Here is a 115,343-nt window from a genome sequence, read left to right on the forward strand (position 1 = left end):
CACCGAAATAGGGTTTCACCACCCGCTCCAGATAATCCCGCTGGTTTTCCGGCAGCTCGCTTTCCTCGGCAATCACAAAGCCAGTGCGGCTGGAAAGCCCGCCCTTAAACCCGGTGGTCATCGACAGCGGCTGGCCGCGTTCGACTTTTTTCCACGAAGGGTAGAGGTTCGCTTTCTCGAAGCGTTGCCCGGCTGCCGCGATGGTGACGACCGACGGTGCCTGCCCCTCGGCGGCGAGCAGGGCGCCCAGCTCCACTTCACGAACGCCCGGTTCAACGGCGTCCAGCGCCGCCAGCATGCAGCGGGAGGCGAGGTTGGCACCGTATTCGTAATGGGCAATTTCGTTGGCGTTATTGACCGTTCTCGCCCCTTTATCACCGCGAATAAACAAATGCGCGGCGTTGACCAGATCGGCATGGGTACTCTGTTTTATCGCTTCGACGATAAACCACGGCAGGTCAAACAGCTTCGCGTTATCGCTCCCGACGGTGGTAAACATCTTCCAGCCCACCAGCCCGACCTTGGACATCGCGCTCAGCCCGGTTTCGCTGAACAACTGCGCCAGCGGCTTTTCATTGTCCATCGGCTGATTAGGCAGCGAGAACAGCGGGCAGTGCTTTAGCGTCACCGGAATGCGCGAATGAGCCGCCATCTTCAGGTTTTCGTTGCCGAGAATGGCGGTGGCGTGCCCGGATTTGTGCAGCACCAGAAGCCCCTCTTCAAAGCGCGGAATAAACCCGGTCAGGTACTCAAAGTTACCGCCGTGCTCTTTGTCGGCGTAAATCACCAGCGCATCAAAGCGTTCTTCCTGCATCCGTTCGAGCAGCTTGCTTTTGCGCTCGAGCAGGGTGGCATCGGTCAGCGTGACCGGCGGCACGTCGCTGAAACCGCACGGCGGCTGGATGGTCTTAAGCTTAATATCCCTTGAATTCATCATTCACCTCCTGATGTGTTGACTGGCAGTGGAAAGCGGCATACTAAGACGTTACCATAGCGCCTCTTTTTTTTCCGGATAACGATATGCGTGTTTTACTGGCACCGATGGAAGGCGTGCTCGACTCGCTCGTGCGCGAGCTGCTGACCGAAGTGAATGATTATGATCTATGCATCACCGAATTTTTGCGCGTGGTGGATCAGCTGCTGCCGGTAAAATCGTTCCAGAAACTCTGCCCGGAGCTGCATAACGAAAGCCGCACGCCTTCCGGTACCCGTGTGCGCATTCAGCTTTTGGGGCAATACCCGCAGTGGTTGGCGGAGAACGCTGCCCGTGCGGTGGAGCTCGGCTCCTGGGGCGTAGACCTCAACTGCGGCTGCCCATCGAGAACGGTAAACGGTAGCGGCGGCGGCGCGACGTTGCTGAAAGACCCGGAGCTTATTTATCAGGGTGCGAAAGCGATGCGCGAAGCGGTACCCGCGCACCTGCCGGTCACGGTAAAAGTACGTCTGGGCTGGGACAGCGGCGCGCGTCAGTTTGAAATCGCTGATGCGGTGCAGCAGGCGGGGGCGACCGAGCTTGCCGTTCACGGGCGCACCAAAGAAGATGGCTACAAGGCCGAGCGCATCAACTGGCAGGCGATTGCCGAGATTCGCCAGCGGCTCTCCATTCCCGTTATCGCCAACGGCGAAATCTGGGACTATGAAAGCGCACAGGCCTGCATGGCCGTCACCGGCTGCGACGCGGTGATGATTGGCCGCGGGGCGCTGAACGTGCCGAACCTCAGCCGGGTCATCAAATATAACGAACCACGTTTGCCCTGGCCGCAGGTGGTGGATCTGCTCAAGAAATATACCCATCTGGAAAAGCAGGGCGACACCGGGCTCTATCACGTGGCGCGTATCAAGCAGTGGCTGGGCTATCTGCGCAAAGAATATGCCGAAGCCACCGAACTGTTCATCGCCGTGCGCGCGCTACAGGAATCGAAGCTGATTGCCAGGGCGATAAACGACTGGCAGGCATAAAGTATCCGATCTGCATCACAATTTTCCGTTTGCTCCATTGAGCTTACGGCAGTGAAAATGAAATACTTCTTCCCGATTGTTACTGCTTCGGCAGGCAAAACCTGATGTTCTGGCTCCTGTCAGAAGTCAGGTTTTTTTGTTTCTGGGGTTCATAAATGCAGATCGCCAAAGTTCTTAATAATAATGTGGTGGTGGTTCTGGATGAACACCGGCGTGAGCAGGTTGTGATGGGGCGAGGGCTAGCCTTTCAGAAACGCGTCGGCGACTCATTGGATGAGACGAAAATCGAGAAAATTTTTGCCCTGCAAAGCGACGAGCTGGTAGGGCGTTTAAGTGAATTACTCAGTCAGATCCCGCTTGAGGTGATGACCACCTGCGACCGGATTATCGAACGGGCGCGCGAGCGGCTGGGCAGGCTACAGGAGAGCGTCTACATCACGCTAACCGACCACTGCCACTTTGCCATTGAACGGCAAAAAAAAGGCGTGGCGCTGCGCAATGTGCTGTTGTGGGACATTAAGCGGCTCTACCCGAAAGAGTTTGCGCTGGGGCAAGAAGCGCGGGCGCTGATTGAAAAGCGGCTCGGCGTGGCGCTGGCGGAAGATGAGGCCGGGTTTATCGCCCTGCATCTGGTGACGGCGCAGCTCAACAGCGAAATGCCGGAGGTGATGCACGTCACTCGGGTAATGCAGGAAATTTTGCAGTTGGTGAAGTATCAACTGCGGCTGGAGTACAACGAAGAGTCGCTAAGCTACCAGCGCTTTGTCACCCACCTGAAGTTTTTCGCCCAGCGGATGCTGACGCGAACGGTGGTGGAAGATGACGATGCTGAGCTGCACAGCGCGGTGAAAGACAACTACGCGAAAGCGTGGAAGTGTGCGGAAACCGTGGCGGTGCATTTGCAAAAAAGTTATCAGCGGTCGCTGACGACGGAAGAAATTATGTTTCTCGCCATTCATATCGAACGGGTGAGAAAAGAGGGGCGTTAATCCCCACAGCACAATGGGATTGTTACTGCATAATGCAGGCAAAACCCGAGCGCGGTGCCATCTGGCGTCGTTCTCGGGTTTTTTTGTTTTTATATACTCGGTCAAGGAATTCAGCATGAAATATCAGGAACTCGCGCAGGATATTCTCCGCCACGTAGGCGGCAAGGAGAATATAGTGAGTCTGGTTCACTGCGCAACGCGACTGCGTTTTAAGCTTAAAGAGAGCGGCAAAGCAGACGCCGAGGCGCTGAAGGCGAACCCCGGCGTCATTATGGTGGTCGAAAGCGGCGGTCAGTTTCAGGTCGTGATCGGCAACCACGTCCATGACGTCTGGCTGGCGGTACGTGAGGCGGCAGGGATAACCGACGATAGCGAACCGGTAGCTGATAAAGGCGAGAAAACGTCGGTGCTGGGCCAGGTTATTGATGTGGTCTCCGGCATTTTTGCCCCGTTTATCGGGGTGATGGCGGCAACCGGTCTGCTGAAAGGGCTGCTGGCGCTGGCGGTGGCGTGCGGCTGGCTGAATACCGAGCAGGCGACCTACAAAATCTGGTTTGCGGCAAGCGATGCACTCTTCTTCTTTTTCCCGCTGTTCCTGGGTTATACCTCAGGTAAAAAGTTTGGCGGGAATCCGTTTATTACCATGGTGGTGGGTGGTGCTTTAACGCATCCACTCATGATCCAGGCTTTTGACGCCGCGCAACTGCCGGGCGCAACGGCGGAATATTTCCTCGGTATTCCGGTGACTTTCATTAACTACAGCTCTTCGGTTATCCCCATTATTCTGGCGTCCTGGCTGAGTTGTTGGATTGAACGACGCAGCAATACGTTGCTGCCGTCGGCGATGAAGAACTTTTTCACTCCGGCAATCTGTCTTGCCATCGTGGTACCGCTGACGTTTCTGATTATTGGTCCAGTGGCGACCTGGCTTAGCCATCTCTTGGCCAACGGCTATCAGGCGGTGTATGTCGTCGCGCCGTGGCTGGCGGGGGCTGCGCTTGGCGGGCTGTGGCAGGTATGCGTGATTTTTGGCCTGCACTGGGGGCTGGTGCCGCTGATGATAAACAACATGGCCGTGCTGGGATACGATTCCATGATGCCGATCATTGTGCCTGCGGTCGTGGCTCAGGTGGGGGCGGTGCTGGGGATTTTCCTTGCCACTCGTGATGCGCGTCAGAAAGTACTGGCGGGCTCTGCGTTCTCCGCTGGCCTTTTTGGTATCACCGAACCGGCTATCTACGGTTTGACGCTGCCACTGCGCCGTCCGTTTATTTTCGGCTGTGTGGCCGGTGCGATTGGTGGCGCTATCACCGCATTTAGCCACAGCTACACCTTCTCATTTGGTCTGGCCAACATCTTCACGCTGGCGCAGATGATTCCGCCTGGTGGCGTGGATGCCAGTTTCTGGGGCGGTCTCACCGGTGCGGTCGTTGCCTTTATTCTGGCGCTGGTGATGACGATGGTTGCCGGTCTGCCGCATAAATCAGCAGAACCGGTAGCGGTGGCAAAAGCGTCAGAAAACGACGTGCTGGCGCCGATGACCGGTACCGTTCTGGCATTGGAAAATGTACCGGATAGCACCTTCGCGAGCGGACTGCTCGGCAAAGGGGTAGCGATAATTCCGAGCGAAGGCAAAGTGATTGCGCCGTTCAACGGTGAGGTTGCCTCGATTTTCCAAACCAAACACGCCATTGGTCTTGAGAGCGACAGCGGTATTGAGCTGCTGATCCACGTGGGCATTGATACCGTCAAGCTGGACGGCGTGCCGTTCACCGCTCACGTGAAAGAGGGCGATAAGGTGCAGGCGGGGGATCTGCTGCTCACTTTCGATCGTCAGGCCATTCTGGACGCCGGTTACGACCTGGCGACGCCAATTATTATCAGCAACAGCGACGATTACCCGGGGCTGGAAACCGTTGCAGGCAGTTCGGTTAGCGCCGGTCAGCCGCTGTTGACCATTACGCATTAATCACAGGAGAGAGAGATGAAAGCATTCCCGCAGGCATTTTATTGGGGCGGCGCAACCGCAGCGAACCAGGTCGAGGGGGCATATCTGGAGGACGGCAAAGGATTGTCCACCTCGGATGTGCAGCCGCAGGGCGTTTTTGGCGACGTGGTTGAACGCATCCCGGGCGATTCCGGCTTAAAAGATATCGCTATCGATTTTTTTCATCGCTATCCAGAAGATATTTCGCTGTTTGCCGAGATGGGCTTTAACTGTCTGCGCGTGTCGATTGCCTGGACGCGCATCTTCCCGAACGGCGATGACGCTGCGCCAAACGAAGCGGGTCTGGCTTTTTATGACAAGCTGTTTGATGAAATGGCCAAGCACAACATCACGCCATTGGTGACGCTGTCTCACTACGAGATGCCGTGGGCGCTGGTGAAAAACTACGGCGGCTGGGGCAATCGTAAGGTGATTGGCTTCTTCGAGCGCTACAAAGGCAAGGTCAAATTGTGGCTGACCTTTAACGAAATCAATATGTCGCTGCACGCGCCGATGACCGGCGTGGGTCTGCCGAGCGACAGCAGTAAAGCTGAGATTTATCAGGCTATTCACCATCAGCTGGTGGCGAGCGCGCTGGCGGTGAAAGCCTGCCATGAGATTGTGCCGGAAGGGAAAATCGGCAACATGCTGCTGGGCGGCCTGATGTACCCGCTCAGCTGCAAGCCGGAAGATATCTTTAAAACCTTGCAGGAGAACCGCGGCTGGCAGTTCTTCGGTGACGTGCAGGCGCGCGGGGCGTATCCAGGCTATATGCTGCGCTATTTCCGCGACAACGGTTTTACGCTGGAGATAACCGACGCCGACCGCGAAGCGCTGAAATCAACGGTCGATTTTATCTCGTTTAGCTACTACATGACCGGCTGCGTTACCGCTGACGAGGCGTTGAACCAGAAAGCGCGTGGCAACATTCTTAACATGGTGCCAAACCCGCATCTGGAAAGCTCGGAGTGGGGCTGGCAGATTGACCCGCTGGGGCTGCGTACGCTGCTGAACGTGCTGTGGGATCGCTATCAGAAGCCGCTGTTTATTGTCGAAAACGGCCTCGGCGCGAAGGACAAAGTCGAAGCCGATGGCAGCATCAACGATGACTACCGTATCAGCTACCTGAATGACCATCTGGTGCAGGCGCGGGAAGCGATTGAAGACGGCGTTGAACTGATGGGCTTCACCAGCTGGGGGCCGATTGACCTGGTCAGCGCCTCGAAGGCAGAACTCTCCAAGCGCTACGGATTTATCTATGTTGACCGCCACGACGATGGCACCGGTACGCTGGCGCGCAGCAAGAAAAAGAGCTTCGACTGGTATAAAGAGGTGATTGCGACCAACGGCGCAAGTTTGAAAGCGTAAGCGTTGGTGAATTGCCGGATGGCGCTTTGCTTATCCGGCCTACAAGCAATATCACTCTCCTGTAGGCCGGATAAGGCGCAGCCGCCATCCGGTACTCACCCTACTCACACTGGCTTACGCGCGCGCAGAATAAAAATCATCGGCCGTTCTTTCTCTTCATCCAGCGCCGGGTTGGCGGCAATCTGCGCGGCCGTTGGCCCCCATTCGTTGAGGCACTCAATGATGAAACCGGCGGCCACCAGCGCGTTAATCCAGCTACCCAGCGTCCGGTGTTGCTTCTTCACGCCGTCGGCAAACCAATTGCTGATGCGCTCGCCTTCCTGCTGATAATGGCTAACTGGCCAGCTTTTCTGTCCCTGTTCATCTTCATGCCAACCCTGCTTGAGCGGGGCGGTATATATGGGATGTTCGGCGGAAAATAATAGCGTGCCGCCCGGCGTCAGGGCCTGATAAACGCAGGCGAGAAGCGGGGCAATATCGGGCAAATAGTGCAGCGCCAGCGAACTGTAGGCGACGTCATAGCTATTGGCGGCAAGCGTGAGGGTTTGCAAATCCTCGCAGCGATATTCAATATCCGCGCTGTCGGTCATTTCCCGTGCGCGTTCCAGCATTCGACTAGAAAGATCCAGACCCGTAATCTGCGTTGCGCCCTGATCGCGCGCCCAGCGGCAAAACCAGCCGTAGCCGCAGCCCAGATCCACCACTCGCTGGCCTGTCAGCGCGGGCATCACTTGCTCAATAGTGGCCCATTCCGGCGCACCGTCGAGCCCTTTAACCGAGCGATCGAGCGTCGCGTAACCGGCGAAGAAATCAGGGTTGTCATAAATGTTCTGACTCATTTCTACTCCATGAAATTTAATGATTTTTAACTGTCACTAAGTATGTCAAATTATGTTCTCACACGCTTTACTAAAAGGATTTAATCCATTTAAATTAATATAACCCTCCTACTTTTGTTACCTGACTTCTCAAATGAACTTAATTCTGAAAAAAAGCGTGCTGTCTGGCTTACCCCTGCTCATCGCGCTGGCTGGCTGTGCGCCGTCGCATGATATTGGCAGTCCTGTTAAACAGCAGGTTCCGGCCTCGAACGTTTCTACGGATCTCCCTGCGGCGGTCAAAAATGGCTGGCCGCAGAATAACTGGTGGCAGGGTTACCACGACGCGCAGCTCAATAGCTTAATTAGCCGCGCGCTGGCGAACGCTCCGGATATGCAGATTGCCGACCAGCGAATCAAACTTGCCGAAGCGCAGGCGCGTATGTCGAAGTCGTCTCTGGGCCCGGAAGTGGATTTCGGCGGGAATCTTGAGCGTCAGAAAATGTCCTCTGAAGGCCTGATGGGGCCATTTGCGACCGATACGGACGGCAACACCGGCCCGTGGTATACCAACGGGACTTTTGGCCTGACTGCCGGATGGGATCTCGACCTGTGGGGTAAAAACCGGGCGCAGGTGCAGGCGCGTATTGGTGAAGTGAAGGCGCAGGTTGCCGAGCAGGCGCAAACCCAGGAACTGCTCTCCAGCAGCGTGGCGCGCCTTTACTGGCAGTGGCAAACCGAAGCGGCAATCCACGGCGTGTTAGAGCAGGTGAAAAGCGAACAGAATAATATCGTGACCGTGGATACCGAGCTTTACCAGCACGGACTGACCAACTCCGCCGAAGGGGCAGAAAACGATATTAACGTCAGCAAAACCGACCAGCAGCTGGCCGACGTTGCGGGCAACATGAAAGAGATTGAAGCGCGTTTGATGGCGCTGACCAACAGCCAGAGTCAGTCGTTGAATTTACGTAAAGTTGATTTGCCTGCCGTCGCCACTAAAATGCCGGCTCGCTTAGGCTATGACCTGCTGGCGCGTCGCCCGGATCTGCAGGAAGCGCATTGGTATATTGAAGCGTCACTCAGCGAGATCGACGCGGCAAAAGCGGCATTCTACCCGGACATTAACCTGATGGCTTTCCTGCAACAGGATGCGCTGCACTTAAGCGACCTGTTCCGTAGCTCTGCCAACCAGATGGGCGTAACCGCTGGGCTGACGCTGCCAATCTTCGATAGCGGCCGTCTGAACGCCAACCTGGATATCGCCAACGCGCAGAACAATCTCTCCATCGCTAAATACAATAAAGCGGTGGTGGATGCGGTAAACCAGGTAGCGAAAACCGCAAGCCAGGTCGAAACGTTGATGGAGAAAAACCAGCAACAACAGCAGGTTGAGAAAGATGCGCAGCGCGTGGTTACGCTGGCGCAGGCGCGGATGACCGCTGGGATCATTCCAGGTTCTAAGGTCAGCCTCGCCAAGCTGCCCGCCCTGCAGGAGCGCGTGAATGCGTTACGTCTGCACGGTCAGTGGCTGGATGCCAGCATTCAACTGACTTCCGCTTTGGGCGGCGGCTATCATCAGTCGGAAAAATAAACGCGGTTAATACTTCATTCCCCTCGGTATTTCAGATGCAGAGGGGAAATGAAAAATAAATACCGGAATAAAATGGTATTAGGTATTAATATATTTTTCGAATATCTAAATTTTATTTTTATTAAAAATAAACAATCCTGTATTCATTAAAGTGTATCACCGATCACGTATTGATATTTAAATGCATGACACGTGATGTCTCACCGCCTAATATCGCCAGCCATAAAATTAATATTTTTATTGGATAGATTTTTAATCGTTGTTTTTTATATTTGTCATTTCAATATTATAGCCAGTTCCTCACTGTTTTTGTTAACGAGAAAAATAGAGGACGATTGCGTGAAAAAATTAATAACCTTTGGGATGCTGGCATTAGCCAGCGCATCTGCGAGCGCGGTAACGATTGACCTGCGCCATGAATATACCGACACCTTACAGGGGCAGAAGGATAGGGTGCTGATCTCACACCGTTTTGCTAACGGCTTTGGTTTTTCCGTTGAAGCGAAAACCAAGTCAGGCGGTGAACATTCAGATAAAGCATTTAATGATGTTGTAGATAATGGCGATGAATATGTTATTAGCTATCAATTTAATGCCATGCCAAATATAACCGTTCAGCCTGGCTTTGCTTTAGAAACATCATCGTCGAAAGCAATCTATAAACCGTATCTTCGTGGGCAGTATAATTTCGAAGGGGGGTTTTACGTTGCCGCACGTTATCGCTATGAATATACCCGTGATACATCGAGTGCTAAAGATGATGAACATGTTAATCGTGGTGATCTATGGCTGGGATATAAAACCGGGGCGTGGACGTTTGAAGGGAACTATTTGTATAAGAAAAGCGAAGATTATAATCGTTACAATAACGGAAAAGATGACTATGAGCTGGATCTCAAAGTGGCCTACAGCATCGATAAAAACTGGAAGCCGTATGCGCAGATCGGTAACGTTTCTGTGAGCAGCGATGAAGACGATCGCCAGACACGCTATCGCGTCGGTGTGCAATATACGTTCTGATAAACCCTCGGTAGCCCGCCGCTCGGGCTACCTTCACCGTGCTTATTCCTGCGGTTTTTTCGCTTCCCGATGCTTCATCCACCAGCGACCGGCGATCACCAGCACGACGACCAGCACCAGCCAGATGAGATGCTTCAGATGCTTATCCAGATGGTGCAGCCATGGGCCAATCGCTTCTCCGCCCAGATAGCCGAGCGTGGTGAACAGCAACGCCCAGATTAACGCACCCAGAATATTCAGCGGCAGGAAGATCTTCGGCGGTAGCCCGCTGGCACCAATCAACAGCGGCCCAATGACCCTGAAGCCATACATAAAACGGGTGCCAATCACGAAAAGATAGGGACGACTTTTAATCAGCCGCTGTGCCTTGCGAATGCGCGCCTGATGGCGTGAAAAACGCTTAAGCAGCCGTCCACCAAAGCGTCGACCAAGCAGGTAAAGCAGTTGGTCGCCAATCATGCCGCCCAGTGCCACAGAAATGACCACTAGCGGAAATTTTAACAGACCCTGATGTGCCACCACCCCGCCGAGCAGCGTAATGGTCTCGCCTTCCGCCATACTGCCGATAATCAGCGCGGCATAACCATAGTGGGAAATCAGGTTATTGATATCCATGCAAACACTCACTCCTTACTGCCTCAATCCTTTAATCATACACCCTCACGCAAGAAGTGCGGCTGCGTCTATTTTTTACGTTGTACATAAAACAATCTATTCATGTGAATTATACTTAGTACAACGTGGTACGAAGCCGTGCTGAGGAGGCGTTATGAACCATGTATGGGGACTCTTCTCCCACCCTGATAAAGAGATGCATGTTATTCGCAGTGAGAATGAATCGGTCTCTCACCACTATGTGCATCATGTGCTGGTGATGGCGGCCATTCCGGTGGTGTGCGCGTTTATCGGTACCACCCAGCTTGGCTGGAACTTTGGCGAAGGCACCGTGGTGCGGCTTTCGCTGATGACCGGGATTGGGCTGGCGATACTCTTCTACGCCCTTATGCTGGCGGGCGTAGCGGTGATGGGCCGGGTTATCTGGTGGATGGCGCGTAACTACCCGCAGCGTCCTTCACTCAAACGCTGTATGGTGTTTGCCGGTTACGTGGCGACGCCTATTTTCCTGAGCGGTATTGTTGCGCTCTATCCGCTGGTGTGGCTGTGCGCGCTGGTAGGGACGGTGGCGCTGTTCTATACCGGGTATCTGCTCTATGTCGGCATTCCCACCTTCCTCAATATTAACCGGGAAGAGGGGCTGAGTTTTGCCAGCTCCACTCTGGCGATTGGGGTGCTGGTGCTGGAAGTGCTGCTGGCGCTGACCGTGGTGCTGTGGGGCTACGGGTACAGGCTGTTTTAACCCGCTGAATGCATTGCTGATGTGAATATGAATTCCGTCAGCAATGCAGCATTTATTCACTATTCTTTTCTGGTAGATTCCGCGCACTCCGCGCTATGATGAGCCATTCCGCTTCGTACCCCTTAGGTACGAGGCGGTTGTCTATCATAATGTGCATAAATAACCGCCAGAATACTCACCATGCAGAAATTTCGCGTTTCCCTGCTCAGCCTTGCCCTTGTGCTGGCTGTGCCTTTTGCGCCTCAGGCGAGTGCAAAAACGGCTGTAACCGCCGTTGCCTCGCAGCCGGAAATTGCTTCCGGTAGCGCGATGATTGTTGATCTTGAAACGAACAAAGTTATTTACGCCAACCAGCCAGATCTGGTGCGCCCGATGGCCTCTATCACTAAGCTGATGACGGCAATGGTGGTGCTGGACGCGCATTTGCCGCTGGATGAAATCCTGACTGTGGATATCAGCCACACGCCAGAGATGAAAGGGATTTACTCCCGCGTGCGCCTGAACAGCCAGATTAGCCGTAAAAATATGCTGCTGCTGGCGCTGATGTCTTCAGAAAACCGCGCGGCGGCGAGCCTGGCTCATCACTATCCGGGCGGCTATGACGCGTTTATCCGTGCGATGAACGCCAAGGCAAAATCGCTGGGGATGACCAACACCCGCTACGTTGAGCCAACCGGTCTGTCGATTCATAACGTCTCGACCGCACGCGACCTGACGAAGCTGTTGATTGCCACCAAACAGTACCCGCTGATTGGCCAGCTCAGCACCACCAAAGAAGATACCGCAACCTTCGCCCATCCGGCTTATACGCTGCCGTTCCGCAATACCAACCATCTGGTGTATCGCGACAACTGGAGCATTCAGCTGACCAAAACCGGCTTTACCAACGCCGCGGGTCACTGCCTGGTGATGCGCACCGTGATGAACAAACGTCCGGTGGCGATGGTGGTGATGGATGCATTCGGCAAATATACCCATTTCGCCGACGCTAGCCGTCTGCGTACCTGGGTTGAAACCGGGAAGGTGATGCCGGTGCCTGCGGCAGCGCTGAGCTACAAAAAGCAGAAGGAAGCCCAGGTGGAAGGCGATATCGCCAGAGCCCAACGTAGCGGGCAGACCACCCAGGACGATTAATTATTCTGGCAGCGTCCAGTCACCATCGTTGAGTGGACGCTGCATAATTACCGTATCCCGCCAGTCACCCATCTTGTAGCCTACGCTACGCAATTGACCGACCACCTCGAAACCGTGCTTTTTATGCAGGCGCAGCGACCCGGTATTGTTATTGCCGTCGCCAATCACCGCCAGCAGTTGCCGCCACGGGCCTTGCTCACAAATGGCAATCAGCGCCGTTAGCAGGCTGCTGCCAATACCGTGTGCCGTCATGGTGCTGTCGACGTAGATAGACTCTTCAAGGGTATAACGATAGGCCGGACGAGGGCGATATGGGCTGGCATAGCAGTAGCCGACCACTTCACCGCGATACAGTGCGACTAGCCACGGCAGGCCCTGCTCTTGAATGCTGCGCATGCGTTCATGCATTTCATCAATGGATGGCGGCACTTCTTCAAACGAGGCGCGGCCATTAAGAACGTGCCAGGCATACAGCGCGGCAATGGCTTGTACATCGTCAGCCTGCGCGTGACGGATTTCAACATCGCCGTCGCGGGTGACATCAAGCGTAGACATCATTGTATTCCTTATAGTGTTCGGAGAACTCCCGGCGTCGCTGCGCTCGGCCGGGCTACAATTCGAATGTAGCCCGGCCGAGGCGTTCACGCCGACGCCGGGAAACTCACCAACGTCGTATCACACGTCGGTTTTTTCGCCCCAATACTTGAGCTTGCTGGTTTTCCCGATCCCCGGGTTCATGCTGTTGGTCGGATCGTTCTCGCGATAATGACGCTTCAGGTTCTCATCCGCTTCATACAGGTGCCCGACGTTATGCTCTGCAGGGTACTGTGCGCCGCGTTCACGCAGCAGTGCCAGCATCTGCTCTTTGACTTCGTGCGGGTCGACCCCTTTCTTAACGATGTAATCCTGGTGGAAAACGTAACACATAAAGTGCCCGTAATAGAGCTTATGCACCAGCTTGCTGTCGATTTCTGCCGGCAGATGCTCGAACCACTCGGTATCGTTACGGCGCAGCGCGATGTCCAGCGCCAGGATATCTTCCACGTCATCGGCGTGAACCGCCTGGTAGCGGATAGCCGCGCCCGCTGCCGCAAAGCGATGCAGGAACGCCTTGCTGCCTTCTTCCGGCGTGCAGACGAAGAAGTCGCCTTCCGCTTCTTTGAAGTATTCGGTAAGCCAGGCCTGCGCTTCATCAATGCCGTCGCCGGACATTTTCAGCAGCAGGTGATGTTCGTATTTATCGCGCCAGGTTTTCATGCGTTCCGGCAGATGAGCCGGGAAAGCGTGCCCCAGTTTTTGCATAAAGCGGTCGGTGAAGTGCGGCTTGAACAGCGACACTTTCTCCAGCATGGCGTCGGCACGGCCCTTCAGGGTGAAGAAGAACGGCATTTTGTCAGTACCGAGTTTATCGATCATCAGGAAGGTGTCTTTGCCGTACTGCTCGGCAATATCGTAGATATCGCGGTGCATGTACTCGCCCGCCACCGGCAGGTTTTTGAATTCGGCCAGGATATGGCGACGAATCTCGGTCAGCACGTCAGGTTGGTTGGTGCCGATGTAAAACACCTGCTGGCGTTTTTCCGCCGGGAAGGTGTCGAGACGCACCGCAAACACCGCCAGCTTGCCCGCGCAGCCGGAAGATTCAAACAGACGTTCCGGGTCGGCGTTGTATCGCGCTGGGGTATCGGCATTCACGTCGCGCACGCGGTTCACGTAGTCGTAGTCATGGGCGTGGCGACCATCGTGCTGCACATCACCGTCTTTGACGCGCTCGTCATCGAGCTTGCTGAGGATCTGCTCCGGCGTTTCGCCAAGGTCAATGCCCAGATGGTTGACCAGCGTCAGCTTGCCCTGTTCATCAATGCGCGCAAACAGCGACATTTCGGTATAGGCCGGGCCGCGCTGCACCAGCGAACCGCCGGAGTTATTGCAGATACCGCCAATCACCGAGGCGCCGATACAGGAAGAACCAATCACCGAGTGTGGCTCGCGACCGAGTGGCTTCAGCGCTTTTTCCAGTGAATAAAGCGTGGTGCCCGGCCATGCCAGCACCTGCTCGCCGTTATCCAGCAGGTGCAGCTTATCGAGGCGCAGGGTGCTGATGATGACGATATCGCGGTCGTAGTCGTTACCGCTTGGGGTTGAACCTTCGGTCAGGCCGGTGTTAGCGGCCTGCATCAGAATAATTTTGTCGGCGTTGACGCAGGCGTTCAGCACGCGCCATAACTCTAGCAGGGAGCCGGGGAAGACCACGGCCAGCGCGTCGCCGTGACCGGAACGAAAGCCTTTGCGATAGCGAGCGGTTTTAGCGGGGTCGGTCAGCAGGTGGGCGTGACCAACCAGGCGGGAGAGTTCGTTAATCAGCGCATTATTATCAGTTGTGGTTTGAGAAGACATTCTCCACTCCTTGTGGCGAGACAATTTTGTCGTTTCTAAGAATAGCGCTTTGTATGATCATTTGGTGAGTGAATGTTTCTAAAAATCAGAGAATAACCTTAGCTTTCTGTACCGCCGTCATTTAAGTTTATGGCAAACTGCGGTTTTTCATTGATGCTAGCCGCGCTACCCGGCATGGAATAAAGAGATCACAATAATATGAAATGGCTACTTTCTGTTGGCGTCGCCGTGAGTCTGGCGCTGCAACCCGCTCTGGCGGAGGATCTGTTCGGCAATCACCCACTCACGCCGCAGGCGCGTGATGCCTTTGTGACCGGTCTGCTCAAGAAGATGACGGTCGATGAAAAAATCGGTCAGCTGCGTCTGATTAGCGTCGGGCCGGACAACCCGAAAGAAGCCATTCGCGACATGATTAAAGAAGGGCAGGTTGGGGCGATTTTTAACACCGTCACCCGCCAGGATATCCGCGCCATGCAGGATCAGGTGATGTCGCTGAGCCGCCTGAAAATTCCACTGTTCTTCGCCTATGACGTGGTGCACGGTCAGCGCACCGTTTTCCCGATTAGCTTAGGCCTGGCCTCCACCTTCAACCTCGACGCGGTGAAAACCGTGGGCCGCATTTCTGCCTATGAAGCGGCGGACGACGGTCTGAACATGACCTGGGCGCCGATGGTCGACGTGTCCCGCGACCCTCGCTGGGGCCGTGCCTCCGAAGGCTTTGGCGAAGATACCTGGTTAACCTCCATCATGGGTGAAACCATGGTTGAAGCAATGCAGGGCAAAAGCCCGGCGGATCGCTACTCGGTGATGACCAGCGTGAAGCACTTCGCCGCCTACGGCGCGGTGGAAGGCGGCAAAGAGTACAACACCGTCGATATGAGCCCGCAGCGCCTGTTCAACGACTACATGCCGCCGTACAAAGCGGGGCTTGATGCCGGCAGCGGCGCGGTGATGATCGGCCTGAACTCGCTGAACGGTACCCCGGCCACCGCCGATGCCTGGCTGATGAAAGATGTGCTGCGCAAGCAGTGGGGCTTTAAAGGCATTACCGTTTCCGACCACGGGGCCATCAAAGAGCTGATTAAACACGGCGTAGCCGCCGACCCGGAAGATGCGGTACGCGTGGCGCTGAAAGCCGGTATCGACATGAGCATGAGCGACGAGTTCTACAGCAAATACCTGCCGGGGCTGATTAAGTCTGGCAAGGTGACGATGGCAGAACTCGATGATGCCACGCGCCACGTGCTGAACGTCAAATATGACATGGGTCTGTTTAACGACCCGTACAGCCACTTAGGGCCGAAAGATTCCGACCCGCAGGACACCAACGCCGAAAGCCGCCTGCACCGTGCCGAAGCGCGTGAAGTCGCACGCCAGAGCCTGGTGCTGCTGAAAAACCGTCTGGAAACGCTGCCGCTGAAGAAAAATGCTACCGTTGCCGTCGTTGGCCCGCTGGCCGATAGCCAGCGTGACGTGATGGGTAGCTGGTCTGCCGCAGGCGTGGCCGCGCAGTCCGTCACCGTGTTGACCGGCATCAAGAACGTGATGGGCAATGAAGGCAAAGTGGTTTATGCCAAAGGAGCTAACGTCACTAATGACAAAGGCATCGTCGACTTCCTGAACCTGTACGAAGAGGCGGTGAAGGTTGACCCGCGTTCGCCGCAGGCGATGATTGATGAAGCGGTCACCGCGGCAAAACAGTCCGATGTTGTCGTTGCCGTGGTCGGCGAAGCGCAGGGCATGGCGCACGAAGCCTCCAGCCGTACCGAGCTTTCCATTCCGAAAAGCCAGCAGGATCTGATTGCCGCGCTGAAAGCCACCGGCAAGCCGTTGGTCTTAGTGCTGATGAACGGTCGTCCGCTGACCCTGGTGAAAGAAGATCAGCAGGCTGACGCCATTCTGGAAACCTGGTTTGCCGGTACCGAAGGCGGCAACGCCATCGCCGACGTGCTGTTTGGCGACTACAACCCGTCCGGTAAGCTGCCGATGTCCTTCCCGCGCTCCGTCGGGCAGATTCCGCAGTACTACAGCCATCTGAATACCGGTCGCCCGTACAATGCCGACAAGCCGAACAAGTACACCTCGCGCTACTTCGATGAAGCGAACGGCCCGCTGTATCCGTTTGGCTATGGCCTGAGCTACACCACGTTCTCGGTTTCCGACGTGAAGCTGTCTGCGCCAACCATGAAAGCGGACGGCAGCGTGACCGCCAGTGTGCAGGTGACCAACACCGGCAAGCGTGAAGGGGCAACGGTTATCCAGATGTACCTGCAGGATGTCACCGCCTCGATGAGCCGCCCGATTAAACAACTGAAAGGGTTCGAGAAAGTAACGCTGAAGCCGGGCGAAACCCAGACCGTCAGCTTCCCGATTGACGTTAACGCGCTGAAGTTCTGGAACCAGCAGATGCAGTACGCAGCGGAGCCGGGCAAGTTTAACGTCTTTATCGGCGTGGATTCGGCGCGCGTGAAGCAGGGCGAGTTCGAACTGCTGTAAGACGAAGCCTGATGGCGCTGCGCTTATCAGGCCTACAACATACCAAGTAGGCCTGATAAGGAGTAGCCGCCATCCGGCACGGGGGAGGGGGCAATCCCCCAACCCTGACTCCCGCACCGCTTTGTGATCCCCCTCCCAATTTATCCCCCATCTCTTCCCTATCTGCGTCAACCCACCGCTTTTCTCCCACCAAACTCAATCAATATGTGACCTCCGTCACTCATCAAACTCCACCGCCTCGCCATTTTGTGCGCTTGCTCAAAAGCGATGACCGGGGGCCATAACCGGCGTGATGCCATTCACTAATACGTAAAAAAGCCCGTATCTACCCGGCGAGAGAATCGGCGCAAGCGCGTTAAATGCAGCTATCTCAACATTCGCAGGTAGCCACATGAAGATTTCATTGCATAACACCACACTCGACCGCAGCGGCAAGACCCTGCTTACCGCACAGCTTCAGCAGTTGATTGATGAAATCGACCGCGCCGGTGGCGGCACGCTGGTGGTCTCTCCGGGCGACTGGATGACCGGCACGCTGGTCCTGCCGTCAAACTTTACCCTGCATCTGGAAGCCGGGGCGCGCCTGCTGGCGAGTCCCGATGCGGTAGATTATCCGGCTGAACTGACGCAAACCGTCGCCGAACTTTCCCGCATGGCGCTGATTTATGCGCGCAACGCTCACCACATTACGCTCAGCGGTGAAGGCTGCCTGGCGGGCGGGGCCAGCGCCTGGTTTTCGGAGAGCGCCGATGCCCAGGGCTACCGCCAGCCGAAAACCATGCGCCCGCGCATGCTGGTGCTGGAAGGTTGCCAGCAGATACGCGTTCGCGACATCACCATCAGCGACTCGCCGATGTGGACCGCGCATCTGGTGAGCTGTAACCAGGTGTTTATTCAGAACCTGACCATTGATAACGATCTGGCGCTTTCCAACACCGACGCGCTGGATATTGATAGCTGCCAGCACGTGCACATCAGCGACAGCTACTTCAGCGCCGCCGATGACGGCATCTGCGTGAAAACCACCCGCAAGCCAGAAGAGCTCCAGCAGCCAACGCGCCACGTGGTGGTCAGCAACTGCCTGATCCGCTCAAAAAGCTGCGCCATCAAAATTGGCACCGAAACGTTCGCCGACATCAGCCATATCGCGGTACACAACTGCTCAATCTTTGAGTCCAACCGCGGCATTGGCCTGGTCTCCCGCGACGGCGGGCGGTTCAGCCAGATGATCTTCAGCAACATTCTGTTCGACTGCCGCCACGGCCACCCGTGCCACTGGGGCAAAGCCGACCCGGTGTTTATCTCCGTACGCCACCGCGACCCGCAGGTGCAGCCGGGAAGGGTAGAAGACATTACCTTTAGCCAGCTCTCCGGAGTGAGCGAAGGCGCTATCAACCTGCACGCTGAAACGCCGGGCGATATCCGCCATGTCACTTTCAACGGGCTCTCATTGCAGCAGCTTGCTGGCCCGTCTGATGAGCAGGGCTGCTACGACATTCGCCCGCCGTGCAACCCGGCAAGCCCAACCGGCATGGGGCTCGACAACGCCTACCGTGTGAATCCGCAAACTGGCCGCGCCTGGGGCGTGGATGCCTACCCGGGCGGCCTGCCCGCGCTGTACGCCAACGGGGTGAGGAATCTCACCCTCAACGACCTGCGTATTCGCCGCCCGCAGCCGCTACCGCAGGGCTGGAGTGAGAACGCTATCGTGCAGGAAAACGCCGACGCCTGATGCTATTTGACGACGGCGCGGCTTGCGGCCTTGCCGTCCTGTTCTGTTCAAGGGGATGGAAAATGATAAAAAAAGTGCGGGAGATAAAACTCCACAACTATATCTGTTACGGCCTGGCCGATGTTATCGGTTCAGGGGCTTTTACTCTGGTGAGCGCCTGGCTGCTGTTCTTCCTGACCACCTTCTGCGGCCTGACGCCAATTGAAGCGGGGTCACTGTTTGCCGTGGCGCGTATTGTCGATGTGATCATGTGTCCGTGCATGGGCTACATCTCCGATAACTTCCACAAAACGCGCCTCGGTCGCCGTTTTGGCCGTCGCCGTTTCTTCCTGCTGCTGAGCATTCCGCTGGTGGCGGTCTACAGCCTGCTGTGGGTACAGGGCTTCAACTACTGGATGTACCTGCTGGTCTATATCCTGTTTGAAATTGTCTACTCAATGATTTTGATTCCGTACCACACGCTGTCGGCCGAGATGACCAATGATTTTACCAAGCGCTCTAAGCTGACCAGCGCCCGTATGTACATCGCCCAGTTCGCGGGTTTCACCGCCGCGTTCCTGCCGGGCCGCCTGCTGGCATACTTTGGTTCTGATTCAGCAATTTCGTTCTTCTACGCCGGGGCGATTTTCACCGTCGCCTTTATGGTGGTTCTGTTCTTCGTCTACTTCGGCACCTGGGAACGTTCGCTGGAAGAGATTGAGCAGAGCGAACGCAGCGTTGAGACCGAAGAGAAGCAGCCGTTCGCTAAACGTCTCTTCGATATCTACTACGATTTTGTCTCCACCCTGAAAATCAAAACCTTCCGTTCGCACCTGGGCATGTATCTGGGCGGTTCGGTGGCGCAGGATATCTTCAACTCCGTCTTTACCTATTTCGTGGTCTTTGCGCTGGCGACCTCGTCCGTTGTAGCCAGTAACCTGCTGAGCGTCATCAACGGGTTGCAGTTCTTCGGCGTCGGCGTGGCTACCTGGCTGACCCTGCGTTACTCGCCGTCTCGGGCGTTTGCGACTCAGGCGCTGATGGCGCTGGTGGCGTTTGCCCTGTTTGCGGTGACGTATCTCTACGGCTCGACCAGTATGTCGCTGCTGTATCTGGCGGCGGGCGTTGCTGGTCTCGCGCGTGGCGGTATCTATTCCATTCCATGGAATAACTACACCTTCGTAGCCGATGTGGATGAGATTCTGACCTGTAACCGTCGTGAGGGGATCTTTGCGGGCTTTATGAGCCTGCTGCGTAAAGCCTCACAGGCGTTCTCCATCTTCCTCGTTGGCGTAGCGCTGCAAATGTCCGGCTTTATCACCGGTCACACCAGCCAGCCGCAGTCGGCTATCAATATGATTCTCGCCATCATGATTATTCTGCCGGTTCTGCTGACCCTGTGGGGCATCTGGTCTGCCTTCCAGTTCAAAGTGAACAGCCGCACCCATGCGGTGCTGAACGATGAAGTGGCGCGCCTGAAACAGGGCGGCAGCAAAGCGGCCGTCACGGCAGAGACCAAAGAGGTTATCGAAAGCCTGACCGGGATGCCGTACGACCATTGCTGGGGTGATAACACCGTGGGCCACGTCAACCGCAGTCTGCTGAAAGCCAGGCAGCATCAGTTAGCGCAGTTGAAAAACGCGTAAACACCAAACATAAGCACCCTGTAGCCCGGCCAGGCGAAGCGCCGCCGGGAAACAAACCGCACGTTCCCCAGCTACGGCTGGGACGTTTTTTTGGATAACGGAAATGACCGATCAAAGTTTATATATTCAACAGGGCATTTGGGCGCGCCTCGGCCTGCCGCGCGAGCTGGCGTGGGGATTCGTTGGCGTCTTCCTGTTTATTACCGGGGCAACTATCGAACAGAGCTGGCTGGCCTCGCTGCTGCAACAGCGCGGGCTTGATGCCGTACATATCAGCCTGCTGTCATCGGTCTTTGGCCTATGCGTGGCGGCCATCTCGTGGTTTTCCGGGATTGGCGCGGGCGTACTTGGCATTCGTCGCCTGATGTGGCTGGCGACGCTGCTCTATTTTATCGGCTCAGTCCCGTTTATTTTCGTCGCGCTGCCGGACGGCAACTATCCGCTGATGATGGTGAGCTACGCGGTGCGCGGCATGGCCTATCCGTTGTTTGCCTACTCGTTTCTGGTGTGGATCAACCAGCGCTGCGAAAGTCGGATTCTCGGTCGCGCCGTCTCCTGGTTCTGGATTGCCTTTGGCGTCGGCATGACCATCGTTGGGCCGTGGTTCTCCGGCTTTATGATCCCTCGTCTCGGTGAAACCACCACTTTGCTCTCCGGCTTCATTTTCGTGCTGGCGGGCTGCGGCTGCGCGCTGCTCCTCAACCGCGACAAACCGCAGTGGCAGCAGGACGGTGCGGTAGGGCAGGCGCTGGCGGAAGGGATTATCGTGCTGGTGCGAGAACCGAAAATGCGCCTGGCGGTGGTGGTCAAAACCATCAACGATATTGGCAAGTTCTCGCTGGTTATCCTGATGCCGGTCTACCTGCCGCGCTTTGGCTTCAGCATTGAAGAGTGGCTCACCATCTGGGGCCTGGTGAACGTGGTGAACATCTTCGCCAGCTACTTCTTCGGTTGGCTGGGCGATACCATCGGCTGGCGTAACACCGTAGTCTGGTTTGCCGGTACGCTCTGCGGTGCGGCGGCGCTGGCGGTGTGCTATGCGCCGGTACTGTTTGGCCATAGCTGCGTGGCGATGGTTATCGCGCTGGCAATTTATGCCATCGGCCTTGGCGCGTTCGGGCCGCTGAGCGCATTGATTCCTTCGCTGCTGCCGGAAAATAAAGGTGCGGCGATCTCTTGTCTGAATCTCGGCTCGGGTCTCAGTAACTTTGTCGGGCCGTTTATCGTGACGCTGTGCGTGAATCCGCTGGGTGTAGAGGGCACGCTGTGGGTGATTGCGCTGCTGTACTTCGCCGCAAGCTTACTGACGATCCCGTTAACGATTCCGAAAAAGGGGTGATTGCTGAGATTTCGTCTACGCTTTTTGCTTAAGCGCCTGTTATATCTCGCGCAAAAATAAGAGGAAAGCGTATGACGATTTCAAGGGGATGGACGGCATCACTGGTACTGGCGGCAGCGGTTGCGCTGCCGTTGCAGGCGGCTGAACCGGTAAAAGTAGGGTCAAAAATTGATACCGAAGGGGCGCTGCTGGGTAACATTATTCTGCAGGTGCTGGAAAGCCACGGCGTTAAAACGGTGAATAAGGTTCAGCTCGGCACGACGCCCGTCGTGCGCGGCGCAATAACTTCCGGCGCGCTGGACATTTACCCGGAGTACACCGGCAACGGCGCGTTTTTCTTCAAAGATGAAACCGATGCGGCATGGAAAAACGCGACGGCGGGCTACGAGAAGGTGAAAAAGCTCGATGCTGAGAAAAATCATCTGATTTGGCTGACCCCAGCACCGGCGAATAACACCTGGACCATTGCGGTGCGCAACGATCTGGCGGAACAAAATAAACTCACTTCACTTGCCGACCTGAGCGGCTATCTGAAAAAAGGCGGCACCTTCAAGCTTGCCGCTTCTGCTGAATTTATCGAACGCCCGGACGCGCTGCCGGCGTTTGAAAAAGCCTACGATTTTAAACTGAGCCAGGACCAGTTGTTGTCGCTGGCGGGTGGGGATACTGCGGTCACCATTAAGGCGGCGGCGCAGCAAACGTCTGGCGTCAACGCGGCGATGGCCTATGGTACCGACGGCCCGGTGGCGGCGTTGGGGCTACAGACCCTGAGCGACCCGAAAGGCGTGCAGCCGATTTATGCGCCGACGCCGGTCGTGCGTGAAGCGGTGCTGAAAGCCTATCCGCAACTGGACGAATGGCTGAAACCGGTGTTCGCGAGCCTCGATGAAAAGACCCTGCAAACGCTGAATGCGAAGATTGCGGTCGAAGGGCTGGACGCCAAAAACGTAGCGGCAGAATACCTGAAGCAAAAAGGGTGGGCGAAGTAATCGGTTAATCGCATGCCTCGCTGTACTCATCGCGTGGTGGCGCTGCTGGCAATCCTGTTGCTTACTGCCGCCGCGCTGCCGTTCGTCAATTTCGCCCCGAACCGTCTGGTCTCGGGCGAAGGCCTTTGGTTATGGCAAATCTGGGCCTTTCCTCCGCTAATTCTGCTGTTTATTCCGGCGCTGTTTTTACTGCTTTGCTGGTTGCCTGGTCGGCTGCCGAGCCTGTTGATTCTGCTGCTTGCCGAAGCCAGCTTTACGCTTTTGCTGTGGGCGAGCGGCGAGGCCGCGCAGCAGCTGGCGCAGAATAGTAGCCCGCTGGCACGTACTTCGCCGGGAAGCGGGCTGTGGCTGGGATTACTGCTGATGCTACTGATATGCAGTGAGGCCATCCGTCGTTTGACCTCGCGGGCGTTATGGCGCTGGCTGCTGAACGTGCAGCTGTGGCTGCTCCCTTGTTGGCTGCTGTGGATTGGACAGCTTGACGGTCTATCGCTGATGAAAGAGTACGCCAACCGGCAAGAGACTTTTAACGACGCGCTCAGCCAACATTTGATGCTGCTGTGGGGCACGCTGGTGCCGTCGCTGCTGCTCGGGGTGCCCATTGGCATGTGGTGTTGGCGGCGGCCGGGGCGGCAGTCGAGCGTGTTTACCGTCCTCAATATTATTCAGACCATCCCCTCGGTGGCGCTGTTTGGCCTGCTGATTGCGCCGCTTGCCGGGCTGGTGCAGCGTTTCCCGTGGCTGACGAATCTCGGCGTGGCGGGAACCGGGCTGGCTCCGGCGCTGATTGCGCTGGTGCTCTACGCGCTGTTGCCTATCGTACGCGGCGTGGTGGCGGGGATGCAGCAGGTTTCATCGCAGGTGCTGGAAAGCGCAGCGGCGATGGGGATGAGCCGCGCCCAGACGTTTCTGCGCGTGCAGTTGCCGCTGGCATTGCCGGTGCTGCTGCGCAGTCTGCGGGTGGTGACCGTACAAACGCTCGGTATGGCAGTCGTCGCAGCGTTAATTGGTGCGGGTGGCTTTGGCGCGCTGGTGTTCCAGGGGCTGCTCAGTAGTGCGCTGGATCTGGTGCTGCTCGGGGTGATCCCGGTGATCGCGCTGGCGGTAATCGCCGATGCGCTGTTCAGCCTGGCAGGCACCTTACTAAAAGGAGAGACCGATGATTGATTTTTCTGCGGTCAATAAATCGTTCGGCCAGCATCCTGCGGTGAAGGATCTCACGCTGCGGCTGGAAGAAGGGGCGTTTTCGGTGCTGATTGGCACCTCGGGGTCGGGGAAATCGACCACGCTCAAAATGATTAACCGGCTGGTAGAGCCCGATAGCGGGAGCATCCGTTTTGCCGGACAGGATATCCGCGAGCAGCCGCTGCTCGCCCTGCGTCGTCGCATGGGCTATGCCATTCAGTCTATCGGTCTGTTCCCGCATTGGACGGTGGCGCAAAACATCGCCACCGTGCCGCAGCTGCTGAAATGGCCGAAGGCGAAGGTGGACGCGCGAATTGACGAACTGATGGCGCTACTGGGGCTGGAACCGGCGCTGCGCATGCGTTTCCCGCATCAGCTCTCCGGCGGCCAGCAGCAGCGCGTCGGCGTGGCGCGGGCGCTGGCGGGCGATCCGGAGGTATTGTTGATGGATGAACCTTTCGGCGCACTGGATCCGGTCACCCGCGGGGCGCTTCAGCAAGAGATGCGCCGAATACATCAGTTGCTGGGGCGAACTATCGTGCTGGTGACCCATGATATTGACGAAGCGCTGCGCCTGGCGGATAACCTGATTCTGATGGACGGCGGCGAAGTGGTGCAGCAGGGCACGCCGCTGCAAATGCTCAGCCAGCCGGGCAGCGAATTCGTCCGTACTTTTTTCGGACGCAGTGAACTCGGTGTGCGGTTGCTGTCGCTGCGTCAGGTGACGGACTACATGCGTCATGGTGAGCGCGCCGAAGGGGAGGCGATTACCGCCACCGCGTCGTTGCGCGATGCGCTCTCCGGTTTTATGGCGCAGCGGCGCACCGTGTTACCGGTGGCGGATGCGGCAGGTCAGGTCTGCGGCACGCTGCATTTTGCCGATCTGCTGCGCGAGGAGTTGAGCGATGCGCCTGCTTCGTGATCCGCTGCTGTGGCTGCTGGCGCTGTTTGTCGGGCTGCTCGTCGGCTTGCCTTACAGCGAGCCGCTGTTTCATTTTCTGTTTCCTGAACAGCCGCGCCCGCTCTACCAGCAGGCCGGATTTCTCTCGCTAACGCTGGCGCATGCCTGGCTGGTGGGGGTCTCGAGCCTGGCGGCGATAGTGATTGGGGTCAGTGCGGGTGTGCTGGTGACGCGCCCGGCGGGCAGTGAATTCCGGCCATTGGTCGAGACGTTAGCCGCGATGGGGCAAACTTTTCCCCCGGTCGCCGTGCTCGCGATGGCCGTTCCGGTGATGGGGTTTGGCGAAAAACCGGCGATTATTGCGCTGATATTGTACGGCATTCTGCCCGTATTACAGGGAACACTAGCCGGACTGGCGGCGGTTTCCGAGAGCGCATTAAGCGTTGCACAAGGGATGGGGATGTCGGGCTGGCAGCGGCTACGTCAGGTTGAGCTACCTTTAGCGGCACCGGTTATCGTAGCGGGGATTCGCACCTCGGTTATCATTAATATCGGCACAGCAACGATTGCCTCAACGGTTGGGGCAAATACGTTGGGCACGCCAATTATCATTGGCCTGAGCGGATTTAATACGGCCTATGTGGTGCAGGGGGCCATTCTGGTGGCGCTGGCGGCGATTATCGTCGACCGCGCCTTTGAGCGGCTGAGTTTACGGCTCAGCCGACACCGCCACGCACAATAAACGAATATCCCGCGAGCATGACACCGCCAATACCGCTGATAGCCATCAGCCCAAAAATGATGATTGCGGCGAGTTTGCTTGACTTCATGGTGTACTCCTTTTGTTAACCAAAAGATTATACCGCGAAGCTCGTCTGTTAACGAACGATTAATTTGCGGGGAGCGGGAAGGCGACTCCCTCCTCCTGCCAGCGCGACATTTGCTGTAGCTGGACGGTACTCGGGGTGGTGCCACACCAGATTAACAGCGTCTGGCCGGGGAACAGTTCCGGCTGAACGTGGGTGAGCGAATGGGCCATCACGTCAACCCGCCAGCCCTGCTCACAGGCCACCCACCCTTCAAGCCACAGGCGCGTCATGTCGGCGACGTTCCAGCCGATGACCAACGCGTGCGGCCCTGACTTACGGCGGCCGGAGGCCAAATTGAGCGCGATATCGTTAATCAATACCCCGTCAAGCAGGCCCAGCAGCGTTTGTAGCGCGAATTGCGCGCTTTGCAGACGCAGACGCAGCGGATTAAACAGGCAGTCGACCAGCGTGCGGGCGCTGTAGCTGCGACGCAGTTCTTTCACCCACAGGCGCAGCGGGTGCAGGTGACCGTTACGAAGATAGTTCAGCGCTTTTTCCTGCTGTTCGCGCCAGCCATCCTGCTGCTCGCTGAGCAGGCCTTTGACTTTGCTCACCTGAACGCCGTTTTCTATCCAGCGCTGAATTTCGCGGATGCGGTCGATATCGTCATCATTAAACAGGCGATGGCCGCCGTCGGTACGCTGCGGCTTCAGGAGGGCATATCGCCGCTGCCAGGCGCGAAGCGTTACTGGGTTAATATCACAGAGCTGTGCGACTTCGCCAATCGTGTAAAGCGCCATCTTTTCCTCCGGCATGCGATATCCCCTTTAACTTTAGACGGGGATTGCTGCGCTGACCTGCTCTGGTCGTTTTTTATCCACCTCCATGTCAAATGTGTGCGATAAAATGTGATCGGTAGCATTTTTTGCACTTTTATTGCCAGGTTTCAAAGAAAGTTATGCCGATTATGTGTATGTTACGCAGTTTTATTTCTGTTGTGGTGACGTGGTATGTACGAGTTTAATCTGGTGTTGCTGCTGCTTCAGCAGATGTGTGTTTTCCTGGTTATCGCCTGGTTAATGAGCAAGACGCGTCTCTTCATTCCGTTGATGCAGGTCACCGTGCGCCTGCCGCACAAGCTGCTCTGCTACGTCACGTTTTCTATTTTCTGTATTCTCGGCACCTATTTTGGCCTGCATATTGAAGACTCCATTGCCAATACGCGCGCGATTGGCGCGGTGATGGGCGGGCTGTTGGGCGGCCCGCTGGTGGGAGGGCTGGTCGGGCTGACCGGCGGTCTGCATCGTTATTCGATGGGCGGCATGACGGCGTTGAGCTGCATGATTTCGACCATCGTCGAGGGGCTTCTCGGTGGGTTGGTGCACAGCCTGCTGATTCGCCGGGGTCGCCCGGATAAAGTCTTCAGCCCGTGGACGGCGGGTGCTATCACCCTGGTGGCGGAGCTGGTGCAGATGCTGATTATTCTGCTGATCGCCCGCCCGTTTGAAGACGCTCTGCATCTGGTGCAGAGCATCGCGGCACCGATGATGGTGACCAACACCGTGGGCGCGGCGCTGTTTATGCGCATCCTGCTCGACAAACGGGCGATGTTTGAAAAGTACACCTCTGCATTTTCCGCCACCGCGCTGAAGCTTGCGGCGTCGACGGAAGGTATCCTGCGTCAGGGCTTCAACGAAGAGAACAGCATGAAGGTGGCACAGGTGCTGATTCAGGAGCTGGATATCGGTGCGGTGGCCATCACCGACCGCGAGAAGCTGCTGGCCTTTACCGGCATCGGTGAAGACCATCATCTGCCTGGCAAACCGATCTCTTCACGCTACACGCAAAAAACGATTGAGACCGGCGAAGTGGTCTACGCCGACGGCAACGAAGTGCCGTACCGCTGCTCGATTCACCCCAACTGCAAGCTCGGCTCGACGCTGGTTATCCCGCTGCGCGGTGAGAATCAGCGGGTGATTGGCACTATCAAACTGTACGAAGCTAAAAATCGCCTGTTCAGCTCGATCAACCGTACCTTAGGCGAGGGGATTGCTCAGCTGCTGTCGGCGCAGATTCTTGCCGGGCAGTACGAGCGGCAGAAGGCGCTGCTGACCCAGTCGGAGATTAAACTGCTGCATGCCCAGGTGAATCCACACTTCCTGTTTAACGCCCTTAACACGCTGAAAGCGGTGATTCGCCGCGACAGCGAACAGGCAAGCCAACTGGTACAGTATCTGTCGACCTTTTTCCGTAAAAACCTCAAACGTCCGTCGGAGATTGTGACGTTGGCAGACGAGATTGAGCATGTGAACGCTTATCTGCAAATTGAGAAGGCGCGCTTTCAGTCGCGGCTACAGGTGCACCTGGATATTCCGGAGACGCTGGCACACCAGCAGCTTCCGGCGTTTACCCTCCAGCCCATTGTCGAAAATGCGATTAAGCACGGCACTTCGCAACTGATGGATGTGGGCGAGATTACGCTGCGTGCCAGCCAGCAGGACAGGCATCTGGTGCTGGATATTGAAGATAACGCCGGGCTGTATCAGCCTGGCGCTCAGTCTAGCGGTCTGGGCATGAGCCTGGTGGATAAGCGTCTGCGGATGCGTTTTGGCGACGAATGCGGGATTGCCGTTGCCTGTGAACCTGACCGTTTTACCCGCGTCACTCTGCGGTTACCTCTGGAGGAGAGTGCATGATTAACGTGTTGATTGTCGATGATGAACCGCTGGCGCGGGAGAATCTGCGCGTTCTGCTGCAGACGCACGAGGATGTGAACATCGTTGGCGAGTGTGCTAACGCGGTGGAAGCCATTGGTGCGGTGCATAAGCTACGACCGGATGTGCTGTTTCTGGATATCCAGATGCCGCGCATCAGCGGGCTTGAGATGGTGGGCATGCTCGACCCGGAACATCGCCCCTACATTGTCTTTCTGACCGCTTTTGATGAGTACGCGGTCAAGGCCTTTGAGGAACATGCGTTTGACTATCTGCTTAAGCCGATTGAAGAAAAAAGGCTGGAAAAGACCCTGATGCGCCTGCGCCAGGAGCGGGCGGCGCAGGATATGTCGGTGCTGGGCGAAAACCAGCAGGCGCTGAAGTTTATTCCCTGCACCGGGCACAGCCGAATTTACCTGCTACAAATGGACGACGTGGCGTTTGTCAGCAGCCGGATGAGCGGCGTTTACGTCACCAGCGGCGAGGGAAAAGAGGGCTTTACCGAGCTGACGCTGCGCACGCTGGAAAGCCGTACGCCGCTGATTCGCTGCCATCGTCAGTATCTGGTGAACATGGTACACCTGAAGGAAATTCGTCTGGAAGACAATGGTCAGGCCGAACTGTTGCTGCGCAACGGGCAGACCGTGCCGGTAAGTCGTCGCTATTTGAAGACCCTGAAAGAGGCGTTGGGGCTATAATTCGTGTAGAATCAGCCATCATTTTTTCATTACCACCGTCGAAGGCACTATGGTCAGTAACGATATTTTACGCAGCGTCCGCTACATCCTGAAAATGAACAATAACGATCTGGTGCGTGTTTTCGCGCTGGGCGAAGCTGAAGTCAGCGTTGAACAGCTGGCGCCGTGGCTGCGCAAAGAGGATGAGGAAGGCTTCGTGCGTTGCCCGGACATTATGCTGTCGTGCTTCCTGAACGGCCTGATTTATGAAAAGCGCGGTCGTGACGAGTCTGCTCCGGCGCTGGCGGTGGAACGTCGTATCAACAACAACATCATGCTGAAAAAGCTGCGTATCGCGTTTGCGCTGAAAACCGACGATATTCTGGCTATCCTGACTCAGCAGCAGTTCCGCGTCTCTATGCCGGAAATTACCGCCATGATGCGCGCCCCGGATCATAAAAACTTCCGCGAATGCGGCGACCAGTTCCTGCGCTATTTCCTGCGCGGTCTGGCGATTCGCGAGCACGCTGCGAAGTAATCATCAGTAGTTTCCCGGCCAAGCGAAGCGCCGCCGGAAATGCAACGAAAGACAAATAAAAAACGCTGCCGAAGCAGCGTTTTTTTTATGCAGATTATTTCACCTGCTGGCCTGGTTTCGCACCGTCATCCGGGCTTAACAGGAAGATATCTTTCCCGCCAGGACCTGCCGCCATCACCATCCCTTCCGAGATGCCGAAGCGCATTTTACGCGGTGCCAGGTTCGCCACCATCACGGTCAGGCGACCGATCAACGGCTGTGGGTCCGGGTAAGCAGAGCGGATGCCGGAGAAGACGTTACGCTTCTCGCCGCCGAGATCCAGCGTCAGGCGCAGCAGCTTGTCGGAGCCTTCCACGAACTCGGCGTTTTCAATCAGCGCCACGCGCAGGTCAATTTTGGCGAAATCATCAAAGGTGATGGTTTCCTGGATCGGGTCATCCGCCAGCGGGCCGGTAGCCGGGGCAGCGGCTGCTTTCACTTCTTCTTTAGACGCTTCCACCAGCGCTTCCACCTGTTTCATTTCAATACGGTTATACAGCGCCTTGAAGGTGTTGATCTTATGGCCCACCAGCGGCGCGTTGATAGCATCCCAGCTCAGCTCGGTATTGAGGAACGCTTCGGTACGTGCAGCCAGCTCAGGCAGAACCGGTTTCAGCCAGGTCATCAGCACGCGGAACATGTTCAGGCCCATTGTGCAGATAGCCTGCAGGTCGGCATCGCGGCCTTCCTGTTTAGCGACAACCCACGGTGCCTGCTCGTCAACGTAGCGGTTAGCGACGTCGGCCAGCGCCATGATTTCACGAATGGCTTTACCGAATTCACGGCTTTCCCACGCTTCGCCAATGCTGGCAGCCGCGTCGGTGAAGGTTTTGTACAGTTCTGGGTCAGCCAGTTCCGCGGACAGCACGCCGTCGAAACGCTTAGCGATAAAGCCAGCGTTACGGGAAGCCAGGTTCACCACCTTGTTCACGATGTCGGCGTTGACGCGCTGGATGAAATCTTCCAGGTTCAGGTCGATATCGTCGATGCGGGAAGAGAGCTTCGCGGTGTAGTAGTAGCGCAGGCTGTCGGCATCAAAGTGCTTGAGCCAGGTGCTGGCTTTAATAAAGGTGCCGCGAGACTTGGACATCTTCGCACCGTTCACCGTCACGTAGCCGTGCACGAACAGGTTGGTCGGCTTACGGAAGTTGCTGCCTTCCAGCATGGCAGGCCAGAACAGGCTGTGGAAGTAGACGATATCTTTGCCGATAAAGTGATACAGCTCGGCGGTAGAGTCTTTCTTCCAGTACTCGTCGAAGCTAGTGGTGTCGCCGCGCTTGTCGCACAGGTTCTTGAAGGAGCCCATGTAGCCGATTGGCGCATCCAGCCAGACGTAGAAGTACTTGCCCGGCGCGTTCGGGATTTCAAAACCGAAGTAAGGCGCATCGCGGGAGATATCCCACTGCTGCAGGCCGGATTCAAACCATTCCTGCATTTTGTTCGCGACCTGCTCTTGCAGTGCGCCGCTGCGGGTCCATGCCTGCAGCATTTCGCTGAAGGACGGCAGGTCAAAGAAGAAGTGCTCAGACTCGCGCATCACCGGCGTGGCGCCAGAGACGACGGATTTCGGCTCGATAAGCTCGGTTGGGCTGTAGGTCGCGCCGCACACTTCGCAGTTATCGCCGTACTGATCCGGTGATTTACATTTCGGGCAGGTGCCTTTGACGAAACGGTCCGGCAGGAACATGCCTTTTTCCGGATCGTACAGCTGAGAGATGGTGCGGTTTTTAATAAAACCGTTCTCTTTCAGGCGACCATAAATCAGCTCGGACAGCTCGCGGTTCTCGTCGCTGTGCGTCGAGTGGTAGTTGTCGTAGCTGATGTTAAAGCCGGCAAAATCAGTCTGATGCTCCTGACTCATTTCGGCAATCATCTGCTCTGGAGTAATACCCAGCTGCTGTGCTTTCAGCATGATTGGCGTGCCGTGGGCATCGTCCGCGCAGATGAAGTTAACCTCGTGGCCGCGCATTCGCTGGTAACGGACCCAGACATCAGCCTGGATGTGCTCCAGCATATGGCCGAGGTGGATGGAGCCGTTGGCGTACGGCAGCGCGCACGTTACCAGAATTTTCTTCGCGACTTGAGTCATAGTGGGTATTACTTCTTCTGTTTGAAAAAAGGGGTTTTGATATTACCAAAAGGGTAGAGGGTGTGCCATACATGCTTGAGCGTACCTGTGGTAGACTTAGGCGTACTGAAAGCAATTGAAAACAACAAAGGAGTCGGGATGAACTCAGAATCCCAGGCCAAATCACCTGAACGTCTACGTGCGATGGTCGCCGGCACGCTGGCAAACTTCCAGCACCCCACCCTGAAGCACAATTTAACGACGCTAAAAGCGCTGCACCACGTCGCCTGGCTTGACGATACCGTGCACATCGAACTGCAGATGCCGTTTGTCTGGCACAGCGCCTTTGAAGAATTAAAAGAGCAAACCAGCGCTGAACTGCTGCGGGTGACCGGGGCGAAGGCCATCGACTGGAAGCTGTCCCACAGCATCGCCACGCTGAAACGCGTGAAAAACCAGCCGGGCGTTACCGGCGTGAAGAATATTATTGCCGTCAGCTCTGGCAAAGGCGGGGTGGGTAAATCGTCCACCGCCGTAAACCTGGCGCTGGCGCTGGCCGCGGAAGGGGCGAAAGTGGGCATCCTCGATGCCGACATCTACGGCCCGTCTATCCCGAACATGCTGGGCGCGGAAAACCAGCGTCCAACCTCACCAGACGGCACCCATATGGCGCCGATTATGGCGCACGGCCTGGCAACCAACTCCATCGGCTATCTGGTCACTGACGACAACGCCATGGTGTGGCGTGGCCCGATGGCCAGCAAAGCGTTGATGCAGATGCTGCAGGAGACCATGTGGCCGGATCTCGACTACCTCGTGCTGGACATGCCGCCGGGTACCGGTGATATCCAGCTGACGCTGGCGCAAAACATTCCGGTGACCGGGGCCGTTGTGGTCACTACACCGCAGGATATCGCGCTGATCGATGCCAAAAAAGGCATTGTGATGTTCGAAAAAGTGGAAGTGCCGGTGCTGGGTATCGTGGAGAACATGAGCATGCACATCTGCAGCAACTGCGGTCATCACGAGCCAATTTTTGGCACCGGTGGCGCAGAGAAGCTGGCAGAGAAGTATCATACCCAACTGCTGGGCCAGATGCCGCTGCACATCAATCTGCGTGAAGATCTGGATAACGGTACGCCGACGGTGGTTGCGCGTCCGGAAAGTGAATTTACCGAGATTTATCGTCGACTGGCGGGGCGCGTTGCGGCGCAGCTCTACTGGCAGGGCGAAGTGATCCCTGGCGACATCGCGTTCCGCGCGGTGTAACACAGGCAAAAAGAGGCCGGGCGCATCACTGATGCGCCCGGCCTTTATTCATTAACGGTGATAGAAAATCTCGCCGTCGTAGACTTTGCTAATGGTGCCGTCGGCATCGCTAATTTGCACATAGTTACCGCCCATGTACGTCCAGCGGGTGCCTGCGTCCGGCGCTGGCAGGTTACGCTGCTGCCATTGCGTGATGTTGTACTCTGGTGTCAGGTACATGGCTGGCGCTTTGTCGCCAATCTTGAACTGCGTGAAGTCGGCAGTGAACTCTTTCAGCTCATACTGCTGAATACCGGTAGCCGGAGCAGCCCACGCCGCGCCCGCCGTTGCCAACAGTACGCCCAGAAGCATCATTTTTGTTTTACGCATACTATCCCCATATTATCCTGGATATAAAATTGCAGCTCCGTATGATTCCTGATGCGCGCCCTCAATGGCAAGCGCTGGTTTCTTAAAAAGTGTAAGCAAACAGCGACGACCTCTCATTTGAGGATAATTCTGGCACCCGCCTCTAAGGACCCTTATGTTCAGGCTGGAAGACTTATCACTGTTCGTACGCGCCGCCGCGTTGAACAGCTTTAGCGATGCGGCGCGAGAAGCGGGCATACCCCCGGCGCAGGTTAGTTCAGCGATTAAACGGCTGGAGACAGCGCTAAACGTGCGCCTGTTCGCGCGTTCCACGCGCAGCCTGCGTCTGACGGTAGAAGGTGAGGCCTGGCTGCCGTATGCCTTACAGATGCTGGACGCGCTGCAAAATGGGCTACAAAAAATCCACACGCCGGATGATGAGGTGCGCGGTACGCTGCAAATCGCCGTGCCGTCAGATCTCGGCCGTAACCTGCTGCTGAACGTGTTTCGTCGTTTCCGCGAGCGTCACCCGGCGCTGCGGCTACGCATTCTGTTTTCCGACCATCTCACTGATGTCTTCAAAGACCCGGTAGACGTGGCGTTTCGCTACGGCGAAAACCACGATGCCTCGTTTGTGTCTCTCCCGGTCGCGCCGGATAACCGCCGCGTGGTGGTGGCATCACCCGACTGGATCGCGCGCCACGGCGAACCGCAGACGCTCGCCGACCTCGAAAAATGCAATGCGTTGACTTACGTGCTGCGCGGCAGAGCGTTTGACCGCTGGCCGCTCAGCCAGGATGGCGTTGAGTACAGCGTCCAGGTCAGCGGCAGCATCACCAGCGATGATGCCGAGGTGATTCGTCGGCTGGCGATTGCGGGAGAGGGCGTAGCGTTTAAATCGATGCTGGATGCCTGCGACGACCTGCGCGAAGGGCGGCTCAAGGTGCTGCTGCCGCAGTATCAAGGTGATGTGGTGCCGCTCAATATGATCTGCCCACACCGCAAGCAGCTTTCTGCGGCGGTGCGGTTGCTGTATGAGGCGGTGAAAGCGGAATGTGCGACAAAGCAGCTTTAGCCGCCGTTACGCTGGACTGGACCGGCGGAGGACGCTATTGCGCCGTCGGTTTCAGTAGCCCGCCCGTCGACTTGTTATGTTCTAAATACTGATGCTGGAAAATACACATTCGTATCGTGTTGCGGTATTCACCGTTAACGAAGAACTCATGAATTAATTCGCCTTCCTGGATAAACCCAAGCTTACGATAAATATGAATCGCTTTGGCGTTCTCTTTATCCACGATGAGATAGAGCTTATAGAGATTCAGTACCGTAAAACCGTAATCCATTGCCAGCTTAGCGGCGCGTGTCGCCAGGCCTTTGCCCTGGTATTCCGGCGAGATGATAATCTGAAACTCGGCTCGGCGGTGAATATGGTTTATTTCAACCAGCTCCACCAGGCCTGCGTTATTGCCATTAAACGAAATGACAAAACGGCGTTCGCTCTGATCGTGAATATGTTTATCGTAAAGGTCGCTCAGCTCAACGAAGGCCTCATAAGGTTCTTCGAACCAATAACGCATTACGCTCGCGTTATTATCGAGTTGATGCACAAAGCTCAAATCTTCGCGTTCAAGGGGTCTTAGTTTAATGTCTGATGGTTCTGGCATAATATTTTCAGCCTCTTGGGAAACTGGAAATATATTATCTGTTTGCGGTGGGCGTCATCAAGATTTGAAAAAAATTACAATTAATTCAGCGATGTAAGACAACCTATTTTAGGCCCTCATCAGGCGGAGGCGCTCGCCTGATGAGGGTAGGGGAATTAGTGCTTCACCAGCGTAGCAAAGTAGTACACCAGCGGCACCGCCAGTACCCACAGCCCGATGGGAATTTCACGCCATTTTCCGGCGATGGTTTTAATCACGATAAAGAACAGTAGACCGCCGGCAATCCCGGTGCCGAAGCTGTTGGCGATCAGGGTGATCATTACCATCATCAGTACCGGCAGCCCGTCGGTGAAGTTACCGAGGTCAACCTTACGCAGGCCGCTGAACATATTCAGCCCAATCAGCATCAGCGCGGGCGCGGTGGCTTCTTTTGGGATCATTAGCGCTACCGGGGTGAACAACAGCATCAGCAAGAACATCATTGCCGCCGCCAGCGCCGTCAGGCCAGTTTTACCACCGGCTTCCGCCGCCGCCGAGGATTCAATCAGCGCGGTTGCTGCCGGAATACCGAGCCACGGGCCGATAGCGGCGGCAATCGAATCGACCATAAACGGACGGTTGATGTGCGGCATATTGCCTTCTTTATCCAGCAGCCCGGCTTCACCGCCTACGGCGAGCGTGGTACCCATCGTGGAGAAAAACTCAGAGGCAAAAAAGACGAACAGGAACGGCAGGAAAGCGATATTGAGCGCGCCCAGCATATCGACGTGACCGAGCACCGGCGTCAGCGAGTGCGGCATATCGATAAAGCTGGCGGGTAAATGCGTCACGCCAGCGGGAATACCGACCAGGGTAGCGAATAAAATCGCCCATAAAATGGCCCCCGGAATGCGACGGGCTTGTAGCGCTATCGCGAGGAATAAACCGCACAGTGCGACCAACGCGCCTGGTGCCATAAAGTCGCCCAGCATCAGTGAATTGGTTTTGGCGTTGGCCAGCACCAGCCCGGCGTTACGAAAACCTAATACCGCCACGAACAGACCGATAGACGCGGTTAACCCTAGCTTGATTGACTGTGGCACCGAGCGGGTAACCACTTCCCGCAGGCCGAATTTGGTCAGCAGGAAGAAGAGAATGCCCGACCAGCAGGCGATGCCGAGACCAATCTGCCAGCCTATGCCTTCGCTGCCTGCGAGCGTCACGCCCACCAGCACTGAACCACCGATGCCAGGGCCAACGATAAACGGCAGGTTAGCGTAGAACGCCATCAGCAGCGTACCGCCAACGAACACCAAAATCGTGCCCGTTGTCGCCGCGCCTTTATCCATACCGCCAACGGCCAGTAAACCGGGGATCACCACCAGCAGATAGGCCGCGGCAAGGAACCCGGTGACCCCTGCCAGGCATTCGGTGCGCAGTGAACTGCCGCGTGAAGACAACGAAAAACGTCGCTCAAGCCAACTCCCAGCGGTTGGCGTTTGAAGGGTATTATCGGCCATTGTGTGGCGCTCCCATGATTATTGTTGTGTTGTGTGTTCCGGGGTTTCCCGGCTATCCAGTACCGGGTCGACTATCTGGCGCGTGGTGCCATCGGTCAGCCCTAAATCGGTTAAATGCGGCCCGGCGTTGCAGGCAAGACAGGTGCCTTCAATCGCTTTAAATACGCGATACGGCGGCTCCCAGTCGGCCACCATGGCGCTCAGGTCGCGCAGGTTGCGAAACTCGGCGGCCAGCGTTTCGGCCGGTTTGTCGGAGAGCATCCCGGCAATCGGCATGGCAACGTGTGCCAGAATGTCGCCATTTTGCGCCAGCGCCATACCGCCACCGGAGGCGATAAGCTGATTAGCGGCCAGCGCCATATCTTCAGCGTTGCGGCCGAGCACCACCAGGTTGTGCGAGTCGTGCGAGTAGCTGGTGGCAATCGCGCCGCGCAGCTCACCCCAGCCTTCCAGCAGGGCAATCTGCGGTTTGGCTTCGTGACGGCCGTGGCGGTGCTTCACCCAGATAAGGCTGAAGCCTGCGGGGATTTGGACCTCGCCGTTACGAATCTGAACGTCGACTTCACCCCACTGGGTAAAGCGTGCACCGCGGATGTGGCGCAGACGGGCGGTACCGTGCTGAATATCGTTGACGCGCAGCGCAAAATCGTTGGCCTGAAGCGGGGAGAGTTGCAGGGTATTGCGCGGTGGCATCACCCCAGGGGCGGCGGAGAGCGCGTTCAGCAGTTTACCGTCGCGGGCAATTTGCCGTCCGGCAACGTACACCGCGCGGGCTTCTAATTTTTCCAGCGAGTCGAATACCACGAGGTCTGCGCGCCGCCCGGCGGCAATCAGCCCCAGGTCGTGACGCTGCAAACGAATACCGGCGTTCAGCGTGGCAAAACGCAGGGCATCGGTCGCGGGCAGACCATGTTCAATCAGCAGGTTCAGCAGGGCGATAATGCCGCCTTTTTCCAGCAGCATGTCCGGCGGCACGTCATCGGTGCAGACGGTAATCTGCGAAGAGAGATGCGGCAAAGATTTCAACGCCTTGACGATATCCGGCAGCAGGTAAGGGTGTGAACCACGAATTTCCAGCGTCAGCCCGGCGCGCAGTTTTTCCAGCGCGTCGTCGGCGGAGGTCAGCTCGTGATCGGAGGTTACGCCTGCGGCAAGATAGGCCTGTAGATCGGCACCGCTCAGCCCGCGGGCATGGCCTTCAATCAGCTTGCCGCTGTTGAGCCCCGCCTGCACGATTTCCTGCATCCGGCAGCTACCGTGCAGCACGCCGTGCATGTCCATCACCTCAGCCACGCCGCGGACTTCCGGCCAGCCGAGCATGGTTTCCATTTCGGCACCGGCAAAATCGGCCCCGGACATTTCTAAACCCGGCGTAGACGGTACGCTTGACGGCGCGGCAACCATCACCTGCAGGGGCAGATGGCGGCTGGCTTCTACGGCGTAGCGCACGCCCGCCACGCCCAGCACGTTTGCCAGCTCATGCGGGTCCCAGAATACGGCGGTAGTGCCCTGTGCCAGCACGATTTCGGCGTAGCGTTCCGGCGGCAGGTGCGAACTTTCGAGGTGAACGTGGGTGTCCATCAGGCCGGGAGAGAGGTAAACGCCGGGCAGAGAGTGGCGTTCCAGCGTGTCGCTGCGGCTGCCGCGTGGGTGCACGCTGGCAATCATATCGCCAACGATACCAACATCAGCTTCGCGAACTTCGCCGGTCGCCATATCAACAATAGCGGCATCGGTGAGCAAAAGATCAAACGGGGACTCGCCTCGTGCGGCCTGAACGGCGCGGCGGCGGTTTTCAGCATTGCTGGACATAACAACTCCGGCACAGGGATAATGCGTGCTACTTTAAGGGCAGAGCAAACGGTTGCCCATATGATTAAATTTATCACCTGATAACTTCAGCTTATCCTGCGTGATAGCCACGAGTGAAGCACATCATGACCGACCCCTGGCAGCGATTGCCTGCGCTCTCGCTTAAACAGTTGCAGTATTTTGTCACGCTGGCGCAGCTGCGTCACTTTACCGATACCGCTAACCGGCTGGCGATTAGCCAACCGGCGTTGAGTAGCGCCCTGCGCCAGATTGAAACGGTGCTGGGCGGTAAGCTGGTTAACCGCACCGCCTCGTCGGTCACGCTCACTGAGCTGGGGGCGGCCATATTGCCTCACGCCCAGCGTGTGCTGAGCGTCGCGCAGATGGCATTTCACGATATGCAGCAGATAGTCGAAGCGGGCGGTGACGGCACCGTGCGCATCGGGCTGGTGCCGTCGGTGAGTTCGCTGCTGTTTCCGCTGCTGCCTGAAGCGCTGGCCCTGGCGTTTCCGCGTCTGCGGGTAGAATTTCTTGACCGTACCAACGATGCGCTAGCGCGTGACTTGCAAAGCGGGCAGGTTGATTTTGGCGTTGGCGCTATCGACAGTTCGTTGCCGGCGGAGCTACAGGTCTTTCCGCTGCGTGAAGACCCGTTGGTGGCCGTGTTGCATGCAGATGACCCGCTGGCAGGCCAGACACATCTGCCGTGGAAGCAGTTGGCAGGGCGCGATATTGCGGTGTTCTCTAAAGGTAATATTCAGCGTCTGGTTGGGGCATTAGTTGAGAGCCAGCGTCTGACGCTCAATACCCGCTATCAGGTCGATTATATTGAAACGCTGTATGGGCTGGTGCGCTCACGGCTGGCGGTGGGGATCCTTCCACAGCTGTACACCACGCATTTACAGGACGAGGCGCTTCGGGTTGCACAACTTCAGCAGCCAGCGTTAACCCGCACCGTTGCGCTGATGCGTGGCCCACAGACGCTGCCACCGCTTATCGAAGCGTGCTTCACATTACTGCTAAAAGAACTCCGCGAAACCAGCACCGTATAATAGCCGCCCGGCCGAGCAAAGCGACGCCGGGTCAATCTAAATGCTTAATCAGCACATCCACCGTTAAATGATTAATGTATTCCAGCGAATGTGAGGCTAGCACGCCCAACAGCCGGTTATGGTGACCCGCAATAATCAGGTCGATATTGTTGTGCTGTACACAAGCTTCAACATCTTCAAATCGTCGTGCCGTCACCAGCGCCAGCGTTTGCACGGGTAAAGAGACGGTTGCCGCCAGCTCGCTAAGCAGCGCTTTTGCCTGAATGACTTCCTGCGACACATCGTCGTCCATCAGGCTATCGGAGACATAGTTCAGCGCCCGGTAATCGGTACTGATATGGGCAATAGTAATTTTCATTGCGCTTTCTTGCGCCATCCTGGCTGCATGCTGTAACAACGGAACGCCATCAAGGCTATTGTTAATCAATACCAGCGTATGATGATAGACAGGCATCGCAATACCTCATTATGCAGGACAATCTTAGCAACTATTATGTGCCGATTGCGCGAGGAAGGAAAATGAAGCGCCAGGTGGGCAAAAAGAAAGGCAGCGGAAACCTCCTTGTCTAAATATGACTACGTTTTTTAGTACCGTGGCGTGACGCTTTTTGATTGTATAGTAAAATCTCACTGTACTATATTTAACCATTGCTGTAGCGCTTATGGGCGATGGTTTTCAATGGCTGTCGCACTCATTCTTATATTCAGGCCTGACTTTCTCTATGGAATCGAATTCTCACGCACCGTTGAGCAGTTTTATCGATCTCATGATGGACGCTGTTTTTGCCGTTGATGCCCACGCCAATATCATTTTTGCCAGTGCGTCCTGCGAGCGTATTTTTGGCTATACGCCGCAAGAACTGATTGGCCGTAACATGTTCGAAATAATGTTGCCGGAAGACCGGGAATTAACCCGGAATTCGATAGTCGACGTGATGTCGGGTAACCCGCAATTTCATTTCGAAAACCGTTATGTCCACAAAAATGGCCAGGTCTTGAATATCATGTGGTCAGCGCGCTGGTCTCCGGCCGATCAATTACGTATTGGTGTTGCCCGCGATATCACCGAGCGTAAACGTTCAGAACAGCTGCAAACTGTTCTTTATGCTATTTCAGAAGCTGCGCATACCGCTGAGGATCTGCTCAAGCTATTCCAGCGTATTCATCAGATTGTCGGTACACTGCTGCCCGCCGATAACTTTTCGGTAACACTCTACGATGATGAAACGGGCCAACTGAGCTTTCCATACCACGTCGATGAGTATCAGGACACCCCCGCGCCGTTTACCCTGATTCCGTCGACGTTTTACGCGGAAGTGATTCATACCGGCCAACCTCTGCTGCTCACGCCTGAGACGATGGCGAGCCGTATGGAAGAACTGCGTTTTTCTTTTGGTATTAACCCGTTCTGTTGGCTGGGCGTCCCGCTAAAATCACATAAAGGCACGATTGGCGCGCTGGTGCTCAAAAGCTATCCGGGCGGCGTGTGCTACAACGTACAGGATCAGGAACTGCTGCAGTTTGTGTCGACGCAAATTGCGACGGTCATTGAACGCCAGCAGATGCAGGCCCGATTGCAGCATATGGCGCAATACGATCAGCTCACCGACCTGCCGAATCGCGGCCTATTGTACGATCGCCTGAAAACGGCGCTGGCGATTGCCCGCCATGAGCTAAGCCAACTGGCGCTGCTGTTTATCGATCTCGATAAATTTAAACAGGTTAACGATACGCTGGGTCATGGGATGGGCGATCTCTTGCTACAAGAGACCGCCGTGCGCCTGAAGCGCTGCATACGAGAATCGGATACCGTCGCCCGTATTGGCGGCGATGAGTTTGTCGTTTTGCTTCAAAGACCGTTATTGCCTGAACACGCGGAGCTCGTCGCCAAAAAAATTGATGATGCGTTCCGTTTGCCTTTTAGCCTTGATGGCTACGCGGTGACGGTTGCCCCTAGTATCGGGATCGCGTGTTATCCTGAACATGGCAGCAATGAACAACAGCTTCTCGACTATGCCGACAAGGCGATGTATGTAGCCAAACAGGGTAAAACACGGCGGCAAAATTACGGATAAGCCATCGTCCAATGCCTGGGTTTGACGTACGGGCTTGTTTGTCGGATTGCCTGCTGGCATTATTGCGGGCAGCGATTAATAACATGTTAATCGCTAAAAATTGATTCAAATGACTCGGGGTGCCCTTCCTTGTGAAGGCTGAGAAAAACCCGTACCACCTGATCTGGATAATGCCAGCGTAGGGAAGTCAGAGGCCGTTTGGTCATTGCTTCTTCGCGTTTTGGCAGGAGCAAACCATGCAAGCCGACCTGCTAAGTCCCGCGCAATCAGCGCACACCGCATACTTTCTGCATCAACATTCCCCGCTGGTTCACTGTATGACCAATGACGTCGTACAGACCTTTACCGCAAACGTCCTGCTTGCGCTTGGCGCATCGCCAGCGATGGTGATTGACGCGGGTGAAGCCGCCCAGTTTTCGTCTATTGCCAGCGCGCTGCTGATTAACGTCGGCACGTTAACTCAACCACGTGCTCAGGCCATGAGGGCGGCGGTAGAAAGTGCGAACCGTGCCGGAACCCCGTGGGCGCTCGATCCGGTGGCGGTGGGGGCGCTGACGCTGCGTACTGATTTCTGTCGTGAACTGGTGCGGATGGCCCCGGCGGCAATTCGTGGCAATGCCTCTGAAATTATGGCTCTGGCGGGCGAAAGTCAGGGCGGGCGCGGCGTAGACACTACCGATACCGCCGCGACGGCGCTACCGGCGGCACAGAAACTGGCACGAGAAAGCGGCGCGATTGTTGCGGTAACCGGTGAAGTTGATTACATCACCGACGGTGAACGTACGCTGGCGGTAAACGGCGGTTCTCCGTTGATGACCCGCGTGGTGGGAACCGGCTGTGCGCTTTCGGCGGTGGTGGCGGCAAGCTGTGCCTTACCGGGTGACCGATTACTGAACGTGGCGGGCGCATGTGCCGTGATGAAACTGGCGGGGCAGCGCGCGGCGCAGGGACGAGGACCGGGAAGTTTTGTTCCCGCATTCCTCGACGCGCTGTATGCGATGCACGGGGAGGTGAAGGCATGAAGCGCATCAACGCATTAACTATCGCTGGCACCGATCCAAGCGGCGGCGCAGGCATTCAGGCCGACCTGAAAACCTTCTCGGCGCTTGGCGCCTATGGCTGCTCGGTGATTACCGCGCTGGTGGCGCAAAATACCCGCGGCGTGCAGTCGGTTTACCGAATTGAACCTGATTTCGTGGCCGCGCAGCTTGATTCCGTGTTCAGCGATGTACGCATCGACACCACCAAAATTGGCATGCTGGCGGAGACAGATATTGTGGAAGCGGTCGCCGAACGTCTGCAACGCTATCGCATTCAGAACGTGGTGCTGGATACGGTAATGCTGGCGAAAAGCGGCGACCCTCTGCTTTCCGTATCCGCCGTTGAGACGCTGCGCCAGCGCCTGCTGCCTCAGGTCTCCCTGATTACGCCAAATCTACCGGAAGCGGCAGCGCTGCTTGACGCGCCGCATGCCCGTAATGAGCGCGAAATGCTGGAGCAGGGCAGGGCGCTGCGGGCACTCGGCTGTGAAGCGGTGCTGATGAAGGGCGGGCATCTGGACGACGCTGAAAGCCCGGACTGGCTGTTTACCGCTGAAGGGGAAATGCGTTTTACCGCGCCGCGCGTGGCGACCAAAAATACCCACGGTACAGGCTGTACGCTGTCGGCGGCGCTGGCGGCCTTAAGGCCGCGCCATGCCAGCTGGCAGGAAACCGTGCCGGTGGCAAAAGCGTGGTTGTCGCAGGCGTTGGCCCAGGCCGATACTTTGCAGGTAGGTGAAGGTATCGGGCCGGTGCATCATTTCCACGAATGGTGGTAACTGTCCGGCTGACGTGCCAGCAGGTTGTGCTTAAAATCTGTCAAAAGTTGGACATTCCACACTCCCGGTACCAGGCTTATCCTGCTCAAAAGTGTTGAGCAGGACAACCAGCCGACATGATGTCGGCGCTTACGGGAGCATAGCTATGACTGATATTGCGCAGTTGCTTGGCAAAGACGCCGACAGCCTTTTACAGCATCGTTGTATGACCATTCCAGCCGACCAGCTCTATCTGCCTGGCCACGACTACGTTGACCGGGTAATGACGGATAACAACCGTCCACCTGCCGTGCTACGAAATATGCAGACTCTCTACAATACCGGGCGCTTAGCTGGGACGGGTTATCTGTCGATTCTGCCAGTGGACCAGGGCGTTGAGCACTCTGCCGGGGCCTCGTTTGCCGCCAACCCGCTCTATTTTGACCCGAAAAATATCGTTGAACTGGCGATTGAAGCCGGCTGCAACTGCGTGGCTTCCACCTATGGGGTGCTGGCATCAGTATCCCGCCGCTACGCGCACCGCATTCCGTTCCTCGTCAAGCTAAACCACAACGAGACCCTGAGCTACCCGAACACCTTTGACCAAACGCTGTACGCCAGCGTCGAGCAGGCGTTCAATTTGGGTGCGGTGGCGGTCGGGGCGACCATCTATTTTGGTTCAGAAGAGTCGCGCCGCCAGATTGAAGAAATCTCAGCGGCCTTTGAACGCGCGCATGAGCTGGGGCTGGTCACCGTACTGTGGGCCTATTTGCGTAATCCGGCGTTTAAAAAAGACGGCGTGGATTACCACGTGTCTGCGGACCTGACCGGTCAGGCCAACCATCTGGCCGCCACCATCGGCGCGGATATTGTGAAGCAGAAAATGGCCGAGAATAACGGCGGCTATAAAGCGGTGAACTTCGGCTATACCGACGAACGTGTGTATACCAAGCTGACCACCGATAACCCTATCGATCTGGTGCGCTACCAGCTGGCGAACTGCTATATGGGCCGTGCCGGGTTGATTAACTCCGGCGGTGCTGCGGGCGGTGAAACTGACCTTTCCGATGCGGTACGTACGGCGGTTATCAACAAACGTGCGGGCGGTATGGGGCTGATTCTTGGTCGTAAAGCCTTCAAAAAATCGATGGCCGACGGTGTGGAATTAATCAACGCCGTTCAGGATGTTTACCTCGATAGTAAAATCACCTTCGCCTGATTTTTGTTCATCCTCTCCCACCCGGGAGGGGATGACGATCCCCCTCACATTTCCCCATCCTTTTGTGAAAAACGTCACGCACTCTCGTGCGCATGCCCAAAAAACAGCCCGGTGTTAGCGGAAATTGTCCGTGGAAGTGGTGCTATTTTGTGCTTAGATTAGTGATGAAACGCCTTTTCAATTCGCTAAAACCGTATTACCGGAACCGTGTTTTACACAGAACCGTGGCGAAGTAATCGCCATGTAGCATGTTGTATTAAGGACACTTAATGAAAATTGAATCTGTAAATGTCACCGTTTTCCAGCACCCTACGCGCCGCGTCTCCGACAGCGCCGGACATTCTCATCCGGGGCCAGAAAGCATGGCCAAGATGGCGATGCTGACCATTACCGCCGACGACGGCAGCAAGGGCTATTCCTTTGCGCCGCCGGAAATCGTGCGTCCGTTCGTGGTGAATACCTTCTTTCGCAAGGTGCTGGTAGGGCAAGACCCGTTCGACCGTGAGCGTATCTGGCAGGATCTGGTGCATTGGCAGCGCGGCAGCGCGCATCAACTGACCGAACGTGCGCTCTCTTTCGTGGAGCAGGCATTGTGGGATCTCATTGGGCGTAAGCTCAATATGCCGGTTTACAAGCTGCTGGGCGGCTATCGCGATAAAGTCCCGGCCTACGGCAGCACGATGTGCGGCGATGACCTTGAAGGTGGCCTGTCCACGCCGGAAGAGTATGCGGCCTTTGCCGAAACGCTGGTGGCGCGCGGTTATAAAGCTATCAAGCTGCACACCTGGATGCCGCCGGTATCGTTCGCGCCAAACCCAAAAATGGATATCAAAGCTTGCGCCGCGGTGCGTGAGGCGGTGGGTCCGGATATCGACCTGATGATCGACGGCTACCACTGGTACAGCCGCACCGAAGCGCTGTGGATTGGTAAAGAGCTGGAAAAACTCAACTTCGCCTGGTTTGAAGAGCCGATGGAAGAGGACAGCATGTCCTCTTACGCATGGCTTGCTGAAAACCTCTCGATTCCGATTATCGGGCCGGAAAGCTTCGGCGGTAAGCACCACAGCCGTGCCGACTGGGTGAAAGCGGGGGCGTGCGACATCCTGCGCGCAGGGGCCAACGGCGTGGGCGGCATTACGCCAACCATGAAGGTGGCCGCGCTGGCGGAGTCGTTTGGTATGGACTGCGAAGTGCACGGTAACGGCGCGGCGAGCCTGGCGGTGATTGGCGCCATTCGCAACTGTCGCTGGTACGAGCGTGGCCTGCTGCACCCGTTCCTCGACTACGATCAGCCAGCGGCCTACCTGAACAGTATCGTCGATCCAATGGACGCCGATGGTTACGTTCACCTGTCTCAACGCCCTGGACTGGGCGAAGACATCAATTTTGCCTTTATCGAAGCCAACACCGTCAGCCACGACTGACACATAACAAATAAAAGACAGGCACGGACGGATTCGTCGCCTGTCGTACCCTACAGGCGATAGATAGATGAAAAAATCCTCCTTGCTGGGAGCGTGTTTGCTCGCGCTTACCATGACGATGGGGAGCGGGGCGGCGTTGGCAAAAACGCCGCCGGATCAGCTCATCATCGGCATGAACATGAATAACCTTCTCACCCTCGACCCGGCAGCAATGACCGGCAACGAAGTGGTGGGGATTGTGGTGAATCTCTATGACTCGCTGGTGGAGCTTGACCCTGAACAGCTCACCAACGTTAAACCGGCGCTCGCCAAATCCTGGGATATCAGCCCGGACGGCAAAACGCTGACCTTCCATTTGCAAAATAACGTTAAGTTTCACTCCGGCAACCCGCTGACCGCCGCTGATGTGGTGTGGTCGATGCGCCGCATACTGCACCTTAACCTGGCGCAGGCGTCGGTGTGGAAGTCCTACGGCTTCAGCAAGAAGAACGTCGACAAGCAGGTAACGGCGCTCGACGATGAGACGGTGCAAATTGTTCTGCCCAAAGATAACGACCCGCAGCTGGTGATTTATTCGCTGGCGGCGCTGGGTAACCTCGGCGTACTCGATAGCAAAACCGTGCAAAGCCATGAGCAGAATAACGACTGGGGCAATAAGTGGCTGACCACCCACGAAGCCGGTTCCGGGCCGTTTACGCTGGAAACCTGGCAGGCAAAAGACGTGCTGCGCATGAAGCGCAACCCGGACTACTGGCGCGGCGAGGCGAAGATGAACCGCGTGGTGCTGCGTCACTTCCAGGAGTCGCAGACCCTGCGTCTGATGATTGAGAAAGGCGACCTCGATATTGCCAGCAACATGGCGGTATCGGACATCAACGCCCTGCGTAAAGACCCACAGCTCACCGTCGATGCGGTACAGCGCGGCACCATGTATTACGTGTCGATGAGCATGAAAGAGCCGCACTTCGCTAACCCGAAAGTCCGTGAAGCGGTGCGCTACCTGATTGATTATCAGGGTATCAACAAAGCGCTGATGCCGGGTTACGGCGTGTTACACCAGCGCCCAATCAAAGCCGGAATGCCGTCAACGCTGCCCGATCCGGGCTACACCTTCGATCTCGCGCGGGCGAAAAAGCTGCTGGCGGAGGCCGGATATCCTGACGGCTTTGACACCACGCTGCGCGTGCTCGCCGACCAGCCGTTCCTCAATATCGCCATTGCCGTGCAGTCCACGCTGATGCAGGCGGGCATTAACGCCAAAATTATTACCGGCACCGGCAACCAGATTTACGGCGCCATGCGTGAGCGTAAGTTCGACATGCTGGTCGGGCGCGGTGGTAGCGGCATGGAGCCCCATCCGCACTCCAGCCTGCGCGCGCTGGTCTACAACCCGGACAACAGCGACGAAGCGCGCCTGACCAACTTCCAGGGCTGGCGCACCGGGTTCTATGACAAGCAGCTTAACGAGATGATCGACGGCGCGCTGCTCGAGCGTAACCCGCAAAAGCAGATTGCCGATTATCAGGCTATTCAGACCCGCTTTGATGCGCTGATCCCGGCGATGATCCCGGTGTCGCAGATGGTCGACTCGGTGGTGGTGCGTAACGAGGTGAAAGACTACAAACCGCACCCGTCCGCCACCACGTTCCTGCGTGAAGTCTACAAAGTCAGCGAAGGAGATAAAGGATGAGTACGGCAATTCTTGCGCCCGGCTCCCGAACCCGGCGCTTCTCAAAACGGTTGATGCAGGTGGCGATTACGCTGTTTGGCCTGCTGATGTTGACCTTTTTTATTGGCCGCGTGATGCCTATCGACCCGGTGCTGGCGATTGTCGGCCCGGATGCCGACCAGAGTACCTATCAGCAGGTCTATCACCAGCTGGGCTTTGACCAGTCGCTGATGACCCAGTTTGGTATCTATTTCGTCAATCTGCTGCACGGCGACCTGGGTAACGCGCTGCTGACCGGCAAGCCGGTAACCGACGATATTATTCGCGTCTTCCCGGCCACCATGGAGCTGGCGACGATGGCGATTATCGTCGGCGCAGGCCTCGGCATTCCGTTGGGCGTACTGGCGGCGGCGCGTCGCAACAGTATTTCTGATTACGTGGTGCGCATTATCAGCCTCGCCGGTTATTCCACGCCGATTTTCTGGGTGGGGATGATGGGGCTGCTGGTGTTCTACGCCTGGCTAGGCTGGGTGGGCGGTGCGGGGCGCGTTGACCTCGGGCTTGACGGCATTGTACCGCGTCGTACCGGGCTGATGACCGTTGATGCGCTGCTGGCCGGAAACAGCGATGTGTTCTGGAACGCCATTAATCACCTGATCCTGCCAGCAGCGCTGCTGGGCTTTCACTCGCTCGCCTACATCAGCCGTATGACCCGCAGCTTTATGCTGGCGCAGCTGTCGCAGGAGTTCATCATCACCGCGCGCGTCAAAGGGCTGACCGAGCGTCAGGTTATCTGGAATCACGCGTTCCGTAACATCCTCGTCCAGCTGCTGACGGTGGTGGCGCTGGCCTACGGGTCATTGCTGGAAGGGGCGGTGTTAATTGAAACCGTCTTCTCCTGGCCGGGCTTTGGTTCTTATCTCACCGGCAGCCTGCTGCTGGGCGACATGAACGCGGTGATGGGCTGTGTGCTGCTGGTGGGGGTGATCTTCGTGATGCTCAACCTGCTCTCCGACATGCTGTATCAATTCTTCGACCCGAGGACAAAATCATGACGGTTTCTCTCGATAGTCGACTCTCCGGCACCGCCGGTGAAGGCCGCCAGCGCCTGCTGCGCGGGCTGGCCAGAGCAGGGGGATTTATTGGCAAGATGGCGCGTAACCCGCTGACCGCTATCGGCGGCGGGATTATCTTCCTGCTGCTGGTGGTGGCGATATTTGCGCCGCTGATTGCCCCTTACAACCCGCTGGTGCAGGACCTCAGCAACGCGCTGAGCGCGCCGAGCGCCCAGCACTGGTTTGGCACCGACGAATTTGGCCGCGATATCTTCAGCCGCCTGGTATACGGCGCGCGCATAACGCTCTACATCGTGCTGCTGGTCTCGGTCACCGTCGGCCCGCTGGGGCTGCTGCTCGGCGTCTGTGCGGGCTACTTCGGCGGTAAGGTCGATATGGTGCTGATGCGCGTGACCGATATCTTTATTTCCTTCCCAAGCCTGGTGCTGGCGCTGGCGTTCGTTGCCGCCTTAGGCCCGGGGCTTGAGCACGTGGTCATTGCCATTACGCTCACCGCCTGGCCGCCGATTGCGCGTCTGGCGCGCGCGGAAACGCTGTCGCTGCGTCAGGCGGACTTTATTTCTGCTGTCCGTTTGCAGGGTGCCTCTCCGGTCCGCGTGCTGTGGCGCCACATTGTGCCGCTGTGCCTGCCGTCGGTGATTATTCGTATCACCATGAACATGGCGGGGATCATCCTGACCGCCGCCGGCCTGGGCTTCCTTGGCCTCGGCGCGCAGCCGCCTGATCCAGAGTGGGGTGCAATGATCTCCAGCGGCCGTACCTACATGATGGAGTGCTGGTGGGTAGTAACGATCCCGGGGCTGGCGATTTTGATCAACAGCTTAGCGTTCAACTTCTTAGGAGATGGCCTACGTGACATCCTCGATCCTCGCAGCGAATAGCGCTGCACCGCTACTCGACGTACGCGATTTAAGCGTGGATTTCGTCAACGGCAGCGCGGTAACCCATGCGGTGCGCGGCGTCTCCTTCCAGCTCGGGCAGGAGAAGCTGGCGATAGTGGGTGAATCCGGTTCCGGTAAATCCACCGTGGGCCGTGCGCTGCTGCACCTGCACCCGAAAAAAGCGCGCATTGACGCCAGCCGAATGCAGTTCGGTGATATCGATCTGTTAAACGCCAGCGAGGCGCAGATGCGTGCCATTCGCGGCAAGCGTATTTCGATGATTATGCAGGACCCGAAATATTCGCTGAACCCGGTAGTGCGCGTCGGCGACCAGATTGCCGAAGCCTGGCTGACTCACCATCCGGGCTATAAAACCGAGGCAAAAACTAAGGCGATGGAGATGCTCGACGTGGTGCGTATTCGCCAACCGGAACGGGTCTACAACCTTTATCCGCACGAGATTTCCGGTGGGCAGGGGCAGCGCATCATGATTGCGATGATGCTGATTACCGACCCGGAGCTGGTGATTGCCGATGAGCCGACCTCGGCTCTCGACGTGTCGGTACGTTTGCAGGTGCTGGGGTTGCTGGATGATCTGGTGAAATCGCGCGGCCTGGGGCTGATTTTTATAAGCCACGATATCAACCTGGTGCGCAGCTTCTGTGACCGCGTGCTGGTGATGTACGCCGGGCGCGTGGTGGAGTCGATTGCCGCCTGCGATCTTGATAACGCCACCCATCCGTACACGCAGGGGCTGATTAGCGCCTTGCCGGATATGCACCATCGCCGCCCGGTTCTCCCGGTGCTACAGCGTCAGACCAGCTGGCTGACCGATTAAGGAGCGCACAATGATTGAAGTGAACAACTTAAGCCTGGTGTTTGGTGAGGGTGAAAAGCGCAACCAGGTGCTGTTTGATGTCAATTTCCACGTTAAGCCGGGCGAGATTTATGGCCTGGTGGGGGAGTCTGGCTCCGGGAAAACCACGGTGCTGAAGTGTCTCGCCGGGCTGTTTAATCACTGGCAGGGCGAGCTGGCGATTAGCGGCCAGCGGCTCTCGCATAAGATTAGCCGCGAGCGCTACCGTCAGGTGCAGATGGTGTTTCAGGACCCCTACGGGTCGCTGCATCCACGTCATACCATTGGCGACATCCTGGAGGAGCCGCTGCAAATTCACGGCATCGGCGAGCGCGACCGGCGCATCAATACGCTGCTCGACCGCGTGGGGCTGAACCGCGCTTTCCGCGACCGTTATCCGCACCAGCTCTCCGGCGGCCAGCGCCAGCGCGTGGCGATTGCCCGGGCGTTGATCCTCGAGCCGCAGGTGCTGTTGCTGGATGAGCCGACCTCGGCGCTGGACGTGTCGGTGCAGGCGGAAATCCTCAACCTGCTGGCGGAGCTGCAAAAAGAATCGAATCTCACGTACCTGATGGTGACGCACGATCTGGGCGTGATTTCCCATCTCTGCCAGAAGGTGGCGGTGATGCAGTACGGCAAGATTCTCGAAACGCTCACCGTTGATGCCTTGGTCAACGGTGAAGCGCAAACGCCGTACACGCAGATGTTGGTCAACGCCAGCCGTCAATACACGCGAGAAATGGCCCGTGAGGTGGCTGCATATTAACTGTAGGCCCGATAAGCGTAGCGCCATCGGGCAGTTCGGCTCAGGTGCCGGATGGCGGCGTAAACGCCTTATCCGGCCTACCCCATCAATTTGCCTCTGGGAATAATAAAAATGCATAAAAAATCTTTCCGTCTTGCCCTACCGCTCGTCCTCTGTGCCTGTACTGCGTCCGCGCTGGCAGCGGAACCCGTCGATCTACGCATGTCCTGGTGGGGCGGCAACGGCCGCCATCAGGTGACGCTGAAGGCGCTGGAAGCTTTTCATCAGCAGTATCCGGATATCAACGTCAAAGCCGAATACACCGGCTGGGACGGGCACACTTCGCGCCTGACCACGCAGTTAGCGGGCGGTACCGAGCCGGACGTGATGCAGACCAACTGGAACTGGCTGGCGCTGTTTTCTAAAGACGGTAACGGCTTTTACGATCTCAACAAGGTCAAAGCGGAGATTGGTCTCGACCAGTTTACCGCCAAAGATCTCCAGCCGGTCACGGTTAAAGGCAAGCTGAACGGGATCCCGGTCGCCATGACCGCGCGTATCTTCTACTACAACGATCAAACCTGGAAAAAGGCCGGTATCAGCTACCCGAAAAACTGGGATGAGTTGATAAGCGCCGGGAAAACTTTTGAGAGCAAGCTTGGTAAGCCGTATTACCCGGTGGCTCCGGAAAGCCTCGGCGTGCTGGCGCTGCTCAACTCCTATATGGTGCAGAAATACAATATCCCGGCCATTGATGAGCAAAGCAAAAAATTCACCTACAGCGACGCGCAGTGGGTCGAGTTTTTCCAGCTGTATAAAACGCTTATCGACAACCACGTCATTCCGGATATGAAGTACTACGCTTCGTTCGGCAAAGGCAATATGTACGAGATGAAGCCGTGGATTGAAGGGGAGTGGGGCGGTGTTTATATGTGGAACACCGCCGTCACCAAATACTCGGACAACCTCAAGCCACCGGCGAAGCTGGAGCTGGGTGACTACCCAATGCTGCCGGGCGCTAACGACGCGGGGCTATTTATGAAACCGTCGATGATGCTGTCGATTGGCAAGACCACTAAACACCCAGAAGAAGCGGCGAAGCTGATTAACTTCCTGCTGAACAGCAAAGAGGGCGTAACCCTGCTGGGGCTTGAGCGCGGCGTACCGCTGAGTAAAAGCGCGGTGGCGACGTTGACGCAGGCCGGGGTGATTAACGATAAAGACCCGTCGGTTGCCGGTATCAAACAGGCGCTGGCGCTGCCGACCACACTTTCCGTTTCGCCATATCTGGAAGACCCGCAGCTGGTGCAGGAGTTTGATAGCGCGTTGCAGTCCATTGATTACGGCAAGAAAACCGTCGCCGAAGCGGCAACGGATTTCAAACGCCAGTCGGAGCGTATCCTGAAACGCGCAATGCGTTAACGTAACAGCGGACAGTCCGGCGGCAGGCGACAGCGCAGCGCCGCCGGTAAAATCTCCATACGGAAAGTTTTGCCGCTGAGCGGCTCGCCGTCGAGGTTAAAGGTCATCTCGTGCGACGCGGTGACTTCAAACCACGGCGAGACGCTATCCACCAGATTCTCAGCGCCATCGTTGCTGGCGAGCGTATTAAATAGCGCCGGAATGAGTTCCTCTCCGGTGAAAATACGCAGGTGCAGCAAACCGTCGTTAATCAATGCGTCCGGGCACAGCTGCTGCCCGCCGCCCGCCTGACGGCCGTTACCAATACCGATAACCAGCGCATCGCCCTGCCAGCTAAAGTTCTCGCCGCGAATTTCGCAGCGGTCTGGTTTCAGCGTATCCATCCGCATTAGCCCATGAATCAGGTACGACACGCCGCCCAGCGCGGCTTTGAGTTTTTCTGGCGTTTCGGTGGTGATGCGCGTGCCGAAGCCGCCGGTGGCCATATTGATAAAGCAGGTTTTGTGGTTCACCTGGGCGATATCGACCGGCACGTCGCGACCGGCAATGGCGAGTTTCAGCGCATTAGCCAGATCCGCTGGAATATTGACGCTGGTGGCAAAATCGTTGGCGGTGCCGAGCGGCAAAATGCCGAGCGCCGGTACCTCGCGGCTTTCACTGTGGATCAGCGCTGTCGCGACTTCGTTAATCGTCCCGTCGCCGCCGCCCGCGATCACCGTCTCGACGTTCAGGCGAATGGCCTCTTCCACATAACGCAACGCATCGCCTTTCTCCCAGGTGACGCGAACATGAATGGTCACCCCTTCATCGCGCAGCAGTTCAACCGCCTCGCGGAGCTGGGGGGTATTGGCACCCTTGCCGTTTAAAATCAATAAGCTTGCAGGAAAATCGGACATCCGTGGTACCTCTTTGTGGGGTATGCAAAGAGTGTAACAAATGATACGCAGATATGCCTGTTGTCTCTTATAGGTGACAAACGCCTTGCCAGCTTGTCTCTTATAAGTGACAATTGAACTCAGGAAAAGGAATGAGGGTAAAGGGATGTACAAATCTCAATTTTATCAGGATAAAAACGGTGATAAGCCTTTTTGTGAGTGGCTGGCCCGGCTAAAAAAGAAGGACCTCCTAGCCGCCGTAAAGATTGATACCAGACTAGACCGGGCTGAATCAGGAAACTTTGGTGATCACAAGTTTGAAAGGGATGGCGTCTGGGCGTTACGTATTGATTATGGCCCCGGCTATCGAGTGTACTACTCCTTAGAAGACGGCGAGATTATCCTTTTGCATATCGGCGGTACGAAGAAAACGCAGGCCGCGGATATCCATAAGGCAATTGAATATCTTAGAGATTTTAAAGTGAGGGCTAAATGACGATAGCGACTAAAAAAGTGGAAACCATTGCCCCAGCGGTAGATCGTGACAAGCTCATGATTGAAGCATTTCGAGCCGATCCTGAGTATGCGGATCTTTATCTCAAAACCGCGCTTGAAGATATTAATGAAGAAGGCGGTTTAGGGGGGTTCCTTATTGCATTACGCCGCGTGCTAGAAGCGCGTGGTGGTATCGCCGAGGCGGCGAAAAAGACGGGACTGGCGCGTCAGAGCATTTATCGTGCTTTATCTGAGAAGGGAAACCCGACGGTCACAACGCTTGCTCAGCTTGCTGCGGTAGCGGGTTTACAGCTTACGTTAAGCAAAGCACAACACTGAACTTTTGCTGCCAGACAAAAAAATAAGCCCGTGTAAGGGAGATTACACAGGCTAAGGAGGTGGTTCCTAGGTACAGCTAGCATTTATGGATTATGTTTTTCAGCGAAGCGAATGATATCTACAATCGATTATTACGTCTGTGATCTATTTCTAAGAATCTTTGCTATTGAAAAACAATATAAATGTACTAGCTGGTATGCGGATTCCGAGTCGATTCTCCTGCGAAGTTACGCATCAGCAGGCCATACTCCAGCGCCACGTCTTCCGGTACGGGTAACCATACGGTGTGGCCATCGCCAGGTGCGACGGAAGTGGCTTCGCCTTTGAGGTTTTCCATGTGCTCAAGGGTGAAGTTGACGTTACCCTGTGGGGTCATCATTTCCAGGCTGTCGCCGACGGTGAATTTGTTTTTGACCGCGACGGCGGCCAGGTTGCCTTTACGCTCGCCGGTAAATTCGCCGACAAACTGCTGGCGCTCGGAGACGGAGTAACCGTGCTCGTAGTTCTGGTAGTCGTCGTGGGTGTGGCGACGCAGGAAGCCTTCGGTGTAGCCGCGGTGAGCCAGGTTTTCCAGCGTTTCCAGCAGAGAGGCATCGAACGGTTTGCCCGCGGCGGCGTCATCAATGGCCTTGCGGTAAACCTGCGCGGTACGGGCGCAGTAGTAATGCGATTTGGTACGGCCTTCGATTTTCAGCGAGTGCACGCCCATCTGGGTCAGTCGCTCAACGTGAGCGATGGCGCGCAGGTCTTTGGAGTTCATGATGTAGGTGCCGTGTTCGTCTTCGAAGGCGGTCATGTACTCGCCCGGACGTTTGGCTTCTTCAATCATAAAGACTTTATCGGTTGGCGCGCCGATGCCTAATGTTGGCTCAACGTTCTGCACTGGAATCGGCTCGAATTTATGGACGATGTTGCCCACGTCGTCTTCTTTGCCTTCCTGAACGTTGTATTCCCAGCGGCAGGCGTTGGTGCAGGTGCCCTGGTTCGGGTCGCGTTTGTTGATGTAGCCAGATAGCAGGCAGCGGCCAGAGTAGGCCATACACAGCGCGCCGTGAACGAAGATCTCAATCTCCATATCCGGCACCTGAGTGCGGACTTCTTCAATCTCTTCCAGCGACAGTTCGCGGGAGAGGATCACGCGGGTCAGCCCCATCTGTTTCCAGAACTTCACCGTTGCCCAGTTTACGGCATTTGCCTGAACGGACAGGTGGATGTCCATGTCCGGGAAGTTTTCGCGGACCAGCATAATCAGGCCTGGATCAGACATAATCAGCGCATCCGGCCCCATATCCACTACCGGCTTCAGGTCACGAATAAAGGTCTTCAGCTTGGCGTTATGCGGGGCGATGTTCACTACCACATAGAATTTTTTACCGAGCGCATGGGCTTCGTTGATGCCGAGCTGCAGATTTTCGTGATTGAATTCGTTGTTACGGACGCGCAGAGAGTAGCGTGGCTGGCCAGCGTATACTGCGTCGGCACCGTAAGCGAAAGCGTAACGCATATTTTTCAGCGTTCCCGCCGGGGAAAGAAGTTCCGGTTTAAACATGATTATCTCGTTCTGATGACAGGTCAGATTCGTCGCACCTGATGCGGCGAGTTGGGGAGTGCCCCCACATTAAGGGCGGGCATTGTAGCGCTGTGGGGGAGGGGAGTAAACCTTTGTCCGCATTGTGCCGGATAAGCGCAGCGCCATCCGGCAACTCGTCACATTACGCCATGCGGCAGGCGTCGGCTTCCCAACGGTAGCCCACGCCGTAAACGGCGCGAATAAACGACTGTTCGGCGTCCAGCGACTCCAGCTTACGGCGCAGGTTTTTAATGTGGCTGTCGATGGTCCGGTCGGTCACCACGCGATAATCATCATAAAGATGGTTCAGCAGCTGCTCGCGGGAGAAGACTTTTCCGGGCTCCTGCGACAGCGTCTTCAGCAGGCGGAACTCGGCGGGCGTCAGGTCGAGCAGGCGATCGCGCCACGAGGCCTGAAAACGGTTCTCGTCCACGATAAGCGGGCTTTGCTCGTCCATAGCCTGCAGTTCGGTGCGTGGTTTGCAGCGACGTAAAATGGTTTTTACGCGCGCGACCACTTCGCGCGGGCTGTAGGGCTTACAGATATAGTCATCGGCACCAATTTCTAAGCCCAGCAGGCGGTCGATCTCTTCGATTTTGGCGGTGACCATCACGATAGGCACATCGGAAAAGCGGCGGATTTCACGGCATAGCGTCAGACCATCGGTACCCGGCAGCATCAGATCCAGCAGGATAAGATCCGGCGGGGTCTGATGAACGTACGGCAGCACCTTGTCGCCGTGGCTAATCAGCGTCGGGGCATAGTGGGCTGCCAGTAAATAGTCGATGAGCAGTTGTCCCAGTTTGGGTTCATCTTCAACAATCAAGATGCGTGGGGCGCTTTCATCAATCGGTAACTCGGTCATATTTCTCTCGATATTGCACGTTCCAGCGGTAATTCTACTTTAATGCTAACCCCACCAAAAGGCGAATGTCCGACGTTAAGCTTCCCGCCGTGGGCGGTGACGATGTTGGCGCAAATCGCCAGCCCCAGCCCGGAGCCGCCGCTGGCGCGGTTGCGTGAACCCTCGGTGCGGTAGAAGCGTTCGCACAGTCTTGCCAGCTGTTCGTCGGTGACGCCGGGGCCGCTGTCGGCAAATTCCAGCACGATATTCTGGGCGTCGAGCGCGGTGCGAATCAGCACCTGACCGCCGCTGTCGGTGTAGCGTAGGCTGTTTTCCAGCAGGTTGTTGAACAGCTGCATTAAGCGGTCCGGGTCGCCAAACACGGTGGCGTTTTCCGCTGACAGCGCAAGGTTAAGCGTTAGGCCTCGGCTGGCAAGGCGTTCGCGGAAGGCATCAGCGGCAATCTCCACCAGGGAGATGATATCGACGGCGGATTTCTGATAGGCCAGCGCGCCCTCATCGGACATCGATAGCTGATGCAGGTCATCGACCAGCTTGGTCAGCGTCGCGACTTCGGCCTGTAGCGAAGTCACTGACTCAGGGGTGAATTTGCGCACCCCGTCCTGTATTGCTTCCAGCTCGCCACGTAGTACCGCCAGCGGGGTGCGCAGCTCATGGGAGATATCGGCCATTAAATCCCGACGCATCTGCTGGTTTTTCTCAAGCGTACTGGCGAGCTGGTTAAAATCTTTTGCCAGACGGCCAAGTTCATCGCTGCTGTTAGCCGGAACGCGGGTCGAGAAATCACCCGCCGCTAGCTTGTGGGTGCCATCAACCAGCCGCCTGACCGGTGCCAGCAGACCGCGGGCCAGCGGGAAAGTGGCTAATGCCGCAAGCAGTGTGGCCAAGCCAACGATAAGCCAACTGGTGCGGCGCTGCTGCTGGTCAAAGTTGATATCGGTGTTGCGCGTCAGGCGCTCAACCGGTGAGGCGATAACCGCGCCAACCTCCATGCCGTTTACGATAATCCCACGGCGTGAGCCGTCGTGTGGAACCGCTTCGCGAGGGCCAACCAGCACGCGAGCGTTCTGATCGACAACCCAGAACTGCGTGCGCCAGCCGTGAGGCGGCATACCGCCGCGATCCGGTCCGCGGTCAGGTTCTCGTCCGGGCTCGCCGTCTGGCCCCGGTGGGCCCGGCGGTTGGCGGTCTTCGTTATTGTCATGCTCAAAAGAGCGCAGGATCTGGAAAATAAAACGGTCGTTATTGCGTAAAAAGCGCCAGTTTCCGTGCTGCGCATACTGTTCTGCCAGTGCGTCGCTGAGTAACTGTAATCGCTGCTCATTACCACGCTTGATGTAGTCAATAAAGCCACGCTCAAAGCTGATGCGTACAGCCCAGTGCATGCTAATAAGCAGCACAATACAGGTGGTTAAAATGACCAGAAACAGTTTGCCGGAGATACCCGGACGCCATAATTTCACGGTTTATTCCTTGAGTTTGTGTCGGGCGATCACCGCGTTTTTGGTGGTGTCGTCCGGGACGCGGGCAAAGACCAGCGCCGGGAGCGCAATAATCACGGCCATGCAGAGATAGGTATACATAAAGACGTGGTGGGTCGCTTCACTACCCACGGTAATGTGCTGCTGGCCGAAGGTACCGAGCAGAATACCGGCGATGGTGACGCCGATACTCATCGATAGCTGCATGATCATCGACAGCAGGCTATTGCCGCTGCTGGCATAGTCATCGGGCAGGTCTTTCAGAGTCAAAGTGTTCATCGACGAGAAGCGGCTGGAGTTCACCATCCCCTGCACGAACAGCACCACCGGCAGGGCGTAGTACCAGCCTGCCAGCGCGGTAAACATAAACAGCAGGCTGATAATCGCCAGGCTGACGGTGCTGAACACCAGCACGCGGCGATAGCCAAAGCGGTTCACCACCTGGACCACGATACGCTTCATTCCCATGCTGCCGAGCACCATTGGGATCATCATCAGACCCGCATGAAACGGCGTGAAGCCCATTCCAATTTGCAGGAATACCGGCGTCATAAACGGCAGCATGCCGCTGCCGATACGCCCGCTAAAGCTGCCGGCCAGGCCAAGCGAAAAGGTCGGGGTGCGGAACAGCTTCAGGCTGAATAGCGCGCTGTCATTGCCGCGAGCATGCCACAGATAGATAACGATAGCGGCGATACCAATCGCCACCAGCGCGCCCACCATCAGCGGCGAGATACCCAGGCCTTTTTGTCCATCCAGCGCCAGGGTGAGCGTAGCCATCCCCAGCGCCAGCACGATAAAGCCGGAGATATCGAAACGCCGCGTTTGCACGGTGTAGTTGGGCATCAGGGCGAGGGTGGCGATACAGCCGATAATGCCGACCGGGATGTTAATGAGGAAAATCCAGTGCCAGGAGGCGTACTCGACCAGAATCCCACCGAGGGCAGGGCCGAGCAGTGGGCCAATCTGGCCGGGGATGGTGACAAACGTCATCGCCGCCATGTACTGGTCGCGCGGCACGATTTTCATCACCGTCAGCCTGCCTACCGGCACCATCATCGCCCCGCCAATACCTTGCAGGACGCGCGCCATGACCAGCTCGTTGAGCGTGCTGGATAGCGCGCAAAACAGCGAACCGACGGTGAAAAGCACAATGGCGGTGAAAAAGATATTGCGCACGCCAACTCGGTCAGCCAGCCAGCCGCTGGCGGGCAGCATGACGGCGACGGTCAGCACATAGGAAACCACCACCATGTGCATATGCAGCGGGCTCTCCCCCAGGCTCAGCGCCATAGAGGGGAGGGCGGTGTTGACGATTGTGGTGTCCAGCGCTTGCATAAAAAAGCCGAACGCCACAATCCAGAGTTGCCAGCGAACGTTGGCAGGTAGCTCAGTCATCGTTATTCAGTTACCGATTGTCGGGGTTGACGCGAAAAACGCAGACGCAGACGATCGAAGAACAGATAAACCACCGGGGTGGTGTAGAGCGTCAGCAACTGGCTCATCACCAGACCCCCTACAATCGTAATCCCCAGCGGTTGACGCAGTTCCGAGCCATCGCCCCCGGAGAGAACCAGCGGCAGCGCGCCAAAAAGCGCCGCCAGCGTGGTCATCATAATCGGGCGGAAACGCAGCAGGCAGGCCTGGAAGATTGCCTCTTCAGGGGCCAGATTACCGTTACGCTGCGCTTCCAGGGCGAAGTCGACCATCATGATGGCGTTTTTCTTCACAATGCCAATTAATAACATGATCCCGATAAGGGCGATTAGGCTGAATGGGGCATTGAACAACTCCAGTGCCAGCAGCGCCCCGACGCCCGCAGACGGCAGCGTGGAGAGGATGGTCAGCGGGTGAACGTAGCTCTCATACAAGATCCCCAGCACGATATAGACCGTAGCAATCGCGGCGATGATTAAAATCACCTGTGAATTCATCGTGTCCTGGAACACCTGGGCTGTCCCGGCAAAAGAACCGCGCACCGTGTTGGGTACGCCGAGCTGCGTCATGGTGCGGTTGATGGCATCGCTTGCTTCCGACAGTGATTTGCCGGTTGGCAGGTTGAAGGAGATGGTCGATGCCGCCGACAGCCCCTGATGGTTAACCGACAGCGGCGCGTTCGCGGGCTGCCATTTGGCGAAGTACGACAGCGGAATGGCCTTGCCTTCGCTATTAATCACAAACATCTTGTCCAGCGCGCTGACGTCCTGGGTGTAAACCGGGTCCACCTCCATCACCACCTTATACTGGTTCAGCGGTTGGTAAATGGTGGATATCTGGCGCTGACCAAAGGCGTTATTCAGCAGGCTGTTGGCTGCTTCAACGCTGATCCCCAGACGAGACATGGTTTCACGGTCGTAGATAAGATCCATTTCCGCGCCGTTGTCCTGCTGGTCTGAGTTGACGTCGGCAAGCTCTGGCAGTGCGGCCAGCGCTTTACGGATTTTCGGCTCCCACTCCCGCAGTGCGCTAAGGTCGTCGGAGAGCAGGGTGTACTGATAGCTGGCATTGGCCTGACGGCCGCCGACGCGGATGTCCTGCACCGCCATTAAGAACAGGTTTGCCCCAGGCTCTTTAGCGAGCTTTTTACGAAGCCGGTCGATAATCTGCTGCGCCGTTTCATGGCGCTCATCGCGAGATTTCAGGGTGATAAACATCATACCGCTGTTGACGCGTGAACCGCCGGTAAAGCCGGTGACGTTGTCCACCGCCGGGTCTTCACGGATGATTTTCATAAAGTCCTGCAGTTTGCCGCGCATCGCCTGGAACGAAATGCTCTGGTCAGCCTGAATTCCGCCCATCAGCACGCCGGTATCCTGTTCCGGGAAAAAGGTTTTAGGAATGCTGATATAGAGCCAGATATTCAGCGCAATGGTCGCGAGGAAGACGACGCCGACTAATCTGGCATGCGCCAGCACCCATTTCAGCGACTTACCGTAGCCCTGCTGCATGGCGACCAGCACGCGACCAAATCCCTTGTTGCGGGTTGGCGAATGTCGACGGTTGGTTTTGAGCATCCAGCCGCACATCATTGGCGTGAGGGTGAGCGAAACGGCGAGCGAAATACCGATAGCTACCGACAGCGTGACGGCAAACTCTCGCAGCAGCCTGCCCGGCAGGCCGCCCATCAGCAGCAGCGGCAGGAATACCGCCACCAGTGAGACGCTCATCGACAGCACGGTGAAACCCACTTCGCGGCTACCCTGAAGCGCCGCCTGCATGGGTTTCATTCCGGCCTCAATATGGCGTGAGATGTTTTCCAGCACCACGATGGCATCATCGACCACAAACCCGGTGGCGATGGTTAACGCCATCAGCGACAGGTTATTGAGGCTAAACCCGCACAGATACATGGCGGCAAAGGTACCAATCAGCGACACCGGCACCGCGACAGCGGGAATAAGCGTCGCGCGACCGGAACGCAGGAACAGGAACACGACCAGAATCACCAGCGCGACCGAAATCACCAGCGTCTGCTCAACTTCTTCCAGCGACGCGCGGATGGTTGGCGAGCGGTCCTGGGCAATTTGCAGGTCGATAGCCGCCGGAATGGTTTGCTGCAAGCCCGGCAACTCTGCCCGGATGCGGTCAACGGTGTCGATAATGTTGGCTTCCGGCAGCTTGCGGATCATCAGCAAAATGGCCGGTTTGGCGTTGGTCATCCCGGCGTTACGGACGTCCTGCACCGAGTCAGTCACGGTGGCAACATCGCCAAGACGCACCGCGCCGCCGTTGTTGTAGTGGACAATCAGCGGCTGGTACTCCGCCGCTTTTTTCAGCTCGTCGTTAGTCTGTAGCTGCCAGCGGTGGCTGGTATCCTCAATCGCCCCCTGCGGTTTACGCACGTTGGCATTACTGATGGCGGTGCGCACGGCGTCCAGCGACACGCCCTGGTTAAACAGCGCCTGCGGGTTAAGGTCAACGCGCACGGCGGGCAGGGAGCTGCCGCCAACGTCGACGTCGCCCACGCCGTCAATCTGCGAAATGCTCTGCGCGAGCTGAGTTGACGCGAAGTCGTACAGCTCACCCTGCGAATAGGTATCCGAGGTGAGCGTCAGGATCATGATAGGCGCGTCTGACGGGTTAGCTTTACGGTAGGTCGGACGGCTTGGCATACCGCTTGGCAGCAGGTTTTGCGCGGCGTTGATGGCCGCCTGCACGTCACGCGCCGCGCCGTTGATATCGCGGTCGAAGTTAAATTCGAGGATGATGCGCGTACTGCCGAGCGAACTGCTTGATGTCATCTCGTTGACACCCGCGATACGCCCCAAAGAGCGTTCCAGCGGTGTGGCAACGGAGGACGCCATTGTCTCCGGAGACGCCCCCGGCAGCGAGGCGCTGATCATAATTACCGGGAAGTCGACCTGCGGCAAGGGGGCCACCGGCAGCAGGCGGAATCCGAGGACCCCGCACAGCGTAATGGCGAGCGAAATTAAAATCGTCGCCACCGGACGATAGATAAAAAGCGCAAAAAATTTCACTTACGCTTCCTCTTCACGACGCGGGAACCGGCTTTTCAGGTACAGCGACAGTCGGTCGAACAACAGGTAGATAACCGGCGTGGTGAACAGCGTCAGCACCTGGCTTACCAGCAGGCCGCCGACCATACCGATCCCCAGCGGACGACGCAGTTCGGCACCAACGCCGGTACTGAGCATCAGCGGCAGCGCGCCCAGCAGGGCCGCCAGCGTCGTCATCAGAATCGGGCGGAAACGCAGCAGACAGGCCTGATAAATCGCCTCGCGCGGGGCCATGCCCTGTTCGCGCTCTGCGGCGAGCGCAAAGTCGATCATCATGATCGCGTTCTTCTTCACGATACCAATCAACAGAATTATCCCGATGATGGCGATAACGTCCAGCTCGTTCCCCGCAATCATCAGCGCCAGCAGCGCGCCGACGCCAGCGGTCGGCAGGGTCGACAGAATGGTGATTGGGTGGATGAAGCTTTCATACAGCACGCCGAGCACGATATACATCGCTACCACCGCTGCGACCACCAGCCAGATGGTGCTGCTCAACGCCGACTGGAAGGCGAGGGTGCTGCCCTGAAATTCGGTACGAATATCCGACGGCAGATTCAGCGTTTTTTCGGTATCCAGGATCGACTGCACCGCATCACCAAGCGAGTACTTATCCGGCACGTTGAACGAAATCGTGGTCACCGGGAACTGGTCGAGGTGGTTTATCGACAGCGGCGCAAAACGCTGCTCCACTTTGGCAATCGCGGTTAACGGCACAATGCCGCCGTCGCTGCTAGTCAAACGAATGTTATCGAGCGCCGAAAGCCCCGGCGTTTCGCGGGTGTCGTGTTCCAGCACCACGCGATACTGGTTAGCCTGAGTGTAAATGGTGGAGATAAGCCGCTGACCAAAGGCGTTGTAGAGCGCGTTATCAACGTCCGCCATCGAAATGCCGAGACGGCTAGCGCTATCACGGTCGACGTTAACGTAGGCGACCAGACCTTGATCCTGCCAGTCGCTGCTGACGTCGGAAAGCTGCGGCAGCGCCTGAAGTTGCTCCATCAGTTGCGGCACCCACTGGCTTAATGCGTCGAGCGAGTTGGCCTGTAGCGTGAACTGATACTGCGTGCGGCTCACGGTAGTATCGATGGTCAGGTCCTGCGTCGGTTGTAGATAGAGCTGGATACCGGGAATGCGGTCGACCGACTGCTGAAGGCGGCTGATAACGGTCTGCACGCGGTCATCACGCTCGCTCAGTGGCTTAAGGTTAATTTGTAAGCGGGCGCTGTTGAGCGCTGGGTTCGTGCCGTCCACGCCGACAAAGGAGGTCAGACTTTCAACCGCCGGGTCTTTCAGAATGGCATCGGCCACCGTCTGCTGGCGCTGCGCCATGCTGGCGAACGACACCGACTGCGGCGCCTGCAAGGTACCCTGAATAATGCCGTTATCCTGAATCGGGAAGAAGCCTTTCGGAATGGTCACCCACAGAATAATCGACAGCGCCAGCGTGCCGAGCGCCACGCTCAGGGTTAACCACGGATGGTTCAGCACGCGTGCCAGCAGGTGTCCGTAACCGGCAATCACCCGGTCAAAGAAGCGCTCGCTGGCGCGAGAGAAACGGTTCTGCTTGCGCAGCGATTCGTGGCTCAGCATGCGTGCGCACATCATCGGCGTCAGCGTGAGTGAGACCACGGCGGATATCAGGATTGCCACCGCCAGGGTGACGGCGAACTCGCGGAACAGACGGCCGACGATATCGCCCATAAACAGCAGCGGGATCAGCACCGCAATCAGCGAGAAGGTCAGTGAGATGATGGTGAAGCCAATTTCGCCTGCACCTTTCAGTGCCGCCGTCATCGGTTTCTCACCTTTTTCGATATAGCGCGAGATGTTCTCAATCACCACGATGGCGTCATCGACCACAAAACCGGTGGCGATGGTGAGCGCCATCAGCGTTAGGTTGTTGATAGAGAAATCAAGAAACACCATCACCGCGAACGTACCCACCAGCGAGAGCGGAACGGCGACGCCAGGAATAATGGTCGCCGGGACGTTACGCAGGAACAGGTAGATGATCATGACCACCAGCGCAATCGCCAGCATCAGTTCGAACTGGGTGTCAGAAACGGAAGCACGGATGTTGGTTGTGCGGTCGGAAAGTACCTCAACCTTAACCGATTTCGGCAGGCTTTCGGTGAGCTGTGGCAGCATCTGGCGGATGCTGTCCGCCGTGGAAATAATGTTCGCGCCCGGCTGGCGCTGCACGTTCATGACGATGGCCTGTTTTTTATTGGCCCATGCGCCAAGCCAGGTGTTCTCGGCACCTTGTTCCACGGTTGCCACGTCGCCTAAGCGAATTGGCGCACCATTTTTGTAGGCGATAATCAGCGCCCGATACTCTTGCGCCGACTGCATCTGGTCGTTCGCTGAGAGCGTCACCGCGCGCGCTGGGCCGTCAAGGCTCCCTTTCGCCGAGTTGACGTTGGCGTTGGTAATGGCGGTGCGGATATCTTCGCTGGTCAGCCCGAGCGCGGCAATGGCCTGAGCGTTGAGCTTCACGCGCACGGCTGGGCGCTGGCCGCCCGCGAGCGTCACCAGACCAACGCCGGAGACCTGGGAGATTTTCTGCGCCACGCGCGTCTCGACCATATCTTCTACTTCGGTCATTGGCGTAGCGGTGGAGGTGACGGCGAGGGTCATGATCGGCGGATCCGCCGGGTTAACCTTGCTGTAAACCGGCGGGTTAGGCAGGTCGCTTGGCAGCAGGTTGGTCGCGGCGTTAATCGCGGCCTGTACTTCCTGCTCGGCGACGTCCAGCGGCAGCGTGAGCTGGAACTGGAGGGTGACGACCGACGCGCCGCCGGAGCTTTGCGACGACATCTGTTTGAGCCCGGACATCTGCCCGAACTGACGCTCAAGCGGCGCGGTAATGGCCGAGGTCACGACGTCCAGACTGGCACCCGGGTAGAGCGTGACCACCTGAATGGTCGGGTAGTCGACCTCTGGCAGTGCGGAAACAGGCAGAAAACGGTAGCCGATAATCCCGGCCAGCAGAATTGCCACCATCAAAAGCGTGGTGGCGACAGGGCGCATGATAAACAGGCGGGATGGGCCGCCCGTGTTGCTCGGCGGTAAAACTTGCATCAGCCGCGCGCTCCTTTATGACCGGCGGCATGGCCTTCCGCCGCCGCTGGTTTTTCCGTGGCGGTTGCCGTGGCGTCGTGGGCGGTGACGACTTCCACTTTGGCGCCTTCGGTTAAGCGGTCAATACCGTCTGTGACCACGCGGTCACCCGCGGAGAGCCCGGCGTCGATCACCACTTTCTGGCTGTCCTGAATGCCCGGCACTACGGTGTGTTTGCTGACTTTGTTGTCGCTGTTCAGCACCCAGACAAAGTGCCCGTCGTTACCCATTTGCAGCGCGGCAGTCGGGATAACCACTGCATTTTGCTGAGTGTCTACCAGCATGCGTGCGTTGACGAACTGATTCGGGAACAGCGCATCGTCCTGGTTATCAAAACGTGCTTTGAGTTTGATGGTGCCGGTAGTGGCATCAATCTGGTTGTCGAGGCTCAGCAGCGTGCCGTTGCTCAGCTTCTGCTTGTTGGTGCGATCCCAGGCTTCAACCACCAGGCTTTTACCCGCTTTTTGCGCGGCAACCACGGTAGCAATGTCGTTTTCAGGCAGGGTGAAAACCAGATCGATCGGGTGCGTTTGGGTCAGAACGACGATACCCGTAGTGTCTCCGCTGGAGATTTGGTTACCGATATCAACCTGTTTTAAGCCTACGCGGCCATCGATAGGTGCGGTAATACGGCTCCAGTCGAGCTGCAGCTGCGCGCTGGCAACGGCGGCTTCATCGGCTTTAATCGTGCCTTCGGTTTCGCTAACCAGCGACTGTTGGGTATCCAGTTCCTGGCGAGAGACCAGATTGGTTTTTACCAACTGCTGATAGCGGGATAAATCGCGACGCGCGTTGGCGAGCGTGGCTTTATCTTTTGCCAGTTGACCCTGCGCCTGGGCAAGGGCGACTTTGAACTGGCTTGGGTCGATTTCTGCCAGTAGATCACCGGCTTTGACCTGCTGTCCTTCCTGGAAGTGAATCGCCATCAGCTGGCCGTCAACGCGGCTGCGAACGGTCACGGTATTGGCGGCGGTAATGGTACCGAGCCCGCTTAGATAGCGAGGCACAGCTTCACTGGTGGCGGTGGCTGCCTGAACTGGCGCCAGGGTGCCGCCAAAGCGCCCGCCGTGACGCCCACCGGCGGCAGGTGCGCCCGCCGGCTTCGCTGCGGTGGAACCGGAGGTATCAGAATTGCTGCTGAAGTGCCAGATACCAAACGCGACTGCGATCGCCACCAGCACGGCCAGCGCAATGCGCCAGCGATAGTTAAAAATGCCTTTCATTGTTATTCGTTTCTCGCCCTGAATCATTTCACGAAATGATACTAGTTTAGTAACGGAACGCTCAGAAAAAATGGAGGAAATATGAAAGACGGAAGGAATCGTCCGAATCCTGTACGGCTTTACGAGTAGGCTCGCAAACTCTGGGGACGAAACTGCGTGGAATGCCGACGCGTGCTACCGTCAGCGGCGTTTAGCAGGGCGCTAAAACAGGAAAGCCCCTCCTGACGAAGGGGCCTTATATAAGGAAAGGGTTATGATGAAGTTAGTCATCATACTGGTGATACTCTTAGTGTTTAGCTTACCGGCTTACTAAGACACCAGGGGGAGGATAAATCCTCCCTTACCCTAACTCCTTTACGATAGGTCGAAAAAACAGCGAAGTCAACGACGATATATCAGGCGAAAACCACCTGCGCCCAGCGGGCCAGACCGGCGGTTACCGAGCCAAAATCATCGCCGCCGGCAATTGGTATGCCGGGAAGCTGTTGGGCCAACGCTTTCTTAATCAGCGGTGAGCGTGCGCTGCCGCCGGTTAAGTAGATGACGTCCGGCTTTTCGCTGCTGTTTTCCAGCGCCAACTGCACCTGCTCGAGGATGCGCGTCAGCGGCTGGTTCAGCGCCGCTTCAAGACCGTCCTGGCTGATGGCGGTCGCCAGTTCATCGCTGATAAACGGCAGCGAGGTGTCAATCTGGGTGGTTTCGGACAGCGCGATTTTGCTCTCTTCGGCGCTACGCACCAGGCGGTAGCTCAGGCGCTGCTGCCAGACTTTATAGAGCAGAGAGACTTTCTCTGCATCTCGGGCATCGCGCGCCAGGTCGCGCAGTAGTCGGCCATTAGCCGCGCTGTAGAAGTCGGTCTGCGCCGGAACGTCGTTGATAGCCACCGCGTTCCACCATGGCAGAATCGGCAGAGCGATGCCTTTTTCGGTGTCGCCGCCCATGCCGAGCAGCGGCATCAGGCTCTTGAAGGCCAGCGCGATATCGAGGTCGTTACCGCCTACGCGGCAACCGCTGTGGCCCAGCAGGCTCTGTTCACGGTCGTGACGGGTGCGCCATTGTGGCCCCATCAGCAGCACTGAGCAGTCGGTGGTACCGCCGCCGATATCGACGACCAGCACGCGTTTTTCTTCGCTGAGCGTGGCTTCGAATTCCAGCCCTGCCGCGACCGGCTCATACTGGAACACCACGTCACGAAAGCCCGCGCGCTTTGCCGCACGTTCAAGGATGCCGACGGCCTGGGCGTTGGCTTCATCGCCGCCAAGCCCCTGGAAGTTTATCGGGCGGCCGATCACCGCTTGATCCAGGCTTTCCGTCAGCTGTGACTGTGCCTGCTGGCGAATATGCAGCATCATCGAGCAGACCAGGTCTTCAAATACCGCAACCTGCTGCGGTTTCAGACCGCTCGCGCCAAGAAAGGATTTTGGTGATTTAACAAAATAGACCTCTTCCGGGTCCGTGATGTACTGTTTGAGTGAGGCGAGGCCAAACTGCACGCTGTTGCTCAGCACATCGATATCTTCTTCGCGGTTGAAGTTCATCGCCCGACGCAGCAGCGCCTGCGCTTCATCGCCGGTGGCGGGAACCTGATGATGGCGATAGAGCCATTCACTCACCGCTTCACGCGTAGGAGCAGAAAGCATAGAAGGCAGCAGCGTACTGCCGTTTTCCATCGTCAGCATGCGCGGAGCGCCATCCTGCATCACGGCGATAGAACAGTTCGCCGTACCGTAATCAAAACCAATAAACACGTCAATCATCCCCATGCCAGTGAAGAAAGGGGGGCGACTTTAGCGGAATGTCGCGAAGGCGGCAACAGGAATATGAAAGCAAGGTTATCGAGGTGATTACCCGCTATGCTATGACGTCGGGCCTACCGTTATGTGTTTAAGGAGCAACGATGTTTGAACTGCCGTGGTTACCGCCGTACGACTGGCAATGGATGTTTGGCTTTCTACAGGCGCGTGCCGTCAGCGGCATTGAACGCTTTCAGGACGGTAGTTACACCCGCAGTTGGCGCTGTGGCGAACATCACGGGCTTATCACCATGTCGCCCGACGTGGCGCATAACCGACTTTGCATCACGCTCACAGCCGGGCTTATGCCGGTTGCCGACCAGGCGCTGGACGGCGTGGCCAGATTATTGGATTTGCACTGCGACCCGCAGCAGATTCAACGCTCGCTGGGGAGTCTTGCTGCCGCCAGACCGGGGCTGCGCCTGCCGGGGGCGCTTGAAGCATTTGAACAGGGGATAAGGGCGATTCTCGGCCAGCTAGTTAGCGTGAAGATGGCCGCGACGTTGACCGGGAAAGTGGTGGCGCTCTATGGTGAGCCGCTGGCTGAAGACGAGGGATTTTTCCTGTTTCCTACCGCCGAGCGTATGGCGGCGGGCGACCCGCTGGCATTAAAAGCGCTGGGTATGCCGCTAAAACGCGCGGAGGCGCTTATCTATTTCGCTCAGGCAGCGGTCAACGGTGAGCTGCCGCAGACGCTACCAGCAGATGTCCCGCAGGCGCTAAAAATGCTGCAGCAGTTTCCTGGCATTGGCCGCTGGACGGCAAACTACTTTGCGCTGCGCGCCTGGCATGCACAGGATATTTTTCTGCCGGATGATTACCTGATTAAACAGCGGTTTCCAGGCATGACGCCCGCGCAGATTCGCGATTATGCCGCGCGCTGGCAGCCCTGGCGCTCCTACGCATTATTGCATATCTGGCATACGGACGACTGGTCGCCGGTATGAACCACCGGCGTGTAGACCGTGACTCTACCGCGACCGTTGTTTTTTGAGTCGTAGCAGGCGGCATCGGCCTGTACCAACAGTTCTGCCAGTTTTGCGTTGTGCTCATGTACCAGCGTTAACCCAGCGCTGGCACCTACCCGGTGCAGGCGGCCTGCCCATATAAATTCGTAGTGATTAATCGCATCGACGACGCGCTCGGTAACATTTACCGCTTGCTCTGTGGAGCAGTGGCGCAGAATAAAACCGAATTCGTCGCCGCCCAGACGCGCCAGAATGTCGCTGGGACGCAGCACTGAGCGCATCAGCTTGGCAATTTCGTGAAGCAGGGCATCGCCCGCAGCGTGGCCCGCACTATCGTTAACGGCTTTGAAGAAATCGAGATCGAGCATAATCAGCGCGTGCGCCTGGTGGCTACCCGGCAGTGCTTTCAGCAGGCCTTTCAGCTGGCTTTCAAAACTGGCGCGGTTTGGCAGCCCGGTCAACGCATCGTGGGATGCGCTGTAGCTTAGCTGGCGCAACAGCTTACGCGACTCGGTCACGTCCTGAATAACCAGTACGAACCCGATTCGTTCACCATCAAGGGTTTTCAGCGGCGTCATGCTGTAGTGAATATCATAGCTGCCGCCGAAGCGATTTTTTAGAGTGTTGTCGTACGCGGCATCGCTTTCCGGGCCAGCCTGTGCGCTGAGTGCCTCCAGCTTCTCTCCATCCGGCCCTTCGGTAATACGCAACACGCTAAGCAACGGCTTGCCCTGAGCTTCCGATTGTTTCCAGCCGCTCATCTTTTCCGCGACCGGGTTCATGAAAATAATGTTTTGCTTATTGTCGGTGCTGATCACCGCATCATGAATGGAGTCGAGGGTGATATGCAGGCGCTCTTTTTCCTGGAACAACGCTTCGTTGGCTTGGGTTATCCCCGCCATCAACGCTTTATTCGCTTCACGGCTCTTTTTCAGCGAGTTGATATCTTCAACCTGCTTAATGAAATAAAGCGGCGTGCCGTCGTCATTGCGCACGACCGAGACGGCGAGCAGCGCCCAGACGACTTCTCCCTGCTTGGTGCAGTAGCGTTTTTCCAATGAATAGCTGTCAACTTCACCGCAACTCAGTCGATCGAGTTGAGCCAAATCGGTGGCTAAATCTTCCGGCCAGGTCACCTGCTGGAAGGTCATCCGGTGAAGTTCCTCCTGGCTGTAGCCGAGGAAGGCACTCAGCGATTTGTTGACCTGCATCCACTGCCCGTAAGTGTCGACCAGCCCCATGCCGATGGCGGAATACTCCATCGCATTACGAAAGCGGGTTTCGCTCTCGGCAATATGTCGGCGTTCGTTGTGCACGGCGTACATGGCGATACTCATTACGCCGGTTGGTAGCAGTACCATCAGGAACGGCAGTCCCGGCAAATCGTTCAGACGATAGCTGGCGAGCGTGTTTTCGATCATGTGCTGAACTAGCGGGTGCAGTGAGGTCAGCATTAGCACAACCATAATGGTCAGCAGGGAAATGATAAACGCCTCTAAACGCGGCAGGCGTACGGCGCTCCACATCAGCAACACCATGATGAAGGTGAACGGCCACGGCAGATAGAGCATGGCTGTAATGCTTAGCGCCAGGGTAATCACGGTGGTCAGCAGCGTAGAGAACAACAGTGAGGTATTTTGATAACGTGTGGCAAACCGGGCTTTCAGCAGCAGGCCAATCGGAACCAGCGCTAACGCACCGGTGGCTTCAGCGATCGCCCACACTATCAGCGTTTGCAATGCGTTCGTGCCGGGAGAGAGGCTGGCGACCAGAATGCCGCCCAGCAACGCTGGCACCAGTGCGCAGGCGATCGCCATGCGGGTCCAGTCCACCAGGTTTTGCAGCGGGTTATCGAGCACCAGCCAGCGGCGCAGTAGCAGTGCACCGACCAGCGCCTCCAGAATGTTAATCGCCGGGTAGGTGAGCCCGACCGCCGACGGTGAGTACAGGCTGGTTGCAGCAATAACGCCCAATGCTCCCGCCAACGCAATACCGGGCCATAGGGAACGTTTAAAACGATAGAATCCCGCCATCATGACGGCCGTTGGAAGCCACACCGGCGAAAGGTCACTCGGATGATGCATTAGCGCGAAGGAGTAAAGCGTGAACAGGAACGTCAGGAGCCCAAGGCTGAACAGGAGTTGCGCCGTGCGAAACGGTGAGGTCAGAACGATGGGGATGTACTGTTTTTCTTTCTTCATTACCACGATTATCCGGAGCGACACGGTCCGGCCTTGCTGACATTACCGTCGAGTATGCACCAACTTACGCGCCATTTATCGGTTCGATGACACTTATTGACAATAATCGGCAATTGATCACAAGTGTAATATTTTCTTCATGAATAACGATTTGCGCTGCAACGCGCCTCGGCGGCGTTTCACCGATTGTCGCCGCCGATCGATGCATACGACTGGTATCGTCGCTATGAAATCCCTATAATTGCCGCGTTTGGCGCTGGTACATGTGATTATTCAGAACTTCACCTCTTGAATAATATTGTCTGTCCGTGCCGTCCTTCCTATCATCCAGGTTAATCGGGTCGCAAAATTTATGACTGATAAGTCTCATCAGTGCGTCATTGTAGGCATCGCCGGCGCATCGGCTTCAGGTAAAAGTCTTATTGCTAGTACGCTGTATCGCGAGTTACGCGAGCAGGTTGGTGATGAGCATATCGGTGTTATCCCTGAAGATAGCTATTATAAAGACCAAAGTCACCTGTCCATGGAAGAGCGGGTTAAAACCAATTACGACCATCCTAACGCGATGGACCACAGTCTTCTGTTCCAGCATTTGCAGACCTTAAAACGCGGCACCGCTATTGAGCTGCCGGTTTATAGCTACGTCGAGCACACCCGTACTCAGGAAACGATCCACATCGAACCGAAAAAAGTGATCATTCTTGAAGGGATCCTGCTGCTGACGGATGCGCGTCTGCGCGAAGAGATGAACTTCTCTATTTTCGTCGATACCCCGTTAGACATCTGCCTGATGCGTCGTATTAAGCGTGACGTTAACGAGCGCGGGCGTTCAATGGACTCCGTGATGGCGCAGTATCAGAAAACCGTGCGTCCAATGTTCCTGCAGTTTATTGAACCTTCCAAGCAGTACGCTGACATCATCGTGCCGCGCGGAGGCAAAAACCGCATCGCCATCGATATTCTGAAAGCGAAAATTAGTCAGTTTTTTGAATAACTCACGCGAATTGTGTAACGTGCATTAATAGCCCTCAACCATGCCGGAAGAGGGCAGTAGTACATTAAGGAGAGTGATATGCGTCTGTGTGACCGAGATATAGAAGCCTGGCTGGATGACGGCCGACTGTCGATTAACCCGCGTCCGCCGATTGAGCGTATCAATGGCGCGACGGTTGACGTACGTTTGGGCAATAAGTTTCGGACCTTCAGCGGTCATACGGCGGCCTATATTGATTTAAGCGGCCCGAAGGCGGAAGTCAGCGCGGCGCTGGATCGCGTGATGAGCGAAGAGATTGTGCTGCCTGAAGGCGATGCATTCTATCTGCACCCGGGCGAACTGGCCCTGGCGGTCACGCTGGAGTCGGTCACGCTGCCGGCGGACCTGGTCGGCTGGCTTGATGGTCGTTCATCGCTGGCGCGTCTGGGGCTGATGGTACACGTGACCGCGCACCGTATCGATCCAGGCTGGTCTGGCTGCATCGTGCTGGAGTTCTACAACTCAGGCAAACTGCCGCTGGCGCTGCGTCCCGGCATGCTGATTGGCGCGCTGAGCTTTGAGCCGCTGTCCGGCCCGGCCGCTCGTCCATATAACCGTCGCGAAGATGCTAAGTACCGCGACCAGCAGGGTGCGGTCGCCAGTCGTATCGATAAAGACTGAACCATCGCGAACCTGATGAGGGTGCCATGAGACGAATATTGACGACGCTGATGATCCTGCTGGTGGTGTTGGTTGCCGGCCTGTCATCGCTGGTGCTGCTGGTGAATCCTAACGATTTCCGCAGCTATATGGTGAAGCAGGTAGAAGCGCGTAGCGGCTACCAGCTTCAGCTCGATGGTTCTCTGCGCTGGCACGTCTGGCCGCGCTTAAGCATCCTCGCAGGGCGAATGACCCTCACCGCGCCGGGCGCCACCGCGCCGCTGGTGCGGGCTGACAATATGCGTCTTGATGTGGCGCTTTTGCCGCTGCTTTCTCATCAGCTTCAGGTGAAGCAGGTGATGCTGAAAGGGGCGGTTATTCAGCTCACGCCGCAAACGGAAGCCGAACGCGCGCAAAATGCCCCGGTCGCCCCGAAAGGCACATCGCTGCCGCAGGAGCCCGGTGATCGCGGCTGGTCGTTTGATATCGGTGCGCTGCAGGTTGTCGACAGCGTGCTGGTTTTCCAGCATGAAGATGATGAACAGGTCACGGTACGCGATATTCGCCTGCAGATGGAGCAGGATGCCAATCATCAGGCTGAAGTAGATTTTTCCGGCCGCCTCAACCGCGATCAGCGCGATTTAACTCTTAGCTTCTCCGCGCAGGTTCAGGCGGGTGACTATCCTCAACGCCTTGATGCCCAGTTATCTCAACTCAGTTGGCAGCTTCAGGGCGCAGACCTTCCGCCGCAGGGAATTAGCGGTAATGGAAGTCTTAACGCCAGCTGGCAGGATGCCACGAAAAAGCTGAGCTTTAGCAATCTTAGCCTGACGGCCAATGACAGTACGTTGGCGGGTTCTGGCAGCGTCATTCTGGGGGATTCCCCGGTCTGGGTGCTGAATCTGCAATCCGATAAGCTCAATCTGGATAACCTGCTGCTGCATTCGGATATCCTGCCTAACGGCGGCAATGGTGTCCAGAAGGCGCAGGCAACGCCTAAGCAGCCACGTCCGATTATTGCCAATGGGGTTAGGGTTGTCCCTTACAGTGGACTGAGCGGCTTTGAAGGGACGCTGGCAATGACGGCGAAACAGATTAGCTGGCGAGGGATGCCGTTCACCAACGTCAGTATTGCGGCCAGCAACCAGCGCGGTCTTTTGCAAATCACCCAACTGGAAGGCTCGCTTGATGGTGGGACGCTTTCCCTGCCAGGTACGCTCGATGCGCGTGACGGCACGCCGCAGGCAGAATTCCAGCCGAAGCTCGATAACATCCAGATTGGCAGCCTGCTCAAAGCCTTTAATTACCCTATCAATATGACCGGCAAAATGTCGCTGGCAGGGGATTTCTCCGGCACCGTGATTGATGCAAACCATTTCCGTCGTGACTGGCAGGGACAGGCGTCTATTGAGATGCAAAATACCCGTACCGAGGGGCTCAACTTCCAACAGCTGGTCCAGCAGGCCGTTGAACGCAGTACCGATGTGCGTGCCCAGGAAAACTACGATAGCGCCACGCAGCTGGATAAGATGACGACGGATATTGACCTTGATAGCGGTATTCTGACGCTCAGTAATATCCGCGGTTCCTCATCCCTGATGACGTTGAACGGTAAAGGGACGCTGAATCTGCTGAAAGAAGAGGGCGATTTACAGTTTGCCGTTCAGGTGATTGACGGCTGGCAAGGGCAGGGGAAACTGATTGATATGCTGAAGCAAACGGCCATTCCGCTGCGCGTATACGGTAAATGGTCCGCGCTGAATTACAGTTTGCAGGTGGATCAAATCCTGCGACGTCAGCTACAAAATGAAGCTAAGCGCCGGTTGAATGACTGGGCTGAGCGGAATAAAGGGACGCAGTCCGGTAAGGAAGTGCAGAAGCTTCTGGATAAACAGTAGGTCGGAAAAGACGGTAGCCGCCATCCGGCTGACAAACAAAACCCGGCATTGCGAAGCTCTGCCGGGTTTTATTTATTCATGATATTCAGTAGCCCGGCTAAGCGAAGCGCCGCCGGGACAGACTTCTCACTACACCTCGTAATCCCACTCATCATTCTGCGGCGGCGGAATGATCTGCACTTTCTGCACGCGGTGGCTTTCTACCTGCAGCGTTTTGAGTGTCCACAAACCAATCTGCACTTCCTCACCGGCTTTAGGAATACGCTGCAGATGTTCCATCAACAGCCCGGCGATGGTGTGGTATTCGCGCTTCTCGTCCAGCGGCAGCGGGATGTACTGCACCAAATCTTCCAGCGGCATATGCCCATTCGCGGTCCACGTACCGTCGGCATTCTTCTGAATGTCGTGGCGCGCATCAATCTCTTCTGCTTCATTAGGCAGGTTACCGGCGATGGTCTCCGTCACGTCACTCAGCGTCACAATCCCCTCAACCGAACCAAACTCATCCACCACGAAGGCGAAGTGGGTTCGTGCGTTGCGGAACTGTTCCAGCGCCGACAACAGCGGCAGCGCTTCCGGGAAGACCAATGGCTGGCGGATTAACACGCGCAGATCCAGCGGCTCACCGCGCAGCGACTGCTGCAGCAGGTCGATAACGTGTACGACGCCGAGTAAATCCTCTTCATCATTACCGCCGGTCACCACCAGGCGGGTATGCTGGTTTTTCTCCAGCAGCGCGCGCACTTCGCTTTCCGGCGCGCTGAGATCGATGTGCTCGATATCATGACGGGAAGTCATGATGCTGCTTACCGTACGCTGATTGAGATTCAGCACGCGCTCGATCATCCGCCGTTCCTGCGGGTCGAAGATTTGCTGACTGTCCTGGTCTACCAGCAATGAAGCTGTGCCGGCATCAAGTTCTGCATCCTCTTTTTTACCGCTCAGCAGGCGCATCACCGCCTCGGTGGTACGGCTTCTCAGCGACTGATTAGCGGTGAGGAAGCGACGACGGTTGAAGATAGCCAGCTGGTTCAGGAACTCAATCATCACCGAGAAGCCAATAGCGGCGTACAGATAACCTTTCGGAATGACGAGGCCAAAGCCTTCCGCCACCAGGCTGAAGCCAATCATCAGCAGGAAGCTCAGACACAGAATGACAATCGTTGGGTGACTGTTCACAAAACGGGTGAGCGCCCGGCTGGCCATTAGCATCAGGCTGATGGCAATAATAACCGCCGCCATCATGACGGCGAGATGGTCGACCATGCCGACCGCGGTGATGACCGAGTCGAGCGAGAAGACGGCATCCAGCACCACGATTTGCGCCACAACGCCCCAGAAACGCGCGCCGCGCCGTTGTGTTGGGTTGTCGTTATCTTTTCCTTCTAACCGCTCGTTGAGCTCTACCGTCGCTTTAAACAGCAGGAAGAAGCCGCCGACCAGCATAATCAGGTCGCGAGCGCTGAAGGTAAAATCACGAATGCTGAACAGCGGTTTCGTCAGGGTTACCAGCCACGAGATAGAGGCCAGCAGAAGCAGACGCATAAGCATCGCCAGAATCAGGCCGGTGACGCGCGCGCGGTCACGTTGGGCTGGTGGCAGCTTTTCTGCGAGGATGGCGATAAACACCAGATTATCAATTCCGAGAACCAGCTCGATGACGACCAGCGTCACGAGTCCCGCCCAAATAGACGGATCGGCAATCCATTCCATACGTTGGTTAAAACCTTATGTTACTTGACGAATTGATCATGGATAAAGCGACGGCAAATTGCAACGTTTGGCTGCGATTTCTCGCGGCAAAAAACCAATGTACGTCAGGAAATAATAGCGAGAAATGGCCTTAGGTTTATTATTGAGAATATATTTTTAAGTGGCGCGGTACTAAAGTTGTCAATATAAAGAAAATCCTAAAAAGTCATACGGTATTGATCTTAATCTTATTCTTAAAATTATTTTTTAAGCGGGGCTAACCTTGCCTGCTATTCGCTTAGCTGCAACAATTCTCCCGGTACTGAATGGAATAGCCATTGAGGTACGTCATGAAATAGTCATGCAGGAATGAAAATCCCTGCATTATATATCCAGGAATATTCTCTACGTTTATTTTTAGCGTGGCTGGATTCCTCATAACAACATGATTTTTAGGTGAATTGGTAGCTGAGAGCCAAGGGCGGTAGCGTGCCTGAAAGCGTGAAGCAAAGCCTCGATTATTCTGTCAATAGCCTGCGGACGAATCCAAACTTTTTTCAGATATATGCCAGTTATATTCACCGGAAAATAAATGCATGGTGAGTGTTAGGGTAATCAAATGGTACGGATTAATTTAATTCGCACAGGATAATTTTCTGCCAAAGTGATAAATAATCAATGATGAAATCCAAACTAAAATTGATGCCATTATTGGTGTCGGTAACCTTGATGAGTGGTTGCACCATACTTCCAGGCAGCAATATGTCTACCTACGGAAAAGATGTGATTAAGCAGCAGGATGCTGATTATGACATTGGCCGAATGGTGAATGTTTATCCGCTGACCCCGCGACTGATTGAACAATTACGCCCGCGTCCTAACGTCGCGCAGCCCAACATGTCGCTGGATCAGGAGTTAAGCAATTACCAGTACCGCGTGGGCTCGGGTGACGTACTGAACGTCACCGTCTGGGACCACCCGGAGCTGACGACCCCGGCGGGGCAGTATCGTAGCTCCAGCGATACCGGCAACTGGGTCCAGCCTGACGGCACCATTTTCTATCCCTACATCGGCAAAGTTCAGGTTAAAGGCCGCACGCTGGCGGAAATCCGCCAGACCATCACCCAGCGGCTGGCAGCCTATATTACCGACCCGCAGGTTGACGTGAACGTCGCCGCCTTCCGCTCGCAGAAAGTCTATGTCTCCGGCCAGGTGAATAAATCCGGCCAGCAGGCGATCACCAACGTACCGCTGACCGTACTGGATGCGATTAACGCTGCCGGTGGGCTGGGCGAACTGGCCGACTGGCGCAACGTGGTGCTGACGCACGATGGCCGCGAACAGCGTATTTCCGTTCAGGCGTTGATGCAGAACGGCGATCTGAGCCAGAACCGTCTGCTTTATCCGGGCGACATTCTGTTTGTGCCGCGCAACGACGACCTGAAAGTGTTCGTGATGGGCGAAGTGAAGAAACAGAGTACGCTCAAAATGGACTTCAGCGGCATGACGCTGACCGAAGCGCTCGGCCAGGCGGAAGGTATCGACCTGACCACCTCGGATGCGAGCGGTATCTTCGTGATTCGTCCGACCAAAGAGGGCAACAACGGCAAGATGGCTAACATTTACCAGTTGGATATGTCCGATGCGACCTCGCTGGTGATGGCGACCAACTTTGTTCTGCAGCCTTACGACGTGGTTTACGTCACTACCGCACCGGTTGCCCGCTGGAACCGTCTGATCAACCAACTGTTGCCGACCATCAGTGGCGTTCGCTACATGACCGATACGGCAAAAGACATTCACGACTGGTAACCGACATGTTTAACAAAATTCTCGTGGTATGCGTGGGGAACATCTGCCGTTCCCCTACGGCGGAGCGTCTGTTACGCCGTCATCTCCCGGCGGTCACCGTCGAGTCGGCTGGGCTGGGGGCGTTGGTCGGGAAAGCGGCGGATGAGCGCGCCGCCAGCGTCGCAGCGGTGCATGACATTTCCCTTGAAGGGCACTGCGCACGGCAAATCTCCGGACGTATGTGCCGGGAGTACGATCTCATTCTGGCGATGGAGAGGCGACACGTTGCCACCCTGCATGAAATGGCGCCGGAGATGCGCGGCAAAGTGATGCTTTTTGGGCATTGGGATAACGAACGAGAAATCCCCGATCCGTATCGCAAAAGTCGCGAAGCATTTGAAGCGGTGTACCAGTTACTCGACAGGTCTGCCAGCCAGTGGGCGCAGGCATTGAAAGCTCAGCAGGGATAACCATGACTGATAAAGTAAAACAAATAAGCCCGGCGGCCTCGGGCGGTGATGAGATTGATATTGGCCGCCTGGTGGGGACCGTTATTGAAGCGAAGTGGTGGGTGGTTGGCATTACCGCGCTGTTCGCCGCCGCCGCGATTGTCTACGCCATCTTTGCTACACCGATTTATAGCGCCGATGCGCTGGTACGTATTGAGCAGAATCAGGGCAGTGCGCTGGTGCAGGACATCAGTAACGCTTTAACCAGCAAGCCACCTGCCTCTGAGGCAGAGATCCAGATGATCACTTCGCGTCTGGTACTGGGCAAAACCGTCGACGACCTGGACCTCGATATTGCGGTCAGCAAAAACACCTTCCCGATCCTCGGGGCTGGCTGGGATCGCTTAATGGGGCGTCAGAACCAGACCGTCAAAGTCACCACCTTCGAGCGTCCGGCCTCGATGGCCGATAGCACCTTTACGCTTGATGTCCTGAGTCCAACCACCTTCCGTTTTAGCAACGATAGCGGTTTCAGCGTTGATGGCAAAGTGGGTGAGCCTGTCAACAAAGGCGGCGTATCGCTAATGGTTGCGGGGATTGCCGCCGATGAAGGGGCCAGCTTTACGGTCACCAAATACTCGACCCTGGGGATGATCAATACCCTGCAAAATAGCCTGAGCGTTACCGAAGATGGTAAAGACTCCGGCGTGCTGACGCTGACCATGGTGGGGGAAGACAAAGACCAGATCCGCGAAATCCTCAACAGCATTGCCCGCAACTACGTGGCGCAGAACGTGGCGCGTAAATCCGAAGAGGCGGCAAAGAGCCTGGAGTTTCTTGAAGTCCAGCTCCCGCAGGTACGTAGCCAGCTTGATATTGCTGAAAACAAGCTGAACGCCTACCGTCAACAGAAAGACTCCGTCGACCTGCCGCTGGAAGCAAAATCGGTACTCGACTCGATGGTGAACATCGATGCCCAGTTGAATGAACTGACCTTCCGCGAAGCTGAAATCTCCAAGCTCTACACCAAAATACACCCGGCGTACCGCACGCTGCTGGAGAAACGTCGTGCGCTGGAAGAAGAGAAGGCGAAGCTGAGCCAACGCGTCACCGCGATGCCAAAAACCCAGCAGGAAATTGTGCGCCTGACCCGTGACGTGGAGTCCGGCCAGCAGGTGTATATGCAGCTGCTGAACAAACAGCAGGAGCTGAAAATCACCAAGGCTAGCACCGTGGGCGACGTGCGTATCGTTGACCCGGCGATTACCCAGCCGGGCGTGGTAAAACCGAAGAAAGCGCTGATTGTGCTTGGCAGCATTATTCTTGGCCTGATGTTGTCGATTGTCGGCGTACTGCTGCGCTCGCTGTTTAATCGCGGTATCGAAAGCCCGCAGGTGCTGGAAGAACATGGTATTAACGTTTACGCCAGCATTCCACTTTCTGAATGGCAGAAATCCCGCGATAGCGTGAAGAGCGTCAACGGCGTGAAGCGCTATAAGCAAAGTCAGCTGCTGGCGGTGGGTAACCCTACTGACCTCGCAATAGAGGCGATTCGTAGCCTGCGCACCAGTCTGCACTTCGCCATGATGCAGGCGCAAAACAACGTGCTGATGATGACCGGCGTGAGTCCTTCCATCGGTAAAACCTTCGTCTGCGCCAACCTCGCTGCGGTGATTAGCCAGACCAACAAGCGCGTGCTGATGATTGACTGCGATATGCGTAAGGGCTACTCCCACGAACTGCTCGGCACCACCAACGATAACGGCCTGTCGGATGTGCTGGTGGGCAAAACGCCGATTGAACAGTGTGCGAAGAAAACGTCGGTTGCCAACTTTGACCTCGTTCCTCGCGGACAAATCCCGCCGAACCCGTCTGAACTGCTGATGGGGGAGCGCTTTAGCGAGCTGCTGAAGTGGGGGAGTGCGAACTACGACCTGGTGTTGATCGATACGCCGCCAATTCTTGCGGTGACCGATGCCGCGATTGTGGGACGCCATGCCGGTACCACGCTGATGGTCACACGCTATGCGGTGAACACGCTCAAAGAAGTAGAGACCAGCTTGAGCCGCTTCGAACAGAACGGCATCGCGGTGAAAGGGGTGATCCTCAACTCTATCTTCCGTCGTGCTACCGGTTATCAGGATTACGGCTACTACGAATACGAGTATCAGTCGGACTCAAAATAATTTTTACACCTCACCTGTAGCCCGGACGAGGCGCGCGAGCGCCGACTCCGGGGCATTCCCGGCGTCGCTTCACTCGGCCGGGCTACTCCATAAGGGATATCGTATGACAACAGACTACCCGTTGATCTCCATCTATATGCCGACCTGGAACCGACAGCAGTTGGCGATTCGCGCCATCAAGTCGGTTCTGCGCCAGGACTATCCCCATTGGGAAATGATTATCGTCGATGATTGTTCCAGCAGCTTCGAGCAGCTCCAGCAGTACATCGACGAACTGAACGATAGCCGCGTGCAGTATACCCGCAACGATTTTAATTCCGGCGCCTGTGCAGTGCGCAATCAGGCGATTTTACAGGCCAAAGGCGAGTTTATTACCGGCATCGACGACGACGACGAGTGGACGCCAACGCGGCTCTCGACCTTTCTGGCAGATAAACAGCAGCTCACCAGCCACGCGTTTCTCTACGCCAACGACTACGTCTGTGAAGGGGAGGTGTATTCGCAGCCAGCGAGCCTGCCGCTGTACCCGAAATCACCGTTCTCTCGCGAGCTGTTCTACAAACGCAACATCATTGGCAACCAGGTCTTTAGCTGGGCGTGGCGTTTTAAAGAGAGCCTGTTTGATACCGAACTAAAGGCGGCGCAGGACTACGACATCTTCCTGCGTATGGTGATGGCCTACGGTGAACCGTGGAAAATTGAGGCGGCGACGCAAATCCTGCACATCAACCACGGGGAAATGCAGATAACCTCCTCGCCGAAAAAATTCTCCGGCTATTTCAGCTTCTATCGCAAGCATAAAGAGAAGTTTGACCGTGCCAGCAAGAAGTACCAGCTGTTCACTCTGTACCAGATCCGCAATAAGCGTATGACCTGGAAGACGTTTCTGACCCTGCTGTCAGTGCGCAACGGCAAGCGTTGGGTTGATGGATTACGGAGCAAATAATGCTACTGGAAGATTTACGTGCCAATAGCTGGAGCCTGCGTCCGTGCTGCATGGTGACGGCCTATCGTATTGCCCATTTTTGCTCGGTGTGGCGCAAAAAAAACGTCCTCAATAATCTGTGGGCCGCGCCGGTGCTGGTGCTCTATCGCATTATCACCGAATGCTTCTTTGGCTATGAAATTCAGGCGGCGGCAACCATTGGCCGACGTTTCACCATTCACCACGGTTATGCGGTGGTCATTAATAAAAACGTCGTCGCGGGGGATGATTTAACCATCCGCCACGGGATTACGCTCGGCAACCGCGGCCCGAATAGCCTGGCGTGCCCAACGCTTGGCAACGGCGTGGAGCTGGGTGCGAACGTGGTGATTATTGGCGGCATCACCATCGGCAACCATGTGACTATCGGCGCGGGCAGCGTGGTGCTGGACGATATTCCCGACCACGCGCTTGTCGTGGGGGAGAAGGCGAGAGTGAAGGTCATTAAATGAATATTATGCAATTTAACGTGCGCCTGGCCGAAGGCGGCGCGGCGGGCGTTGCGCTGGACCTGCATCAGCGTGCGCTGCGTCAGGGATTGTCATCGCAGTTTGTCTATGGCTACGGTAAAGGTGGCAAAAAAAGCGTCAGCCACGACAGCTACCCGCAGGTGATGAAGCAGACGACACGCCTGACCTCGATGGCGAATCTTGCGCTGTTCCGTCTGTTTAACCGCGACCTGTTTGGCAATCTGAATAACCTCTACCGTCAGGTGACCCGCACCGAGGGTCCGGTGGTACTGCATTTTCATGTGATGCACAGCTACTGGCTGAATCTCACCGAGGTGATTGATTTTTGCGAGCGCGTCAAAGCGCACAAAGCGGACGTCACGTTGGTCTGGACGCTGCACGACCACTGGAGCGTGACCGGACGCTGTGCGTTTCTCGACGGTTGCGATGGTTGGAAAAGTGGCTGCCAGAAGTGCCCGACGCTGGAGAACTATCCGCCGGTAAAGGTAGATCGCGCGCATCAGCAGGTGGAAGAAAAGCGCCAACTCTTCCGCCGCATGCTGGCACTTGGCTGCCAGTTTATCTCCCCCAGCCAGCACGTGGCAGACGCCTTTAATAGCCTTTATGGCCCGGGGCGCTGCCTGATTATCAATAACGGTATAGATGTGGCGACGGAGGCAATTCTGGCGGATCTGAAGCCGATGACGGTGACTACGGCTCGACCAAAAATTGCCGTGGTTGCGCACGACCTGCGCTACGACGGCAAAACCAACCAGCGACTGGTGCGCGAGATGATGGCGCTTGGCGATAACGTGGAAATTCATACCTTCGGTAAGTTCTCGCCGTTTGAAGGCGCCAACGTGGTGAACCACGGTTTTCTGACCGATAAGCGCCAACTGATGAGCGAGCTAAACCAGCTTGACGCGCTGCTGTTTAGCTCCCGCGTTGATAACTATCCGCTCATTCTCTGTGAAGCGCTGTCGATTGGTGTCCCGGTCATTGCCACCCATAGCGATGCGGCAAAAGAGGTGCTGGAAAAATCCGGCGGCCATACGGTGGATGAAAGTGCGGTCATTTCGCTGGTGCAGCGAACGAAAGCGGAGATAGCCCAGGCGGTGTTTGGCACCACGCTTGGTGAATTTAGCGCCCGCAGCCGCAAGGCCTATAGCGGACAACAGATGCTGGAGGAATATGTCTCGTTCTATCAGAGTCTGTAGCTATTTGCTGCTGCCGTTAATCTACCTGCTGGTTAACGTCAAATTGGCGCAGCTTGGCGAGAGTTTTCCCATCACCATCGTGACCTTTCTCCCGCTCCTGCTGCTGCTGTTCGTTGAACGCATTAACCTGAAAAAGCTGATGATTGCCCTTGGGGTGGGCGTAGGGCTGACGCTGTTTAACTACGTGTTCGGCCAGTCGCTGGACCCGAGTAAATACGTCACCTCGACGATGCTGTTTGTTTACATCGTTATCATCATTGGCATGGTGTGGAGCATTCGTTTTAAAACGATTTCTCCGCATAACCATCGTAAGATCCTGCGCTTCTTTTACGTGGTCATCGGCATCGTGGTGACGATTGCCGCGCTGGAAATGATGCAAATTATTCTCTCGGGCAGCAGTAGCCTGATTGAGATGATTTCGAAATATCTTATATACAGCAATAGCTATGTTCTGAACTTTATCAAGTTCGGCGGTAAGCGTACCACGGCCCTCTATTTTGAACCGGCATTCTTCGCTCTGGCATTAATCTCAATTTGGCTCTGCATCAAACAGTTTGGTATCAAAACCCCAAAATCTGATGCTATGATTCTCGCAGGGATAATTCTTTCAGGGTCGTTCTCCGGGGTAATGACATTTATCTTGTTTTACCTGCTGGAGTGGGCATTTCAGTATCTGAATAAAGAGGCGATCAAGAAGAAATTGCCCTTGGCAATTATTTCATTAGGCGCATTCTTTGTCGGGTTGATATTTGCCGGTCCGTATATTGCGGAACGTCTTGGCGACCTGGGAACGGAAGGGTCATCCTCATATTATCGTATTATCGGCCCGCTGGTGATGGTTGGTTATTCATTGACCAGCATTGATGGAGTGGTGCGATTCGGTTCTCTTTACGAATATGTTGCATCATTCGGAATATTTAACGGTGCGGATGTCGGAAAAACAATAGACAATGGTCTGTACCTGTTAATGATTTATTTTTCATGGTTTGCCGTAATATTAACGGCTGGCTATCTGTATTATGTTTTTAAAATGTTCATTAACGCTTTTGGGAATAATCGCAATTTCGCCGTGCAGTTGTATCTTTTTACGCCGGTGTCATTATTTTTTACCGGTTCGATATTTAGCCCGGAATATGCATTTTTAATTGTGTGTCCTTTTATTCTGCGTAAAGCGCTGAATATTGCCGACAGCAGATGAGGTGAAACATGTTGTTAAGTGTGATTACCGTGGCGTTTCGCAACTACGATGGTGTGATGAAAACCTGGCGCTCGCTGGCGCATCTGGCTAACGATCCCAGCCTCGATTTTGAGTGGATTGTGGTCGATGGCGGCTCTGAAGATGGCACCGCGGAATTTCTCGAAAAACGTAATGGACAGTACAAGTTACGCTATGTCAGCGAGCCGGATAAAGGGCTGTATGACGCGATGAATAAAGGCATCCGCATGGCGCAGGGGAAGTTTGTTCTGTTCCTCAATTCTGGTGACAGCTTTCACCCTGACGTCTCGCAGTTTGTCCGTCAGTTGCGCGGTAAGCCTGATGATGCCATGTACCTCGGCGATGCTATGCTCGACTTCGGTGACGGCACCCAGGTTCGCCGCAGTGCGAAGCAGGGCTGGTATATTTACCACAGTCTACCGGCCAGCCATCAGGCTATTTTCTTCCCGCTGCGTGGGCTGAGAAATTATCCTTACGATGTGCAGTATCGTGTTTCATCAGATTATGCACTTGCCGCCAGAATGTATAAGTCAGGCTATGCCTTTAAGCGAATTAAAGGACTGGTGTCGGAATTTTCGATGGGCGGCGTGTCAACCACTAACAATCTGCAACTGTGTCAGGATGCTAAAAAAGTTCAGCGTGAAATATTACGCATGCCAGCTGTGCTGACGGAATTATCTTATTTATTACGCCTGCGGACGACCGGAAAAACGAAAGCCTTATATCACAAAGCATAAGGAAGCAGAATGCAGGATTTATCTGGCTTTACGGTACCCAAAGGTTTTCGCGGTGCCGGAGGCATTAAAGTTCAAATTTGGTGGGCGGTGCAGGCAACATTATTTGCCTGGTCTCCGCAGATACTCTACCGCTGGCGTGCATTTTTATTGCGTTTGTTTGGCGCAAAAATAGGAAAAAACGTAGTGATTCGCCCCTCGGTGAAAATCACCTATCCGTGGAAATTAACCATTGGTGATTATGCGTGGGTCGGCGATGACACAGTGTTATATACCCTTGGTGATATTACTCTTGGGGCAAATTCAGTCGTTTCACAGAAATGTTATTTGTGCACCGGCAGCCACGATTATCAGAGCGCGCATTTTGATATTAACGCCGCGTCTATTGTGGTCGGTGAGAAATGCTGGCTGGCAACGGATGTGTTTGTTGCACCCGGTGTAACGATTGGCGACGGCACCATCGTTGGTGCGCGAAGCAGCGTTTTTAAATCGTTACCGGCAAATGTGATTTGCCGTGGCAATCCCGCAGTGGTCACGCGTCAACGCGTTGAGAAAGTTACTCCCTAAACGGGACTATTTGAGGAAAATATAATGTCGAAAGTCGCACTTATTACCGGCGTAACCGGGCAGGATGGTTCTTATCTGGCGGAGCTGCTGCTGGAAAAAGGGTATGAAGTTCACGGGATCAAGCGTCGTGCTTCCTCTTTTAACACCGAACGTGTCGATCACATCTATCAGGATCCACACAGCAGCAACCCGAAATTTCACCTGCACTACGGCGATTTGACCGACAGCTCCAACCTGACGCGCATCCTGCAAGAAGTGCAGCCGGATGAAGTGTATAACCTGGGGGCGATGAGCCACGTGGCCGTATCCTTTGAATCCCCGGAATATACCGCTGACGTGGATGCGATGGGCACGCTGCGCCTGCTGGAAGCCATTCGCTTCCTGGGCCTGGAGAAGAAAACCCGTTTCTATCAGGCGTCTACCTCTGAACTGTACGGCCTGGTACAAGAGATCCCGCAGAAAGAAACCACCCCGTTCTATCCGCGCTCGCCGTATGCCGTCGCCAAACTGTATGCCTACTGGATCACCGTTAACTACCGTGAGTCCTATGGCATGTACGCCTGTAACGGCATCCTGTTCAACCACGAATCCCCGCGCCGCGGCGAAACCTTCGTGACCCGTAAAATCACCCGCGCGATTGCCAACATTGCCCAGGGTCTGGAGAAGTGCCTGTACCTCGGCAACATGGACTCCCTGCGTGACTGGGGCCATGCCAAAGACTACGTCAAAATGCAGTGGATGATGTTGCAGCAGGAACAGCCGGACGATTTCGTTATCGCCACCGGCGTGCAGTACTCCGTGCGTCAGTTCGTCGAAATGGCCGCAGCACAGCTTGGTATTAAACTGCGCTTTGAAGGCAAAGGCGTGGAAGAGAAGGGGATTGTGGTCTCCGTGACCGGTCATGATGCGCCGGGTGTGAAGCCGGGCGATGTGATGGTAGCCGTTGACCCACGTTACTTCCGTCCTGCTGAAGTGGAAACCCTGCTCGGTGACCCAACCAAAGCGCACGAAAAACTGGGCTGGAAACCAGAAATCACCCTGCAGGAGATGGTCTCTGAAATGGTCGCCAAAGACCTCGAAGCGGCGAAAAAACACTCCCTGCTCAAATCCCACGGTTACGAAGTGGCGATCGCGCTGGAGTCTTGAGTATGACCAGACAACGTATTTTTGTGGCGGGCCACCGGGGAATGGTGGGCTCTGCCATCGTCCGACAGCTTGAGCAGCGCGGCGACGTGGATCTGGTTCTGCGCAGCCGCGACGAACTCAACCTGCTGGATAGCCGCGAGGTGAACGATTTCTTCGCCCGCGAAAATATCACTCAGGTGTATCTGGCGGCGGCGAAGGTGGGCGGTATTGTCGCCAACAACACCTTCCCGGCGGACTTCATCTACGAAAATATGATGATTGAAAGCAACATCATTCACGCAGCGCATACGCACAACGTGAACAAGCTGTTGTTCCTCGGTTCATCCTGTATTTATCCGAAGATGGCCAACCAGCCGATGCACGAAAGCGAACTGCTGCAGGGCACGCTGGAAGCGACTAACGAGCCGTACGCGATTGCCAAAATCGCCGGTATCAAGCTGTGCGAATCCTACAACCGTCAGCATAACCGCGACTACCGCTCGGTGATGCCGACCAACCTGTACGGGCCGAACGACAACTTCCACCCGAGCAACTCCCACGTGATCCCGGCGCTGCTGCGTCGCTTCCACGAAGCGGTGCAGAAGAACGATGCCGACGTGGTGGTGTGGGGCAGCGGTACCCCTATGCGCGAGTTCCTTCATGTCGATGATATGGCGGCTGCCAGCATTCACGTGATGGAGCTGGACCGCAGCGTGTGGCTGGAAAACACGCAGCCAATGCTGTCGCACATCAACGTCGGTACCGGCGTTGACTGTACCATCCGCGAGCTGGCGCAGACGCTGGCGAAAGTGGTGGGCTTTAAAGGCCGCGTGGTGTTTGACGCCACCAAGCCGGATGGGACGCCGCGCAAGCTGCTCGACGTATCACGCCTGCATCAACTGGGCTGGTATCACGAGATTTCGCTGGAGGCTGGTCTTGCCAGTACCTACCAGTGGTTCCTTGAAAACCAGCACCGCTTCCGGGGGTAACGCATGTTTCTGAACGAGGAGGCGTTTGCCACCGTGGTGCAGTCTACGCCGCTCATCTCTATCGATTTGATCGTCGAGAACGCGCAGGGCGAGTTTCTGCTAGGTAAACGCACCAACCGTCCAGCGCAGGGATTCTGGTTTGTCCCTGGCGGCCGGGTACAGAAAGATGAACCGCTGGCCGAGGCCTTTGCCCGCCTCACCCTGGCGGAACTGGGGCTGAGCCTGCCGATGACGGCAGGCCGCTTCTACGGCGTCTGGCAGCATTTCTACGATGACAACTTTTCGGGTACGGATTTTTCCACCCATTACATCGTGCTGGGGTTCCGCCTGCAGGTGGATGCTGATGCGCTCACGCTTCCAGAAGCTCAGCATAACGACTATCGCTGGATGAGCCCTAAGGCGCTACTGGCGGCGGATAACGTCCACGAAAACAGCCGTGCCTATTTCCGGGTCGACAAAATGGCCGAGGTACCGGGCTTATGAAGATTCTGGTGTATGGCATTAACTACTCGCCTGAACTGACCGGCATCGGCAAATACACCGGCGAAATGGTGGAATGGATGGCGCGACAGGGACACGAAGTGCGGGTGATTACCGCACCGCCGTACTACCCGGAATGGCAGGTTGGAGTGAACTACTCAAGCTGGCGCTACCGCCGGGAAGAGGGCGAGGCCACGGTGTGGCGCTGCCCGCTGTACGTACCAAAGCAGCCCTCGACGCTCAAGCGCCTGCTGCATCTTGGCAGCTTCGCGCTCAGCAGCTTCTTCCCGCTGATGGCCCAGCGTCGCTGGAAGCCGGACCGCATTATCGGCGTGGTGCCGACCCTGTTCTGTACGCCGGGCATGCGCCTGCTGGCAAAACTCTCCGGGGCGCGAACGCTGCTGCATATTCAGGATTACGAAGTCGACGCGATGTTAGGGCTGGGCATGGCCGGTAACGGCAAATCCGGAAAAGTGGCCAGGCTTGCCAGCGCCTTTGAGCGCAGCGGGCTGCACAACGTTGACAACGTGTCGACTATCTCGCGTTCGATGATGAACAAAGCCTGCGAGAAGGGCGTTCCGGCGGAGAAGGTGATCTTCTTCCCTAACTGGTCTGAAGTATCGCGTTTTCGCGAGGTGCCTGAGACGCTGGTTATCGCGCTGCGTCAGCGGCTGGGGCTGCCTGATGACCGCAAAATAGTGCTTTATTCCGGCAACATCGGCGAAAAACAGGGGCTGGAAAGCGTCATTAGCGCAGCTGTTCAGCTTCGCGAACAGCCGCTGCTGTTTGTGATTGTCGGCCAGGGCGGCGGCAAAGCGCGGCTGGAAAAAATGGCCGCTGAACGCGGGCTGGACAACGTGAAGTTCCTGCCGCTGCAATCCTATGAAGATTTACCCGCCCTGCTGGCGATGGGCGACTGCCATCTGGTCATTCAGAAGCGTGGCGCGGCGGATGCGGTATTGCCGTCCAAACTGACCAATATTCTGGCGGTGGGCGGCAACGCGGTGATTACCGCAGAAGCGGACACCGAGCTCGGACAGCTGTGTCTCGACAATCCAGGCATCGCAGTGTGCGTTATGCCTGAATCGGTTCCGTCGCTGGTGGAAGGGATTGAACAGACGCTGAGCATGCCAAAACGCAATGCGATTGCCCGCGCCTGGGCAGAACGCTCGCTCGAAAAAGAGCACGTTCTTAACCAATTTATTGCTGATATTCGGGGTTAAACGATGAGTCAATCTACGCTTTTCCCGGTCGTGATGGCCGGTGGCTCAGGCAGCCGCCTGTGGCCGTTGTCCCGAGTGCTGTACCCCAAGCAGTTCCTGTGCCTGAAAGGGGACATGACGATGCTGCAGGCCACGGTGAATCGACTGGATGGGGTCAAGTGCGCAAGTCCGGTGGTTATCTGCAACGAGCAGCACCGCTTTATTGTGGCTGAACAACTGCGCCAACTGAACAAGCTGACTGAGAACATCATTCTTGAACCGGCCGGGCGTAATACCGCGCCGGCCATTGCCCTGGCGGCGCTGGCGGCCAGGCGCCGTGAACCGGAAAACGATCCGCTGATGCTGGTGCTGGCGGCAGACCACGTTATCCAGAATGAAGACGCTTTTCGTGCCGCAGTACGTGAAGCCACGCCATATGCCGAAAGCGGCAAGCTGGTGACCTTCGGTATTGTCCCTAATGTGCCGGAAACCGGCTATGGCTACATTCGTCGCGGTGAGATCACGCCAGGCGAGGGTGACGCGCTGGCGTTTGAAGTTGCGCAGTTTGTCGAAAAACCGAATCTTGAAACCGCTCAGGCCTACGTTGCCAGCGGCGAATATTACTGGAATAGCGGCATGTTCCTGTTCCGTGCCGGGCGTTACCTGGAAGAGCTCGGCAAATACCGCCCGGATATTCTCAGCGCCTGTGAAAAAGCGATGGATGTGACCGACCCGGACCTCGATTTTATTCGCGTTGATGAAGAGGCGTTCCTGAGCTGCCCTGACGAATCCATTGACTATGCCGTCATGGAGCGGACCAACGACGCGGTGGTGGTGCCGATGGACGCAGGCTGGAGCGACGTGGGCTCCTGGTCATCGCTGTGGGAAATCAGCAACCATACGCCGGAAGGCAACGTGCACCACGGCGATGTGATAAGCCATAAAACCGAAAACAGCTACGTGTACGCGGAATCCGGACTGGTGACGACCGTCGGGGTAAAGGATTTGGTGGTGGTGCAGACCAAAGACGCGGTGCTTATCGCCGATCGCAACGCGGTGCAGGACGTGAAAAAGGTGGTCGAGAAAATTAAGGCCGATGGCCGTCACGAACACCATATCCATCGCGAAGTCTATCGCCCATGGGGCAAATACGACTCTATCGACTCTGGCGACCGCTACCAGGTGAAGCGCATCACCGTGAAGCCGGGCGAGGGACTCTCTCTGCAGATGCATCACCACCGGGCTGAACACTGGATTGTGGTAGCCGGCACCGCCAAAGTGACCCTCAATGATGAAATCACCTTGCTGGGTGAAAACGAGTCAATTTATATCCCGCTGGGCGTCACGCACTGCCTGGAAAACCCGGGGAAAATTCCGCTCGACCTGATTGAAGTGCGCTCCGGCGCCTATCTCGAAGAGGACGACGTGGTGCGATTCGCCGACCGCTACGGGCGCGTCTAACTCTTGTAGGCCGGGTGAGCGAAGCGCCACCCGGCAATTCACGATACGAAAATAATGACCCTCACCGGTCAGGGCTAACTGCTGCCTGAAGAAAGGTAAAAACATGAAAAAACTGACCTGTTTTAAAGCCTACGACATCCGCGGCAAGCTGGGCGAAGAGCTCAACGAAGAGATTGCCTGCCGCATTGGCCGCGCCTATGGCGAGTACCTGAAACCCAAAACCGTGGTACTGGGCGGGGATGTTCGCCTGACCAGCGAAGCGCTGAAATTAGCGCTGGCGCGCGGTCTGCGCGATGCGGGCGTGGACGTGCTGGATATCGGCCTTGCCGGTACCGAAGAGATCTATTTCGCCACCTTCCATTTAGGCGTGGACGGCGGGATTGAAGTGACCGCCAGCCACAACCCGATGGACTACAACGGCATGAAGCTGGTACGCGAAGGCGCGCGCCCTATCAGCGGCGACACCGGGCTTCGCGATATTCAGCGCCTGGCGGAAGAGAACTTCTTCCCGCCGGTTGATGAGGCTAAACGCGGTAGCTATCAGCAGATTAACCTGCGCGATGCCTACGTTGACCATCTGCTTGGCTATATCGACGTAAAAAATCTCACGCCGCTTAAGCTGGTTATCAACTCCGGTAACGGTGCGGCTGGCCCGGTGGTTGACGCGCTGGAAGCCCGCTTTAAAGCGCTGAACGTGCCGGTCAGCCTGATTAAGGTACACAACGACCCGGACGGTAACTTCCCGCACGGTATTCCTAACCCGCTGCTGCCGGAGTGTCGCGATGACACCCGCGATGCGGTGCTGAAGTACGGCGCTGATATGGGCATCGCCTTTGACGGCGACTTCGACCGCTGCTTCCTGTTCGACGAGCAAGGGCAGTTTATCGAGGGCTACTACATCGTCGGCCTGCTGGCGGAAGCCTTCCTCGAGAAAAATCCGGGCGCGCGCATTATTCACGACCCGCGTCTGTCCTGGAACACCGTTGACGTGGTGACCGCCGCAGGCGGCACGCCGGTGATGTCGAAAACCGGCCACGCGTTTATCAAAGAGCGCATGCGTAAGGACGACGCGGTATACGGCGGCGAGATGAGCGCCCACCACTACTTCCGCGATTTTGCCTACTGCGACAGCGGCATGATCCCGTGGCTGCTGGTGAGCGAGTTGCTGTGCCTGAAGGGTAAAACGCTGGGGCAACTGGTGCACGACCGTATGGCGGCGTTCCCGGCAAGCGGCGAAATCAATAGCCAGCTGAAAGCGCCATCGGAAGCGATTGCCCGCGTGGAAGCACATTTCGCCAGCAGCGCGCTGGAAATTGACCGCACGGATGGCATCAGCCTGGCGTTTGCCGACTGGCGCTTCAACCTGCGTTCGTCAAATACCGAGCCGGTGGTGCGTCTGAACGTAGAGTCTCGCGGCAATACGCCGCTGATGCAGGCGCGAACGCAGGACATTCTGGCGCTGCTTAATCAGTAACAACTGCCCCTCGTCCTCTCGAAGAGAGGACGTACCCGGTTTTCTCTCGCCCCTTTGGGGAGAGGGTCGGGGCGAGGGGAAAACGACGAAATAGGACCGACGATGACGACTCTAAAAAAGCGCGAACGAGCCAAAACGAATGCATCGTTAATCTCCATGGTGCAACGTTTTTCAGATATCACCATCATGATAGGTGGGCTGTGGCTGGTGTGTCAGGCGGTCGCGTTGCCGTTTTTGTACCTGCATCTGTTGATGGCACTGGTCACGCTGGTGGTATTCCAGATGATTGGTGGGATCACTGATTTTTATCGTTCATGGCGCGGCGTCCGTATTACCACTGAGCTGCTACTGCTGCTGCAAAACTGGACGTTGAGCTTAGTCTTTACCGCTGGGCTGCTGGCGTTTAACGACGACTTTAATACCAACTTCTCCATGTGGCTGGCCTGGTATCTGCTGAGCACCATCGGCATGCTGGCGAGCCGGGCGTTCATCCGCTACGGCGCGGGTGTGTTGCGCCATCGTGGTTATAACACCCGCTATGTGGCGGTGGCCGGTGATATGCCGGAAGGGCAGGCGCTGCTGGAAAGCTTCCGTAATCAGCCATGGCTCGGCTATGCGGTAGTCGGCTGCTATCACGATGCGAAACCAGGCGGCGTTAACACTGACTGGATGGGCAACTTTGAACAGCTGCTGGACGATGCGCGTAACGGCAAAATCCACAACGTCTATATCTCCATGGCGATGCAGGACGAAATCCAGATTAAAAATCTGGTGCGCGACTTAGCGGACACCACCTGCACCGTGCTGCTGATCCCTGACGTCTTCACCTTCAACATTCTGCATTCCCGCGTCGAAGTGGTGAACGGTATTCCCGTTGTCCCGCTGTACGACACGCCGCTCTCTGGCGTGAACCGCATCCTGAAACGGCTGGAGGATATCGTGCTGGCCAGCGGCATTCTGCTGCTTATCTCACCGGCGCTGTGCTGTATCGCGCTGGCGGTGAAGCTGAGTTCGCCGGGGCCAATCATCTTCCGCCAGACCCGCTATGGCATGGACGGCAAACCTATCAAGGTGTGGAAATTCCGCTCCATGAAGGTGATGGAGAACGACAAAGTGGTGACACAGGCGACGCAGAACGACCCGCGCGTGACCCGCGTGGGCAACTTCCTGCGCCGTACTTCTCTCGATGAACTGCCGCAGTTTATCAACGTTCTTACCGGCGGAATGTCTATCGTCGGCCCGCGTCCGCACGCGGTGGCGCACAACGAACAGTATCGTCAGTTGATTGAGGGCTACATGCTGCGCCACAAAGTGAAGCCCGGTATTACCGGCTGGGCGCAGATCAACGGCTGGCGCGGCGAGACCGACACCCTGGAAAAAATGGAAAAACGCGTGGAGTTCGACCTCGAATACATCCGCGAGTGGAGCCTGTGGCTCGATATCAAAATTGTTTTCCTGACGGTGTTTAAAGGCTTCGTCAATAAAGCAGCCTATTGAGGACGTAACATGGGCTTACGAGAAAAAACCATTAACGGCGCGAAATGGTCGGCGATGGCAACGGTGGTGATTATTGGCCTCGGGCTGGCGCAGATGACCGTGCTGGCGCGGCTGTTTGACGGCCATCAGTTTGGTCTGCTGACCGTGTCGCTGGTGATAATCGCGCTGGCGGACACGCTGTCGGATTTCGGCATTGCCAACTCGATTATCCAGCGTAAAGCAATCAGCCACCTGGAGCTGACCACGCTCTACTGGCTGAATGTGGGCCTCGGAGTGGTGGTCTTTGCGGCGGTCTATCTGCTGAGCGATACCATCGCCAATCTGCTTAACAATCCGGACTTAGCGCCGCTGATTAAAACCTTGTCGCTGGCGTTCGTGGTGATTCCCCACGGCCAGCAGTTCCGCGCGCTGATGCAAAAGGAGCTGGAGTTCAACAAGATTGGTTCCATTGAGACCGCCGCCGTGCTGTCGGGCTTCACCTTTACGGTGGTGAGCGCCTGCTTCTGGCCGCTGGCGATGACAGCCATTCTCGGTTATCTGGTGAACAGCGCGGTGCGTACGCTGCTGTTCGGCTACTTTGGCCGCAAAATTTACCGTCCGGGTCTGCATTTTTCGCTAGCTACCGTGATGCCCAACCTGCGTTTTGGCGCGTGGCTAACGGCGGACAGCATCGTTAACTATATCAACACCAATCTCTCTACCCTGACGCTCGCACGCATTCTCGGGGCGAGCGTGGCGGGTGGCTACAACCTGGCCTATAACGTGGCGGTGGTGCCACCAATGAAGCTCAACCCGATCATCACCCGCGTGCTGTTCCCGGCGTTTGCCAAAATTCAGGACGATAACGACAAACTGCGGGTGAACTTCTACAAGCTGCTGTCGGTGGTGGGGATTATCAACTTCCCGGCGCTGCTGGGGCTGATGGTGGTGAGCAATAACTTTGTACCGCTGGTGTTTGGCGAGAAGTGGATGCACATCGTACCTATCCTGCAATTGCTGTGCGTGGTGGGGCTTCTGCGCTCGGTGGGTAACCCGATTGGCTCGCTGCTGATGGCCAAAGCGCGAGTAGATATCAGCTTTAAATTCAACGTGTTTAAAACCTTTCTGTTTATTCCTGCGGTGATTGTCGGCGGAGAGATGGGCGGCGCGATTGGCGTCACGCTCGGCTTCCTGCTGGTGCAAATCATCAACACCATTCTCAGCTACTTCGTGATGATAAAACCGGTGCTGGGGCCGGGCTACCGTGACTACCTGCTGAGCCTGTGGCTGCCGTTCCGGCTTTCACTACCAACGCTTATCACCAGCTATGCGGTCGGCCGACTGCTGGCGGACAGCGTGTCGCTGCCGATGCTGCTGGCGTTACAGGTGCTGGTTGGCGTGCTCAGCTTTGCGCTGGTGATTGTGCTGTCGCGCAATAGCCTGCTGATTGAACTTAAAAAACCGCTCTGTCGGAGCCAGAAACTGAAGACGCTGCTACGCGTCCCTAATTGATTTGCTTGAAACCCCTTTGATGAGGCCATGATGAAATTATTAATTTTGGGAAATCACACCTGCGGCAACCGCGGCGATAGCGCCATTATGCGCGGGCTGCTCGATGCCATCGTCCGCCAACAGCCGGACGTTGAAATGGACGTGATGAGCCGTTTCCCTGTCAGTTCTTCCTGGTTGCAGGGGCGTGAGATTATCGCCGATCCGCTGTATCAGCTGAGCCAGAAGCAGCAGGCGGTCGGGGGCATGAGCGGGCGCGTGAAGAAAGTGCTGCGCCGCCGCTTCCAGCACAAGATCCTGCTGGCAAAGGTGACCGGCGAGGGCAAACTGCGTAACTTTGAAATTGCGCCGGAGTTCCATGAGTTTGTGCGCTTTCTCGGCAATTACGATGCGATTATCCAGGTTGGCGGCTCGAACTACGTCGATCTTTACGGCTTGACCCACTTTGAATACCCGCTGTGCGCTTTTATGGCCAATAAGCCGATCTACATGATTGGCCACAGCGTAGGGCCGTTCCAGAATCCGGACTTTAACCAGCTAGCGAATTACACCTTTGGCCGCACCAATGCGCTGATCCTGCGTGAGACGGTGAGCCGCGAGCTGATGGCGAAAGCGGAGATTGATACCTCGAAAGTGGAGCAGGGGGTGGACACCGCCTGGCTGGTTGAGCACCGTAACGACAGCTTTGAACCGAGCTACGCGGTGCAGCACTGGCTGAACCTGACCGCACAGCGCAAAACCGTGGCGATTACCCTGCGCGAGCTGGAGCCGTTCGATAAACGCCTTGGCACCACCCAGCAGGCGTACGAAAAAGCCTTTGCCGAGGTGGTGAATCGCATGATTGCTGACGGTTATCAGGTGCTGGCGCTCTCAACCTGTACCAGTATCGACCGTTATAACCGCGATGACCGCATGGTCGCGCTGCGTATGGCGCAGTTTGTGGAAAACCGCGAGCATTTCCATATCGCCATGGATGAACTGAACGACGTGGAGATTGGCAAGATCCTCGCCTCCTGCGAGCTGACCATCGGCACACGTCTGCATTCGGCGATTATCTCCATGAACTTTGGCACCCCGGCGATTGCCATTAACTACGAGCACAAGTCCGCAGGCATCATGCAGCAATTGGGGATGCCGGAGATGGCTATCGACATTCGCCACCTGTTGGATGGTTCGATGCAGAGCGTCGTGGGCGATATCCTTAATCAGCTTCCGGCGCTGGGTGAGCGCGTTGCCGCCGCAGTAGAAGGAGAACGCCAGAAGGGCTTCACCATGATCGAATCGGTGCTTAGCCGCATCCGGGAGGGCCGATGAAAGTCAGCTTCTTTCTGCTGAAATTCCCGTTATCGTCAGAGACCTTCGTCCTGAACCAGATTGTGGCGTTTATTGAGATGGGCTATGAGGTGGAGATTGTCGCGCTGCAAAAGGGCGACCTTACTAACACCCATGCTGCCTACACCCAGTACCGGCTGGCGGAGAAGGTCCGCTGGCTGCAGGATGAACCCGCCAGCACGCTGGAAAAGCTGCGCTACCGTGCCTTCAGCACGTTGCGCGGCCTGCATCGTCCCGCCGTCTGGCGGGCGTTGAATACCCGGCGATACGGGCAGGAGGCGCGTAATCTGATCCTCTCCTCGATTTGCAGCCGCACGCCGCAGGCAATCACCGCCGACATCTTCATCGCGCACTTTGGCCCTGCGGGCGTGACGGCGGCGAAGCTGCGCGAGCTGGGCGTTATATCAGGCAAGATTGCTACTGTTTTCCACGGCATTGATATCTCCAGCCGGGAAGTACTGAACCACTATACCGGTGAGTATCAGCAGCTGTTCCGCCGCGGTGACATGATGCTGCCCATCAGCCAACTATGGGCGGAACGCCTACAGGCAATGGGCTGCCCGGCGGATAAAATTACCGTCTCACGCATGGGCGTGAATATGGACCGATTTTCGCTGCGCCCGTTAAAAGCGCCAGATGCCTGCTTACAGATTATTTCCGTCGCCCGACTGACCGAGAAAAAGGGGCTGCACGTGGCGATTGAAGCCTGCCGTCAGCTCAAAGAGCAGGGCGTTAATTTTCGCTATCGCATTCTCGGCATTGGCCCCTGGGAGCGCCGTTTACGTACACTGATCGAGCAGTATCAACTGGAAGACCGCGTGGAGATGCCGGGATTTAAACCCAGCCATGAGGTGAAAGCGATGCTCGATGACGCCGACGTGTTCTTGCTGCCGTCCATCACCGGCGCTGATGGTGACATGGAGGGTATCCCGGTGGCGCTGATGGAGGCGATGGCGGTAGGCATTCCGGTGCTTTCTACCGTACACAGCGGAATTCCCGAGCTGATTGCCTCCGGTGATTCTGGCTGGCTGGTGGCTGAAAATGACGCGCAGGCGCTGGCCGAGAAACTCGAGTTCGTCGGGCGGATGGATGAACGGAGCCTTCAGCCCGTGCTTCAACGCGCGCGCGCTAAAGTAGAAACTGATTTTAATCAGCAGGTTATCAACCGACAGCTTGCTAACCTGCTGCACACGCTTTGCTGAGGAGGTGCCATGCGTACTTTGACTCGACGACACTTTCTGACGGCAGGCGCAACGCTTGCAGTCCTGCCATTACTGCCCGCCGTTTCCGCACGCGCAGCGGGGCAACCCGCCACCGTTGATATTCGCGACTACTACCGTGATGGCGACTGGATCCGCGCTTTCAACGAAGCTTTCAGTCATGGTGATACGGTCTCCGTTCCTGCCGGCGTCGTTTGCGACAATATTAATGCTGCCATCACGCTGCCGCCTGGCAAAACGCTGGCGGTTGCTGGCGCCTTGAAAGGCAACGGGCGCGGGCGGTTTATCCTGCAAGAGGGATGTAAGGTTAGCGGCAGCGGTGAGGCCAGCCTCTATAACGTCACGCTCGATGTTCGCGGTAGTGACAGTACGATTGAAGGGCTGACCCTCAGCGGCTATGGCCCGGTGGCACAGATCTTTATCGGTGGAAAAGACAAACGCCAGATGAAGAACCTGACTATCACCCGCCTCACCATCACCAAAGCCAACTACGGCATCCTGCGACAGGGCTACCATAATCAGTGGGAGGATGTCAGCATTACCCACTGTCATTTCAGCTACTTGCAAGGCGATGCCATTGAGTGGAACGTGGCGATTAACGACAGCAATATCCTCATTTCCGACCACGTCATCGACCACATCGATTGTACCAACGGCAAAGTGAACTGGGGGATTGGCATTGGGCTGGCGGGTAGCACCTATAATAACGGCTACCCGGAAGACCAGGCGGTGAAGAACTTCGTCGTGGCTAACATCACCGGCAGCAACTGCCGTCAGCTGGTGCACGTTGAGAATGGGAAACATTTTATTATTCGTAACGTCAAAGCCAGCAATATCACGCCGGAATTCAGCAAGAAGGCGGGAATAGATAACGCCACCGTGGCGATCTACGGATGTGATAATTTCGTTATTGATGGTGTTGATATGGTTAATAGCGCGGGAATGCTGATTGGCTATGGTGTTATCAAAGGTAACTATTTGTCTATACCGCAAAATTTCCGTTTGAATAATATACAGCTTAATAATGAGAAAGCAGGTTCAAACCTGCGGGGGATACAGATCTCCTCAGGAAATGCCCAGTCTTTCGTCTCTATCACCAACCTGAATCTGCGTTACGCCTCGCTGGCGCTGCACAACAAGCCACAGCATATTTTTATGCGTAATATCAATGTTATGCAGGTGGCATCGCGTGAGCCCGCTCTGTCGCTAAACTTCGATTTGCGCAAGGATATCCGTGGAAAATTTATGGCTAAACAGGACACGCTGCTGTCGCTTGCACACATCAATGCCGTCAACGAAAAAGGGCAGCCCTCGGTGGATATCGACCTTATTGATCAACATGTTGTCAATTCCGAACGGCTTAATTTCTCTCTACCACGCCGCTAAACGCCAATTTCCTCTTCATTCTCGGACTATATCCAGAGATTTCTCTAAACCCAAAGGGATACTATGAGAAAACAGAGTGGATTAAACATGTTTAATCGCTATAATTCATCAACCGAATACAGGTGGACAAGATAATGGTTAATTTGAAAGCAGTCATTCCGGTAGCGGGCCTGGGCATGAATATGCTCCCTGCCACAAAAGCGATTCCTAAAGAGATGCTGCCGATCGTCGACAAACCAATGGTTCAGTATATCGTTGATGAGGTGGTTGCTGCAGGGATCAAAGAAATCGTTCTGGTGACACACGCTTCGAAGAACTCGGTGGAAAACCACTTTGACACCTCGTACGAACTGGAAGCGCTGCTGGAACAACGTGTTAAACGTCAGCTGCTGGCTGAAGTTCAGTCTATCTGTCCTCCTGGTGTCACCATTATGAACGTTCGTCAGGCTCAGCCGCTGGGCCTGGGACACTCTATTCTTTGCGCACACCCGATCGTTGGCGATAACCCATTTGTGGTTGTGTTGCCAGACATCGTACTGGACAGCGCAAGCGCCGACCCACTGCGTTATAACCTTGCTGCAATGGTGGCGCGTTTCAATGAAACCGGGCGTAGTCAGGTGTTGGCGAAACGTATGCCGGGCGATCTGTCTGAGTACTCCGTCATTAAGACCAAAGAGCCTTTGGATGTAGAAGGTAAGGTGAGTCGTATCATCGATTTCATCGAAAAACCGGATCAACCACAAACGCTGGATTCTGACCTGATGGCCGTAGGACGTTATGTTCTTTCTGCTGATATCTGGGCTGAACTTGCTAAGACCGTGCCGGGTGCATGGGGACGTATTCAACTGACCGATGCTATTGCTGAACTGGCTCAGAAGCAGTCTGTTGACGCGATGCTGATGACCGGTGAGAGCTATGATTGTGGGAAGAAGATGGGGTACATGCAGGCGTTTGTACAGTATGGGTTACGGAATCTGAAGGATGGGGCTAAGTTTAGGAAAGGAATTGAGAAGCTACTGGGCTAGTTAATTTTTAGAAAATTGTTACAAAATATTAGGAAGGCGACAGTAAACATCCCACTATTTATGCTTCGCGCAATGGAATGTTACTGTCGTTTTTTATTTGAAAAACAATGAATAAAGACGGCTCGGTCTGTATGGAGTACCGTAAACCCCATTAGATTTTCACTTGTTTCTGGATAGATTTGGTAAGACAATTGGTTACTAAATTTCAGATTACTTTGGAATAGCGGACGGGCTGGCTACATCTCAGATATTAAGCAAGTGCACTGGTAGCTTCTGAGCCAGGGGCGGTAGCATGCGTAAATATCAGAATGACTATATCTTACTGCCAGTAAGAAATGGCTTCTGCTTACAATATTCGGAATTAAAACGTGAAAATACTTGTGATCAGCGGACCTGGTTTCAATGGTGCTGCAGTCATTATCAACCTTATAAGAAATACATAAGGTTCTGTTGCGAATGTTGATAAATTGAAGTGAGCGGGTAACTTGTAATCACTTGCGGAAGTTACAGATAGCGAGTGCATAGCGTTGAACGTGTGGATATTTGTGATGCTACTAAGGTTACGTGCACATATTGGTCATTGGTGGATGACGAAGTGAAAAAATCTTTCGTTTTCATCATCTATCCATCGAGAAACGGCTTACGCCCCAAGTTCCCCTTATTCAACTGCTTAGGTACATAGTGATCGCCAGGTACATATTTACGACCTGCTTGATAAGATCGGGCAAACAGTTGCCTCATGCCGTGAGTTGGTAACGTGCGGTTCTGACCGATGGGGATATGATCGCCGTTATGCTATTGATGTTAACAAAATCAGTCGTGAACTGAGATGGAAGCTCGAGGAGACCTTTGGGTTGAGTATTCGTATGATAGTTCATTGGTATCTTGAAAACCCAATGTGGGTGGATAATATAAAAACGGTAACTATAAAATCTGGGTTGAGCAGAATTATGGAGAATGATAATAATGAATATTCTGCTGTTTGGTAAAACTGGACAGGTAGGCTGGGAATTACAGCGAGCACTTGCACCTCTCGGTACAGTGACCGCGGTTGATGTTAAATCAACCGTCTACTGTGGGGATTTTAGTAATCCAGAGGGGGTGGCAGAAACGGTTCGTGTAGTGCGCCCGAATATAATTGTTAACGCTGCAGCACATACAGCGGTTGATAAAGCTGAGTCAGAGCGTGAGTTTGCCGAACTTCTCAACGCGACAAGCGTTGAAGCTATTGCTGTTGAAGCAGAAAAGCTTGGGGCGTGGCTAATCCATTACTCGACAGATTATGTCTTTCCTGGTTCGGGAGAAAAACCGTGGCTTGAAACCGATATTGCTGCGCCGATTAATGTATACGGTGAAACTAAACTGGCGGGGGAAAAGGCAATACAGAAAAACTGTAAAAAGCACCTAATTTTCCGCACCAGTTGGGTTTATGCAAGTAAGGGAAATAATTTTGCTAAGACCATGCTGCGTTTGGCTAAAGAACGCGCTGAACTATCGGTAATTAATGATCAATATGGCGCTCCTACCGGTGCGGAACTTCTGGCCGATTGTACTGCTCATGCCATTCGAGTTGCACAGCAAAATCCAGAGGTTTCAGGGTTATACCATCTGGTCGCTTCTGGCACTACCACATGGCATGACTATGCAAAGTTAGTTTTTGCTGAGGCAAAAAAAGCGGGCATTGAACTGGCGATTGAGAGAGTTAACGCGGTTGCGACTTCTGCCTATCCTACCCCAGCACGTAGACCAACAAATTCTCGTCTAAACACTGAAAAGTTTCAGCATCAATTTGACTTAGTTCTTCCTGACTGGGAGCTAGGTGTTAAACGTATGCTGGCGGAGTTGTTTACCACAACGACATTTTGAATTGACATGACTAATGCCTGAAAGCGGCATATTCAGTATATAGAGAAAATAATGACAACACGCAAAGGTATTATTCTGGCCGGAGGTTCCGGTACGCGCCTCTACCCGGTTACCATGGCCGTGAGCAAGCAACTGCTGCCCATTTACGATAAGCCAATGATTTATTACCCACTTTCAACACTGATGCTTGCTGGTATTCGTGATATTTTGATTATCAGTACGCCTCAAGATACACCACGTTTTGAGCAATTATTGGGTGACGGTAGTCAATGGGGTTTAAACTTGCACTATAAAGTTCAAGCTAGCCCTGATGGTTTAGCCCAGGCGTTTATCATTGGCGAAGAGTTTATTGGTAACGACAACTGTGCACTGGTTCTTGGCGATAATATTTTCTACGGTCATGATTTACCGAAGCAACTAGAGACCGCAGTCAATAAAGAGAGTGGTTCAACTGTCTTTGCATACCATGTTAACGATCCTAAACGTTATGGTGTTGTCGAATTTGACCGTAGCGGCACTGCGATATCGCTAGAAGAAAAACCGCTGGAGCCAAAAAGCAACTATGCGGTAACAGGGCTTTATTTCTATGATAATCGTGTAGTGGAGATGGCCAAGAGTCTAAAACCATCGCACCGCGGTGAACTGGAAATTACAGATATCAATCGTCTCTATCTGGAACAGGGTGATCTTTCTGTCGCTATGATGGGCCGTGGCTATGCTTGGCTCGATACCGGCACACATCAGAGCCTAATCGAAGCTAGTAACTTTATCCAAACCATTGAAGAGCGTCAGGGGCTAAAAGTTTCTTGTCCGGAAGAAATTGCTTTTCGGAAAGGGTTTATTGATGCCGCACAGGTTAAAAAATTGGCTACGCCACTTGCTAAAAATGCCTATGGTCAGTATCTGTTGAAAATAATTCAGGGTTATTAAGTAATGAATGTGAATGAAACCGTTATTCCCGACGTACTGATTTTTGAACCGAAGGTATTTGGTGATGACCGCGGGTTCTTTTTTGAAAGTTTTAACAAGCGTATATTTGAAGATACCATTGGTCGTCAGGTCGAGTTTGTTCAGGATAATCACTCAAAATCAAGCAAGGGTGTATTTCGAGGTCTACACTACCAATTAGATCCCCACGCGCAGGGCAAATTAGTTCGTTGTATTGCTGGTGAAGTTTTCGATATTGCTGTTGATATTCGAAAAACATCGGCCACATTTGGTCAATGGGTTGGTGTCAATCTTTCAGCTAGCAATAATCGTCAACTATGGATACCGGAGGGGTTTGCACATGGTTTTCTGGTCTTGAGTGAGACAGCTGAATTCGTCTATAAAACAACCAACTATTATCATCCTCTATCAGAACGTGCAATCAGGTATGATGATCCACAGCTCGACATCCAATTACCTTTTAACGCCAATTTAAAATTATCTCCTAAGGATGAAGCAGCTCTATATCTGAGTATGGTACCAGCAAATGAGCTTTTTGAATGAGCATAATAAAAAATAGTATCTGGAATCTCATCGGTTATGTGATTCCATCATTAATTGCTATACCTGCTCTAGGATATATGGCCAGAAAACTCGGGCCTGAGCTCTTTGGCATTTACACCATTGCAATAGCTGTCGTAGGTTACGCCGGTATCTTCGATATGGGATTAACCAGAGCAATCACTCGAGAGATTGCAATATATAGAACCAACTGGGATGAGAGAAAAAAAATAGTAGCTAGCGCAACTTTATTTCTACTCACCTTAAGTATCCTGGGTGGTTTTATTGTATTAATATTTTCCTCATCGATTGTTCACTTCCTGAATATATCAGCAACTGATTTCTCCGACATTAATAACTCGTTTAAATTGCTGGCCTTTTCCATTCCGCTTTTTTTACTCAATCAATTGTGGATAGCTATTCTGGAGGGGGATGAAAAATTCAAAGTAGTGAATATTCAGAAGTCATTCAGCAGTACTTTTATCGCAGGAATGCCGGCGCTATTTGTAATATATAATGGAACCTTACTTTCAGCAGTTGCTGGATTAGTTGTTTCGCGGATTATTTCGCTACTAATAGCCTTTGTGCTAGTTCGTAAAGAAATCATGCAGTCTGGCATGCAACCAGATGTAAAAACACTTAAGCGGCTTATTTTCTTCGGTGGTTGGATCACTGTCAGTAATATTATTAGTCCTGCTATGGTCTATTTTGACCGATTTATCATTTCGAATATGTTAGGCGCGAAGCATGTCGCGTTTTATTCGGGTCCGTCGGAAGCTATTTCTAGATTAGCTATCTTCCCCGCTGCTGTCGGAAGGGCCATCTTCCCAAAATTAAGCAGTGTTAAGCATCGTGATGAATTAAAAAAGAGTATTACTCTCTCTTGGTTGTTGATGTTTGCTGTCTGTGCTCCTGTTGTTATCATTGGCATAATATTTTCGGAGAATATATTAAATTTGTGGTTAGGTGCAAATTATGCACTTCACTCAAAAAATATATTGATTATTTTATTGGTAGGTTTTCTTTTTAATGCCCTTGCACAAGTGCCTTTTGCGGCCATTCAATCAGCAGGTAAAGCTAAAATTACTGCTTTGCTGCACTGTGTTGAGATTATACCTTATTTCATCATGCTCTACTTTTTTGTACAACATTATGGATTGACGGGAGTTGCTTTTGCCTGGAGTATTAGAGTTATCGCGGATTGCGCTATTTTGACGTTTATTAACCAGCGGCTGTTGAATCGACAAGTAAGTGTAGTTGAACCTACATAAATGTTGATACTAACAGCGTTATTACTAAATATTTCATTAAAAGCAATAAGATAACCATGAAAGTTAATATTATAGTTGCACTATACTATCCGCATTATTATGGAAAAGTCAGAAAAGAAATATTTGCAATATTCAAAAACACTGATTTAAATATTGTTTTCGTTGATAATAGTAGCAAAATTTTACCTGAGAATGAACCAGCGCCTAACGTCCAATGGCTCAAAGGTAGCAACACCGCGGGCGAGTTCTCTGCGTGGGATGAAGGCTATTCGCTACTTGAGCAGGGCAATACAATAGATAACGATGATATCGTTATATTTATGAACGATACATTCTGCCATCATCGTTTCTTTACCATCTATGATAGGATTTTGTACCGCAGGGCTGTTAAACATTGTAGCCTTAAGGGCGTTTATGGTGAATTAAATAGTACTGGGAAAATATTTGCGATACATCAAGTACCATTTGCGGCCTGGATGTCATCTTATGTTTTTCTGGGGCGTAGAGAAAACATTATAAAATTACTTCCATTAAATAGCACGTCGACCATTAGTGAAGAATCGTTTTCTGAGATTGGACATGATTTAACAAATAAGAAGGTGAACATTCCATTCTTCTCAGATGATCTTAATCAGCATCTTAGTAATTGGTTATTCCCAACTAATGAGAACGGTTGGTATAATGCGGGTAAAATATCTGGAAATCAGCTGTTATTTAAATTAAAAGCTATTATCAATGAAAAGCTATTAACTTATAATGCAATAAATAACAATCTGGATGTGAATGATATATATCAGGGTAAAATAAACAGAATTTATAATTCGGTGCGAAATAAACTCTTTATTTATTTTAATAAAAAATAATTAAATATAAGAGGGATTATTTATGGACGTAAATAGTAGTTTAATAAGCACTCGGGCAAGAGAATGTTATAGGTTTTCGTCACTGTGTTTACTATGCATCTTACTGTCGATGGTCTTTAATGATCTATCTACGCAGAATACATTAGGTACCCTTGGCGCAAGTCCAATGTGGGCTGTATCAATAGTCATTTTCGTGCTTATTCTTACTAGAAGCCAATTTCGCCTCTACTTAGATAAGTATAGTCGTTACTTTCTGTCGTTTTATATAGCGACGTTTCTCATTTCTATCATTCAGTGCATTTATTATTTCTTTATTAAGGGTGAAGCATTAAATCAATACGGCGTATCCGTATTCAATAAGCATATATTTGCTTCGTCTTATTATCTTTTTTATTTTTTAGTTATTTATTGTTCAAACTTTGTGATGCGTACAGTATCCGGGAGTTTTTTAAGAAAATCGATCATTTCAATCTCGGTTCTTCTAAGTTGTGTAATTGCAATTGAGAGCATTGCCCCTGAGCTATTATCACCTTTCCATCTGAGTATGGACGGGTACATTTTTGGTCCTCGTTTACGTTTGCTTTCACCAGAGCCTTCGATTGCCGCTTTTACGTTTAATATATTCTTGCTGCTTGCAATTATGCTAAGCAACCTTAACCCTGCCAGGTATTTATTTTGGGGGTTGTTGCTTATTGGAAATATATTGATTGGTTCCAAGGCTTCTCTGATGTTGATAATGGTTAGTGGTATTTTAGTTTTCTATTTTAATATGACATTAATGCAGAAACTTAAATCACTTATTGGACTTATTCCTATCATTGGCTTAGTAATATATATTTTTATTCACAATGTAATGCCTGCGTTAATTGTTGATATAGATAGATACACCAGTGTCAGCACCCGATTGATTACATCACTTTGGGCCTTGTGTAGTTTATTCTATTTTCCGTTAGGCGAGGGGTATGGTACCTATACGGTATGGTTTGCTCAACCATTAAAGATGGCAACTAATCTGGCTAATAACTTAGTGTCGTTTCCACTTAATATGTCCGAAATTAATGACATGGTCAGTAGTGGGGATTATCTATCTGCAAAGTCTGGGATTCTTTTTTCAGTTATTCACAGTGGTTTTTTAGCTATTATTTTCTACTATATTATTTTTAGAAATTCGTTCCGAGATGTGCAAGTTATTGATATCAGCTATTATCAAAAAACATTGTTGAGAGTGGTGCTTTGGTATTCTCTGCTATCGATTTTATTAGCTGTCAACATGGAGGTTCTATATTCATTTTTATTACCTTTTATTGTCGTAAACTATCTAAAATCAAACTCATAAAGAATAAGTGATAATAATGGAAAAATTGTTATATATATCAATGTCTCTGGAAAATTCTAATTATGGTGGAAGCATTGTTTCGCGAGCAAATTTAAAAGCATTACAAGCTATTGAATATCTGCAAATAAAAGAAATTGCAATTGTTAGAAGAAAAGAAGGTACATATAGTTGGGAATTACTAGCTAAGAATTCAAAAATCCAGACTGCTTTAAACAATTTTCGAGGATATGCTGGTAGGTTAAATACTGGAATCTATAGTAGGATCAAAGAGATTGTGAAAGAGTATGAACCAACAATCCTTTATCTTGATTCTAGCTTGCTCGGCAGCATAGCTGAATGGTGTAAAGAGCTATACCCAACTATCAGAATAGTGACTTTTTTTCATAATACAGAAGTCGATTTTGAAAAAGGTCGCCTTAAGAGTGGAAAAATCCATTTCCTACCATCTTTATTCTCAACTGCACGTGCGGAAAAAAAAGCAGTCAAATACAGTGATGTGTTGATAGCACTGCACCAGACTGATTCAAATCGACTTTATGAGCTTTATCAGAGGAAAGCTGACTTTTGTGTACCCGTTTGTATTGTAGATGACCCGATTGCTGATGAGTCTTTTTATACCGAGCCTAATATTTTAACAAAGCCGTTTGTCGTTGGGTTTATCGGTACTGCATTCTACGCCAATATAGAAGCTGCAGAATATATTTCACAAAACATTGCACCTGCATTTATCGATGATAATCAGGTCCAGTTTGCTGTTGCTGGATCTGGTTTTGATGCATATGCACATAAACTGAATAAGCCTAATCTTATAACATCTGGTTATATCGAGTCACTACAAGAGTTTTATCAGAATGTTGATGTAATAATATCACCGATCTCGATAGGGGGAGGCATGAAAGTTAAAATCGCCGAAGCATTAAGATATAATAAGAAAGTTATTGCTTCTCCATTTACTTTGATTGGTTACGAACAGACCCTGTCTTGCCCAGATGTAATCAGCTGTAACAGTCTGGATGAATATGTTTCAGCAATTAAAAAATTAAAAAACCTTCGCACTATAGAATCATCAACAAGAGAGCTATTTAAAAAATATTACTCAGATTCCGCATGTGTAGAACATTTTAAGAATCTATTTAAGAGATAGTTTTTTACAACGGTTATTTTATGTTTTAAAGAGGTTTAAGTGCGAATTCTCGAAGTCAGTAAGTTATATCCTCCATTTTGGGGTGGGATCGAGACCGTTGTTTACGATATATCAACGGTTTTAAGACAAAAAGAACATAACGTTGATGTGTTGTGTGTATCTGATAAAAACAAATCGACTAAAGAAATTGTAGATGGTGTCAATGTTTATCGCTGTGGTAGTTTTGCCCATCTCGCAAGTACCTATCTTTCTTTCAAATTCATCAAGGTCTGGAGGAAAATTAGAAATAATTATGATGTTATTCATGTTCATTTGCCGAATCCACTTGCAGTCCTTGCTATTGTCTTATTCAAACCACAGAAGGGTTGCAAAATAATTGTTCATTGGCATAGCGATATTGTAAAACAAAAATATCTTAAAATACCGTTTATTCCTTTGGAGCGGTGGTTACTGAATCGGTCATCCAAAATTATCGCAACTAGTCAGATTTATGCAGATGCTTCACAAGACCTTAAAAAATTTCTTAGCAAAGTTGAAATTATTCCGATTGGTATTGATGAAGAGAGAATGGTAGCAGCACCTGAAGCGATTGAACGGATTAGACAACGTTATACAGATAAGTTTGTTATCTTTGCTTTGGGTCGCCATGTCTACTATAAAGGGTTTGAATATCTTCTCGATGCGGCAAAATATCTTGATGATAAATATATTATACTGCTTGGTGGTCAGGGAGAGTTAACCCCGAGGTTGCAAGAGAAGATCAAACAGCATAATCTTGATGAAAAAGTGAAATTGCTAGGGAAGATATCGGCTGAAGAATTACCGGCCTACTTCAGTGCAGCAGATGTATTCTGTCTTCCTTCCGTCGAACGTTCTGAAGCTTATGGTGTAGTACAGCTAGAAGCGATGGCTTGCGGCACGCCTGTTATATCAACTAACATCAAGGGCTCAGGGGTATCTTGGGTAAATAAGCACGGTATTACAGGGATAGTTGTACCCGTTAAAGATTCCAAAGCTCTTGCAGATAGCTTTAATTATCTGTACGAACATCCCATCAACAGAAATCAAGTTCAAGAATTTTTTATACAACATTATACTAGATCAAAAATGGTTGATTATTTTATCAAGGTAGTTGTGAGAGCTTAATATGAAAATATTACCAGTTGTTATGGCCGGTGGTTCGGGTACGCGGCTATGGCCGCTTTCACGCTCTTTCTACCCCAAGCAGTTTTTATCGTTGGTTGATGATACGACTCTATTACAGGCCACGTTACTTCGTCTCAATAGTCTGGAATGCGCACCTCCTCTCATTATCAGTAATAACCAGCATCGGTTTATTGTGGCTGAGCAGCTTTGTCAGGCTGGAATTGCAGATTTTGACATAATATTGGAACCTGTTGGTCGTAATACCGCACCAGCTATCGCTCTTGCCGCTTTCCATGCACTAAAAAATGGTGACGATCCGATTATGCTGATATTGGCCGCCGACCATGTTATCCAGAACACTAAAGCATTCTGTAGCAGTATAACCTTGGCCCAGACTCAGGCAGAAAAGGGCAAAATGGTAACCTTTGGTATCGTACCATCCCGAGCAGAAACAGGTTATGGTTACATTCGACAGGGAGAGGCTGTTGCTAAATCTGTCTATAAGGTTAATGAGTTCGTTGAAAAACCTGATCTAGTGACAGCGGAGACCTATTTGCGTGATGGCCATTATTTGTGGAATAGTGGCATGTTCATGTTTAGAGCCAGTGTTTATCTAGCTGAACTGGAAAGATTCCGTCCAGATATTTTTAACGCTTGTAAGCTAGCGATGGCGGGGGCAACGGTAGATCTTGATTTTATCCGTCTCGAAAAAGATGTATTTTCTGCTTGTCCAGACGATTCCGTTGATTATGCCGTAATGGAGAAAACGAAACACAGTGTTGTCGTTCCTATGGATGCCCAGTGGTGTGACGTTGGTTCATGGAATTCACTGTGGGAAATTTCCAGTAAAGATTGTAACGGTAACGTGACACATGGTGATGTGATCAACCACAACGGCAGCAATAACTATATTTATGCCGAAAACTCATTAGTTGCAACCATCGGTGTTGATGATCTTGTGGTTATCCAGACAAAAGATGCGTTATTGATTGCAAAGCAAGATAGTGTTCAGGATATCAAAAAGATTGTTGATGTCCTCAAGCATGAAAATCGTATTGAACATCTCCGCCATCGCGAGGAATATCGCCCATGGGGACGGTATGATTCTGTTGACCAAGGGGGACGCTACCAGGTTAAACGCATCACCGTGAAGCCGGGCGAACGAATATCAACACAAATGCATTATCACCGTGCCGAACATTGGGTAGTGGTATCAGGTACTGCGAGGGTTACACGTGGTGATGATATTTTCCTTGTTTCTGAGAATGAGTCGACTTTTATTCCAGTTGGCGTTGTGCATACGCTGGAAAACCCGGGTAAAGTTCCGCTCGAGGTTATTGAAATTCAATCAGGAACGTATCTTGGCAGTGACGATATTGTGCGGTTTGATGATAAATATGGCCGAGTGAAGGACAATAAATAATGTTAAATTCTAGACATGTCATTGAAAATAGCGATATTGAGTTTGGTACTAGTGGGGCGAGAGGATTAGTTGTTGATTTTAAGCCTGAGGTATGTGCCGCGTTTGCGCATTCATTCATTGATGTAATGGCAAAGGATTTCACTTTTGATACCATTGCCCTGGCCATTGATAACCGACCAAGCAGCTACGCTATGGCACAAGCCTGTGCTCAGGCCATTATCGATAAGGGCATCAAAGTTGCTTACTATGGTGTAATTCCTACGCCGGCATTGGCTAATCAATCCTTGCAAGACAAGATCCCCGCCATTATGGTCACGGGGAGTCACATTCCTTTCGATCGTAATGGACTGAAATTTTACCGTCCTGATGGTGAAATAACGAAGGCCGATGAACTCAGTATTTTACAATGCGAGTCTGCTTTTAGCTTTGTGCCATCGCCGCCTGACTTGATTACGTCTCCGGGTGCAGCAGATAATTATATCAAGCGCTATACGTCATTGTTCCCGCTTAATATGTTTGTAGGAAAGCGAGTGGGAATTTATGAGCACTCCAGCGCTGGACGTGATCTCTATGCTAGGATTTTCACTCAACTTGGTGCTGAAGTAATTAGTATTGGTAGAAGTGATAAATTCGTGCCAATAGATACTGAAGCTGTAGCTGAGGAAGATAGAGTAAAAGCGCGCCAATGGTCGGTAGAGTTCGAACTTGATGCAATATTTTCAACCGATGGCGACGGCGATCGCCCGTTGGTTGCTGACGAAAAGGGCGAATGGTTGCGTGGCGATATCCTAGGACTGCTTTGTGCCAAAGTCCTTCGTATCGAAGGATTGGCTATTCCAGTCAGTTGCAATACAGCGATTGAAAAATCACGGTTTTTCAAGTATATAGAATTAACAAAAATTGGTTCACCATATGTTATCGAAGCTTTTAATTTTCTTAAAGCGAGTTTTTCTCGTGTTGCTGGCTTTGAAGCTAATGGTGGCTTTTTGTTGGGCAGTGACGTCTCTTTTGGCGGAAATACAATTACAGCATTGCCGACGCGCGACGCCGTCCTACCGTTTCTTATGGTATTTGCCGGTGCGGTGACAGCAAATACTTCAGTTTCAAGTTTGTTAATTTCTTTACCGCAACGCTTCACATATTCAAACCGTATACAGAGTTTTTCAAAAGCACTCAGTAACCAAATTATTGCTGGCGCGCAGCAAGACCCTCTTGCATTTGTACATTCTCTTGGTGTTAACAAAAGCGTTAAAAGCGTGGATTTAACTGATGGTATGCGTATCTTGCTAAGCGATGATGACGTGATTCATCTGCGCCCATCGGGAAATGCACCAGAATTACGTTGTTATGCAGAAAGCAGTAGTGTTTCAAATGCTACCAAACTGGTTGAAATCGCACTGGATAAATTAACAAAACTATCGCTGTAGTGTGTATTCTGCAATGCATCTAAACAGGATGATAGTATTTGTTGTCCTGTCTACTGTCACCTTGTTGATATAAAATTATTATGATTGCAAAAAGAATGCAGGGTATTGAGATTCTGAGAGTCTTTGCTATATTCATGGTGGTTTTAATTCATTCGACACCAGAGTATAAGGTCGATGCTAATTCCAATGCCGCAGCATTGATGTGGCAATCAGTATCACGTGCGGGATTTATTTCATTTTTTTTAATTAGTGGGTATTTTGCGCTTAATGAGAAAATTACTAACCTGAAAATTTACTATTACAATAGATTAATCACTATAGTTATACCGTTTTTAATTTATGCATATATCCATTATTTTATGGTGCATTTTAACTTTGGACGAGCGGAACATGCACTGTCAGGTTTTTTTTCATTAGCTACCATCACTGACTTCTTGCATGCGGTTATGATTGGCCCTATTCATAATAGCTCAATGTTCGTTTCTCTGCATTACTGGTTCGTATACTGGATCATTGGTGCTTATGCCGTTGCTCCCTTCGTCGGTTATATTACACAGAGAATAGAACCAGATAACCGCCTCAAAGCAATCTCATTCTTACTTGTGATTAGTTGGATTCCACTTTACTTGAATCGCTACTTCCCTGAGTGGAATGTTATTCCCACACCTTATATTACTGATGGTTGGTTTGTCTATTTTCTCATTGGTGGTTTGCTTAACGGTTTGGAACTTTCTAGATATAGGAAAAATGCTTACATATTGGCTATCGTCGGATATTTTATGACAATCACATTTACATTAGTTAATTTTAATGTATTGGGAAATAATCAGACGCCTTATGGTATTGATATAAACATGGTGTTTTGTGCTGGTGGTTTGTTTATTCTATTTCAAACTCTTCGGGAGTCGATGATAACGCGATGGGTTGCAAAGGTATCTAAACATACATACGGAATTTATCTAACTCATGTTTTTATAATGTATGCAGTTAGTGGGGTCACAAAAAAAATTATCCACAGTGATATTATTAACTCTGTATTAACCGCGGTCGTTGCTTTTACGTTGGCATTAATATTTACCCTAATCATTGATAATCTATTTGTCCTAAAGTTATTAACGAAAATGAAACTAAACAAAAAATGATGGTTGTATTTATTTTATCACGTTTGACGATATTTTGAACATTCGAAACATAGAATCATGCTATTCAAATGTGCCTAAGATAGGTTAACATCACATGAGTATTTGCCTGCGTAATGATCCGCAGTAACCACACCTGACAGGAGTATGTAATGTCCAAGCAACAAATCGGCGTCGTCGGTATGGCAGTGATGGGGCGTAATCTGGCGCTCAACATCGAAAGCCGTGGTTATACCGTCTCTGTTTTCAACCGCTCCCGTGAAAAGACTGAAGAAGTGATTGCCCAGAACCCTGGCAAGAAGCTGGTGCCTTATTATACGGTGAAAGAGTTTGTTGAATCCCTCGAGACGCCTCGTCGCATCCTGTTAATGGTGAAAGCAGGAGCGGGTACCGACGCTGCTATCGATTCCCTGAAGCCGTACCTTGATAAAGGCGACATCATCATTGATGGCGGCAACACCTTCTTCCAGGACACCATTCGTCGTAACCGTGAACTGTCTGCTGAAGGCTTCAACTTCATCGGTACCGGTGTTTCCGGTGGTGAAGAGGGCGCGCTGAAAGGCCCATCTATCATGCCTGGCGGCCAGAAAGAAGCTTACGAGCTGGTTGCGCCAATTCTGACTAAGATTGCTGCAGTCGCTGAAGATGGCGAACCTTGCGTAACTTACATCGGCGCTGACGGTGCGGGTCACTACGTGAAAATGGTTCACAACGGTATCGAGTACGGCGACATGCAGCTGATTGCTG

At 54.3% G+C, this 115,343-nt stretch carries 95 protein-coding genes, 2 pseudogenes and 1 riboswitch (2 of these 98 only partly in view); of the genes and pseudogenes, 73 read left to right on the forward strand and 24 right to left on the reverse strand.

Annotated features, from left to right (window positions below; translation table 11 throughout):
- Positions 1-934: the 5' portion of a M24 family metallopeptidase gene (locus MY052_RS08140; RefSeq protein WP_248538914.1), read on the reverse strand. It extends 449 nt beyond the left edge of the window; 934 of the gene's 1,383 nt are visible here — the first part of the coding sequence; its start codon is at positions 932-934; its stop codon lies beyond the left edge, outside the window.
- An 86-nt stretch (positions 935-1,020) separates the two neighbouring features.
- On the opposite strand from MY052_RS08140, the gene dusC reads away from it, so the two are divergent.
- From dusC to MY052_RS08160, 4 genes and pseudogenes are all read left to right on the forward strand, one after another.
- Positions 1,021-1,959 carry a tRNA dihydrouridine(16) synthase DusC gene (gene dusC / locus MY052_RS08145; protein ID WP_248538525.1) on the forward strand — a complete coding sequence of 313 codons (939 nt, stop codon included), beginning with the start codon at positions 1,021-1,023 and terminating at the stop codon, positions 1,957-1,959.
- Positions 1,960-2,114: 155 nt separating this feature from the next.
- Positions 2,115-2,948, forward strand: coding sequence for a transcriptional antiterminator BglG (gene bglG, locus MY052_RS08150; RefSeq protein WP_035893416.1), 834 nt, complete (start codon positions 2,115-2,117; stop codon positions 2,946-2,948).
- Between the two features lie 29 nt (positions 2,949-2,977).
- A pseudogene (gene bglF, locus MY052_RS08155) lies at positions 2,978-4,917 on the forward strand (PTS beta-glucoside transporter subunit IIABC).
- A gap of 15 nt (positions 4,918-4,932) precedes the next feature.
- Positions 4,933-6,303 (forward strand): glycoside hydrolase family 1 protein, encoded by a 1,371-nt coding sequence (locus MY052_RS08160; RefSeq protein ID WP_248538526.1) that lies wholly within the window; start codon positions 4,933-4,935, stop codon positions 6,301-6,303.
- 104 nt (positions 6,304-6,407) lie between these two features.
- Here the strand turns inward: MY052_RS08160 and MY052_RS08165 are convergent, their stop codons facing one another.
- Entirely contained in the window at positions 6,408-7,142 is a 735-nt protein-coding gene (locus tag MY052_RS08165) for a class I SAM-dependent methyltransferase (protein WP_248538527.1), read from the reverse strand.
- Positions 7,143-7,275: 133 nt separating this feature from the next.
- On the opposite strand from MY052_RS08165, the gene mdtQ reads away from it, so the two are divergent.
- Positions 7,276-8,715 carry a multidrug resistance outer membrane protein MdtQ gene (gene mdtQ / locus MY052_RS08170; protein ID WP_248538528.1) on the forward strand — a complete coding sequence of 480 codons (1,440 nt, stop codon included), beginning with the start codon at positions 7,276-7,278 and terminating at the stop codon, positions 8,713-8,715.
- Positions 8,716-9,078: 363 nt separating this feature from the next.
- A complete protein-coding gene (locus tag MY052_RS08175) occupies positions 9,079-9,735 on the forward strand; it encodes an oligogalacturonate-specific porin KdgM family protein (protein WP_248538915.1) in 657 nt (218 codons plus the stop codon).
- Between the two features lie 42 nt (positions 9,736-9,777).
- Here MY052_RS08175 and MY052_RS08180 read toward each other — a convergent pair whose 3' ends face one another.
- Complete coding sequence (locus tag MY052_RS08180; protein WP_248538529.1) at positions 9,778-10,350, reverse strand: DedA family protein; 573 nt, start codon at positions 10,348-10,350, stop codon at positions 9,778-9,780.
- A gap of 154 nt (positions 10,351-10,504) precedes the next feature.
- Here MY052_RS08180 and MY052_RS08185 point away from each other — a divergent pair, with 154 nt between their 5' ends.
- Positions 10,505-11,092 (forward strand): Yip1 family protein, encoded by a 588-nt coding sequence (locus tag MY052_RS08185; protein ID WP_035895657.1) that lies wholly within the window; start codon positions 10,505-10,507, stop codon positions 11,090-11,092.
- Between the two features lie 180 nt (positions 11,093-11,272).
- On the forward strand, positions 11,273-12,226 hold the full coding sequence (gene pbpG, locus MY052_RS08190; RefSeq protein ID WP_035895659.1) for a D-alanyl-D-alanine endopeptidase: 954 nt from the start codon (positions 11,273-11,275) through the stop codon (positions 12,224-12,226).
- On the opposite strand, the gene MY052_RS08195 is transcribed toward pbpG, so the two are convergent.
- Entirely contained in the window at positions 12,227-12,781 is a 555-nt protein-coding gene (locus tag MY052_RS08195) for a GNAT family N-acetyltransferase (protein ID WP_248538916.1), read from the reverse strand.
- 120 nt (positions 12,782-12,901) lie between these two features.
- A complete protein-coding gene (dld, locus tag MY052_RS08200; protein WP_035895663.1) occupies positions 12,902-14,623 on the reverse strand; it encodes a D-lactate dehydrogenase in 1,722 nt (573 codons plus the stop codon).
- A 198-nt stretch (positions 14,624-14,821) separates the two neighbouring features.
- Here dld and bglX point away from each other — a divergent pair, with 198 nt between their 5' ends.
- The 8 genes from bglX to MY052_RS08240 all read left to right on the forward strand — a co-directional run bounded on the left by bglX (position 14,822) and on the right by MY052_RS08240 (position 25,632).
- The gene (gene bglX / locus MY052_RS08205) at positions 14,822-17,119 is read left to right on the forward strand and encodes a beta-glucosidase BglX (protein WP_072011418.1); all 2,298 of its coding nucleotides are present in this window, start codon (positions 14,822-14,824) and stop codon (positions 17,117-17,119) included.
- Between the two features lie 391 nt (positions 17,120-17,510).
- Positions 17,511-18,851, forward strand: a complete 1,341-nt coding sequence (locus tag MY052_RS08210; RefSeq protein ID WP_248538530.1) for a glycoside hydrolase family 28 protein — start codon at positions 17,511-17,513, stop codon at positions 18,849-18,851.
- Positions 18,852-18,913: 62 nt separating this feature from the next.
- On the forward strand, positions 18,914-20,476 hold the full coding sequence (locus tag MY052_RS08215) for an MFS transporter (protein WP_248538531.1): 1,563 nt from the start codon (positions 18,914-18,916) through the stop codon (positions 20,474-20,476).
- A gap of 103 nt (positions 20,477-20,579) precedes the next feature.
- Entirely contained in the window at positions 20,580-21,815 is a 1,236-nt protein-coding gene (locus MY052_RS08220; RefSeq protein WP_248538533.1) for an MFS transporter, read from the forward strand.
- 71 nt (positions 21,816-21,886) lie between these two features.
- Positions 21,887-22,804: a glycine betaine ABC transporter substrate-binding protein OsmF gene (gene osmF / locus MY052_RS08225; RefSeq protein WP_035895669.1), complete on the forward strand. Its 918-nt coding sequence runs from the start codon at positions 21,887-21,889 to the stop codon at positions 22,802-22,804.
- Positions 22,805-22,816: 12 nt separating this feature from the next.
- Positions 22,817-23,971 (forward strand): ABC transporter permease, encoded by a 1,155-nt coding sequence (locus tag MY052_RS08230; RefSeq protein WP_248538534.1) that lies wholly within the window; start codon positions 22,817-22,819, stop codon positions 23,969-23,971.
- Positions 23,964-24,911 (forward strand): ABC transporter ATP-binding protein, encoded by a 948-nt coding sequence (locus MY052_RS08235; protein ID WP_248538535.1) that lies wholly within the window; start codon positions 23,964-23,966, stop codon positions 24,909-24,911. Before MY052_RS08230 ends, MY052_RS08235 begins: the two co-directional genes overlap by 8 nt.
- Entirely contained in the window at positions 24,895-25,632 is a 738-nt protein-coding gene (locus tag MY052_RS08240) for an ABC transporter permease (protein ID WP_248538536.1), read from the forward strand. The genes MY052_RS08235 and MY052_RS08240 overlap by 17 nt, the downstream gene beginning before the upstream one ends.
- Here the strand turns inward: MY052_RS08240 and MY052_RS08245 are convergent.
- Complete coding sequence (locus MY052_RS08245; RefSeq protein WP_115073879.1) at positions 25,607-25,720, reverse strand: protein YohO; 114 nt, start codon at positions 25,718-25,720, stop codon at positions 25,607-25,609. The genes MY052_RS08240 and MY052_RS08245 overlap by 26 nt on opposite strands.
- A gap of 59 nt (positions 25,721-25,779) precedes the next feature.
- Positions 25,780-26,499, reverse strand: coding sequence for a MerR family transcriptional regulator (locus MY052_RS08250; protein WP_202217609.1), 720 nt, complete (start codon positions 26,497-26,499; stop codon positions 25,780-25,782).
- 210 nt (positions 26,500-26,709) lie between these two features.
- On the opposite strand from MY052_RS08250, the gene MY052_RS08255 reads away from it, so the two are divergent.
- Genes MY052_RS08255 through MY052_RS08265 form a run of 3 tightly spaced genes read left to right on the forward strand, consistent with a single transcriptional unit; the run spans position 26,710 to position 29,628 of the window.
- Positions 26,710-28,395, forward strand: a complete 1,686-nt coding sequence (locus MY052_RS08255) for a sensor histidine kinase (RefSeq protein WP_248538537.1) — start codon at positions 26,710-26,712, stop codon at positions 28,393-28,395.
- Positions 28,392-29,111: a two-component system response regulator BtsR gene (gene btsR / locus MY052_RS08260; protein ID WP_248538538.1), complete on the forward strand. Its 720-nt coding sequence runs from the start codon at positions 28,392-28,394 to the stop codon at positions 29,109-29,111. Before MY052_RS08255 ends, btsR begins: the two co-directional genes overlap by 4 nt.
- 49 nt (positions 29,112-29,160) lie before the next feature.
- Positions 29,161-29,628, forward strand: a complete 468-nt coding sequence (locus MY052_RS08265) for a YehS family protein (protein WP_035894898.1) — start codon at positions 29,161-29,163, stop codon at positions 29,626-29,628.
- 94 nt (positions 29,629-29,722) lie between these two features.
- Here the strand turns inward: MY052_RS08265 and metG are convergent, their stop codons facing one another.
- Positions 29,723-31,756 (reverse strand): methionine--tRNA ligase, encoded by a 2,034-nt coding sequence (metG, locus tag MY052_RS08270; RefSeq protein ID WP_035894897.1) that lies wholly within the window; start codon positions 31,754-31,756, stop codon positions 29,723-29,725.
- A gap of 138 nt (positions 31,757-31,894) precedes the next feature.
- Here metG and apbC point away from each other — a divergent pair, with 138 nt between their 5' ends.
- Positions 31,895-33,004: an iron-sulfur cluster carrier protein ApbC gene (gene apbC / locus MY052_RS08275; protein ID WP_035894896.1), complete on the forward strand. Its 1,110-nt coding sequence runs from the start codon at positions 31,895-31,897 to the stop codon at positions 33,002-33,004.
- A 51-nt stretch (positions 33,005-33,055) separates the two neighbouring features.
- Here apbC and MY052_RS08280 read toward each other — a convergent pair whose 3' ends face one another.
- Positions 33,056-33,373 carry an RcnB family protein gene (locus MY052_RS08280; RefSeq protein WP_123651850.1) on the reverse strand — a complete coding sequence of 106 codons (318 nt, stop codon included), beginning with the start codon at positions 33,371-33,373 and terminating at the stop codon, positions 33,056-33,058.
- Positions 33,374-33,527: 154 nt separating this feature from the next.
- On the opposite strand from MY052_RS08280, the gene MY052_RS08285 reads away from it, so the two are divergent.
- Positions 33,528-34,427, forward strand: a complete 900-nt coding sequence (locus MY052_RS08285; RefSeq protein ID WP_035894894.1) for a LysR family transcriptional regulator — start codon at positions 33,528-33,530, stop codon at positions 34,425-34,427.
- A gap of 34 nt (positions 34,428-34,461) precedes the next feature.
- On the opposite strand, the gene speG is transcribed toward MY052_RS08285, so the two are convergent.
- The 3 genes and pseudogenes from speG to MY052_RS08300 all read right to left on the reverse strand — a co-directional run.
- Complete coding sequence (speG, locus tag MY052_RS08290; RefSeq protein ID WP_248538539.1) at positions 34,462-35,019, reverse strand: spermidine N1-acetyltransferase; 558 nt, start codon at positions 35,017-35,019, stop codon at positions 34,462-34,464.
- A gap of 155 nt (positions 35,020-35,174) precedes the next feature.
- Complete coding sequence (locus MY052_RS08295; protein WP_202217613.1) at positions 35,175-36,518, reverse strand: NCS2 family permease; 1,344 nt, start codon at positions 36,516-36,518, stop codon at positions 35,175-35,177.
- A gap of 17 nt (positions 36,519-36,535) precedes the next feature.
- Positions 36,536-38,330: pseudogene (locus MY052_RS08300) on the reverse strand (adenine deaminase); the annotation flags it as partial.
- Between the two features lie 125 nt (positions 38,331-38,455).
- Here MY052_RS08300 and MY052_RS08305 point away from each other — a divergent pair.
- Entirely contained in the window at positions 38,456-39,382 is a 927-nt protein-coding gene (locus tag MY052_RS08305; RefSeq protein WP_035894890.1) for a LysR family transcriptional regulator, read from the forward strand.
- A gap of 31 nt (positions 39,383-39,413) precedes the next feature.
- Here the strand turns inward: MY052_RS08305 and MY052_RS08310 are convergent, their stop codons facing one another.
- Positions 39,414-39,836 carry a universal stress protein gene (locus tag MY052_RS08310; protein ID WP_035894889.1) on the reverse strand — a complete coding sequence of 141 codons (423 nt, stop codon included), beginning with the start codon at positions 39,834-39,836 and terminating at the stop codon, positions 39,414-39,416.
- A gap of 268 nt (positions 39,837-40,104) precedes the next feature.
- On the opposite strand from MY052_RS08310, the gene MY052_RS08315 reads away from it, so the two are divergent.
- From MY052_RS08315 to MY052_RS08365, 11 genes are all read left to right on the forward strand, one after another.
- A complete protein-coding gene (locus MY052_RS08315) occupies positions 40,105-41,457 on the forward strand; it encodes a sensor domain-containing protein (RefSeq protein WP_248538540.1) in 1,353 nt (450 codons plus the stop codon).
- 105 nt (positions 41,458-41,562) lie between these two features.
- Positions 41,563-41,659: riboswitch (TPP riboswitch) on the forward strand.
- Between the two features lie 34 nt (positions 41,660-41,693).
- A complete protein-coding gene (thiM, locus tag MY052_RS08320; RefSeq protein WP_035894887.1) occupies positions 41,694-42,479 on the forward strand; it encodes a hydroxyethylthiazole kinase in 786 nt (261 codons plus the stop codon).
- A complete protein-coding gene (gene thiD / locus MY052_RS08325) occupies positions 42,476-43,276 on the forward strand; it encodes a bifunctional hydroxymethylpyrimidine kinase/phosphomethylpyrimidine kinase (protein ID WP_248538541.1) in 801 nt (266 codons plus the stop codon). Before thiM ends, thiD begins: the two co-directional genes overlap by 4 nt.
- A gap of 145 nt (positions 43,277-43,421) precedes the next feature.
- A complete protein-coding gene (fbaB, locus tag MY052_RS08330) occupies positions 43,422-44,474 on the forward strand; it encodes a class I fructose-bisphosphate aldolase (protein ID WP_035894885.1) in 1,053 nt (350 codons plus the stop codon).
- A 269-nt stretch (positions 44,475-44,743) separates the two neighbouring features.
- A complete protein-coding gene (locus MY052_RS08335; RefSeq protein ID WP_035894884.1) occupies positions 44,744-45,898 on the forward strand; it encodes a mandelate racemase family protein in 1,155 nt (384 codons plus the stop codon).
- Positions 45,899-45,965: 67 nt separating this feature from the next.
- Entirely contained in the window at positions 45,966-47,588 is a 1,623-nt protein-coding gene (locus MY052_RS08340) for an ABC transporter substrate-binding protein (protein WP_035894883.1), read from the forward strand.
- Complete coding sequence (locus MY052_RS08345) at positions 47,585-48,622, forward strand: ABC transporter permease (RefSeq protein ID WP_248538542.1); 1,038 nt, start codon at positions 47,585-47,587, stop codon at positions 48,620-48,622. Before MY052_RS08340 ends, MY052_RS08345 begins: the two co-directional genes overlap by 4 nt.
- The gene (locus MY052_RS08350) at positions 48,619-49,524 is read left to right on the forward strand and encodes an ABC transporter permease (protein WP_248538543.1); all 906 of its coding nucleotides are present in this window, start codon (positions 48,619-48,621) and stop codon (positions 49,522-49,524) included. The genes MY052_RS08345 and MY052_RS08350 overlap by 4 nt, the downstream gene beginning before the upstream one ends.
- Entirely contained in the window at positions 49,496-50,362 is an 867-nt protein-coding gene (locus MY052_RS08355) for an ABC transporter ATP-binding protein (protein WP_248538544.1), read from the forward strand. Before MY052_RS08350 ends, MY052_RS08355 begins: the two co-directional genes overlap by 29 nt.
- Before the next feature lie 10 nt (positions 50,363-50,372).
- On the forward strand, positions 50,373-51,146 hold the full coding sequence (locus MY052_RS08360; RefSeq protein WP_248538545.1) for an ABC transporter ATP-binding protein: 774 nt from the start codon (positions 50,373-50,375) through the stop codon (positions 51,144-51,146).
- 111 nt (positions 51,147-51,257) lie between these two features.
- On the forward strand, positions 51,258-52,547 hold the full coding sequence (locus tag MY052_RS08365; RefSeq protein ID WP_248538546.1) for an ABC transporter substrate-binding protein: 1,290 nt from the start codon (positions 51,258-51,260) through the stop codon (positions 52,545-52,547).
- On the opposite strand, the gene yegS is transcribed toward MY052_RS08365, so the two are convergent.
- Positions 52,544-53,443, reverse strand: coding sequence for a lipid kinase YegS (gene yegS, locus MY052_RS08370; RefSeq protein ID WP_248538547.1), 900 nt, complete (start codon positions 53,441-53,443; stop codon positions 52,544-52,546). The genes MY052_RS08365 and yegS overlap by 4 nt on opposite strands.
- A gap of 145 nt (positions 53,444-53,588) precedes the next feature.
- Between yegS and MY052_RS08375 the strand changes: the two genes are divergently transcribed.
- A complete protein-coding gene (locus tag MY052_RS08375; protein ID WP_248538548.1) occupies positions 53,589-53,918 on the forward strand; it encodes a type II toxin-antitoxin system RelE/ParE family toxin in 330 nt (109 codons plus the stop codon).
- Positions 53,915-54,256 (forward strand): helix-turn-helix domain-containing transcriptional regulator, encoded by a 342-nt coding sequence (locus MY052_RS08380; protein ID WP_248538549.1) that lies wholly within the window; start codon positions 53,915-53,917, stop codon positions 54,254-54,256. Before MY052_RS08375 ends, MY052_RS08380 begins: the two co-directional genes overlap by 4 nt.
- 187 nt (positions 54,257-54,443) lie before the next feature.
- Here MY052_RS08380 and trhP read toward each other — a convergent pair whose 3' ends face one another.
- From trhP to MY052_RS08415, 7 genes are all read right to left on the reverse strand, one after another.
- Entirely contained in the window at positions 54,444-55,805 is a 1,362-nt protein-coding gene (trhP, locus tag MY052_RS08385) for a prephenate-dependent tRNA uridine(34) hydroxylase TrhP (protein WP_248538550.1), read from the reverse strand.
- A gap of 163 nt (positions 55,806-55,968) precedes the next feature.
- On the reverse strand, positions 55,969-56,691 hold the full coding sequence (gene baeR / locus MY052_RS08390; protein WP_035893781.1) for an envelope stress response regulator BaeR: 723 nt from the start codon (positions 56,689-56,691) through the stop codon (positions 55,969-55,971).
- Positions 56,688-58,154: an envelope stress sensor histidine kinase BaeS gene (gene baeS, locus MY052_RS08395; RefSeq protein ID WP_035893779.1), complete on the reverse strand. Its 1,467-nt coding sequence runs from the start codon at positions 58,152-58,154 to the stop codon at positions 56,688-56,690. Before baeS ends, baeR begins: the two co-directional genes overlap by 4 nt.
- A gap of 3 nt (positions 58,155-58,157) precedes the next feature.
- Positions 58,158-59,570, reverse strand: a complete 1,413-nt coding sequence (gene mdtD, locus MY052_RS08400; protein WP_123651831.1) for an MFS transporter — start codon at positions 59,568-59,570, stop codon at positions 58,158-58,160.
- A gap of 2 nt (positions 59,571-59,572) precedes the next feature.
- Positions 59,573-62,650 carry a multidrug efflux RND transporter permease subunit MdtC gene (gene mdtC / locus MY052_RS08405; RefSeq protein ID WP_248538551.1) on the reverse strand — a complete coding sequence of 1,026 codons (3,078 nt, stop codon included), beginning with the start codon at positions 62,648-62,650 and terminating at the stop codon, positions 59,573-59,575.
- Complete coding sequence (locus tag MY052_RS08410; protein ID WP_248538552.1) at positions 62,651-65,773, reverse strand: MdtB/MuxB family multidrug efflux RND transporter permease subunit; 3,123 nt, start codon at positions 65,771-65,773, stop codon at positions 62,651-62,653.
- Positions 65,773-67,035 carry an MdtA/MuxA family multidrug efflux RND transporter periplasmic adaptor subunit gene (locus tag MY052_RS08415; RefSeq protein WP_248538553.1) on the reverse strand — a complete coding sequence of 421 codons (1,263 nt, stop codon included), beginning with the start codon at positions 67,033-67,035 and terminating at the stop codon, positions 65,773-65,775. The genes MY052_RS08410 and MY052_RS08415 overlap by 1 nt, the downstream gene beginning before the upstream one ends.
- Positions 67,036-67,291: 256 nt before the next feature.
- Here MY052_RS08415 and MY052_RS24280 point away from each other — a divergent pair, with 256 nt between their 5' ends.
- Positions 67,292-67,348: a type I toxin-antitoxin system Ibs family toxin gene (locus MY052_RS24280; RefSeq protein WP_223883156.1), complete on the forward strand. Its 57-nt coding sequence runs from the start codon at positions 67,292-67,294 to the stop codon at positions 67,346-67,348.
- Between the two features lie 82 nt (positions 67,349-67,430).
- On the opposite strand, the gene yegD is transcribed toward MY052_RS24280, so the two are convergent.
- Positions 67,431-68,783: a molecular chaperone gene (yegD, locus tag MY052_RS08420; protein WP_248538917.1), complete on the reverse strand. Its 1,353-nt coding sequence runs from the start codon at positions 68,781-68,783 to the stop codon at positions 67,431-67,433.
- Positions 68,784-68,932: 149 nt separating this feature from the next.
- On the opposite strand from yegD, the gene alkA reads away from it, so the two are divergent.
- Positions 68,933-69,775: a DNA-3-methyladenine glycosylase 2 gene (alkA, locus tag MY052_RS08425; RefSeq protein WP_248538554.1), complete on the forward strand. Its 843-nt coding sequence runs from the start codon at positions 68,933-68,935 to the stop codon at positions 69,773-69,775.
- Here alkA and MY052_RS08430 read toward each other — a convergent pair.
- On the reverse strand, positions 69,727-71,997 hold the full coding sequence (locus tag MY052_RS08430; RefSeq protein WP_248538555.1) for a diguanylate cyclase domain-containing protein: 2,271 nt from the start codon (positions 71,995-71,997) through the stop codon (positions 69,727-69,729). The genes alkA and MY052_RS08430 overlap by 49 nt on opposite strands.
- A gap of 352 nt (positions 71,998-72,349) precedes the next feature.
- Here MY052_RS08430 and udk point away from each other — a divergent pair, with 352 nt between their 5' ends.
- The 3 genes from udk to asmA all read left to right on the forward strand — a co-directional run bounded on the left by udk (position 72,350) and on the right by asmA (position 75,528).
- Positions 72,350-72,991, forward strand: a complete 642-nt coding sequence (udk, locus tag MY052_RS08435) for a uridine kinase (RefSeq protein WP_035893767.1) — start codon at positions 72,350-72,352, stop codon at positions 72,989-72,991.
- Positions 72,992-73,069: 78 nt separating this feature from the next.
- Positions 73,070-73,651, forward strand: a complete 582-nt coding sequence (gene dcd / locus MY052_RS08440) for a dCTP deaminase (RefSeq protein WP_035893765.1) — start codon at positions 73,070-73,072, stop codon at positions 73,649-73,651.
- 26 nt (positions 73,652-73,677) lie between these two features.
- Entirely contained in the window at positions 73,678-75,528 is a 1,851-nt protein-coding gene (gene asmA, locus MY052_RS08445; protein WP_202217627.1) for an outer membrane assembly protein AsmA, read from the forward strand.
- A 129-nt stretch (positions 75,529-75,657) separates the two neighbouring features.
- Here asmA and MY052_RS08450 read toward each other — a convergent pair whose 3' ends face one another.
- Complete coding sequence (locus MY052_RS08450) at positions 75,658-77,241, reverse strand: TerC family protein (RefSeq protein WP_035893760.1); 1,584 nt, start codon at positions 77,239-77,241, stop codon at positions 75,658-75,660.
- A gap of 657 nt (positions 77,242-77,898) precedes the next feature.
- On the opposite strand from MY052_RS08450, the gene MY052_RS08455 reads away from it, so the two are divergent.
- The 33 genes from MY052_RS08455 to gndA all read left to right on the forward strand — a co-directional run.
- Positions 77,899-79,032 carry a polysaccharide export protein gene (locus MY052_RS08455; protein WP_035893757.1) on the forward strand — a complete coding sequence of 378 codons (1,134 nt, stop codon included), beginning with the start codon at positions 77,899-77,901 and terminating at the stop codon, positions 79,030-79,032.
- A gap of 5 nt (positions 79,033-79,037) precedes the next feature.
- Entirely contained in the window at positions 79,038-79,481 is a 444-nt protein-coding gene (gene wzb, locus MY052_RS08460) for a low molecular weight protein-tyrosine-phosphatase Wzb (RefSeq protein WP_035893755.1), read from the forward strand.
- Between the two features lie 2 nt (positions 79,482-79,483).
- Positions 79,484-81,646: a tyrosine-protein kinase Wzc gene (gene wzc / locus MY052_RS08465; protein WP_035893753.1), complete on the forward strand. Its 2,163-nt coding sequence runs from the start codon at positions 79,484-79,486 to the stop codon at positions 81,644-81,646.
- A 103-nt stretch (positions 81,647-81,749) separates the two neighbouring features.
- Complete coding sequence (gene wcaA, locus MY052_RS08470) at positions 81,750-82,592, forward strand: colanic acid biosynthesis glycosyltransferase WcaA (RefSeq protein WP_035893751.1); 843 nt, start codon at positions 81,750-81,752, stop codon at positions 82,590-82,592.
- Positions 82,592-83,083, forward strand: a complete 492-nt coding sequence (gene wcaB / locus MY052_RS08475) for a colanic acid biosynthesis acetyltransferase WcaB (RefSeq protein ID WP_035893749.1) — start codon at positions 82,592-82,594, stop codon at positions 83,081-83,083. The genes wcaA and wcaB overlap by 1 nt, the downstream gene beginning before the upstream one ends.
- Positions 83,080-84,297 carry a colanic acid biosynthesis glycosyltransferase WcaC gene (wcaC, locus tag MY052_RS08480; RefSeq protein WP_248538556.1) on the forward strand — a complete coding sequence of 406 codons (1,218 nt, stop codon included), beginning with the start codon at positions 83,080-83,082 and terminating at the stop codon, positions 84,295-84,297. The genes wcaB and wcaC overlap by 4 nt, the downstream gene beginning before the upstream one ends.
- Positions 84,272-85,495 (forward strand): colanic acid polymerase WcaD, encoded by a 1,224-nt coding sequence (gene wcaD / locus MY052_RS08485; RefSeq protein WP_248538918.1) that lies wholly within the window; start codon positions 84,272-84,274, stop codon positions 85,493-85,495. Before wcaC ends, wcaD begins: the two co-directional genes overlap by 26 nt.
- 8 nt (positions 85,496-85,503) lie before the next feature.
- The gene (gene wcaE, locus MY052_RS08490; protein ID WP_202217632.1) at positions 85,504-86,250 is read left to right on the forward strand and encodes a colanic acid biosynthesis glycosyltransferase WcaE; all 747 of its coding nucleotides are present in this window, start codon (positions 85,504-85,506) and stop codon (positions 86,248-86,250) included.
- Between the two features lie 9 nt (positions 86,251-86,259).
- On the forward strand, positions 86,260-86,814 hold the full coding sequence (gene wcaF, locus MY052_RS08495) for a colanic acid biosynthesis acetyltransferase WcaF (RefSeq protein ID WP_248538557.1): 555 nt from the start codon (positions 86,260-86,262) through the stop codon (positions 86,812-86,814).
- 24 nt (positions 86,815-86,838) lie between these two features.
- Positions 86,839-87,960 (forward strand): GDP-mannose 4,6-dehydratase, encoded by a 1,122-nt coding sequence (gene gmd / locus MY052_RS08500; RefSeq protein ID WP_035893738.1) that lies wholly within the window; start codon positions 86,839-86,841, stop codon positions 87,958-87,960.
- A gap of 2 nt (positions 87,961-87,962) precedes the next feature.
- The gene (gene fcl / locus MY052_RS08505; protein WP_035893736.1) at positions 87,963-88,928 is read left to right on the forward strand and encodes a GDP-L-fucose synthase; all 966 of its coding nucleotides are present in this window, start codon (positions 87,963-87,965) and stop codon (positions 88,926-88,928) included.
- Between the two features lie 3 nt (positions 88,929-88,931).
- On the forward strand, positions 88,932-89,411 hold the full coding sequence (locus MY052_RS08510) for a GDP-mannose mannosyl hydrolase (RefSeq protein WP_035893734.1): 480 nt from the start codon (positions 88,932-88,934) through the stop codon (positions 89,409-89,411).
- Positions 89,408-90,631 (forward strand): colanic acid biosynthesis glycosyltransferase WcaI, encoded by a 1,224-nt coding sequence (wcaI, locus tag MY052_RS08515; RefSeq protein ID WP_248538558.1) that lies wholly within the window; start codon positions 89,408-89,410, stop codon positions 90,629-90,631. The genes MY052_RS08510 and wcaI overlap by 4 nt, the downstream gene beginning before the upstream one ends.
- A gap of 3 nt (positions 90,632-90,634) precedes the next feature.
- Positions 90,635-92,071: a mannose-1-phosphate guanyltransferase gene (cpsB, locus tag MY052_RS08520; protein WP_248538559.1), complete on the forward strand. Its 1,437-nt coding sequence runs from the start codon at positions 90,635-90,637 to the stop codon at positions 92,069-92,071.
- 103 nt (positions 92,072-92,174) lie between these two features.
- Positions 92,175-93,545 carry a colanic acid biosynthesis phosphomannomutase CpsG gene (cpsG, locus tag MY052_RS08525; RefSeq protein ID WP_115073892.1) on the forward strand — a complete coding sequence of 457 codons (1,371 nt, stop codon included), beginning with the start codon at positions 92,175-92,177 and terminating at the stop codon, positions 93,543-93,545.
- Positions 93,546-93,647: 102 nt separating this feature from the next.
- Positions 93,648-95,042, forward strand: coding sequence for an undecaprenyl-phosphate glucose phosphotransferase (wcaJ, locus tag MY052_RS08530; protein WP_248538560.1), 1,395 nt, complete (start codon positions 93,648-93,650; stop codon positions 95,040-95,042).
- A 9-nt stretch (positions 95,043-95,051) separates the two neighbouring features.
- Positions 95,052-96,533 carry an MOP flippase family protein gene (locus tag MY052_RS08535; RefSeq protein WP_248538561.1) on the forward strand — a complete coding sequence of 494 codons (1,482 nt, stop codon included), beginning with the start codon at positions 95,052-95,054 and terminating at the stop codon, positions 96,531-96,533.
- Between the two features lie 30 nt (positions 96,534-96,563).
- Positions 96,564-97,844 carry a colanic acid biosynthesis pyruvyl transferase WcaK gene (gene wcaK, locus MY052_RS08540; protein ID WP_248538562.1) on the forward strand — a complete coding sequence of 427 codons (1,281 nt, stop codon included), beginning with the start codon at positions 96,564-96,566 and terminating at the stop codon, positions 97,842-97,844.
- Complete coding sequence (gene wcaL / locus MY052_RS08545) at positions 97,841-99,064, forward strand: colanic acid biosynthesis glycosyltransferase WcaL (protein WP_248538563.1); 1,224 nt, start codon at positions 97,841-97,843, stop codon at positions 99,062-99,064. The genes wcaK and wcaL overlap by 4 nt, the downstream gene beginning before the upstream one ends.
- A gap of 9 nt (positions 99,065-99,073) precedes the next feature.
- Positions 99,074-100,468, forward strand: a complete 1,395-nt coding sequence (wcaM, locus tag MY052_RS08550) for a colanic acid biosynthesis protein WcaM (protein ID WP_248538564.1) — start codon at positions 99,074-99,076, stop codon at positions 100,466-100,468.
- Between the two features lie 134 nt (positions 100,469-100,602).
- Complete coding sequence (gene galF, locus MY052_RS08555) at positions 100,603-101,493, forward strand: UTP--glucose-1-phosphate uridylyltransferase GalF (protein WP_202217641.1); 891 nt, start codon at positions 100,603-100,605, stop codon at positions 101,491-101,493.
- A gap of 966 nt (positions 101,494-102,459) precedes the next feature.
- Entirely contained in the window at positions 102,460-103,359 is a 900-nt protein-coding gene (gene rfbD, locus MY052_RS08560; RefSeq protein ID WP_248538565.1) for a dTDP-4-dehydrorhamnose reductase, read from the forward strand.
- 51 nt (positions 103,360-103,410) lie between these two features.
- On the forward strand, positions 103,411-104,289 hold the full coding sequence (rfbA, locus tag MY052_RS08565; protein WP_202217643.1) for a glucose-1-phosphate thymidylyltransferase RfbA: 879 nt from the start codon (positions 103,411-103,413) through the stop codon (positions 104,287-104,289).
- Positions 104,290-104,292: 3 nt separating this feature from the next.
- Complete coding sequence (gene rfbC / locus MY052_RS08570; protein WP_202217644.1) at positions 104,293-104,850, forward strand: dTDP-4-dehydrorhamnose 3,5-epimerase; 558 nt, start codon at positions 104,293-104,295, stop codon at positions 104,848-104,850.
- A complete protein-coding gene (locus MY052_RS08575) occupies positions 104,847-106,118 on the forward strand; it encodes a flippase (protein ID WP_248538566.1) in 1,272 nt (423 codons plus the stop codon). Before rfbC ends, MY052_RS08575 begins: the two co-directional genes overlap by 4 nt.
- A 56-nt stretch (positions 106,119-106,174) precedes the next feature.
- Positions 106,175-106,981: a hypothetical protein gene (locus tag MY052_RS08580; protein ID WP_202217646.1), complete on the forward strand. Its 807-nt coding sequence runs from the start codon at positions 106,175-106,177 to the stop codon at positions 106,979-106,981.
- A gap of 421 nt (positions 106,982-107,402) precedes the next feature.
- Complete coding sequence (locus MY052_RS08585) at positions 107,403-108,317, forward strand: hypothetical protein (RefSeq protein WP_248538567.1); 915 nt, start codon at positions 107,403-107,405, stop codon at positions 108,315-108,317.
- Positions 108,318-108,333: 16 nt separating this feature from the next.
- Positions 108,334-109,461 carry a glycosyltransferase gene (locus tag MY052_RS08590; RefSeq protein WP_248538569.1) on the forward strand — a complete coding sequence of 376 codons (1,128 nt, stop codon included), beginning with the start codon at positions 108,334-108,336 and terminating at the stop codon, positions 109,459-109,461.
- Between the two features lie 39 nt (positions 109,462-109,500).
- Complete coding sequence (locus tag MY052_RS08595) at positions 109,501-110,607, forward strand: glycosyltransferase (RefSeq protein WP_202217649.1); 1,107 nt, start codon at positions 109,501-109,503, stop codon at positions 110,605-110,607.
- 1 nt (position 110,608) lies between these two features.
- Positions 110,609-112,030, forward strand: a complete 1,422-nt coding sequence (locus MY052_RS08600) for a mannose-1-phosphate guanylyltransferase/mannose-6-phosphate isomerase (RefSeq protein ID WP_202217650.1) — start codon at positions 110,609-110,611, stop codon at positions 112,028-112,030.
- Entirely contained in the window at positions 112,030-113,457 is a 1,428-nt protein-coding gene (locus MY052_RS08605; protein ID WP_202217651.1) for a phosphomannomutase, read from the forward strand. Before MY052_RS08600 ends, MY052_RS08605 begins: the two co-directional genes overlap by 1 nt.
- Before the next feature lie 80 nt (positions 113,458-113,537).
- Positions 113,538-114,599: an acyltransferase gene (locus tag MY052_RS08610; RefSeq protein ID WP_248538570.1), complete on the forward strand. Its 1,062-nt coding sequence runs from the start codon at positions 113,538-113,540 to the stop codon at positions 114,597-114,599.
- Positions 114,600-114,748: 149 nt separating this feature from the next.
- Positions 114,749-115,343 carry the beginning of an NADP-dependent phosphogluconate dehydrogenase gene (gene gndA, locus MY052_RS08615; protein ID WP_202217653.1) on the forward strand. 812 nt of this gene lie beyond the right edge of the window, so only the first 595 of its 1,407 coding nucleotides appear in the window; the start codon lies at positions 114,749-114,751; the stop codon falls past the right edge of the window.

Origin of the sequence: Kluyvera ascorbata (genome assembly GCF_023195735.1) — a bacterium.
GTDB lineage: Bacteria > Pseudomonadota > Gammaproteobacteria > Enterobacterales > Enterobacteriaceae > Kluyvera > Kluyvera ascorbata.

Coding starts and splice junctions, on each gene's coding strand:
- MY052_RS08455 (WP_035893757.1), top strand. CDS start 77,899: ATGATGAAATCCAAACTAAAATTGATGCCATTATTGGTGTCGGTAACC.
- MY052_RS08600 (WP_202217650.1), top strand. CDS start 110,609: ATGAAAATATTACCAGTTGTTATGGCCGGTGGTTCGGGTACGCGGCTA.
- btsR (WP_248538538.1), top strand. CDS start 28,392: ATGATTAACGTGTTGATTGTCGATGATGAACCGCTGGCGCGGGAGAAT.
- dld (WP_035895663.1), bottom strand. CDS start 14,623: ATGTCTTCTCAAACCACAACTGATAATAATGCGCTGATTAACGAACTC.
- mdtQ (WP_248538528.1), top strand. CDS start 7,276: ATGAACTTAATTCTGAAAAAAAGCGTGCTGTCTGGCTTACCCCTGCTC.
- MY052_RS08255 (WP_248538537.1), top strand. CDS start 26,710: ATGTACGAGTTTAATCTGGTGTTGCTGCTGCTTCAGCAGATGTGTGTT.
- MY052_RS08235 (WP_248538535.1), top strand. CDS start 23,964: ATGATTGATTTTTCTGCGGTCAATAAATCGTTCGGCCAGCATCCTGCG.
- MY052_RS08510 (WP_035893734.1), top strand. CDS start 88,932: ATGTTTCTGAACGAGGAGGCGTTTGCCACCGTGGTGCAGTCTACGCCG.
- wcaB (WP_035893749.1), top strand. CDS start 82,592: ATGCTACTGGAAGATTTACGTGCCAATAGCTGGAGCCTGCGTCCGTGC.
- MY052_RS08280 (WP_123651850.1), bottom strand. CDS start 33,373: ATGCGTAAAACAAAAATGATGCTTCTGGGCGTACTGTTGGCAACGGCG.
- galF (WP_202217641.1), top strand. CDS start 100,603: ATGGTTAATTTGAAAGCAGTCATTCCGGTAGCGGGCCTGGGCATGAAT.
- MY052_RS08580 (WP_202217646.1), top strand. CDS start 106,175: ATGAAAGTTAATATTATAGTTGCACTATACTATCCGCATTATTATGGA.
- cpsB (WP_248538559.1), top strand. CDS start 90,635: ATGAGTCAATCTACGCTTTTCCCGGTCGTGATGGCCGGTGGCTCAGGC.
- MY052_RS08605 (WP_202217651.1), top strand. CDS start 112,030: ATGTTAAATTCTAGACATGTCATTGAAAATAGCGATATTGAGTTTGGT.
- wcaA (WP_035893751.1), top strand. CDS start 81,750: ATGACAACAGACTACCCGTTGATCTCCATCTATATGCCGACCTGGAAC.
- MY052_RS08230 (WP_248538534.1), top strand. CDS start 22,817: ATGCCTCGCTGTACTCATCGCGTGGTGGCGCTGCTGGCAATCCTGTTG.
- alkA (WP_248538554.1), top strand. CDS start 68,933: ATGTTTGAACTGCCGTGGTTACCGCCGTACGACTGGCAATGGATGTTT.
- thiM (WP_035894887.1), top strand. CDS start 41,694: ATGCAAGCCGACCTGCTAAGTCCCGCGCAATCAGCGCACACCGCATAC.
- MY052_RS08345 (WP_248538542.1), top strand. CDS start 47,585: ATGAGTACGGCAATTCTTGCGCCCGGCTCCCGAACCCGGCGCTTCTCA.
- bglG (WP_035893416.1), top strand. CDS start 2,115: ATGCAGATCGCCAAAGTTCTTAATAATAATGTGGTGGTGGTTCTGGAT.
- wcaE (WP_202217632.1), top strand. CDS start 85,504: ATGTTGTTAAGTGTGATTACCGTGGCGTTTCGCAACTACGATGGTGTG.
- MY052_RS08430 (WP_248538555.1), bottom strand. CDS start 71,997: ATGAAGAAAGAAAAACAGTACATCCCCATCGTTCTGACCTCACCGTTT.
- MY052_RS08410 (WP_248538552.1), bottom strand. CDS start 65,773: ATGCAAGTTTTACCGCCGAGCAACACGGGCGGCCCATCCCGCCTGTTT.
- speG (WP_248538539.1), bottom strand. CDS start 35,019: ATGCCAGAACCATCAGACATTAAACTAAGACCCCTTGAACGCGAAGAT.
- MY052_RS08220 (WP_248538533.1), top strand. CDS start 20,580: ATGACCGATCAAAGTTTATATATTCAACAGGGCATTTGGGCGCGCCTC.
- metG (WP_035894897.1), bottom strand. CDS start 31,756: ATGACTCAAGTCGCGAAGAAAATTCTGGTAACGTGCGCGCTGCCGTAC.
- MY052_RS08305 (WP_035894890.1), top strand. CDS start 38,456: ATGACCGACCCCTGGCAGCGATTGCCTGCGCTCTCGCTTAAACAGTTG.
- gmd (WP_035893738.1), top strand. CDS start 86,839: ATGTCGAAAGTCGCACTTATTACCGGCGTAACCGGGCAGGATGGTTCT.
- yegS (WP_248538547.1), bottom strand. CDS start 53,443: ATGTCCGATTTTCCTGCAAGCTTATTGATTTTAAACGGCAAGGGTGCC.
- wcaL (WP_248538563.1), top strand. CDS start 97,841: ATGAAAGTCAGCTTCTTTCTGCTGAAATTCCCGTTATCGTCAGAGACC.
- trhP (WP_248538550.1), bottom strand. CDS start 55,805: ATGTTTAAACCGGAACTTCTTTCCCCGGCGGGAACGCTGAAAAATATG.
- MY052_RS08210 (WP_248538530.1), top strand. CDS start 17,511: ATGAAGATTTCATTGCATAACACCACACTCGACCGCAGCGGCAAGACC.
- MY052_RS08535 (WP_248538561.1), top strand. CDS start 95,052: ATGGGCTTACGAGAAAAAACCATTAACGGCGCGAAATGGTCGGCGATG.
- MY052_RS08240 (WP_248538536.1), top strand. CDS start 24,895: ATGCGCCTGCTTCGTGATCCGCTGCTGTGGCTGCTGGCGCTGTTTGTC.
- pbpG (WP_035895659.1), top strand. CDS start 11,273: ATGCAGAAATTTCGCGTTTCCCTGCTCAGCCTTGCCCTTGTGCTGGCT.
- bglX (WP_072011418.1), top strand. CDS start 14,822: ATGAAATGGCTACTTTCTGTTGGCGTCGCCGTGAGTCTGGCGCTGCAA.
- MY052_RS08165 (WP_248538527.1), bottom strand. CDS start 7,142: ATGAGTCAGAACATTTATGACAACCCTGATTTCTTCGCCGGTTACGCG.
- MY052_RS08380 (WP_248538549.1), top strand. CDS start 53,915: ATGACGATAGCGACTAAAAAAGTGGAAACCATTGCCCCAGCGGTAGAT.
- wcaK (WP_248538562.1), top strand. CDS start 96,564: ATGAAATTATTAATTTTGGGAAATCACACCTGCGGCAACCGCGGCGAT.
- MY052_RS08195 (WP_248538916.1), bottom strand. CDS start 12,781: ATGTCTACGCTTGATGTCACCCGCGACGGCGATGTTGAAATCCGTCAC.
- wcaI (WP_248538558.1), top strand. CDS start 89,408: ATGAAGATTCTGGTGTATGGCATTAACTACTCGCCTGAACTGACCGGC.
- wcaJ (WP_248538560.1), top strand. CDS start 93,648: ATGACGACTCTAAAAAAGCGCGAACGAGCCAAAACGAATGCATCGTTA.
- rfbA (WP_202217643.1), top strand. CDS start 103,411: ATGACAACACGCAAAGGTATTATTCTGGCCGGAGGTTCCGGTACGCGC.
- dusC (WP_248538525.1), top strand. CDS start 1,021: ATGCGTGTTTTACTGGCACCGATGGAAGGCGTGCTCGACTCGCTCGTG.
- MY052_RS08310 (WP_035894889.1), bottom strand. CDS start 39,836: ATGCCTGTCTATCATCATACGCTGGTATTGATTAACAATAGCCTTGAT.
- MY052_RS08360 (WP_248538545.1), top strand. CDS start 50,373: ATGATTGAAGTGAACAACTTAAGCCTGGTGTTTGGTGAGGGTGAAAAG.
- dcd (WP_035893765.1), top strand. CDS start 73,070: ATGCGTCTGTGTGACCGAGATATAGAAGCCTGGCTGGATGACGGCCGA.
- MY052_RS08610 (WP_248538570.1), top strand. CDS start 113,538: ATGATTGCAAAAAGAATGCAGGGTATTGAGATTCTGAGAGTCTTTGCT.
- MY052_RS08415 (WP_248538553.1), bottom strand. CDS start 67,035: ATGAAAGGCATTTTTAACTATCGCTGGCGCATTGCGCTGGCCGTGCTG.
- MY052_RS08315 (WP_248538540.1), top strand. CDS start 40,105: ATGGAATCGAATTCTCACGCACCGTTGAGCAGTTTTATCGATCTCATG.
- cpsG (WP_115073892.1), top strand. CDS start 92,175: ATGAAAAAACTGACCTGTTTTAAAGCCTACGACATCCGCGGCAAGCTG.
- baeR (WP_035893781.1), bottom strand. CDS start 56,691: ATGACCGAGTTACCGATTGATGAAAGCGCCCCACGCATCTTGATTGTT.
- rfbD (WP_248538565.1), top strand. CDS start 102,460: ATGAATATTCTGCTGTTTGGTAAAACTGGACAGGTAGGCTGGGAATTA.
- wcaM (WP_248538564.1), top strand. CDS start 99,074: ATGCGTACTTTGACTCGACGACACTTTCTGACGGCAGGCGCAACGCTT.
- rfbC (WP_202217644.1), top strand. CDS start 104,293: ATGAATGTGAATGAAACCGTTATTCCCGACGTACTGATTTTTGAACCG.
- MY052_RS08250 (WP_202217609.1), bottom strand. CDS start 26,499: ATGGCGCTTTACACGATTGGCGAAGTCGCACAGCTCTGTGATATTAAC.
- udk (WP_035893767.1), top strand. CDS start 72,350: ATGACTGATAAGTCTCATCAGTGCGTCATTGTAGGCATCGCCGGCGCA.
- asmA (WP_202217627.1), top strand. CDS start 73,678: ATGAGACGAATATTGACGACGCTGATGATCCTGCTGGTGGTGTTGGTT.
- wzc (WP_035893753.1), top strand. CDS start 79,484: ATGACTGATAAAGTAAAACAAATAAGCCCGGCGGCCTCGGGCGGTGAT.
- MY052_RS08180 (WP_248538529.1), bottom strand. CDS start 10,350: ATGGATATCAATAACCTGATTTCCCACTATGGTTATGCCGCGCTGATT.
- MY052_RS08375 (WP_248538548.1), top strand. CDS start 53,589: ATGTACAAATCTCAATTTTATCAGGATAAAAACGGTGATAAGCCTTTT.
- MY052_RS08365 (WP_248538546.1), top strand. CDS start 51,258: ATGCATAAAAAATCTTTCCGTCTTGCCCTACCGCTCGTCCTCTGTGCC.
- MY052_RS08350 (WP_248538543.1), top strand. CDS start 48,619: ATGACGGTTTCTCTCGATAGTCGACTCTCCGGCACCGCCGGTGAAGGC.
- MY052_RS08590 (WP_248538569.1), top strand. CDS start 108,334: ATGGAAAAATTGTTATATATATCAATGTCTCTGGAAAATTCTAATTAT.
- thiD (WP_248538541.1), top strand. CDS start 42,476: ATGAAGCGCATCAACGCATTAACTATCGCTGGCACCGATCCAAGCGGC.
- MY052_RS08335 (WP_035894884.1), top strand. CDS start 44,744: ATGAAAATTGAATCTGTAAATGTCACCGTTTTCCAGCACCCTACGCGC.
- MY052_RS08340 (WP_035894883.1), top strand. CDS start 45,966: ATGAAAAAATCCTCCTTGCTGGGAGCGTGTTTGCTCGCGCTTACCATG.
- MY052_RS08295 (WP_202217613.1), bottom strand. CDS start 36,518: ATGGCCGATAATACCCTTCAAACGCCAACCGCTGGGAGTTGGCTTGAG.
- fcl (WP_035893736.1), top strand. CDS start 87,963: ATGACCAGACAACGTATTTTTGTGGCGGGCCACCGGGGAATGGTGGGC.
- wcaF (WP_248538557.1), top strand. CDS start 86,260: ATGCAGGATTTATCTGGCTTTACGGTACCCAAAGGTTTTCGCGGTGCC.
- MY052_RS08285 (WP_035894894.1), top strand. CDS start 33,528: ATGTTCAGGCTGGAAGACTTATCACTGTTCGTACGCGCCGCCGCGTTG.
- wcaD (WP_248538918.1), top strand. CDS start 84,272: ATGTCTCGTTCTATCAGAGTCTGTAGCTATTTGCTGCTGCCGTTAATC.
- MY052_RS08450 (WP_035893760.1), bottom strand. CDS start 77,241: ATGGAATGGATTGCCGATCCGTCTATTTGGGCGGGACTCGTGACGCTG.
- osmF (WP_035895669.1), top strand. CDS start 21,887: ATGACGATTTCAAGGGGATGGACGGCATCACTGGTACTGGCGGCAGCG.
- MY052_RS08160 (WP_248538526.1), top strand. CDS start 4,933: ATGAAAGCATTCCCGCAGGCATTTTATTGGGGCGGCGCAACCGCAGCG.
- mdtD (WP_123651831.1), bottom strand. CDS start 59,570: ATGACTGAGCTACCTGCCAACGTTCGCTGGCAACTCTGGATTGTGGCG.
- apbC (WP_035894896.1), top strand. CDS start 31,895: ATGAACTCAGAATCCCAGGCCAAATCACCTGAACGTCTACGTGCGATG.
- MY052_RS08185 (WP_035895657.1), top strand. CDS start 10,505: ATGAACCATGTATGGGGACTCTTCTCCCACCCTGATAAAGAGATGCAT.
- MY052_RS08215 (WP_248538531.1), top strand. CDS start 18,914: ATGATAAAAAAAGTGCGGGAGATAAAACTCCACAACTATATCTGTTAC.
- fbaB (WP_035894885.1), top strand. CDS start 43,422: ATGACTGATATTGCGCAGTTGCTTGGCAAAGACGCCGACAGCCTTTTA.
- MY052_RS08175 (WP_248538915.1), top strand. CDS start 9,079: ATGCTGGCATTAGCCAGCGCATCTGCGAGCGCGGTAACGATTGACCTG.
- MY052_RS08245 (WP_115073879.1), bottom strand. CDS start 25,720: ATGAAGTCAAGCAAACTCGCCGCAATCATCATTTTTGGGCTGATGGCT.
- wzb (WP_035893755.1), top strand. CDS start 79,038: ATGTTTAACAAAATTCTCGTGGTATGCGTGGGGAACATCTGCCGTTCC.
- wcaC (WP_248538556.1), top strand. CDS start 83,080: ATGAATATTATGCAATTTAACGTGCGCCTGGCCGAAGGCGGCGCGGCG.
- MY052_RS08265 (WP_035894898.1), top strand. CDS start 29,161: ATGGTCAGTAACGATATTTTACGCAGCGTCCGCTACATCCTGAAAATG.
- MY052_RS08575 (WP_248538566.1), top strand. CDS start 104,847: ATGAGCATAATAAAAAATAGTATCTGGAATCTCATCGGTTATGTGATT.